General features: G+C 34.6%; 112 protein-coding genes, 2 tRNA genes and 1 pseudogene (1 of these 115 running past the window's edge). 62 read left to right on the top strand and 53 right to left on the bottom strand.

The features are described from left to right. Positions 1-756, bottom strand: the 5' portion of a protein-coding gene (gene truA, locus ES765_RS10645) for a tRNA pseudouridine(38-40) synthase TruA (protein WP_138114027.1). 30 nt of this gene lie to the left of the window's left edge; 756 of the gene's 786 nt are visible here — the first part of the coding sequence; it begins with the start codon at positions 754-756; its stop codon lies off the left edge, out of view. Between the two features lie 112 nt (positions 757-868). On the opposite strand from truA, the gene ES765_RS10640 reads away from it, so the two are divergent. Further along, positions 869-1,303 carry a hypothetical protein gene (locus ES765_RS10640; protein WP_138114024.1) on the top strand — a complete coding sequence of 145 codons (435 nt, stop codon included), beginning with the start codon at positions 869-871 and terminating at the stop codon, positions 1,301-1,303. 125 nt (positions 1,304-1,428) lie between these two features. Continuing rightward, positions 1,429-1,911 carry a hypothetical protein gene (locus tag ES765_RS10635; protein ID WP_138114021.1) on the top strand — a complete coding sequence of 161 codons (483 nt, stop codon included), beginning with the start codon at positions 1,429-1,431 and terminating at the stop codon, positions 1,909-1,911. A 68-nt stretch (positions 1,912-1,979) separates the two neighbouring features. On the opposite strand, the gene ES765_RS10630 is transcribed toward ES765_RS10635, so the two are convergent. Both ES765_RS10630 and ES765_RS10625 read right to left on the bottom strand, forming a co-directional pair. Then, positions 1,980-3,443 carry a magnesium chelatase gene (locus ES765_RS10630; protein WP_138114018.1) on the bottom strand — a complete coding sequence of 488 codons (1,464 nt, stop codon included), beginning with the start codon at positions 3,441-3,443 and terminating at the stop codon, positions 1,980-1,982. A 127-nt stretch (positions 3,444-3,570) separates the two neighbouring features. Then, positions 3,571-4,722 (bottom strand): vWA domain-containing protein, encoded by a 1,152-nt coding sequence (locus tag ES765_RS10625; protein WP_138114015.1) that lies wholly within the window; start codon positions 4,720-4,722, stop codon positions 3,571-3,573. Between the two features lie 269 nt (positions 4,723-4,991). Between ES765_RS10625 and ES765_RS10620 the strand changes: the two genes are divergently transcribed. Beyond that, a complete protein-coding gene (locus ES765_RS10620) occupies positions 4,992-5,750 on the top strand; it encodes a DUF1853 family protein (RefSeq protein WP_138114012.1) in 759 nt (252 codons plus the stop codon). Positions 5,751-5,903: 153 nt separating this feature from the next. Here ES765_RS10620 and ES765_RS10615 read toward each other — a convergent pair. After that, a pseudogene (locus ES765_RS10615) lies at positions 5,904-6,398 on the bottom strand (lactoylglutathione lyase family protein); the annotation flags it as partial. Between the two features lie 123 nt (positions 6,399-6,521). Here ES765_RS10615 and ES765_RS10610 point away from each other — a divergent pair. The 3 genes from ES765_RS10610 to ES765_RS10600 all read left to right on the top strand — a co-directional run bounded on the left by ES765_RS10610 (position 6,522) and on the right by ES765_RS10600 (position 8,061). Continuing rightward, entirely contained in the window at positions 6,522-6,842 is a 321-nt protein-coding gene (locus ES765_RS10610; RefSeq protein WP_138114006.1) for a winged helix-turn-helix transcriptional regulator, read from the top strand. Next, entirely contained in the window at positions 6,843-7,250 is a 408-nt protein-coding gene (locus ES765_RS10605) for a GNAT family N-acetyltransferase (protein WP_249356324.1), read from the top strand. 82 nt (positions 7,251-7,332) lie between these two features. After that, on the top strand, positions 7,333-8,061 hold the full coding sequence (locus tag ES765_RS10600) for a class I SAM-dependent methyltransferase (protein WP_138114002.1): 729 nt from the start codon (positions 7,333-7,335) through the stop codon (positions 8,059-8,061). Between the two features lie 13 nt (positions 8,062-8,074). Here ES765_RS10600 and hisIE read toward each other — a convergent pair whose 3' ends face one another. The 21 genes from hisIE to ES765_RS10495 all read right to left on the bottom strand — a co-directional run bounded on the left by hisIE (position 8,075) and on the right by ES765_RS10495 (position 28,375). Continuing rightward, positions 8,075-8,698 (bottom strand): bifunctional phosphoribosyl-AMP cyclohydrolase/phosphoribosyl-ATP diphosphatase HisIE, encoded by a 624-nt coding sequence (hisIE, locus tag ES765_RS10595; RefSeq protein WP_249356321.1) that lies wholly within the window; start codon positions 8,696-8,698, stop codon positions 8,075-8,077. A 152-nt stretch (positions 8,699-8,850) separates the two neighbouring features. Next, positions 8,851-9,543: an aspartate/glutamate racemase family protein gene (locus tag ES765_RS10590; protein WP_138113997.1), complete on the bottom strand. Its 693-nt coding sequence runs from the start codon at positions 9,541-9,543 to the stop codon at positions 8,851-8,853. 145 nt (positions 9,544-9,688) lie between these two features. Beyond that, positions 9,689-10,444 carry an imidazole glycerol phosphate synthase subunit HisF gene (gene hisF, locus ES765_RS10585; protein WP_138113995.1) on the bottom strand — a complete coding sequence of 252 codons (756 nt, stop codon included), beginning with the start codon at positions 10,442-10,444 and terminating at the stop codon, positions 9,689-9,691. A gap of 92 nt (positions 10,445-10,536) precedes the next feature. After that, the gene (locus ES765_RS10580) at positions 10,537-11,061 is read right to left on the bottom strand and encodes a DinB family protein (RefSeq protein ID WP_138113993.1); all 525 of its coding nucleotides are present in this window, start codon (positions 11,059-11,061) and stop codon (positions 10,537-10,539) included. Further along, positions 11,054-11,782, bottom strand: a complete 729-nt coding sequence (gene hisA, locus ES765_RS10575; protein ID WP_138113991.1) for a 1-(5-phosphoribosyl)-5-[(5-phosphoribosylamino)methylideneamino]imidazole-4-carboxamide isomerase — start codon at positions 11,780-11,782, stop codon at positions 11,054-11,056. The genes ES765_RS10580 and hisA overlap by 8 nt, the downstream gene beginning before the upstream one ends. 3 nt (positions 11,783-11,785) lie before the next feature. Beyond that, on the bottom strand, positions 11,786-12,208 hold the full coding sequence (locus ES765_RS10570) for a GNAT family N-acetyltransferase (RefSeq protein WP_138113989.1): 423 nt from the start codon (positions 12,206-12,208) through the stop codon (positions 11,786-11,788). Beyond that, positions 12,208-12,789 (bottom strand): imidazole glycerol phosphate synthase subunit HisH, encoded by a 582-nt coding sequence (hisH, locus tag ES765_RS10565; protein ID WP_138113987.1) that lies wholly within the window; start codon positions 12,787-12,789, stop codon positions 12,208-12,210. Before hisH ends, ES765_RS10570 begins: the two co-directional genes overlap by 1 nt. 66 nt (positions 12,790-12,855) lie before the next feature. Then, positions 12,856-13,998 (bottom strand): bifunctional histidinol-phosphatase/imidazoleglycerol-phosphate dehydratase HisB, encoded by a 1,143-nt coding sequence (gene hisB / locus ES765_RS10560; RefSeq protein ID WP_138113985.1) that lies wholly within the window; start codon positions 13,996-13,998, stop codon positions 12,856-12,858. Further along, complete coding sequence (hisC, locus tag ES765_RS10555; protein WP_138113983.1) at positions 13,988-15,046, bottom strand: histidinol-phosphate transaminase; 1,059 nt, start codon at positions 15,044-15,046, stop codon at positions 13,988-13,990. Before hisC ends, hisB begins: the two co-directional genes overlap by 11 nt. 64 nt (positions 15,047-15,110) lie before the next feature. After that, positions 15,111-16,394 carry a histidinol dehydrogenase gene (gene hisD, locus ES765_RS10550; RefSeq protein ID WP_138113981.1) on the bottom strand — a complete coding sequence of 428 codons (1,284 nt, stop codon included), beginning with the start codon at positions 16,392-16,394 and terminating at the stop codon, positions 15,111-15,113. Between the two features lie 122 nt (positions 16,395-16,516). Continuing rightward, on the bottom strand, positions 16,517-17,374 hold the full coding sequence (gene hisG / locus ES765_RS10545; protein ID WP_138113979.1) for an ATP phosphoribosyltransferase: 858 nt from the start codon (positions 17,372-17,374) through the stop codon (positions 16,517-16,519). A gap of 235 nt (positions 17,375-17,609) precedes the next feature. After that, positions 17,610-18,422 carry a prohibitin family protein gene (locus ES765_RS10540; RefSeq protein WP_138113977.1) on the bottom strand — a complete coding sequence of 271 codons (813 nt, stop codon included), beginning with the start codon at positions 18,420-18,422 and terminating at the stop codon, positions 17,610-17,612. A 9-nt stretch (positions 18,423-18,431) separates the two neighbouring features. Continuing rightward, positions 18,432-20,459 (bottom strand): VWA domain-containing protein, encoded by a 2,028-nt coding sequence (locus tag ES765_RS10535; RefSeq protein WP_138113975.1) that lies wholly within the window; start codon positions 20,457-20,459, stop codon positions 18,432-18,434. 69 nt (positions 20,460-20,528) lie between these two features. Further along, entirely contained in the window at positions 20,529-21,278 is a 750-nt protein-coding gene (gene fabG, locus ES765_RS10530) for a 3-oxoacyl-[acyl-carrier-protein] reductase (protein WP_138113973.1), read from the bottom strand. Between the two features lie 106 nt (positions 21,279-21,384). Next, positions 21,385-22,257, bottom strand: coding sequence for a succinate--CoA ligase subunit alpha (gene sucD / locus ES765_RS10525; protein ID WP_138113971.1), 873 nt, complete (start codon positions 22,255-22,257; stop codon positions 21,385-21,387). A 65-nt stretch (positions 22,258-22,322) separates the two neighbouring features. After that, on the bottom strand, positions 22,323-23,258 hold the full coding sequence (locus ES765_RS10520) for a UDP-3-O-(3-hydroxymyristoyl)glucosamine N-acyltransferase (RefSeq protein WP_138113969.1): 936 nt from the start codon (positions 23,256-23,258) through the stop codon (positions 22,323-22,325). A gap of 38 nt (positions 23,259-23,296) precedes the next feature. Then, the gene (efp, locus tag ES765_RS10515) at positions 23,297-23,863 is read right to left on the bottom strand and encodes an elongation factor P (RefSeq protein WP_138113967.1); all 567 of its coding nucleotides are present in this window, start codon (positions 23,861-23,863) and stop codon (positions 23,297-23,299) included. 52 nt (positions 23,864-23,915) lie between these two features. Then, on the bottom strand, positions 23,916-24,701 hold the full coding sequence (gene lpxA, locus ES765_RS10510) for an acyl-ACP--UDP-N-acetylglucosamine O-acyltransferase (protein WP_138113965.1): 786 nt from the start codon (positions 24,699-24,701) through the stop codon (positions 23,916-23,918). A gap of 1 nt (position 24,702) precedes the next feature. After that, entirely contained in the window at positions 24,703-26,103 is a 1,401-nt protein-coding gene (locus ES765_RS10505; RefSeq protein WP_138113963.1) for a bifunctional UDP-3-O-[3-hydroxymyristoyl] N-acetylglucosamine deacetylase/3-hydroxyacyl-ACP dehydratase, read from the bottom strand. Between the two features lie 2 nt (positions 26,104-26,105). Then, positions 26,106-27,122 (bottom strand): UDP-3-O-(3-hydroxymyristoyl)glucosamine N-acyltransferase, encoded by a 1,017-nt coding sequence (gene lpxD / locus ES765_RS10500; RefSeq protein WP_138113961.1) that lies wholly within the window; start codon positions 27,120-27,122, stop codon positions 26,106-26,108. A gap of 23 nt (positions 27,123-27,145) precedes the next feature. Beyond that, positions 27,146-28,375: an HD domain-containing protein gene (locus tag ES765_RS10495; protein WP_138113959.1), complete on the bottom strand. Its 1,230-nt coding sequence runs from the start codon at positions 28,373-28,375 to the stop codon at positions 27,146-27,148. 86 nt (positions 28,376-28,461) lie between these two features. Between ES765_RS10495 and ES765_RS10490 the strand changes: the two genes are divergently transcribed. From ES765_RS10490 to ES765_RS10470, 6 genes are all read left to right on the top strand, one after another. Continuing rightward, the gene (locus ES765_RS10490; RefSeq protein WP_138113957.1) at positions 28,462-30,006 is read left to right on the top strand and encodes a PglZ domain-containing protein; all 1,545 of its coding nucleotides are present in this window, start codon (positions 28,462-28,464) and stop codon (positions 30,004-30,006) included. 10 nt (positions 30,007-30,016) lie between these two features. Continuing rightward, entirely contained in the window at positions 30,017-30,436 is a 420-nt protein-coding gene (gene tsaE / locus ES765_RS10485) for a tRNA (adenosine(37)-N6)-threonylcarbamoyltransferase complex ATPase subunit type 1 TsaE (RefSeq protein WP_138113955.1), read from the top strand. A 218-nt stretch (positions 30,437-30,654) separates the two neighbouring features. Continuing rightward, complete coding sequence (locus tag ES765_RS22585; protein ID WP_262710680.1) at positions 30,655-30,786, top strand: hypothetical protein; 132 nt, start codon at positions 30,655-30,657, stop codon at positions 30,784-30,786. Between the two features lie 104 nt (positions 30,787-30,890). Continuing rightward, positions 30,891-31,550: a hypothetical protein gene (locus ES765_RS10480; RefSeq protein WP_138113953.1), complete on the top strand. Its 660-nt coding sequence runs from the start codon at positions 30,891-30,893 to the stop codon at positions 31,548-31,550. 98 nt (positions 31,551-31,648) lie between these two features. Then, positions 31,649-32,848: an alanine dehydrogenase gene (locus tag ES765_RS10475; protein ID WP_138113951.1), complete on the top strand. Its 1,200-nt coding sequence runs from the start codon at positions 31,649-31,651 to the stop codon at positions 32,846-32,848. 78 nt (positions 32,849-32,926) lie between these two features. After that, positions 32,927-33,310: a DUF4258 domain-containing protein gene (locus tag ES765_RS10470; protein ID WP_138113949.1), complete on the top strand. Its 384-nt coding sequence runs from the start codon at positions 32,927-32,929 to the stop codon at positions 33,308-33,310. 13 nt (positions 33,311-33,323) lie between these two features. Here ES765_RS10470 and ES765_RS10465 read toward each other — a convergent pair whose 3' ends face one another. Next, positions 33,324-34,490: a proline dehydrogenase family protein gene (locus ES765_RS10465; protein WP_138113947.1), complete on the bottom strand. Its 1,167-nt coding sequence runs from the start codon at positions 34,488-34,490 to the stop codon at positions 33,324-33,326. A gap of 117 nt (positions 34,491-34,607) precedes the next feature. Here ES765_RS10465 and aroB point away from each other — a divergent pair, with 117 nt between their 5' ends. Beyond that, positions 34,608-35,669 (top strand): 3-dehydroquinate synthase, encoded by a 1,062-nt coding sequence (aroB, locus tag ES765_RS10460; RefSeq protein WP_138113945.1) that lies wholly within the window; start codon positions 34,608-34,610, stop codon positions 35,667-35,669. Positions 35,670-35,779: 110 nt separating this feature from the next. After that, positions 35,780-36,109, top strand: a complete 330-nt coding sequence (locus ES765_RS10455; RefSeq protein WP_138113943.1) for a hypothetical protein — start codon at positions 35,780-35,782, stop codon at positions 36,107-36,109. Here ES765_RS10455 and ES765_RS10450 read toward each other — a convergent pair. The 3 genes from ES765_RS10450 to ES765_RS10440 form a co-directional block, all read right to left on the bottom strand. Continuing rightward, entirely contained in the window at positions 36,106-36,630 is a 525-nt protein-coding gene (locus ES765_RS10450) for a DinB family protein (RefSeq protein ID WP_138113941.1), read from the bottom strand. The genes ES765_RS10455 and ES765_RS10450 overlap by 4 nt on opposite strands. Before the next feature lie 80 nt (positions 36,631-36,710). Next, entirely contained in the window at positions 36,711-37,190 is a 480-nt protein-coding gene (locus ES765_RS10445) for an Lrp/AsnC family transcriptional regulator (RefSeq protein WP_027066901.1), read from the bottom strand. A 115-nt stretch (positions 37,191-37,305) separates the two neighbouring features. Beyond that, positions 37,306-38,415, bottom strand: coding sequence for a M14 metallopeptidase family protein (locus ES765_RS10440; RefSeq protein WP_249356319.1), 1,110 nt, complete (start codon positions 38,413-38,415; stop codon positions 37,306-37,308). A 254-nt stretch (positions 38,416-38,669) separates the two neighbouring features. Between ES765_RS10440 and ES765_RS10435 the strand changes: the two genes are divergently transcribed. The 4 genes from ES765_RS10435 to ES765_RS10425 all read left to right on the top strand — a co-directional run bounded on the left by ES765_RS10435 (position 38,670) and on the right by ES765_RS10425 (position 41,871). Then, the gene (locus ES765_RS10435) at positions 38,670-39,032 is read left to right on the top strand and encodes a helix-turn-helix domain-containing protein (RefSeq protein WP_138113939.1); all 363 of its coding nucleotides are present in this window, start codon (positions 38,670-38,672) and stop codon (positions 39,030-39,032) included. Between the two features lie 72 nt (positions 39,033-39,104). Further along, positions 39,105-39,482 (top strand): hypothetical protein, encoded by a 378-nt coding sequence (locus ES765_RS10430; protein ID WP_138113937.1) that lies wholly within the window; start codon positions 39,105-39,107, stop codon positions 39,480-39,482. A gap of 209 nt (positions 39,483-39,691) precedes the next feature. Continuing rightward, positions 39,692-39,850 carry a hypothetical protein gene (locus ES765_RS21725; RefSeq protein ID WP_171017280.1) on the top strand — a complete coding sequence of 53 codons (159 nt, stop codon included), beginning with the start codon at positions 39,692-39,694 and terminating at the stop codon, positions 39,848-39,850. Between the two features lie 551 nt (positions 39,851-40,401). Next, complete coding sequence (locus ES765_RS10425; RefSeq protein ID WP_138113935.1) at positions 40,402-41,871, top strand: Gfo/Idh/MocA family protein; 1,470 nt, start codon at positions 40,402-40,404, stop codon at positions 41,869-41,871. Positions 41,872-42,177: 306 nt separating this feature from the next. Here ES765_RS10425 and ES765_RS10420 read toward each other — a convergent pair whose 3' ends face one another. The 4 genes from ES765_RS10420 to ES765_RS10405 all read right to left on the bottom strand — a co-directional run bounded on the left by ES765_RS10420 (position 42,178) and on the right by ES765_RS10405 (position 48,232). Then, complete coding sequence (locus tag ES765_RS10420; RefSeq protein ID WP_138113933.1) at positions 42,178-43,134, bottom strand: sterol desaturase family protein; 957 nt, start codon at positions 43,132-43,134, stop codon at positions 42,178-42,180. A 109-nt stretch (positions 43,135-43,243) separates the two neighbouring features. Next, the gene (gene mscL, locus ES765_RS10415) at positions 43,244-43,672 is read right to left on the bottom strand and encodes a large-conductance mechanosensitive channel protein MscL (RefSeq protein ID WP_138113931.1); all 429 of its coding nucleotides are present in this window, start codon (positions 43,670-43,672) and stop codon (positions 43,244-43,246) included. Between the two features lie 8 nt (positions 43,673-43,680). Beyond that, the gene (locus ES765_RS10410; RefSeq protein ID WP_138113929.1) at positions 43,681-46,344 is read right to left on the bottom strand and encodes a DNA gyrase/topoisomerase IV subunit A; all 2,664 of its coding nucleotides are present in this window, start codon (positions 46,342-46,344) and stop codon (positions 43,681-43,683) included. Between the two features lie 25 nt (positions 46,345-46,369). After that, a complete protein-coding gene (locus ES765_RS10405) occupies positions 46,370-48,232 on the bottom strand; it encodes a DNA topoisomerase IV subunit B (RefSeq protein WP_138113927.1) in 1,863 nt (620 codons plus the stop codon). A gap of 240 nt (positions 48,233-48,472) precedes the next feature. On the opposite strand from ES765_RS10405, the gene ES765_RS10400 reads away from it, so the two are divergent. Both ES765_RS10400 and ES765_RS10395 read left to right on the top strand, forming a co-directional pair. Further along, positions 48,473-49,375, top strand: coding sequence for a DnaJ C-terminal domain-containing protein (locus ES765_RS10400; protein ID WP_138113925.1), 903 nt, complete (start codon positions 48,473-48,475; stop codon positions 49,373-49,375). Positions 49,376-49,377: 2 nt separating this feature from the next. Continuing rightward, positions 49,378-49,671, top strand: a complete 294-nt coding sequence (locus ES765_RS10395; protein ID WP_138113923.1) for a chaperone modulator CbpM — start codon at positions 49,378-49,380, stop codon at positions 49,669-49,671. On the opposite strand, the gene ychF is transcribed toward ES765_RS10395, so the two are convergent. After that, positions 49,668-50,762 carry a redox-regulated ATPase YchF gene (gene ychF, locus ES765_RS10390; protein ID WP_138113921.1) on the bottom strand — a complete coding sequence of 365 codons (1,095 nt, stop codon included), beginning with the start codon at positions 50,760-50,762 and terminating at the stop codon, positions 49,668-49,670. The two genes, ES765_RS10395 and ychF, sit on opposite strands and share 4 nt — an antisense overlap. 202 nt (positions 50,763-50,964) lie before the next feature. Here ychF and ES765_RS10385 point away from each other — a divergent pair, with 202 nt between their 5' ends. From ES765_RS10385 to ES765_RS10375, 3 genes are all read left to right on the top strand, one after another. After that, positions 50,965-51,543, top strand: coding sequence for an RNA polymerase sigma factor (locus ES765_RS10385; protein ID WP_138113919.1), 579 nt, complete (start codon positions 50,965-50,967; stop codon positions 51,541-51,543). 57 nt (positions 51,544-51,600) lie between these two features. Beyond that, entirely contained in the window at positions 51,601-52,614 is a 1,014-nt protein-coding gene (locus tag ES765_RS10380) for a FecR family protein (RefSeq protein WP_138113917.1), read from the top strand. 429 nt (positions 52,615-53,043) lie between these two features. Beyond that, complete coding sequence (locus tag ES765_RS10375) at positions 53,044-55,797, top strand: TonB-dependent receptor (protein ID WP_249356326.1); 2,754 nt, start codon at positions 53,044-53,046, stop codon at positions 55,795-55,797. 667 nt (positions 55,798-56,464) lie between these two features. Here ES765_RS10375 and ES765_RS10370 read toward each other — a convergent pair. Beyond that, on the bottom strand, positions 56,465-56,815 hold the full coding sequence (locus ES765_RS10370; protein ID WP_138113915.1) for a 4Fe-4S dicluster domain-containing protein: 351 nt from the start codon (positions 56,813-56,815) through the stop codon (positions 56,465-56,467). Between the two features lie 89 nt (positions 56,816-56,904). Here ES765_RS10370 and ES765_RS10365 point away from each other — a divergent pair, with 89 nt between their 5' ends. The 8 genes from ES765_RS10365 to ES765_RS10330 all read left to right on the top strand — a co-directional run bounded on the left by ES765_RS10365 (position 56,905) and on the right by ES765_RS10330 (position 64,373). Then, entirely contained in the window at positions 56,905-57,969 is a 1,065-nt protein-coding gene (locus ES765_RS10365) for an acyl-CoA reductase (RefSeq protein ID WP_138113913.1), read from the top strand. 72 nt (positions 57,970-58,041) lie between these two features. Next, positions 58,042-59,106, top strand: coding sequence for a 3-phosphoserine/phosphohydroxythreonine transaminase (gene serC, locus ES765_RS10360; RefSeq protein ID WP_138113911.1), 1,065 nt, complete (start codon positions 58,042-58,044; stop codon positions 59,104-59,106). 63 nt (positions 59,107-59,169) lie between these two features. Then, entirely contained in the window at positions 59,170-60,120 is a 951-nt protein-coding gene (locus ES765_RS10355; RefSeq protein WP_138113909.1) for a D-2-hydroxyacid dehydrogenase, read from the top strand. 68 nt (positions 60,121-60,188) lie between these two features. Then, the gene (locus tag ES765_RS10350; protein ID WP_138113907.1) at positions 60,189-60,821 is read left to right on the top strand and encodes a DUF937 domain-containing protein; all 633 of its coding nucleotides are present in this window, start codon (positions 60,189-60,191) and stop codon (positions 60,819-60,821) included. Positions 60,822-60,886: 65 nt separating this feature from the next. Next, entirely contained in the window at positions 60,887-61,351 is a 465-nt protein-coding gene (locus tag ES765_RS10345) for a DUF6146 family protein (protein WP_138113905.1), read from the top strand. Positions 61,352-61,381: 30 nt separating this feature from the next. Further along, positions 61,382-61,699 (top strand): DUF6787 family protein, encoded by a 318-nt coding sequence (locus ES765_RS10340; RefSeq protein WP_138113903.1) that lies wholly within the window; start codon positions 61,382-61,384, stop codon positions 61,697-61,699. A 53-nt stretch (positions 61,700-61,752) separates the two neighbouring features. Beyond that, the gene (locus ES765_RS10335; protein WP_138113901.1) at positions 61,753-62,082 is read left to right on the top strand and encodes a hypothetical protein; all 330 of its coding nucleotides are present in this window, start codon (positions 61,753-61,755) and stop codon (positions 62,080-62,082) included. A gap of 50 nt (positions 62,083-62,132) precedes the next feature. Next, positions 62,133-64,373, top strand: a complete 2,241-nt coding sequence (locus ES765_RS10330; RefSeq protein WP_138113899.1) for a TonB-dependent receptor — start codon at positions 62,133-62,135, stop codon at positions 64,371-64,373. Between the two features lie 76 nt (positions 64,374-64,449). Here the strand turns inward: ES765_RS10330 and ES765_RS10325 are convergent, their stop codons facing one another. The 4 genes from ES765_RS10325 to folE form a co-directional block, all read right to left on the bottom strand. Further along, complete coding sequence (locus ES765_RS10325; RefSeq protein ID WP_138113897.1) at positions 64,450-64,893, bottom strand: monoheme cytochrome C; 444 nt, start codon at positions 64,891-64,893, stop codon at positions 64,450-64,452. Further along, a complete protein-coding gene (locus ES765_RS10320) occupies positions 64,893-66,113 on the bottom strand; it encodes a sulfite oxidase (RefSeq protein WP_138113895.1) in 1,221 nt (406 codons plus the stop codon). The genes ES765_RS10325 and ES765_RS10320 overlap by 1 nt, the downstream gene beginning before the upstream one ends. Before the next feature lie 54 nt (positions 66,114-66,167). Continuing rightward, entirely contained in the window at positions 66,168-66,467 is a 300-nt protein-coding gene (locus ES765_RS10315) for a hypothetical protein (protein ID WP_138113893.1), read from the bottom strand. An 83-nt stretch (positions 66,468-66,550) separates the two neighbouring features. Continuing rightward, positions 66,551-67,150, bottom strand: a complete 600-nt coding sequence (gene folE, locus ES765_RS10310) for a GTP cyclohydrolase I FolE (protein WP_138113890.1) — start codon at positions 67,148-67,150, stop codon at positions 66,551-66,553. Positions 67,151-67,337: 187 nt separating this feature from the next. On the opposite strand from folE, the gene ES765_RS10305 reads away from it, so the two are divergent. From ES765_RS10305 to ES765_RS10295, 3 genes are read left to right on the top strand one after another with little or no spacing between them, the layout of a single operon-like run. After that, entirely contained in the window at positions 67,338-68,018 is a 681-nt protein-coding gene (locus tag ES765_RS10305) for an ABC transporter ATP-binding protein (RefSeq protein WP_138113888.1), read from the top strand. An 11-nt stretch (positions 68,019-68,029) separates the two neighbouring features. Further along, positions 68,030-68,587, top strand: coding sequence for a CPBP family intramembrane glutamic endopeptidase (locus ES765_RS10300; RefSeq protein ID WP_138113886.1), 558 nt, complete (start codon positions 68,030-68,032; stop codon positions 68,585-68,587). Next, positions 68,584-69,348, top strand: a complete 765-nt coding sequence (locus tag ES765_RS10295; RefSeq protein ID WP_138113884.1) for a TIGR02757 family protein — start codon at positions 68,584-68,586, stop codon at positions 69,346-69,348. Before ES765_RS10300 ends, ES765_RS10295 begins: the two co-directional genes overlap by 4 nt. 466 nt (positions 69,349-69,814) lie before the next feature. Here ES765_RS10295 and ES765_RS10290 read toward each other — a convergent pair whose 3' ends face one another. Further along, positions 69,815-70,405: a fasciclin domain-containing protein gene (locus ES765_RS10290; RefSeq protein ID WP_138113882.1), complete on the bottom strand. Its 591-nt coding sequence runs from the start codon at positions 70,403-70,405 to the stop codon at positions 69,815-69,817. Positions 70,406-70,625: 220 nt separating this feature from the next. Here ES765_RS10290 and ES765_RS10285 point away from each other — a divergent pair, with 220 nt between their 5' ends. Continuing rightward, positions 70,626-72,110 carry a S10 family peptidase gene (locus tag ES765_RS10285; RefSeq protein ID WP_138113880.1) on the top strand — a complete coding sequence of 495 codons (1,485 nt, stop codon included), beginning with the start codon at positions 70,626-70,628 and terminating at the stop codon, positions 72,108-72,110. A gap of 9 nt (positions 72,111-72,119) precedes the next feature. Here ES765_RS10285 and ES765_RS10280 read toward each other — a convergent pair whose 3' ends face one another. Beyond that, positions 72,120-72,575 carry a hypothetical protein gene (locus ES765_RS10280; protein WP_212744229.1) on the bottom strand — a complete coding sequence of 152 codons (456 nt, stop codon included), beginning with the start codon at positions 72,573-72,575 and terminating at the stop codon, positions 72,120-72,122. Between the two features lie 108 nt (positions 72,576-72,683). Here ES765_RS10280 and ES765_RS10275 point away from each other — a divergent pair, with 108 nt between their 5' ends. From ES765_RS10275 to ES765_RS10260, 4 genes are all read left to right on the top strand, one after another. Then, on the top strand, positions 72,684-73,142 hold the full coding sequence (locus ES765_RS10275) for a hypothetical protein (RefSeq protein WP_171017279.1): 459 nt from the start codon (positions 72,684-72,686) through the stop codon (positions 73,140-73,142). A 9-nt stretch (positions 73,143-73,151) separates the two neighbouring features. After that, positions 73,152-73,841, top strand: coding sequence for an SGNH/GDSL hydrolase family protein (locus ES765_RS10270; protein ID WP_138113876.1), 690 nt, complete (start codon positions 73,152-73,154; stop codon positions 73,839-73,841). A gap of 657 nt (positions 73,842-74,498) precedes the next feature. Further along, on the top strand, positions 74,499-74,933 hold the full coding sequence (locus tag ES765_RS10265; protein WP_138113874.1) for a nuclear transport factor 2 family protein: 435 nt from the start codon (positions 74,499-74,501) through the stop codon (positions 74,931-74,933). Between the two features lie 55 nt (positions 74,934-74,988). After that, positions 74,989-76,554, top strand: a complete 1,566-nt coding sequence (locus tag ES765_RS10260; RefSeq protein ID WP_138113872.1) for a M28 family peptidase — start codon at positions 74,989-74,991, stop codon at positions 76,552-76,554. A gap of 134 nt (positions 76,555-76,688) precedes the next feature. On the opposite strand, the gene ES765_RS10255 is transcribed toward ES765_RS10260, so the two are convergent. Beyond that, positions 76,689-76,764, bottom strand: a tRNA-His gene (locus ES765_RS10255). Positions 76,765-76,918: 154 nt separating this feature from the next. On the opposite strand from ES765_RS10255, the gene ES765_RS10250 reads away from it, so the two are divergent. Further along, entirely contained in the window at positions 76,919-78,967 is a 2,049-nt protein-coding gene (locus ES765_RS10250; RefSeq protein ID WP_138113870.1) for a tetratricopeptide repeat-containing sensor histidine kinase, read from the top strand. A gap of 281 nt (positions 78,968-79,248) precedes the next feature. Continuing rightward, a complete protein-coding gene (locus tag ES765_RS10245; RefSeq protein ID WP_138113868.1) occupies positions 79,249-81,318 on the top strand; it encodes a tetratricopeptide repeat-containing sensor histidine kinase in 2,070 nt (689 codons plus the stop codon). Here the strand turns inward: ES765_RS10245 and bshB1 are convergent. After that, positions 81,315-82,031: a bacillithiol biosynthesis deacetylase BshB1 gene (bshB1, locus tag ES765_RS10240; protein ID WP_138113866.1), complete on the bottom strand. Its 717-nt coding sequence runs from the start codon at positions 82,029-82,031 to the stop codon at positions 81,315-81,317. The two genes, ES765_RS10245 and bshB1, sit on opposite strands and share 4 nt — an antisense overlap. Positions 82,032-82,067: 36 nt before the next feature. Further along, positions 82,068-83,222, bottom strand: a complete 1,155-nt coding sequence (locus tag ES765_RS10235) for a trans-sulfuration enzyme family protein (protein ID WP_138113864.1) — start codon at positions 83,220-83,222, stop codon at positions 82,068-82,070. A gap of 361 nt (positions 83,223-83,583) precedes the next feature. On the opposite strand from ES765_RS10235, the gene ES765_RS10230 reads away from it, so the two are divergent. After that, positions 83,584-84,852 (top strand): M14 family metallopeptidase, encoded by a 1,269-nt coding sequence (locus tag ES765_RS10230; RefSeq protein ID WP_138113862.1) that lies wholly within the window; start codon positions 83,584-83,586, stop codon positions 84,850-84,852. Between the two features lies 1 nt (position 84,853). On the opposite strand, the gene ccsA is transcribed toward ES765_RS10230, so the two are convergent. Beyond that, positions 84,854-88,033, bottom strand: coding sequence for a cytochrome c biogenesis protein (gene ccsA / locus ES765_RS10225; RefSeq protein WP_138114066.1), 3,180 nt, complete (start codon positions 88,031-88,033; stop codon positions 84,854-84,856). 136 nt (positions 88,034-88,169) lie between these two features. On the opposite strand from ccsA, the gene ES765_RS10220 reads away from it, so the two are divergent. The 8 genes from ES765_RS10220 to galK all read left to right on the top strand — a co-directional run bounded on the left by ES765_RS10220 (position 88,170) and on the right by galK (position 97,237). After that, positions 88,170-88,928 (top strand): Rossmann-like and DUF2520 domain-containing protein, encoded by a 759-nt coding sequence (locus tag ES765_RS10220; protein ID WP_249356316.1) that lies wholly within the window; start codon positions 88,170-88,172, stop codon positions 88,926-88,928. After that, positions 88,921-89,448 (top strand): KdsC family phosphatase, encoded by a 528-nt coding sequence (locus ES765_RS10215; protein WP_138113860.1) that lies wholly within the window; start codon positions 88,921-88,923, stop codon positions 89,446-89,448. The genes ES765_RS10220 and ES765_RS10215 overlap by 8 nt, the downstream gene beginning before the upstream one ends. Before the next feature lie 2 nt (positions 89,449-89,450). Further along, positions 89,451-90,038 (top strand): Maf family nucleotide pyrophosphatase, encoded by a 588-nt coding sequence (locus ES765_RS10210; RefSeq protein WP_138113858.1) that lies wholly within the window; start codon positions 89,451-89,453, stop codon positions 90,036-90,038. A gap of 30 nt (positions 90,039-90,068) precedes the next feature. Further along, positions 90,069-91,019, top strand: coding sequence for a septum formation inhibitor Maf (locus ES765_RS10205; RefSeq protein ID WP_138113856.1), 951 nt, complete (start codon positions 90,069-90,071; stop codon positions 91,017-91,019). Between the two features lie 4 nt (positions 91,020-91,023). Then, on the top strand, positions 91,024-91,593 hold the full coding sequence (locus ES765_RS10200; protein ID WP_138113854.1) for a mechanosensitive ion channel domain-containing protein: 570 nt from the start codon (positions 91,024-91,026) through the stop codon (positions 91,591-91,593). Between the two features lie 80 nt (positions 91,594-91,673). Continuing rightward, positions 91,674-94,205 (top strand): PIG-L family deacetylase, encoded by a 2,532-nt coding sequence (locus tag ES765_RS10195; RefSeq protein ID WP_138113852.1) that lies wholly within the window; start codon positions 91,674-91,676, stop codon positions 94,203-94,205. 111 nt (positions 94,206-94,316) lie between these two features. Continuing rightward, on the top strand, positions 94,317-96,050 hold the full coding sequence (locus ES765_RS10190; protein WP_138113850.1) for a sodium:solute symporter: 1,734 nt from the start codon (positions 94,317-94,319) through the stop codon (positions 96,048-96,050). Between the two features lie 29 nt (positions 96,051-96,079). Next, entirely contained in the window at positions 96,080-97,237 is a 1,158-nt protein-coding gene (gene galK, locus ES765_RS10185; protein WP_138113848.1) for a galactokinase, read from the top strand. A gap of 67 nt (positions 97,238-97,304) precedes the next feature. Here the strand turns inward: galK and ES765_RS10180 are convergent, their stop codons facing one another. Together ES765_RS10180 and ES765_RS10175 are read right to left on the bottom strand one after the other, a co-directional pair. After that, entirely contained in the window at positions 97,305-98,150 is an 846-nt protein-coding gene (locus ES765_RS10180; RefSeq protein WP_138113846.1) for a DUF2911 domain-containing protein, read from the bottom strand. A gap of 92 nt (positions 98,151-98,242) precedes the next feature. Beyond that, positions 98,243-99,415, bottom strand: coding sequence for a T9SS C-terminal target domain-containing protein (locus ES765_RS10175; protein ID WP_138113844.1), 1,173 nt, complete (start codon positions 99,413-99,415; stop codon positions 98,243-98,245). Between the two features lie 174 nt (positions 99,416-99,589). Between ES765_RS10175 and ES765_RS10170 the strand changes: the two genes are divergently transcribed. From ES765_RS10170 to ES765_RS10160, 3 genes are read left to right on the top strand one after another with little or no spacing between them, the layout of a single operon-like run. Continuing rightward, positions 99,590-100,087, top strand: coding sequence for an SRPBCC family protein (locus ES765_RS10170; protein WP_138113842.1), 498 nt, complete (start codon positions 99,590-99,592; stop codon positions 100,085-100,087). Beyond that, complete coding sequence (locus ES765_RS10165) at positions 100,088-100,777, top strand: SDR family NAD(P)-dependent oxidoreductase (RefSeq protein WP_138113840.1); 690 nt, start codon at positions 100,088-100,090, stop codon at positions 100,775-100,777. It abuts the gene before it with no gap. Continuing rightward, positions 100,778-102,088, top strand: coding sequence for a cryptochrome/photolyase family protein (locus tag ES765_RS10160; RefSeq protein ID WP_138113838.1), 1,311 nt, complete (start codon positions 100,778-100,780; stop codon positions 102,086-102,088). A gap of 3 nt (positions 102,089-102,091) precedes the next feature. On the opposite strand, the gene ES765_RS10155 is transcribed toward ES765_RS10160, so the two are convergent. Beyond that, the gene (locus ES765_RS10155; protein ID WP_138113836.1) at positions 102,092-103,141 is read right to left on the bottom strand and encodes a DUF6340 family protein; all 1,050 of its coding nucleotides are present in this window, start codon (positions 103,139-103,141) and stop codon (positions 102,092-102,094) included. Positions 103,142-103,404: 263 nt separating this feature from the next. Here ES765_RS10155 and ES765_RS10150 point away from each other — a divergent pair, with 263 nt between their 5' ends. The 3 genes from ES765_RS10150 (at position 103,405) to ES765_RS10140 (ending at position 106,392) form a co-directional block, all read left to right on the top strand. Next, on the top strand, positions 103,405-104,832 hold the full coding sequence (locus tag ES765_RS10150) for an amidohydrolase (RefSeq protein WP_138113834.1): 1,428 nt from the start codon (positions 103,405-103,407) through the stop codon (positions 104,830-104,832). An 87-nt stretch (positions 104,833-104,919) separates the two neighbouring features. After that, positions 104,920-105,363, top strand: a complete 444-nt coding sequence (locus tag ES765_RS10145; protein WP_138113832.1) for a VOC family protein — start codon at positions 104,920-104,922, stop codon at positions 105,361-105,363. A gap of 30 nt (positions 105,364-105,393) precedes the next feature. Continuing rightward, positions 105,394-106,392 carry a pirin family protein gene (locus tag ES765_RS10140; RefSeq protein WP_138113830.1) on the top strand — a complete coding sequence of 333 codons (999 nt, stop codon included), beginning with the start codon at positions 105,394-105,396 and terminating at the stop codon, positions 106,390-106,392. 403 nt (positions 106,393-106,795) lie between these two features. Here the strand turns inward: ES765_RS10140 and murA are convergent, their stop codons facing one another. From murA to ES765_RS10120, 3 genes are all read right to left on the bottom strand, one after another. Further along, on the bottom strand, positions 106,796-108,103 hold the full coding sequence (gene murA, locus ES765_RS10130; RefSeq protein WP_138113828.1) for a UDP-N-acetylglucosamine 1-carboxyvinyltransferase: 1,308 nt from the start codon (positions 108,101-108,103) through the stop codon (positions 106,796-106,798). Between the two features lie 16 nt (positions 108,104-108,119). Continuing rightward, positions 108,120-108,776, bottom strand: a complete 657-nt coding sequence (locus ES765_RS10125; protein ID WP_138113826.1) for a DUF4290 domain-containing protein — start codon at positions 108,774-108,776, stop codon at positions 108,120-108,122. A gap of 80 nt (positions 108,777-108,856) precedes the next feature. Further along, a complete protein-coding gene (locus tag ES765_RS10120) occupies positions 108,857-109,144 on the bottom strand; it encodes a DUF493 family protein (RefSeq protein ID WP_138113824.1) in 288 nt (95 codons plus the stop codon). Between the two features lie 87 nt (positions 109,145-109,231). Here ES765_RS10120 and ES765_RS10115 point away from each other — a divergent pair, with 87 nt between their 5' ends. From ES765_RS10115 to ES765_RS10095, 5 genes are all read left to right on the top strand, one after another. Continuing rightward, entirely contained in the window at positions 109,232-109,801 is a 570-nt protein-coding gene (locus ES765_RS10115) for an AAA family ATPase (protein WP_249356315.1), read from the top strand. Continuing rightward, positions 109,785-111,689 carry an ATP-dependent DNA helicase RecQ gene (locus ES765_RS10110; RefSeq protein ID WP_249356314.1) on the top strand — a complete coding sequence of 635 codons (1,905 nt, stop codon included), beginning with the start codon at positions 109,785-109,787 and terminating at the stop codon, positions 111,687-111,689. The genes ES765_RS10115 and ES765_RS10110 overlap by 17 nt, the downstream gene beginning before the upstream one ends. A 1-nt stretch (position 111,690) precedes the next feature. Continuing rightward, a complete protein-coding gene (fmt, locus tag ES765_RS10105) occupies positions 111,691-112,638 on the top strand; it encodes a methionyl-tRNA formyltransferase (RefSeq protein ID WP_138113818.1) in 948 nt (315 codons plus the stop codon). A 175-nt stretch (positions 112,639-112,813) separates the two neighbouring features. Beyond that, positions 112,814-113,086: an HU family DNA-binding protein gene (locus ES765_RS10100; RefSeq protein ID WP_058102542.1), complete on the top strand. Its 273-nt coding sequence runs from the start codon at positions 112,814-112,816 to the stop codon at positions 113,084-113,086. Between the two features lie 111 nt (positions 113,087-113,197). Then, positions 113,198-113,758: a YqgE/AlgH family protein gene (locus ES765_RS10095; protein WP_138113816.1), complete on the top strand. Its 561-nt coding sequence runs from the start codon at positions 113,198-113,200 to the stop codon at positions 113,756-113,758. Here ES765_RS10095 and ES765_RS10090 read toward each other — a convergent pair. Both ES765_RS10090 and ES765_RS10085 read right to left on the bottom strand, forming a co-directional pair. Continuing rightward, positions 113,755-114,612, bottom strand: a complete 858-nt coding sequence (locus ES765_RS10090; RefSeq protein ID WP_138113814.1) for an aminotransferase class IV — start codon at positions 114,610-114,612, stop codon at positions 113,755-113,757. The genes ES765_RS10095 and ES765_RS10090 overlap by 4 nt on opposite strands. Positions 114,613-114,663: 51 nt before the next feature. Continuing rightward, entirely contained in the window at positions 114,664-115,047 is a 384-nt protein-coding gene (locus ES765_RS10085) for an START-like domain-containing protein (protein WP_138113812.1), read from the bottom strand. A gap of 138 nt (positions 115,048-115,185) precedes the next feature. Between ES765_RS10085 and ES765_RS10080 the strand changes: the two genes are divergently transcribed. Next, positions 115,186-115,259, top strand: a tRNA-Met gene (locus ES765_RS10080). Positions 115,260-115,343: the final 84 nt, after the last annotated feature.

Below are 115,343 nucleotides of genomic sequence, written 5' to 3'. Positions count from 1 at the left end.
AAGACCAGATCCAGGAGCAATAGTTGTAAGTTTCATATCACTACCTGGTTTCAATGAATCCATGATTTGTTCAAGAGAAAGTTCATTTTTACCGATTTGCACCAAAGCTCCCATAATCATACGTATTTGATACCGCATAAACCCTTCACCATAAATTTTTAATACATAGCTTTCTTCAGGAAAAAAATTAGCTTTCAATAGGCTGTTCTTCTCAATACAGCAAGATTCTATACTTCGAATTCTTTTGGCATTCGGCTTTAGTGCTGCTGTAAAAACCGAAAAATCATGAGTACCCTGAAATAATGCTGCTCCTTCCTTCATCATTTCCAAATTAAGTTGGTCGATATAATTGGTTATGAACGGTGCGCTAAAGGGGTGATTTTTTTTTCCGAAGGAAAAAAAATAATGATATTCTTTGCTTTTACTATCCTTAATGATATTGAAGTCTGAGTTTACCGCCTCAATAGAGCGTAATCGAATATCTGCAGGCAGGTTTTTATTAAAATCGATTAGAAAAGTATCTAACTCTTCTAATGGTTCTTCAAGAAAAAGTTCAAAAGCGGCGTCTAGTGCTGATACTTTAGCATCAGTTCTACCTGCTCCCAATATTTTAAATTTCTTACTTGAATATAAAAACGTAAAGGTTTTGTCTAACATACCGGCTATAGTACGCTGCTTGGGTTGTATTTGCCACCCACTATATCTAAAGCCTAAATACTCTAAACGGATTAAATAATAATTGTGAAAATGACTCATTTTAGAATTGTCTATTATTTCGCAAATGTATTCTATTGTTGCCCTTTCTTAGTGAAAGTAAAAAAAAGTATCATTTTTTTGTATTTTAGAACAAACAAAAACAACCAATATTATGAGCAATTTAAAAACTAGCCCCTCAATATGGTTTTTGATAATAGCCATATTGGCTCTTTTATGGAATTTAGTCGGCGTAATGGCTTTCATAAGTGAATTGCTATTAGATCCCTCACAATTGGAAGTATTGAGTGAAACGAATCGGAACTTTTATGAAACTAGATCCTTTTGGGGTAGTATAGCTTATGCATTAGCTGTATTTGCTGGAACTTTGGGTGCAATAGCTCTATTGATCAGAAAAAGAATAACGGAATTCTTTTTCATTCTTTCATTAATAGGAATTTTAGGACAACAGTTTTATATATTTTTCTTAAGTGATGCAGTACTAGATTTAGGACTTGTGGATCTTTTATTACCAATCGCCGTAATAATAATAGGATTCTTGTTGATGTGGTACGCAAAATACTCTATATCAAATGGTTGGTTGAAGTAAAGAACGCTGTTTAAGTTTTTTATCATTATTTCCCTACAGTTCATCGTATTGTTTAAAATAAAGGAAAAACATAATCGTTCTAATACTTGGGTTAATTGTTTCCCAAGGCGTAAAACCTTCTTTATATGAGTTTTATAAAAGGATTATTGACATGGAAATACACCTTAATTATTTCTTTAAGTGTATTAATACTTTTAAATATTTTGAGCTTTTACGGCTTATACACTAACAAATTTTACTTTTTTAAAATAGAAAATTACATATTCCCACTATTATCGATAGTACATTTTGTTTTTCTCTATGTGTTATGGTTTAAGATAAAGGAAGATGAATTGAGCGACCCACCAATGCGTACCCTTGAATATATATTGTACTTTATATCTTTTGTTTATGTATATAAATTAGTGGATACACTTATCATATTAAAAAGCTATAACGATTTTGATAATCACCTTATACCCAGTACTTTTTTACCGTTGGGATATTTCATATTAGTGTTATATGCTGTACTTTTAATACTAACTTTTTTAGCCGTAAGTTATAGGAAGCAAATTGTAGGCACGTATCTTTTCGATGATATGAATCAGCATGTTGATCATTGGAAATAAAGTCTAAGGCCTATAAATAGAAAAGCCCTTTCATTATGAAAGGGCTTTTCTATTTTACTGCATAGGTGTTAAATTCCATTTAAAAAACTGCTATACAAATCTTTAAATTCATATCCATCCGTGAATCTTTGCTTATTTAGTTTTTTGTAGGATACCAAACCCCATAATAACAGTTCCTTTAAAAAATAGATATCTTTTTCTGGATACTCCGGCTGATGGTCTTTAATTAATTGATTTAAAGCAGGTATACTGTCTAAAGCACGTTTATATTCCTCATCTGTGAAATCATCTAAGATTTCAAATCCTTCACTTTGAAAGAACCAATGCAATAACTCGTCATAAACGGTTTCTTCATCTTTACGTTCTAACTTCTTGATTTTTGGAAAGTAATTTGGAAACAATGACTTCACTGCATCATCTATCAAAATTTCAGCAACACCATCTGCCCCTTCCTGTTCTCCTTCATAAACCAATTCTATCTTACCTGTTATTGCAGGAATAATTCCAGTAAAATCGCTTAAACGTACTATAGTACTATCTGCACCATTCAATAAAGTTCTGCGCTCTGCAGTACTTAACAGGTTTTCAAAAGCGGTAATACTGGTACGTGCGCTCACCCCACTTTTAGCATCTACATACTCGCTCTCGCGGGCCTCAAAACTAACTTGCTCTAATAAATCTTTTGCTAAATCGGGTACATATATACTTTCTAATTGTCTAGCATCTAATTTAGATTCTTGTTCTGTAATCTTACGTGCTGTTTCAATATCCTCAGGATAATGGGTAAGTATCTGTGATCCAATCCTATCTTTTAAGGGTGTAACAATACTCCCTCTATTCGTGTAATCTTCAGGGTTGGCGGTAAAAATAAATTGAAGGTCTAGTGGTAATCGCAGTTTAAAGCCACGTATTTGGATATCACCTTCCTGTAAAATATTAAACAACGATACTTGAATTCGCGCCTGTAAATCTGGCAATTCATTGATGACGAAAATACAACGGTTAGCACGAGGTATCATTCCAAAATGAATCACCCGGTCATCTGCATACGATAGTTTTAAGTTCGCCGCTTTAATTGGGTCAACGTCTCCAATCAAATCGGCAACAGTTACATCTGGTGTAGCTAGTTTTTCATAAAAGCGATCTTCACGGTGCAACCAAGAAATTGGAGTATCATCACCTTTTTCAGCAACAAGTTCAAGAGCATAACGTGACATTGGTAGTAGCGGGTCGTCATTAATTTCAGAACCTGCTACTATTGGAATCCATTCATCCAACAGGTTGACCATTAATCTGGCCAATCGTGTTTTAGCCTGTCCACGTAATCCTAAAAAGTTGATATTATGGCGGGAAAGAATGGCACGTTCCAACTCTGGAATTACGGAATCTTCATAACCCCAAACACCCTCGAAACTATCCTTCCCCGATATTATATTTTGTCGAAGGTTATCACGTAGTTCATCCTTTATTTTTTTGGTTTGATATCCGGCCTTTACTAATTGCCCTAATGTATGTATTTCTGTATGATTCATTTTTTTGTTGATAGTTGTTGGTTGGTAGCATTTCTAGACAACCAAAAATTATTTTATTTTAAATTCCGATTTCTGCTTTATTAAATCTCCAATAGAGTAAGAATATGATAAGTGATCGCTGCTGCACCTATTTTAACCTCTTCTTTCTATTCGCTTCATAATCCTCAAATATCATTTCTCCTAATCCTTTAAGACCTGTGAAGAAAGCCTTGCCTTTATTCGCTTCTGTAAAATGACGGATAAACTGCATTAAATACGGATCTTGTGCTATCATAAACGTAGTAATAGGTATATGTAGTTTACGAGCCTCTCGTGCTTTATTGTAACATTTTTCTACAATAAAATCATCAAGACCCACACTATTCTTATAATACGTACCGTCAGGCATACGTAAGCAACTTGGTTTCCCATCGGTGATCATAAAAATCTGCTTATTGGTATTCCGTTTTCTTCGTAGCATATCCATTGCCAATTGCAAACCAGCAACAGTGTTGGTATGATAGGGTCCGACTTTTAAATAAGGTAAATCCTTTATAGGAATTGGCCAAGCATCGTTTCCAAAGACTAAAATATCAAGCGTGTCCTTTGGGTATCTAGTGGTAATGAGTTCTGCTAAGGCCATGGCCACTTTTTTAGCAGGGGTGATACGGTCTTCACCATAAAGAATCATACTATGGCTAATGTCGATCATTAACACAGTGCTCATCTGTGCTTTGTATTGGGTGTCCTCTACGACTAAATCTTCCTCACTCAATTGAAAACTACCTATTCCATGGTTAATTTGGGCATTTTTGAGACTCTCGGTCATGGAAATATGCTCCAAGCCGTCACCATAGCGGTATTCTCGAAAATCACCTGTATGCTCATCCCCTTGACCAGATTTACCAGTTTTATGGTTTCCTGCCCCACTTCGTTTTAACTTCCCAAAAATTTGGTCTAGCGCATGCTGTCTAATAATACGTTCCATTTTAGCGGTAATAGAAATGGTTCCGCCCCCGTCTTCATTCTCTCCCTTTTCTCCATCGCCTTCTCCATCTTCAAACTCTTCTCGTATATATCCTTTTGACTTTAATTCCTCTATAAAACTTTCAATCGTGTACTCTTCTGTAGTCAGTTCATATTCCTTATCCAATTCCCGTAACCAATCGATAGCTTCATCAAAATCACCCGAAGTATGCGTAATTAGCTCTTGAAAAACATCAAAAAGTCTATCAAAAATTGATTGTTCGGGAGCTTCATAATTCTGAAATCGATATCCTTTTCTTACATTCATAGCCATACTATAAAATTAACACATTTCAATTGGATGCCCGTCGTATTTGGGAAATGTTAACGTTGTTGTTTAAGTATGCTAGTTCTATTCAATTGTGAAATATAAAGTAACTTCGGCTACGCTCAGTTACCGTATCAAATGCTAAAGGAGATAGAGCTGAGACGAAATAACTCTGATTTAAACTCTTATCCAACAACTAAAATCAACTAACTATCAACGAACAACCAATAACCAAAATCCAATTCAATGACTTTCTTACTACTCCGCCTATTTGGATGAATTCTCAGCTTGGCATACAGCAATTTGAGTTTCCAGAGGTGGATTTGACGAACTTCTCCCCTGCTCCTGTACCACAACATATTCGCTTGGGACACCAAATGGAATATGTCTGTAAACAGTTGTTAGACTATTGTCAACACTATGAGGTGCTAGTTCATAATTTACCCATACGGGAAGGAAAACAGACCTTAGGAGAAATTGATTTTATACTTAGGGAAAAAGCTACCGAACAAATCGTACATGTAGAACTGACCTATAAATTTTACATTATAAATCCCGATATCCAAGAACCCATTCACCAACTTATTGGTCCTAACAAACGGGATACGTTCTTTACCAAAATGGTCAAAATAAGAGATAAACAATTTACCTTACTCCATTCAAAAGTTGGTTCTAAAGCACTTGTCGATATAGGTATAGATTCCTCTAAAATCGTTCATCAAACCTGTTATAAAGCGCAACTATTTGAGCCATATGGGAGCCAGACTAGTACTATACATCCGTTGAACCCGAATTGCATTGTAGGGTATTGGTTACGACTGGCGGACTTACACAGCGATTCTTTTTCATCTTACCAATTCTATATTCCCCCTAAAAGTCAATGGGTTATACAACCATATAAAACTATAGAATGGACTTCTTATAATACAATACTACCTGAAATTGAATTGCGTCATTTTAATCAAAGTTCACCGATGGTTTGGATGAGAAAAAACGATACGGAGTATGAAAAATTCTTTGTGGTATGGTGGTGAAAAGAGATTCTAAATTTAGAAAAAATAAAACCAGATTAACTCAACGCAACAAAATTAATTGATAGTCAATAGCTTACTCTAACCATATTTGATAGTAAGGCAATTGATTTACTATCAAAAACCAATCGCCTAATTTTATAATGCCAGTAATTTTTAGTTAGAATAGGCTCCAGATGAATAGGTCAATTCGTAGCTATGGGTGTATATTTCGAACACAATACCGAAGGGGTCTTCGACATAACACATTTTATAAGGTTTATCATTCGGATAATATGATCGAATGGGCATTCGCTGCTTCCCACCATGGGCTACGATTTTTTCAATAAGGTCTTCAATATTCGGGTCTTGCACACAAAAGTGAAAGAGTCCAGTACGAAATGGATTAAATTCAGGTGCCTCTTTTACTCCATGTGGAAAAGAGAACAGTTCTATTCCGATACCATCCGATGTGGACATATGGGCAATTTCAAATTCTTCCCAATTGTCACCGAAGACATCGATACACATTTGGCCAATTGCGGTATCCGCTTCCTTTTTCACTTTAGATGGAGACATAATTACGTACCAGCCCATTACCTCAGAATAGAATTTTACGGCTTTGTCTATTTTCGGTACGGTAATACCTATATGCGAGAATGATTTTGGATACGCTCTAGTCTATTTTTATAGTACAAAATAAAACTATATTTGTCTTAATTGCAATAACTAACCAAAAAGTAGTATAGTTACCTAAACGAGTTAATTGATGATTATTAGATAGTTAAAAGTAAAATGAATCAAGAAAAATTTTGTCCCCTAGACCATACTATGAATTTAATTGGTACCAAATGGAAACCAATCGTACTCTTCCATCTTATAGAAGGTTCATTACGTTCGGGAATTTTACAAAAAAAAATACCCGGAATCTCAAACAAAATGTTCACTCAAACGGTACGTGAACTAGAAAAAGACGGACTCGTTCAAAGAGAGGTTTTTCCCGTAGTTCCTCCAAAGGTTGAATATACCTTAAGCGAAAAAGGAAGTTCCCTAAAAGCAATTTTAAAAAGTTTGGATGCGTGGGGGGCTAAAGATTATCAATCAGCTACTATTTGAATGATAAATATTATTGAAATAACAGCTGAAGAGACGGCGCCTATTCGCCATGAAGTCCTGTGGCCAAATGAACCAATTGATTTTGTTATATTACCTAATGATGCCATAGGAAGACACTTCGGTCTATTTTTAAATGAAACATTGATTTCAGTAGTGTCTTTGTTTGTGAAACATAAAGAAGTACAGTTTCGGAAATTCGCTACATGTACTGAATATCAAGGAAAAGGGTATGGCACCCTACTATTAAATGAAATTATGCGAATAGTCCAACAGGAAAAATTATCCAGAATGTGGTGTAATGCCAGAGTAAACAAGATTAACTATTATACTAAATTCGGTATGAGGGTAACCCATACCTACTTTTCAAAAAAGGGAATTGATTATGTCGTAATGGAGCGGAAATTTTAACTTTGTAACATGCTTTATTTACACAAACACAGTACTATTAAGCCAAAATTTGTTAGTAGTAGTTGCTGACCAATACTTTACTATGTTAAAAGAATATGATCAAATTACAGCGCTACATTATGCCGCATATCGGCCTTATTTACATTCAGAAATTCTAAAAACAAATTTAAAATCTAATAAAAAATATGATGTAGGATTAGATATTGGTTGTGGTACCGGCCAATCTTCTATTGCTTTAGTACATTACTGTAACAAAGTTTTAGGTATCGATTCTAGTAGTGATATGTTAGATAAATCTTTTGACCACCCCAACGTAACTTATGAAATAATACATGCTAATGAATTAAATTTTGATGCTGATGTTTTTGACATCGTTACGTTTGCAGGTTCTCTTTATTATGCCAAATCACAAGCAATACTTGATGAAATAGTAAGGGTTGCGAAACAAAAATGCAAGATTATAATTTATGATTTTGAACTATTTTTAGAGGATGTCTTTGTGCAATTAGAACTTTATGACGATTTAAAACAACCCACTCAATACGACCATCAAACAAATTTTTCAGGACTAAATGAACAGTTTTTAAAATTAGAAAATGAAATTCAAAGTTTGGTTACCTTAGAAATAGCAATTACTGATTTAGCTCATTTACTGCTATCTTCAAAGGATAACTATGTCAGATTGGTTACAGCATTCGGAACCAACAATCTCTATACTAAACTTTCACGACAGCTACGCTTAGTAATAAACTCTGACATGACCACGTTAAAAGCTAGGACTTATTTAACTTCTTATATAGTGCTAAAATGATTAATTAAATCACTTACTTTTTCCTCTTCATTAACTCAGCCTCAATATCTTTCAAGGTAAATCCTTTTGCCTGTAAAAGTATAAGGTAGTGAAAAAGTAAATCGCCACTTTCGTAGAGGAATAATTCATCATTATTGTCCATAGCTTCAATCACCGTTTCTACAGCTTCCTCACCTACTTTTTGGGCAATCTTGTTAATACCTTTATCAAATAATGAGGCCACATAAGACTTACTACCATCCGCAGCGGTACGACGCTCTTCTATCGTACTTTCCAGTTCAGAGAAGAAACCAAAATTAGAAGTGTTTTCTTCTTCCCAACAGGTATCCGTTCCTTTATGGCAAGTTGGACCAACTGGATTCACAGTTATAAGAAGTGAATCATTATCACAGTCATTTTTAATAGTAACAAGATTGAGGAAATTACCACTCTCTTCCCCTTTTGTCCATAAACGCTTCTTGGAGCGGCTGTAAAAGGTCACTCTATTAGATTTTTGAGTTTTCTCCAACGCTTCCGCATTCATATAGCCTAGCATCAATACATTTTTGGTGCGGGCATCTTGTATGATGGCAGGGATTAATCCGTCAGTCGTTTTCTCCCAGTTTGGGTTATTAAATTTCATGTTATTTTCAATCATTATATTTTTTATTTGTCAGCCTGTTGCCAGTACATGCCATTTGAGTGGAGTCAAAGACCTTTCGAGTTCCATTCCTTTCGACTACGTTTCCCGTCAAGGATTGTTCAGGATGTTATTAGGTTTTAATTTTTTATCATTTTTCATCAACCAAATTATGAAAGTGCAAAGGCCACCGCGGCATAGGCATGTTCTTTGGTGGTATCAATAACCACTATATCACAATCTTCTTGTTGAATTAATAATGGTATTTCCGTACAGCCTAAAATCACTCCTTGTGCGCCTTCTTTTTCAGCCTTCTTTATGATGTTCAAATACTCATGTTTTGAGTCTTCAGATATAATTCCTTTTGAAAGCTCCTCATAAATGATATGATGTACAATGTTTCGGTCCGCCTCATTTGGAACCAATACTTCGATACCAAACTGGTTTTTAAGAATGTCTTTGTAAAAGTCCAGTTCCATGGTATATTTTGTTCCCAGTAACACTACTTTTTTACATCCCTTTTCTTTAACTACTTTACCAGCTACTTCAGCTATATGTAATAAAGGAATGGTTATCTTTTCTTTAATGGCAGGCACACTTAAGTGCATGGTGTTGGCGCAGATTAGAATAACTTCGGCACCAGCCTTTTGAAGTCGTAATGCAATTTCCGTCATTTGGGCATGAAGGGTATCCCAATTACCTTTTGTCTGTTTTTCGGCTATATCCTCAAAATTCACAGATTCTAGTACACACTCACAAGAGCTTTGTCCACCCAATTCTTCCGCTATCTTGCTATTTAGCAACTGATAATATAATTGCGTGGACTGCCATGTGATTCCGCCGATTAATCCTATTTTTTTCATTACTTATACTCTTTTCTATCAATTTGTAAGGCTGCGCACAGTCGAAGACCTTCTCTGTTCCAATCAATTCGACTGCCTCCAAAATAACAGTCACATGCTACTTTTCATCTACCCTTACTGAGCACAAGCCAAAGTGAACTTACAACTATAGCCTAATAGGAATTCCGTTTTCCTTCAACTCTTCCTTTAACTCTTTAATTCCTATTTCCTTAAAGTGAAATACACTGGCAGCCAATGCTGCATCTGCTTTACCTTTTACAAAGGTATCCGTAAAATGCTGCTTGTTACCTGCTCCACCCGAAGCTATAATAGGAATATTCAGATTAGTGGATAGTTTTGCAAGCGCTTCATTAGCAAAGCCATCTTTTGTGCCGTCATGATCCATAGAGGTAAATAATATTTCACCTGCACCACGTTCTTCCACTTCTTTGGCCCACTCAAACAATTTTCGTTCAGTAGGCACTTTACCACCTACTAAATGTACAATCCATTCACCATCAATCTGTTTCGCATCTATGGCTACCACAATACATTGCGAGCCGAATTTGGCCGACAAATCATTAATTAGTTGCGGATTCTTTACGGCCGAGGAATTGATAGATACTTTATCAGCTCCGTTCTGAAGTAAAATATCTACATCTTCAATAGAAGAAATGCCGCCACCAACGGTAAAAGGAATATTTACTTTTTCCGCTACGCAAAATACTAAATTCGCTAAGGTTTTACGTTTTTGTTCCGTTGCAGAGATATCTAAAAAAACCAATTCATCTGCACCTTCTTTGCTATAGATTTCTGCCAGTTCTACGGGATCTCCTGCATCACGTAAATCAACGAAATTAATACCTTTCACGGTTCTACCGTTTTTAATATCTAAGCAGGGTATGATTCTTTTTGCTAACATAATTTTCAGTATTTAGTACAGCGTAAAAAGTACCAAGTATTTGTCTGTTCTTTATTTTTGTTTTTTTGCACCAATTACCTCGTTTTTTGTACTCATAACGTAGTACCATTTTTGAAATTCAAATCCATCCCATCATAAAAGCCCAAATCTTTATTCTTCAATTCTTTTACCCAAAAAGCAATTTGCCCAGTATGATAAGAATAGTGTTCAACAGCATGAAGAATAATCCCTACCCCTGATAATGAAAACCCTTGTACCGACCTCATTTTCACCAATTGGTTTGGAGTGGCATCAAAAATGACTCGTTTTGCTGTATCAACTACATCTTCCAATTTCTCAAGTACTTCAACTTTAGTGAGTCCGCCCATTGCTGAGAATTCACCATCACGTTGTCGGTCATCTTCATTTTCTCCTAAAGAAGAAATAATGTATTGTGAAATATTACCACATAAATGTAATAGTAGATTTGCTATGCTATTCAATGATGCGTTTGGTTTCTGCCAAACTTCCTCCTCAGAAATCTCGGTCAGGCTTTTTTTAATCATACGCGTATTCTCATCTATTCGGTACAGCGCATTTTTAACCAATTCTTCAACTAACTGTGTTTCCTTATCCATGGCTTAAAATATAAGTTTCTAACTGCTTCAAACTAATTCGATTTTCATAGATTGCCTTACCGATTATGGTACCCTCGCATCCCATTTTAGCCAATTTAGGCAATTCATCAAAAGTAGAAATTCCTCCGGAAGCAATTAGTTTTAAATTTTTCGTCTGTTCCAAGATACGTTGATACAATTCAAACGAAGGACCTTCTAACATACCATCCTTACTAATATCAGTACAAATTACATAGTGTATTCCTTTGGTTTGATACAACTGAATAAAGGGAATCAGCTCTTCCTTAGATTCCTCCTGCCATCCTGAAACTGCTACTTTTTCATCCATCGCATCAGCACCTAATATTATTTTATCTGCTCCATGTTTTTCAATCCATCCTAAAAAAGTCTCTGCATCTTTTACAGCAATACTACCACCCGTAATCTGTTTAGCACCACTTTCAAAAGCAATACGCAAATCTTCATCGGTTTTTAATCCGCCACCAAAATCGATTTGCAGCTTGGTCTGTGACGCTATTGATTCCAGCACTTTATGATTGACAATGTGTTTGGACTTGGCACCATCTAAATCAACCAAATGTAAATGTTTAATACCATGTGACTCAAATTCTTTGGCAACCTCTAACGGATTCTCATTATATATTTTTTTGGTTGTATAATCTCCTTTCGAAAGTCGAACACACTTACCATCAATAATATCTATAGCTGGAATAATTCTCATTTTCTACTCTAATATTTGTCTATCAATTGACATCCACAAAGGTGAATCTCCTATTTTATTAAATCCGTAGCGCTCATATAATGCATGGGCGTCCTTTGTTTTTAAAGCTAAAGTTTTAAGTTTTTTTATGGTAGCATCTTCTAACATATGCTCTATTAATATTTTACCAAACCCCTTTCCTTGGAATTTTTCAAAAATAATAACGTCCATAAAATATCCAAAATAAATATAATCGGTAACTACCCTTGCAAAACCAATTTGCTCATTTTTCTGGGTATATATGCCAAAACAATATGAGTTTTCAATCGTTTGTTTTACTTCATTTAAAGTTCTATTATCACCCCAATACGAAGTGGTAATGAACTGTCGAATAGCAGCAACATTCAATTGGTTTTTATCCGTGGAAATATAATATTCTTGTTCCATTACATGTTCAAAAAATTCTCGAGAATCTTTTCACCGACATCACTGCTCTTTTCCGGGTGAAATTGAGTCCCATAAAAATTATCTTTTCGTAGGGCGGCACTATAATCAACTCCGTAAGAACATTCAGCTAACGTTTCTGCACACAACGGAGCATAAAAACTATGCACTAAATAAATATGTTCGTTTTCAGTTACTCCTTCGAATAAATCGGATTTCAAATTATTAATCTGATTCCATCCTATTTGTGGGACTTTCTCAGAAGAATCAAACTTAACAACATCCACATCAAAAATACCAAGTCCGATTGTATGACCTTCTTCAGATGAGTTGCACATGAGTTGCATGCCCAAACAAATACCGAGTACTGGTTGTTTTAAGGTTGGTATAATTTCATCTAGACTGCAACCCCTAAGCTTTTTCATGGCAGAACTTGCCTCGCCAACACCGGGAAATATAACTTTATCGGCATTTCGTATTTCAGAAACATCACTGCTTAACACTGCATCATAACCTAAGCGCTTAATAGCGAACTTAATGCTTTGAATGTTTCCCGCTCCGTAATTTATGATAACAATTTTCATTATTTAAGTATTAAGTCTAAAGTAAATTTTGTGAGCATAAGACTTTGTACGCCATACTTAGTACTACTATAGAATTCCCTTGGTACTGGGTAATACCATTTTCTCTACATCTCTTTTTACGGCCATTTTTATGCTTTTTGCAAAAGCTTTAAAGATGGCTTCTATTTTATGGTGTTCGTTGGTACCTTCTGCTTTGATGTTCAAATTAGCTTTGGCGCCATCGGTGAACGATTTAAAAAAGTGATGGAACATTTCGGTAGGCATATCCCCTACTTTCTCACGTTTAAAATCGGCATCCCAAACCAGCCAATTACGACCTCCAAAATCGATTGCTACCTGCGCCAAACAATCATCCATTGGCAAGCAAAAACCATATCGCTCAATCCCTAATTTATTACCAAGGGCAGTATTAAAAACTTCTCCGAGGGCAATACCCGTATCTTCAATGGTATGGTGCTCATCTACTTCTAAATCACCATCTACCTTAATGGTCAAATCCATCTGACCGTGACGTGCCAATTGATCCAACATGTGGTCGAAAAAAGCTAATCCGGTTTTGATATCACTTCTACCTATTCCGTCTAAATTGAGTTTTATGACAATATCAGTTTCATTGGTTTTTCTATGAATTTCAGCCGTTCTGTTCTTCAATTTTAAAAACTCATAAATTTGCTCCCAATCATTATCCTCAAAAGCGATATAAGGATCTAATTCATCGCGTTTCACAGTGATTTCTCCTGTACCTAAGTTCGTTTCATCATTAATAAAAATACCCTTAGAGCCAAGGTTCTTAGCCAATTCCATGTCCGTTAATCGGTCACCTATAACAAAGGAGTTTTCCAAATCATACGCTTCAGAAAAATACTCCGTCAACAATCCAGTTCCAGGTTTTCTAGTATTAGCATTTTCATGTGGAAAAGTTCGATCTAAAAATACCTTATCAAAGAAGACCCCTTCATTTTCGAAAGATTTAAGAATGAAATTATGAACCGGCCAAAATGTATCTTCCGGGAAAACATCAGTACCCAAGCCATCCTGATTCGTAATCATTACCAATTCATAATCTAGCTCTTTAGCTATTTTACCCAGAAAGGAAAAGGCTTTTGGATAAAATATCATCTTTTCAAAAGCATCTATCTGCTCATCAACAGTTTCTTTAATCATGGTACCGTCACGGTCAATAAACAATACACGTTTTTTACTTTCCATATGAATTTGATAATGTTTTTAAAGCGGTAATTATTTTACTATTTTCTTCGGATGTCCCCACCGTAAAACGCAACGTATTTTCGCATAATGGTTGAGTTGTTCGGTTTCTTACTACAATTCTCTTTTCTAGCAATTGATTGTAGCGTTTGGTAGCATCATCTACTTTCACTAAAATAAAATTGGCGTCTGTTGGGTATATATTAGATACAAATGAAACCGTTTCTAATGTTGTAATTAACTTTTTCCGTTCGGCTAAAATAGTTGCTACCTCTGTTTGAACAGATTTTTGGTCCAACACCCTATTTAATGCTCGTTCTTGAGTCAACTGATTTACATTATACGGTGGTTTTATTTTATTCAATACAGAAATGATTTCTGCGGAAGCTATACAAATACCCAAACGTATACCCGCCATACCATATGCTTTAGATAAGGTTTGAGTCACTATTAAATTAGGGTACTTCGCTAATTTAGAAGTCCAACTTTCTTCCAATGAAAAATCAATATACGCTTCATCAATAACAACTAGGCCATTAAAAGATTCTAACAGTTCTTGAATGCGTTCCTTAGAAAAACTATTTCCTGTAGGGTTATTTGGCGAACAGATAAACAACAATTTAGTATTGCTATTAATCTGTTCTTTTATTGCAGATACATTGGGTTGATATTCATCGGTCAATAAAACTTCTCTGTTTTCAACCACGTTAATACCAGATAAGACTTTATACATGCCATAGGTTGGAGGCAGGGTGATGATGTTATCCTCTTTAGGCTCACAAAATGCTCTGAACAATAAATCTAACACTTCATCACTACCATTGCCTAATAGAATATTTTCGCATTTAATGCCCTTCTGTTCAGCTACTATAGTTTTTAAGGCTCGTTGTTGTGGATCCGGATATCGATTGACACCATTTTCGAACGGATTCTCATTCGCATCTAAAAAAACCATCATAGACCCATCGGACACATACTCATCTCGTGCTGAGGAATACGGACTTAAACCCTTCACGTTTTCTCTTGTTATTCTATCTAAATTGAAATTCATTAATTCATTACTGTAAGGTCATTGAGTCTACCTCTTTAGCAGGTAGGCATAGCTGAAATGACAATTATTTTAAACTATTTAATCGCAACGTAACCGCATTTTTATGCGCTTGTAGCCCTTCTGCCTCTGCCATTAATTCTACTGCATTACCAATGGACTGAATGCCTTCTTCTGATATTTTCTGAAATGTCATATTCTTCAAGAAACTATCTAAATTCACACCACTATACTGCTTGGCATATCCATTGGTAGGTAGGGTATGATTGGTTCCTGATGCGTAATCTCCCGCACTTTCAGGTGTATAATTACCGATAAATACTGAACCAGCGTTTTGTGTGTTGTCAATATAAAAATCTTCGTTTTCTACGCAGACTATATAGTGTTCAGGACCATATTCGTTAATTAAATCAATGGCTATTTGGTCGCTTTCAACATAAATAAGTTTACTGTTGGCAATGGCTTGTCTTGCAATTTCTTTACGGGGTAAATCTTCTAATTGCAATTCAACCTCCTTTTCAACAGCATTAATCAATGATTGTGAAGTTGATACTAAAATAACCTGACTGTCAATGCCATGCTCTGCTTGACTCAATAAATCTGATGCTACAAATGAAGCATTCGCCGAATCATCTGCCACAACTAATAATTCTGATGGACCAGCAGGCATATCGATAGCTACCCCATGTTTTGTAGCAATTTGCTTGGCTACGGTAACATATTGATTTCCTGGTCCGAAAATTTTATAAACCTGTGGAATACTCTTTGTCCCAAAGGTCATTCCCGCAATCGCCTGTATCCCACCTACTTTTACAATTTTAGTAACTCCACATAAATTAGCGGTATATAATATAGCAGGGTTTAGTTTCCCTTCTTTATCTGGAGGAGAACAAAGCACAATTTCTTTGCAGCCAGCAATAGCAGCGGGTACCGCCAGCATCAAAATTGTTGAAAACAAAGGCGCCGTACCCCCAGGAATATAAAGTCCGACTTTTTGAATAGGCCGTTTTTCTTGCCAACATAAAACACCCTTTACCGTTTCCACTTCTACCTTATCCGTTTTTTGAGCTCTATGAAATACTTCTATATTCGATTTAGCCAATAGAATAGCCTCTTTCAAATTATTAGAAACTAAATCTTTAGCTTCTACAATTTCAGATTCGGACACCAACATATCTTCCTGGTAGACCTTATCAAACTTTTGCGTGTATTTCTTTAACGTGACATCACCAGCTTGGGCTACTTCTTTAAAAATAACATTAACCAATCCTTCAATATCTGCTACCGTTTGGGTAGGACGTTTTAGAACGTCTTTCCAGTCTTCTCTTTTGGGATTATAAATTTTATTCATTATAAATTTAGTTGCTGGTTGATAGTTGTTAGCTTTTTGGAACTTCACAAACATGTTATTTATCAACTGTAATGCTATCCTTCATCTTTACCACAAAATTAAATAGTACTTTCTATAATGGATTACAATACCATCTTCTCAATAGGGCAAACCAAAATTCCTTCTGCTCCCACTTTTTTCAACTCATCGATAACTTCCCAAAAAGAATCTTTCTTGATAACCGTGTGAACAGAGCTCCAACCTTCTTCAGCTAACGGAAGTACGGTCGGACTTCTCATTCCGGGCAATAGACTTAAAACTCCATCTAGCTTTTCATTTGGAGCGTTGAGTAACACATATTTAGAACCTCTAGCTCTTAAAACTGACTGAATACGAAACTGCAATTTCTCTAGTAAGCCTTTGCGCTCTTCAGAAATTTTTGGAGAAACGGCCAATACTGCTTCACTTGTAAGCATTACTTCGACTTCTTTCAAATTATTTTTGAACAGGGTGCTTCCACTAGAGACAATATCACAGATTGCATCGGCCAAACCAATATTTGGGGCAATTTCTACAGAACCACTAATAATGTGTAATTCAGCACGTACCCCTTTTTCTTTCAAATAATTGATTACGGTATTTGGATACGATGTTGCAATACGTTTCCCTTCAAAATCCAATACCGAGTTATATTTGAAGGACTTAGGTACCGCTAGAGAAACTTTACATTTCGAAAAACCAAGTTTTTCAGCAATGGTAATATCTTCCCCTTTTTCAACCAAAACATTTTCTCCAATAATAGCGATATCGACTACACCATCCCTTAGATATTGAGGAATATCACCATTTCTAAGATAGAACACCTCCATAGGGAAATTTCTTGAAGATGCCTTTAACTGTTCTTTCCCATTATCGATTGAGATACCACAATCTTTTAAAATTTGAAGGGATTCTTCGTTTAACCTTCCTGATTTCTGAATAGCAATTCTAATTTTTGTCATTTGTTTCATTTAATGCTTGGCAATCAAAACTGGATGAAATACAAAACCCGTTTGATTGCTCAAACGGGTTTTAAAATATGTTGTACTACTACAATACATTTCTACCTCGCCTGAGCGTCTGTATAGAAATGATGATGTGTAGTTCTGTTTTTCATTCTGATGTAAAAGTAAAACGTATTTTTGATTTCACAAAACAAATGTTTAAAATGAATCAAAAAAACGTTCTAGTAGTACTTTAGTTATCTCCTAAAATTAGTGGTAGTCCGTCGCTACCGCCTACAATGACTACTTTAGAATTAGGTGATTCTGCTAATTTTAAGGTAGCATCGATTCCTTTATCCTTTAAAATTTGATCATTTAAAGACGCACTTAAAATACGGTTAGCATCTGCTTTACCTTGTGCTTCAATGGTAACTTTTTCAGCCTCTTTTTTAGCGGTAACTAATCGAAATTGATATTCCAATGATTCTTGTTCTTGCTTTAATTTTCTCTCGATAGCATCCTTTATAGTCGGGGGCAATGTAACATCTCTTACAAGTATTTCATTCAATTGAATATATTGTCCTTCCACTATTTTCTGAGTCTCGTCAAAAATCTCTTGTTGGATTGCATCTCTTTTACTCGAGTACAATTGTTCTGGTGTATATCGCCCAACCACTGAACGAGCTGCTGATCTAATTGTTGGCAAAAGAACCCTTTGTATATAATCTTGTCCCTTTTCTTGATGCAATTTCCCTAAATCCTTACGTATTGGTTCAAACCAAGCAGATGCTTCCAGTTTAATATCCAGACCATTACTTGACAATACATTCATTTGTTCAAGAACTTCTTGTTGTCGTACTTCATAAATAGTCACCCGATTCCAAGGAGCTACCATATGAAATCCCTCACCCATTGGAGCCTCATCGGTGACAACACCTCCTCCAAACGTTTTATATAAAACCCCTGCCTGACCTGAGTCTATGGTGACGGTAGATTTTGATATTCCTATAATCAATACAATAAAAATAAATATTGCAGGTAATGCAATCTTTGGTAATTTGTCCATTCGTTTTTTTTAAATTAATCCGTTATATTTTCTAATAAACCACTCTGCTGCAAAAGCAGAAATTATGATGGCCAAAAGAATTCTCAATTGTATCAAAGATACGATATTTTCAACGCTTTTCTCTGTAGAAACGTAAGCAATGTCATCTATTAACTCCCGCTTTATAGCTTCCATTTGAGAAGCATAAAAATGCTTGCCACCAGAATCAGTTACCAATTTTTTCATTTTTGAATAATCACTAGATACAAACTGATTTTCCATGTCAAATTCTGAAATAACGAACGAACCCTTATCAGTTTTAGATTCATTTTCTACCGATACAATAAATTCATATTCACCTGCCATAAGGTTAGACAGATCTGCTTCAAAATAACCATTCTTTAATACCATAGGATTACTTTGACTCCTATTCGTTTGCGTATTGGTAACCGTAATTTTTACTTTTGCATTAGAATCGAACAAAAAGGCCTCATCAAAATAGGTAGCGGTGATTATAACATTGGTACTACCTTCATATATCTTTTCATAATCAACATTTAAACGCGATTTATTTTTCGCACTCGTTAGATACCGTATGAAGTTGCCCATAAATTCATCAAAATTGATAAAATCACCTGTATTTCTATACGTCTGCATACGCCATTTCCATAGGTTCTCCCCCAACAGCAATGATTGCTTTTTTGAAGCATCTTCTAAAATTGCCAAAAGGGGCCTCTCTACATTCAGTCCTTTTATTTGCGTACCTAATAAGGTTTCATAGGGTTTTTGAAAAACTATAGGTCCAGCATCACTTTCCATTGGCGGAAAATCGGTTAGGTCAAATTCAGAAATATCATATGTAGTAAACGCATTATTCAACAATCCAAAAACCTCTTGTTTTGGATAACCATTTTCAATTTCAAAACCTATATTGGCTTTATTTAAAAACGAATAATCAGTATGTGTACCAGTTATGAAAAAGGTGTTGGCATTTTTACTAGTTGCATAGTCCATACTATTTTTAAAACGAGCTGTGGGTTGATAGAATATAAATAAGTCCATTTCCTCCAAAGTACTAGATGTAGTATTCGATTTTAAAATAGTTACTTCTCTTTGTTCATTGCTCTCAATCGATTTTTTTAGCGTTCCTAAATCTGGATGTAATATATCAGATATTAACGCAATTTTAGTCTTTTCGTCAATAACTTCAATACGTGTTGATCTTTGGTTGTTGGAAATATTTCTTTCTTCTGGTAATTGAGTAACCGCTACTACTATATTGGTTAATCCTACAACATTCGCATCAATTTGAGTAGAAATGGTTTTTAAATTAGACTCATAATCCAAATTTATATTTTCCCTATAAATAACTTTATCATTTATTTTTATAGATACCGTAGCTGAAATATTTGTTTTTCCTTGGTATGAGACATAAGTCTCTAACGGAAACTTATTTTTCAAAAAGGCATATTTATTAGTTAAAATAGGCCCTACCGATACATCTTGATATTTAGTAGTATCACCCAGTACAACCGCATATAGGGTAGTATTCTTGTCAGGTTTAAAATAACTATAATCTTGACCAACAGTTTGATTACCATCAGACAATAATAGGATTGCCGTCTGTTCTCGTGCATAAACGTCTTTCAATGCAGAAAGCGGTTTGTAGATATTGGTGTTTTTATCCTTAAATGTTAAACTGTCTAGCGTACTTAGTTCTGCACCAAATTGATAGGTTCTTATATTAAACCTATCTGAAATTTCTTTGGTATCTTCTATTTGAGAAATTAGATGTATAAGTTCATTTCCACTTTCAGAAACAGAAGTTGAATTATCTGCCAAAATCACCAAATTTGGTTTTTCCAACGTATAAGATTTTTGAGAGAATTGAGGGTTTATAAGCAGAAGTAAAATACCAAATATTCCTATAAAACGAAAAAAGGCTAAAAGTAAATAGAGTTTACTTTTAGCCTTTTGTTTGTATATATACTGAAGCGCAACAATAGCCAAAGCAACAATAGCAGCAAGAATAATATACAATACTGTTATGGTTTCCATGGATTAGATGCTATTTTGCTTCAATAGAAATAGTTGAATAATCGAGTGAGCAGATTATTTTTAAACAAATTAGGTCAACATACCACCGTCAACATTCAAGACTTGACCAGTAACATAACCTGATAAATCTGAAGCGAAGAACAGACATGCATTTGCAATATCTTCTGGAGAACCACCACGTTTTAAAGGAATTCCATCCCTCCAACCTTGAACGGTCTTTTCATCAAGTTTTTCGGTCATTTCTGTCTCGATAAATCCAGGTGCAATGGCGTTACATCTTATATTTCGAGAACCTAATTCAAGTGCGACCGATTTTGTAAATCCAATCATACCAGCTTTAGATGCCGCATAATTTGTTTGCCCTGCATTTCCTTTTACCCCTACCACACTACTCATATTTATGATAGAACCACTACGTTGCTTCAACAATGTACGTTGAACAGCTTTTGTCATATTAAAAACCGATTTTAAATTGATATCGATAACCGCATCAAAATCTGCTTCGGACATACGCATTAGAAGATTATCTTTTGTAATACCAGCATTATTAATCAAAACATCAATTCTACCGTCAAAATCCTCTAAAACTTGAGTCACTAATTTTTCGGATTCTTGAAAATTCGCTGCATTACTTTTATAGGCCTTGGCTTTTACCCCTTTAGCATTTAACTCTTTTTCTAATTGAAGTGCTGGTGCTTCGCTTGAACTATATGTAAAAGCAACATTAGCACCATGATCTGCAAATACTTGGGCAATTCCCATTCCTATTCCCCTACTTGCTCCTGTAATGATTACATTTTTACCTTCTAATAATTTCATATATCGACTATTTACTACCGTAGTTTACCAAATATAAGTTTTGTTTAATTTATAGGCTACAAAAAATCCCGCTACTAACGGGATTTTATATGAGCAATATGGGTTATTAACCCATTACTTCTTTTACTTTTAAACCTATCTCTGCTGGAGAATCAACAACGTGGATTCCACATTCACGCATAATACGCTTTTTAGCCTGGGCAGTATCATCACTACCACCAACAATAGCACCTGCATGTCCCATTGTTCTGCCAGCTGGTGCAGTTTCACCTGCAATAAAACCAACAACTGGCTTCTTACTACCACTTGCCTTGTACCATAGCGCAGCATCAGCTTCCAATTGACCACCAATCTCACCAATCATAACCACACATTTTGTTTCTGGATCATTGATTAAAAGTTCGACAGCTTCTTTTGTTGTTGTGCCAATAATTGGATCACCACCGATACCAATAGCCGTTGTAATACCCAAACCTTGACGAACAACCTGATCAGCTGCTTCATAGGTTAAAGTACCTGACTTAGATACGATACCAACAGTACCCTTCTTAAAGACAAAACCTGGCATAATACCCACTTTTGCCTCACCTGGAGTAATAACACCAGGACAGTTAGGACCGATTAAACGACAATCTCTATTCTTGATATAGTTTGCAACCATTACCATATCGGCAACAGGAATCCCTTCGGTAATAGTAATTATAACTTTAATACCTGCCTCTGCAGCTTCCATAATAGCATCTGCAGCAAAAGCTGGCGGAACAAATATAATAGTTGTATCGGCTCCAACTTTTTCAACAGCTTCAGAGACCGTATTAAAAACAGGTTTTCCTAAATGCTCTTGTCCTCCTTTTCCTGGAGTAACACCGCCTACGATATTAGTGCCGTACTCAATCATTTGCTCGGCATGAAAAGTACCTTCACTACCAGTGAACCCTTGTACGATTATTTTGGAATCCTTATTTACTAATACGCTCATACTACTGTAGTTTTTATTTGTACAAAAATATAGGTTTGCCAATGAATTTTAAAGCATTAACACGCTTATTTCTTATCCAATTTTTTAATTATTTCTGGAATCTTCTTTATATACGCTAATTGTTTCAATTTCTCACGAGATTCTTCTATCGGAGTACCAAAATAACTTTTACCTCCCGGCACCGATTTAGTCACACCGGTTTGACCCATTATCACTGCATTTTTACCTATTGTAATTCCGCTATTTGTACCAACTTGACCCCAAAGGGTTACTTCATCCTCTAGTATCACACAACCTGCAATTCCCGTTTGGGAAGCGATTAAACATTTTTCACCAATAACTGTATCATGCCCAACATGCACCTGATTATCCAGTTTTGACCCAAATCCTATTGTTGTGTCTCCTGTCACTCCCCTATCAATGGTACAAAGCGCACCAATATCAACATTATCTTTCAAAACTACCCTTCCGCCAGATATTAGCTTATCAAAACCTTCTGGGCGTTTTTTATAATAGAACGCATCGGCGCCTAATACACTTCCTGCATGAATAGTTACATTATTGCCAATAATGCAATTATCATAAATTGAAACATTAGAGTGAATACAGCAGTTATCTCCTATTTCAACATTGTTCCCTATGAAAGCATTCGGCTGAATAATGGTGTTTTTTCCAATTTTTGCTGTATTCGATATAGAGGAGTTCGATGGTAAAAACGGTTGAAAAAAAGTAGTCAGTTTATTAAAATCTCTAAATGGGTCTTCTGAAATCAACAAGGCTTTCCCATCTGGACAATCCACTTTTTTATTTATTAAAACAACTGTAGCCTTAGATTTCAAAGCTTTATCATAATATTTAGGATGATCAACAAATACGATATCACCGTTCTCAACTACATGAATTTCGTTCATTCCAAATACTGGAAAATCTTCATTACCTACATATTCACATGAAATAATTTCTGCGATTTGTTTTAATGAAAATGTAGTAGGGAATTTCAAAAGTAAGGTTAGATTATTAGTAGTTAAGTACTATAAGATTATTCTTTTACACGCTCCATATAAGAACCGGTAGCAGTATCTACTTTAATTTTATCACCCTCATTAATAAATAAAGGAACATTCACTTCTGCACCTGTTTCAACAGTTGCAGGTTTTGTAGCATTTGTAGCTGTATTTCCTTTTACACCTGGTTCTGCATAACTGACTTCTAAAACAACACTTGCAGGCATATCTACTGATAAAGGCATGCTATCTTCAGTATTAAATAAAATTGTTACAACGACACCCTCTTTCATTAAGCCTGGTGCATCTAAAGATGTTTTTTGTAATGTAATTTGGTTATAATCATCAGTATTCATAAAATGATAGGTTTCCTCCTCTGAATACAGATATTGATAAGAACGAGTTTCTACCCGTACATCTTCAATTTTATGTCCCGCTGAAAAAGTATTATCCAAGACTTTACCCGAAGTAACACTCCTTAATTTTGTGCGCACAAATGCAGGTCCTTTACCTGGCTTTACATGTAAAAATTCAATAATCTTATAAATATCATTGTTATAACGTATACATAGTCCTTTTCGAATATCTGAAGTAGATGCCATTAAAATATAGTATTAGGTGTTGTTGACTTAATTTAGATAAAAATAGATGAGCCTAGTTATTACTGAAATAACCTTTCATAATACCGCGTTGAGAATCGCGTATAAATTGAAGTATTTCATCACGTTCAGGTGTTGCTTCCATTTCTGCTTCAATAATTTGAAGCGCTTGCGAATTATTATAGTTCTTTTGATATAGAATTCGATAAATATTTTGAATCTCACTAATTTTATCAGATGTAAACCCTCGTCTTCTTAACCCTATGGAATTTATACCAACATAGGATAATGGCTCTCTTGCAGCCTTTACATAAGGCGGCACATCTTTTCGAACCAAAGAACCTCCGGTAACGAAAGCATGTTGACCTACAGATACAAATTGATGCACAGCTACCAATCCTGCCAGTATCACATTATCTCCTATTGTAACATGACCTGCCAAGGTTGAATTGTTCGAAAATATACAGTTATCACCAACCAAACAATCATGGGCTACATGACAGTACGCCATGATTAGACAGTTTTTTCCAATAACCGTTTTCATACGGTCAGAAGTTCCTTTATGTATGGTTGCGCATTCCCGAATAGTGGTATTATCACCGATTATTACGGTAGTTTCTTCATCATCATATTTTAAATCTTGGGGAGACGCGGATATCACAGCTCCTGGGAAAATACTACAATTTTTTCCAATGCGAGCACCTTCCATGATAGTCACATTAGAGCCTATCCATGTTCCATCACCGATGGTCACGTTATTGTGAATAGTGGTAAAGGGTTCAACTACTACATTTTTAGAGATTTTAGCTCCAGGATGTATATAAGCCAAGGGTTGGTTCATGCTATGTTCTTTTAACTATTTGCGCCATCAATTCAGCTTCGCTAACCAATTTATCATTGGCATAGGCATAGGCTTGCATATGACAGATACCTCTTCTAATTGGTGTAATTAAACTACAATGGAATATTAATGTATCACCAGGTAATACTTGTCTTTTGAATTTCACTTTATCAATTTTCATAAATAAAGTCAAATAATTTTCTGGATCGGGAACGGTACTTAAAACCAAAATACCGCCAGTTTGTGCCATAGCTTCTACCTGAAGTACCCCAGGCATTACTGGAGCTCCAGGAAAGTGACCCATAAAAAATGGTTCGTTCATGGTCACATTTTTCATACCCACTACATGCTCTTTAGAAAGTTCAATTATACGATCTATTAACAAAAAGGGAGGTCTATGTGGCAACATATCCATAATCTTATGGATATCCATCAATGGAGGCAAACTTAAATCGTATTTAGGAACTTTATTTCGCTTTTCCAATTTAATAATTTGCGCAAGCTTCTTAGCAAACTGGTTATTCACATAATGCCCAGGTTTATTTGCAATAACCTTACCTCGTATGCGAGTTCCGACTAACGCCAAATCTCCTATGACATCTAAAAGCTTATGCCTAGCTGCTTCATTAGGTTGGTGTAATGTAAGATTATCTAAAATACCGTTTGCCTTTACGGATAGCTTCTTTTTATCAAACGCCTTTTCTAATTTCATCATTGTGGCTTCAGAAATTTCCTTATCCACATAAACGATGGCATTATTTAAATCCCCTCCTTTTATAAGTCCATTTTCTAAAAGCATTTCTAACTCATGAAGGAAACTAAAGGTACGAGCATTAGAGATTTCCGACTTAAAATCTGATATTTTATCTAAAGTAGCATTTTGGGTCCCTAAAACTTTGGTTCCAAAATCTACCATGGTCATCACTTGATATTCATCAGAAGGAATAACAGTTATTTCACTACCAGTAGTATCATCTTTAAAAGTGATAACATCTTTAACAATGTATTCTTCCCGCACCGCATTTTGCTCTATGATTCCAGCATTTTCCAATACTTCTACAAAAAACTTAGAGGAACCATCCATTATCGGTGGTTCTGCTGCATTCAATTCAATTAAAACATTATCAATTTCTAGACCAACTAAGGCCGCTAAAACATGCTCAGAAGTTTGAATTTTAACACCATTCTTCTCTAAATTGGTGCCTCTTTGGGTATTCACCACTAGGTTGGCATCTGCAGGAATAATAGGCTCGCCCTCCAAATCTATCCTTTTAAAAGCATAGCCATGGTTTTCATTTGCAGGTAAAAATTTTATGGTAACATCGCTACCCGTATGCAAACCTACACCTGTTAGACTTACCTCTTTACTTATTGTTCTTTGTTTGATACTTGTTGTACTCATCGTCAGTCTTTCTTTTCTAAAGTGTCGATTCTACTTATTATTCTTGATAAGTTCTTAAAATGGACATATGATTTATTAAACTCGCCATAATTTAATGCAGGTGAACCCTGTAAAACTTCATGGTCTTTTACATTTCTTCCTATACCTGATTGTGCCTGTATTTTTACAAAGTCACCAATAATGATATGACCAACAATTCCCACTTGCCCACCAATCATACAATGTTTCCCTATTTTGGTAGACCCTGCAATACCTGTTTGAGCAGCAATAACCGTATGATCGCCAATTTCAACGTTGTGGGCAATTTGTATTTGGTTATCCAACTTTACGCCTTTCCTTAAAATTGTAGATCCCAATGTAGCACGATCTATAGTGGTGCCGGCACCCACATCTACATTGTCTTCTAATATCACATTGCCGGTCTGGGGCACTTTGGTAAATTCACCATTATCATTTGGTGCAAATCCAAATCCGTCCGCTCCAAGAACCACTCCACTATGAACAACACAATTATCGCCAATGATAGTTTCAGAATAAATTTTAGCACCCGCAAAAATTGTAACGTTATTGCCTACGGTAACATTGTCTCCAATATATACGTTGGGATACACCTTTACATTATCACCTAGCGTTACATTATTACCTAAATAGGAAAAAGCACCTAAATAAATATCCGAACCATATGTAGCCGTATCAGATTTAAAAATAGGCTCCTCTACTCCTACCTTATTGTTTTTTACTTGGTTATAATACTCCAACAATTTCGAAAATGATTTATAAGCATCATCTACCTTTATCAAAGTCGTTGTGAGGTGTTGCTCAGGAATAAAACTTTTATTAACTATGATAACTGAAGACTTGGTCTTATAAATAAAAGAAGTGTATTTAGGATTCGCCAAAAATGTTAGGGAACCTTCCTCTCCCTCTTCAATTTTAGCAAGTTTATGCACGGCTATTTCTGGATTCCCATGTACTTCTCCTTCTAAAATACCCGCAATCTGACCTGCTGTGAATTTCATGAGCGTAAAAGTAAGAAAAATAGTTAAACTGCCACTTTGGGGTAACACATATAATATTTGGTCACCGTTTTAGAAAGTGCATTTAAATTAAGGTGATCAGATAACTTAGCGACATCTGTAATTTTACCATTTTTTCGTAATATATTAATGTTTTGATGTTGCCTATCATAAGCCTTGTTCTTCAATTCCCCCTTAAAAACAAAATAGGAGGTTTGTTCATTGGTTAAGCTATACTGCTGTTTAATTTTATCAAATTTAGCTTGAAATCTACGCTCATTTATAGGCTCTTTTTTAAGCTTGATATGAAGTAATTTCCTATTAATAATCATTTCACAAAGCTCAGAAAGCACAAAATCATCCTCAAATTGCCATTCTTTCAAAGCAGCAAGAATATCAACATCATCTAACTTTGCGAACGTTTCCAAGGTTTCCTTGTCAAAATTGTTATTATTAATTTTATGTGTCAAGAAAAAATGTAAAGGTTTGCTGCAATTTAATGATACTCCCTTTCTTATAAGAAATCGTGCCCTTTTTAAAATACTAATTAATAATTGTTCGGCCACTACCCCGGTTTTATGCAAATAGACCTGCCAATACATAAACCTTCTTGCCATTAAGAATTTTTCAACAGAATATATTCCCTTTTCTTCAACCACAAGATTACCATCAACAACGTTTAGCATGGTTATCAATCGTTCAGCATTGGTGTTTCCTTCAGCCACTCCTGTATAGAAACTGTCTCTTTTTAAATAGTCAAGTCGATCCATATCTAACTGACTTGAAACCAACTGATTCAAGAACTTTTTAGGATGTTTTCCGGTAAAAATGGAAATTGCTTCCGTTAAACTTCCGTTAAATCGCTCATTGAGTTCCTGCATAAACTGAAGCGAAATAAACTCATGACTCACGCCTTCTACGATACTATGTTCCATTGCATGTGAAAAAGGACCGTGTCCTATATCATGCAAAAGTATCGCACCCAATAAGCCATCTTCTTCAGTTTGAGTGAACTCAACTCCTTTAAAACTAAGCACTTGAATAGACCTCTGCATTAAATACATACACCCTAATGCATGATGAAAACGAGTATGATGTGCACCTGGATAAACCAAATATGACAATCCCATTTGAGAAATTCTACGTAATCTTTGAAAATATGGATCAGCAATTAGGTCGAATATGAGCGTGTTGGGAATTCTAATAAATCCGTAAATTGGATCATTAAAGATTTTCAATTTGTTTGGTGTCTTCAAGATAGATTTGTCTTTTCTGAAATTAACATTTCAAAGTTATACAAAAGCATCACATAGCATTTGATAATCGTCAAATTAATGAATCAATGAACAAGATAAAAATATTATGGGTAGACGATGAAATCGATTTACTAAAGCCTCATATTCTTTTTTTAGAAGCAAAAAATTATCAGGTCATCACCTGTCAAAGCGGTCAGGAGGCGCTAGAAGAATTAGCCGAAAATAGAGTAGATATTGTTTTCTTAGATGAAAATATGCCCGGTATTTCAGGTTTAGAGACCCTTTCTGAAATAAAGATTATTGATAGTTCTATACCTGTAGTAATGATTACGAAAAGTGAAGAAGAATTTATAATGGAAGAAGCTATTGGTTCAAAAATAGCTGATTATCTTATAAAGCCTGTCAATCCAAATCAAATTTTACTTTCCCTTAAAAAGAATTTAGACCACTCTAGATTGATTTCTGAAAAAACAACCAGTAATTATCAACAGGAATTCAGAAAAATAGCAATGGACCTTTCTATGGTGAATACATACCAAGAATGGGCTGACTTATATAAGAAGTTGATTTACTGGGAATTGCAGTTAGAAGAGATCGAAGATAGTGGTATGTTCGAAATACTGGAATCTCAAAAGATTGAAGCTAATCAGCAATTTGGAAAATTTGTAGAGCGCAACTATACAGACTGGTTCACCGATGCAGATGCCCCAGTAATGTCACATACCCTATTTAAAGAGTGGATTATACCCGAAATTAAAAACCAAAAGACGCTATTACTTGTTGTAGATAATTTACGATATGACCAGTGGTATGCATTTGAAGACACGGTTAATTCCTTTTATAAAAAGAAAAAAGAAAATTCTTACTATAGTATTCTACCTACAGCTACCCAGTACGCACGTAACGCTATATTTTCGGGGTTAACACCATTGGATATGGAAAAAAAATATCCAGACTGGTGGAAAAATGATACCGATGAAGGAGGTAAAAATTTATTCGAAAACAAATTTTTAGGCGAGCAATTAAAGCGAAACGGGCTTGATTTAAAGTGGGAGTACCACAAAATCAGTAGCCTAAAACAAGGCAAACACTTAAGTCAAAATTTCAAATCACAAAAGGATAACGACCTAACAGTAATCGTATATAATTTTGTGGATATGCTCTCCCATTCAAAAACAGAAATGGAAGTTATAAAAGAGTTGGCCTCTAATGACAAATCGTATCGGTCATTAACGACAAGTTGGTTTAAAAATTCACCCATGTTAGAAATAATTCAGCAAGCACAAGTACTGGGTATGAAACTAATTATTACAACAGACCATGGCACCATTAATGTAAAATCACCGTCAAAGGTTGTAGGTGACCGTGAGACAAGTTTGAACTTAAGGTATAAAACAGGTCGAAGTCTTACACATGAAAAAAATGACGTTTTAGCAATAAAAAACCCTAAATCTATTTATTTGCCCAGTATTAACATGAGTAGTTCGTACATTTTTGCTAAAAATGATTTCTTTTTTGCCTATCCAAATAACTACAATCATTATGTAAATTATTATAGAAATACATATCAACATGGTGGCGTTTCTTTAGAGGAAATGATTATACCATTTGTAGTTTTAGAACCTAAATAAATTAAATTTTATGGAATTTATTTATAGAGAAAATGGACTGCAAAAAATTGCAAACCAAATAATTCAATATTCTAAAAGTAAGGTTATCGCATTTTACGCTCCCATGGGAGCTGGAAAAACAACGTTAATAAAAGCACTTGTTAAAGAATTGGGCGGTACTGATAATGTAAGTAGCCCAACATTCGGACTTGTAAATGAATATGCATTAGAAAATGGGGAACTACTTGGCTATCATTTTGATTTTTATCGATTAAATGATGAAATAGAAGCTATGGACATGGGGCTAGACGACTATCTAAATACAAATGAATGGGTTTTTATGGAATGGCCGGAGAAAATACCCAATTTAGTTCCTCAAGATGCGCAGATAGTCAAAATTGAGATAGTAGATGAGAAAACGAGAAAGTTAATACTGGTCAACAATTTTTAAATTTTTGGTTTTTAAAGCAACGTAAGACTACATGTTTATTTTCCATCGTTTAAGATGATATTTTATTGTATTTTTTCGATGAAAAACATATGAATCGACAAAACGTTCATTTTTTCGGTTAAAGTGTATAATTTTAACGTTTAATCACATTTTATTTGTATAATATTTATTACGTTTGCAATAGAACAAATAAATGTTTAACCAAAAATCCCTTGAAAATGAAGAACAAAAGAACTTTTCTTGCCTCTTTGGCATTAGGTGTATTTCTTTTAGCTATGGCTGCTCCAATTATCAATCTTGATAATCAGGACATAAATGTTGACAAAAGAAAATTGGATAGAAGGATTTAATTTAAATTTTTCTATTAAAGATTAAAGAGCAATTTTATTGCTCTTTTTTTATTTATAATAATTTACTTAAAACTTCGTTAGCATATAGTAATTCTATACTGCAAATGATAAATAAAGTAAAAAAAAAGAAGGCCAAAAAAAAGATTTTTCTTGAATCTTTACTTGTGTTTTTTATAGCTATTTCCCCTTTTTTATACAAGGTATATGATTATCTGCCTTACGAATCTAATGGAGATGTATCCATTTTAGGGTTAACTATGGGTAATAATGGCTTTGCTGATACTCAAACTTACTTGTGGTTTCTTACAAGTAAAATAGTTCCTCTTTATTTGCTCATTTTTTGGTTTTTAACATCTAGAGATTGGTGGTATCACATTATCATCATTCCAATTGCAATGTTTGCATTTCAATTATTCGAGGTCTTTTTTGATTCCGATTCCTATCTCGACACTGACAATATTTGGTGGTTGATTCCTATCTGTATGATAACTATCCCATTTGTGTATTTTATTAGACTAACCTTATACGATAAGCATGTTCATGGTATTGATTTGGAAGCAATAGATGCAGAACTTGAAGAGCTGAAGCAAAAAGATTTTGATAATAAGCATACATCGCTCGATAAATCAATTGACATTGAAGACGAAATTGAAATGAAATCAATGTCTGAAGAATTAAACACAAAAATGTCAACCGGAAATATAGAGACTATTTTAAAAGGCTTGCAAGAGCGTATTCAAGGTTGGTTACATTTTAAGTTTTAAAACTAGTGTTCACTACACGTGTCAAGTAGAAATTCATTTCTTTAAAAATTGTACATTTGAGTTTCAAATCTCTGATTTGAATAATGTATATATTATCTATGAGCCAACCCACTTCACCATTTAGTAAACAACAACTACTTCCGCAAGAAGAAACTTTAGAGATTTTTAGACATAAGGGGGAATTACATATCGGAATTCCTAAGGAAAATCAAAACCAAGAAAAGCGAATTTGCCTAACACCAGATGCTGTAAATGCAATTACATCTAATGGGCATCGTGTTTTAATAGAATCGGGCGCTGGTGAAGGAGCTCATTATTCAGATTTAGATTACACCAAAGCAGGTGGAGAAATCACAAGGGATACAAAAAAAGTTTTTGCCTGTCCCCTTATTTTGAAAGTAGAGCCTCCTACGCTATCAGAAATAGGATTTATTAATCCGCAGACCGTTATTATTTCAGCGCTTCAAATTAAAACTCAATACAAAGAATATTTTGAGGAACTAGCAAGAAAACGAATCACTGCTATAGCTTTTGAATATATACGAGATGAAGAAGGAAAATATCCTGCGGTACGATCACTAAGTGAAATAGCGGGAATATCTTCTGTTTTGATTGCTGCAGAATTAATGGCAGCCAATAATAATGGTAACGGACTAATGTTTGGTAACATTAGCGGCGTGCCTCCGGTAGAAGTTGTTATTATAGGAGCTGGTACGGTTGGTGAATTTGCAGCCAGATCAGCAATTGGTATCGGGGCAAACGTAAAGGTTTTTGACAACTCAATAACAAAACTTCGAAATATTCAGACTAATCTTAAGCAAACTGTTTACACATCAACAATACAACCCAAAAATTTATTAAAAGCCTTAAAACGCTGTGACGTTGCCATAGGTGCGACCAGAGGAAAAGATAGATCACCTGTTGTTGTTTCAAGTACAATGGTTGAACATATGAAAAAAGGCGCGGTAATTATCGATGTAAGTATCGATACGGGTGGCTGTTTTGAAACCAGCGAAATTACTAATCATAATAAACCTACAAGGGAAAAGTATGGCGTCATTCATTATGGTGTTCCTAATATTCCATCTAGATATCCAAAAACTGCTTCAGTATCCATCAGTAATATTTTCACCCCTTATTTATTGAAAATCGGAGAAGATGGCGGATTAGAAAATTCTCTTCGTTTTGATAAAGGATTACGCAATGGCCTGTATATGTACCATGGCATCCTTACCAATAAATCTGTTGGAGAATGGTTTGATCTACAATATAGCGACATCAATTTTTTAATTTTTTAGAATACTGAAAGCATTCCTTTTCCTATCCTTTTAAAAGGCATAATTTTGCGATCTCTTTTAACACGTTAAAGAACTAAAATGGATTTTCTTAAAAGGTTGGGATTTTATTTGATAGGTATGTCTATAGGCATTGTTTTTCTAACCATGTTCTTGAAAAAGAAGTCTCAAGAAGCAGGAGTGTATTTTTGCTATCTTCCTAATTGCCGAACATTAAAGGATATTCGTTCCAAATCCATGCATTATAGTGAAGAGGTAAAACTGAAATTGGTACAATATCAATTAGACTCTTTAGATGTAACATATATACTCACCGAAGGTGATGTCGATTTCAGTAACAGTAATACCAAAACTGTTCCATGTAAGACTTATATCGTAGCGTCTAAATTAAAGGAAAGAGAATGGAAATTCACTGTGAAAAACTGCATTAATAAAGCTACTATTCAACAAATCGAAGTTCAATAGAACCGTTATTAATTTACATTTTTCTTCGCTTGCGCTCTTTTTTTAATAGTGTTAGTTCTCTACTTGTCTGGCCCGCTACAGAAGTATTCTCGTCTGCCCTTCGTATCAAATAAGGCATAACATCTCTTACCGGACCGAAAGGCAGGTATTTTGCAACGTTATAACCATGCGCTGCCAAATTAAAGGAGATATGGTCACTCATTCCGTATAATTGACCAAACCATATAAAATCATAGTTTTTGGGAAGACCCTTTTCTTCCATTAGCTCCATTAACGTATAACAGCTTTCTTCGTTATGGGTTCCGGAAAAAATAGATATCGTATCGAGGTGATTAACCATATAAGCAATAGTGGCATTAAAATTATCATCGGTCTCTTTTTTACTTTTACAGATTGGAGTAGGATAATTTTTCTCTTCAGCTCGTTCGTTTTCTTTTTCCATGTAAGCACCCCTAACCACTTTCATGCCAACTCTAAAACCATCAATTTTAGCTCGTTCGTTCAATGATTTCAAGTATGGTAAACGGTCCCAACGATAGGTCTGTAATGTATTAAATACGATAGTTTTATTTTTATTGTATTTCCGCATCATGGTTTCCACAAGTTCATCTGCAGCATCCTGCATCCAACTCTCTTCCCCATCTATTAATAAGGATACTTCAAGATCATGGGCTTTTTTACAAACTTTATCATACCTATTTACTATTCGTTGCCATTCCGCCTCTTCCTCTTTAGTAAGTTTCTTTCTCTCACCCATTTTTTGATACAATGCAAAACGACCAAACCCAGTGGGCTTAAATACTGCAAAAGGAATTGAATCCTTTTCTTTTACGAAATCCAAAATTTTCAGAATCATATCAGTTGCTGTATCAAATGGATGTTCTTCGTCCTGTCCTTCTACTGAATAATCTAAAACGGAACTTACCCCCTTTTCCCACAAACTGTCTACTACAGGAAGACAGTCTTCTTCGCTTATTCCTCCACAAAAATGGTCAAATACTGTAGACTTGATTAAGCTTTCAACCGGTAAATGTGCTTTTAAAGCAAAATTGGTGATGGCTGAACCCATTTTAACCAAGGGTTCATTGGAAATCATTTTAAACAGAAAGTAGGCTCTTTCTAATTCAGAGTCCGATTTAAGGGCAAAAGCTGTTGCCGTGTTTTCAAAGATTTGATTCATTTTATATTTTTTCAATAACAATCAAATATAATCACAGAATTTATATTACTAAGATTAAAAATAACCTTTATTTTGTGTTTCAATAGAATTAAATAATAAGCTAAACACTACTCTTATATGGAATCCATAATTTCAGATTCTTACGCAGTACATTTTAACGAAAAAGCGTTTCAAGCTCTTAACACCCATTTAGCAGAAAAAGCATATTCTATACTATTCATTTTAGTGGATGAGAATACACATGAATTTTGCCTACCGCAGTTTATGGCTGAAATAAATGGTGATTATCAGTTTGAAATCATTGAAATAGAATCGGGTGAGATTAATAAAAATATAGAAACCTGTGTTGGTGTTTGGGAAGCATTATCAGAATTAGGTGCTGACAGAAAAAGTATTCTTATCAATCTTGGGGGCGGTGTATTAACTGACTTAGGTGGTTTTGTGGCTTCTACTTTTAAAAGAGGAATTGATTTTATTAATGTTCCTACTACCCTACTCGCTATGGTCGATGCCTCTGTTGGCGGAAAAAATGGGATAGATTTAGGTTCTTTAAAAAATCAAGTAGGTGTCATCAACCAACCAGTTATGGTATTGGTTATACCAGACTTTCTCGACACCTTAGATAATAGACAAGTCAGAAGTGGATTTGCAGAAATGCTTAAGCACGGCCTCATTCAAAATCTTTCGTATTGGGAATCTCTTAAAGGAGTTGAAAATTTGGATGATATGAAGAGCCATATTCTCACTTCTATTCAAATAAAGAATAAGGTTGTTTTACAAGATCCTACAGAACAGAATATTAGAAAAATATTGAACTATGGGCATACATTGGGGCATGCTATAGAATCTTATTTTTTAGAAAATAATTCAAAAGAAACGTTACTACACGGAGAGGCCATTGCAATAGGTATGATTCTAGAAGGGTATCTATCCCATAAATTATTAGGTCTTAATTTAATTTCATTAGAGGATATAAAGGATACTTTTCTAAATAAATATGATACGATTGAATTTTTAGATGACGATATTGAGAACATTCTGAAGCTAATGAAATATGACAAAAAAAATTCTCATGGTAAAGTAAATTTTGTGTTATTAAAATCTATCGGAACTCCAGAAGTAGATATTGAAATTCCCCTAAAATTATTCAAAGAAGCATTCGCTTACTACAAAGATTAAAAAGTTCATATACCTAAAACAGCACTTTCACAACACTATACATTTAATTGCTGGTATTATTACTAGATTAGATTAAAGAAATCATACAACCCTCTTAACCTAAATTAGTTATGACCAGACGACTTATTGATTACCGCAAATTAAACCACAGTCTAGCAGCCCTTTTAATAGAAACGTATCCTTACGGATATGGAGATGAAGATATCATCACCTTCAAAAATACACAAGGCGATAAGGTAGAGGCTGTTCAATTAAGAACTGAAGACACGCTTTACCTAGTTAAAATAAGTAAAAGTCTTTCAAATTTTATTGCAAATTTTGAAGAAAACTTAGAAAAAGAATTAGAACCGAAAACGCCGGAAGAAGTCATGCAATCTGAAGATATGACCAATGCACTCTATCTAAATTTCGAAAGAGAGTCAGAAACTGAATTAGATTAATTATTTAAATAGCGCTCATTTAAAATAATTTCATGGTGTTTTTGGTGACCGCTTATGGCAAGCCCAATTGCAGCAACAGACCACGGCATACCGCTAGCTGTACCAAATCGTTTTAACCTTACCTCTGTCATTCCTCTGAACAAATTAATTGAAGAATCACGAACTGAAAGGTATTCATTTAAAATCTCCTTTTTCGTACGTTCATTACTGTCGCTTTCAATTATATAATCATCTTGTTCAAAACCTGGCAAAGGCGTTTTATCATTTCTAGAAATTCTGAAGGCACGGTGTTGAAATATTCTTTCAGTATCAATTAAATGCACCAGTACTTCAGCTATAGTCCATTTTCCTTCTCCATAACTGAATCCTAACTGTTCTTCGGTTAAGTTCTTTATAAAAGCTTGAAACCATACTCTACCATTTAGTAAAGCAGCCATTAAATCTTCGTTCTCGTCAAGAGCATTAAGGTAGGTTCCATAAAAATAATTAAATTCTTTCTCCTGTAAATCTGTAATTCTCATATAATCAAGTATGTAATTAAGAATCAAAAAAGCCCAATTACAACATAATTGGGCTCTGTCGAGTTAGTTGAAAAACTAAATTATAATTCGTTGAATATGGTGTGCATTAAACGCTTCTTGTCATTAAAACTTTCTTCTAATGAAATCATCGTTTCCGTTCTGCTAATACCATCAATATCATCTATTTTGAAAATAATATTCTTGGCATGTGTCGTATCCTTCGCTCGTATTTTACAGAAGATATTGAACTTTCCAGTGGTTATATGTGCAATTGTAACATTAGGGATTTGGTTTAAGCGCTCGAGCACAAATTTAGTTTGGTGTGTTTTTTCTAAAAAAATACCAACATATGCTATAAATGCATATCCCAGTTTCACATAATCCAATGTTAGTGAAGAACCTTTAATAATTCCAGCCTCTTCCATTTTCTTTACCCTTACATGAACAGTACCTGCAGATATAAGAAGTTTTTTAGCGATATCGGTAAATGGAGTTCTGGTGTTATCTATTAACATATCCAGAATTTGGTGATCTATTTCGTCTAATTTGACTTTACCCATTGTAATATTTTTTTGGCAAAAATAAATAATAATCACATTAAATTCATTAAAACTCCATTTGTTTTAATAAAAATGTAAACATTTTTACATTTTCTAAGAAATAAGGCAATGAAAATCAATATAGTAGTGCTAATATTTCATTTTCTTTAAGCCAATTCATATCTATACTATTATCGCAATTGAGCATTTTATGTCCGAAAATATCTAATGGCATCGCATCGAAATTTAGAATTTCCGGACTAAAAACAACCTTTCCATCTTTAAATACTTCCTTATAATGGATATAAATAATCTGATTAGAACTCAGACTAGGTTTTAACTTATGTGAATTTTTAACTAGAATATCCACATATTGCTTTCCATTTTCTGGAATTGATAAATAATCATTAACAGTATAATCATCTAAAGAATCTGAAATAATGGTTTCTATACCTTTTAATAAAGCATGAAAAATCAATTCTCGTGTCTTTTCCCTTTCATAATCTTCTTTATAATGACCAGCTTCAAATAATAGTGTTGGAGTTTCTCTCATTTGAAACGCATCTCCAACGCAATTAGAATTAAATCCGTCATCGTATCTACCTACCTGATTAGGTATTAACTTTTGTAATTTACTGTTCATAGCAGCAATTAACTGCATGCTGATCTTACGTGAGGGAGAGCTATTCCTTTCCATATCAAAGGCAGGCGCTAAAAACGATACAGTTGCAGGTTTATTGGTTGTACCAACATTAAAAATAGTACGTTGATCATGAAGATTAAAACAAAAATCGGGCTTAAACTCTTCAAATTCCTTTTTAAGTATACGACTTTCTGGTTGAGTCAAATCTTGTGCATCTCTATTAAGATCAACTTTATTAGCATTTATCCGAGTATAGCCTCTTGCTCCATCAGGATTTAATATAGGAATAATTTTTAACGTACATGATGTAGCTATTTCAGTTATATCATGGTTATCCTCTTTCAAGTAGTTCAATAAATCCAACACCGCTTTTGTAGTAGTAGATTCGTTACCGTGCATCTGCGACCACATTAAAATACGTTTTGGACCAAAACCATATGTGATGCTTTTTATTGCTTCACCACGAACTGATGTTCCAATATTCTCAACACTAAACATTGGTGGGAGACTCGAAATAAATACTTTTAGATGATCATATGTTACATACCTGCCTTGTATTTCTGATACATGTATTTTACTGTAATCAATCTCTTCTTGCATCATAGCTACTTAATAAACAACAAAAATACTACAGCTCTTGTTTACAATTGTAACTATTTAAATATAATTAAGCGCACCTATTTAGCTGAAAATGTTTACAATATTAATTTTAATATATAAAAACAATTTATTATTATATAAATCAGGTATTTAAGTAATATTACATAAACTAATAGTTTAATGTATTAGCATGTATTTGAGTCTTTTATAGAATTGCAATTGTTAGGTTCGGTATATAATATATTACCTTTGTAAACATGCTAGATACAACTGCATTCCTTAAAAGGTTAAAATTAATTTTAACCCATCATGAACTTTCCTCTGCCGCTTTTGCAGATTTAATTCACGTACAGAGGTCAAGTATTTCGCATTTACTCAATGGTAGAAACAAACCTAGCTTAGAGTTTATAATGAAGATTCATGAAGCATTTCCAGAAGCTGACTTGCAATGGTTACTTTATGATAAAGGAACTTTCCCTAACGTGACTTCAGAAAATAAGCTCAACTCATTCACTAAAAATAAAGCTGCGCCATTATCAAAAGCACCTTCTCAAAAGGCTATTGAGCGCGTAGTTATTTTTTATACTGATGGCACGTATAAGAATTATATTGAGCAATAATATTGCTTTCGATATCAAACTATTCTATGTTTTTTCTCAATACGTCCCTCCTATTTTCTTTATTTTTACATCATGATAAAAAAAATATTTACCTCCTTAATTACATGCTTACTTTTTTATTCGTGTTATGAACCCGAACGAAACTGCCAAGATTATAAAACAGGTACTTTCAAATTCAACTATGAGCTCGATGGCGTTGAAAAAGAAGGTAAGTTTACCAGAAATGATAATTATAGTATAGATTATTATGAGAATAAAGTGGATAGCGCCACTGTTCGTTGGTATAATGATTGTGAGTTTGTCTTGCAGGATATAAATAGCAAAACTGCAATTCAGTATAAAATAATAAGCACAACCGATTCAACATACACATTTCAATACAAGAGTGCCGTAAAAGACCCAAATAAAGAACTAACTGTAAAAACAGGAACCGCTTTTAAAATAGATTGACCATGTTTGAAGTTTTGGCAAATGTTTAACACGATTTGTTGACCTTGACCTTTCTAAAGATTATACTAGGAATTGACGACAGTTTACTTATTTCAATTGCTGGTTGAAAATTAGAGTCAAATCAACGAAAAAAATCTACTAATCTTGGGTTCGATTTAGCGATGGTCATGCGTATCGTTTTGTTTTTTGGAATATCCCTGTTTACATCAATGAAAAAGCCCTTCTGGATTTTTAGTAGTGATGAACAAGCGGAGACATTAGTGGCTAAGGGAATAGTCTTGTTTTTAAGAGACGTATTTCCACTTTATAAGCGCACCAAAGAAATTCATAAAAAAGTTGCGGACAAGGGGCGTAATAGAGAGAGGTGAAAAAGTTACCTCTACCTCTTCAACTAACACTACTCTTCATACAACAATTATTAGCACCACTTTCTTATTCTACTGCGACTTAGGCGATAAAAATGACTAACTGTATTTCACCTAACCCTAACGAAGACCTATTATCAATGATTGTAGCTGTTGTAATCTCCATCGTAATAATGATGCTTTTTGCAATATCGGTTGGAGAATTTGTCAATAAACACCCATCGACTCAAATTTTAAGATAGACCTTTTTAGTCTTTATTAGCTTCATTCCTATTGCAGAGTCGGCACGTATATGTCACTAAATCGTATTTGGAAACCAAGTCAATACCCCATCTAAAAGGTATTTATAATTCTCTATTGCATTTTCTATAATGGTCTAATTCTTTGACCTTCGAATGAAGAAAAACAAGGATCACTCTACTCCAATAGAGAATTAAAAAAACCATAACTAACTAATAATCAATACACCAAGAGTGCAGTTGTTTTTCGATTGTATTTTTGAGGTCTTTTGTCTACCTTGGTTTAACCATATTAAACTAAAATCAAGGCCAATTATGAAAAATTCCAATAAAGATAAAACAGTCGGCATTAACCGTCGTGATTTCGTCAAAAAGACAGCTTTAGCATCCTCCGTGTTTATAGTACCGAGACACGTTTTGGGAGGACCTGGCTTTCTTGCGCCTAGCGACCGACTAAATATTGCTGCCATTGGCGCTGGTGGCAAAGGTATTAGTGATATTAAAAACGCATCTGTTATGGGTAGGGAGCGTGTAGCTGCATTATGTGATGTTGATTTTTCTGGATCAGCAGCTGAAAGTGTCAAAAACTTTCCCAAGGCTAAATTATATGATGATTTTAGGGTGATGTTGGATAAGAAAAAAAATATTGACGCAGTGACTATTTCTACACCGGATCACGTTCATGGACCGGCAGCGAAATGGGCCATGGAGCGCGGAATTCATGTCTACGTACAAAAACCGATGACCCACAACATAAAAGAAGCTCGTGCATTGACGCAAATGGCTCGAACAAATAGCATAGTGAGTCAGATGGGTAACCAAGGTGGTTCCAATCCGCTTTTAGGTGTCGTTCAGCGTTGGATTGATGAAGATAAAATCGGTGCAGTATCCAAAGTTCAAGTTTGGACAAATAGACCTGTTTGGCCGCAAGGGATTGAAATGCCAAAACCAGACGCAAGTCTTAAACCAGATAGTCTAAATTGGGATTTATGGCTAGGACCTGCAACAGAGCGTCCTTTTGTTCCCAACCTTCACCCCTTCAATTGGAGAGGCTGGTGGGATTTTGGAACGGGAGCTTTAGGGGATGTTGGCTGTCATTTAATAGATATTCCATTTAGGACACTAAATCTTAAATACCCTACCGATGCAGAATGTAGTGTAGCTTCGGTATTTACTAAAATGTGGACTCCCGATTATTACCCAGAGGGATGTCCTCCATCTTCATTTATCACGTTACATTTTGCGGCAACGGACAAAACAAAATCACCTATAGAGATGACTTGGAGTGATGGCGGTATACGCCCGTCACATCCAGATATTATTCCTGCAAATGATGACATAGGAGGTAATGACAGTGCTAATGGAGTATTGATAATAGGCGAAAAAGGAATTATTTCAACTAACATCAATGACAGCTCTCCGTTAATGCCAAAATTATATTTAAATGACGGGACTACGGAGTTCGGACCAGAAGTGGAAGAAAATTTAGAACCAGAATATGGCCACCAAAGAAAATGGGTAGATGCTTGTAAGGCCGGTTTCGGAAGTCCTGAGCATTTAGGACTTACATCATCTTTTGATTACGCAGGACCCATGACAGAAACTGTACTCATGGGTAATCTAGCTATTAGAAGCTACATGCTTCAAAAGGAAAACTCAGAAGGAGCTATGAAATTCTTTGCCCGTAAAAAACTATTATGGGATGGTGAGAATATGAGAATTACGAATATGGAAGAAGCCAATCAATTTGTTGGAAGAACCTATAGAAAAGGTTGGGAGGTTTAACAGCGCCCTCTTTTAATTCTAGGAAGATAAACTGCTGCGCATGAAGAACAACAGTAATTTTGAGTGTGAGCTCTAGTACGTATATTCATCCGAGGCACAAGGCATCCCTTTTGCTGTAACATTTGGTTTGCTCTACCAAGTTTCGTCGATTTGTACTAAGTACAAAAGTTGATAGAATTTTGTAACAGACATTTTTGGATATCCACTACTGATTTAATATCTATTTTAAAGATAATTTATTGAGATTTTCTTTAAAAAAAAATCCTGCGGGCTAGCCCGCAGGATTTTTTACACTAATTATCAGTTTTAATTTGGCCGATTAAAGGCAACATCTGGATTTGCCTCTTTTTGCTCCTTAAACAAACGTTGCTGCTGCTTTACAGTCATGGTGCTACCATCATGACTCCACCCCGGACGTCCAAATATGTACTTTAATTTGTGGCTTATTTTCTTTGATTTTTTGACATCGGCCCAAATATCCTTGAATTCATGCGTTAATATTACGATAGGATTATTTGAATCAGGAGCATGAATAACACCGAATTTAACTTCAATTTCTTCATCGTACTCTTTCCAAGTACCAAATATTTTATCAAAGAAGTTTAAAAAGCCACCATGGTTCTTATCCAAATATTCAACATTTTGGGCATGATGTACTTGATGCATTGTATGTGTATTGAATACTTTCTCGATAATTCCCATTTTAGGAACATATTTCGAATGTAATTGAAATTGCCAAAAAGATTCGATAGCTAAGCACACGACTACCATTTCTACCGGAAAACCAATAATAGGCATCCAAACATAGAAAAAGGGTTTATATAGTAGTGTAAACCAACCATTACGAATTGCAGTTCCAAGGTTAAAATTGTCAGAAGAATGATGCACTATATGTGCTGCCCAAAGAATTCGAACTTCATGATTTGCTCTGTGAAACCAGTAATAGGTAAAGTCATCGGCCAGTTGACATAGCAACCAAATATACCATGCGTACCCAAATGATTTATACCCCATTATGTTTGTTCTGACACCATTAATCTCAGGGTTGAAAAATTCATAGGCATATTCAAATAGAACAACTAATAGCACCACTTTAAGCAAGGGGCCAATAATAGCTGAGCCAATTCCCATTACGCTACTAGCGGCAAAATCTTTCCAATCATAAAGATCATCATCTCCATGAGTTTTACTATAGGTTAATTCCAATAAAATAAAGGCGATAAAAGCGGGCGCACCGTATACCAGAGGGTTGGTAAAATCCATTAATTAAAAATTTAGGTAAAGATAGTTATAAAAGCATTTATTCTAAAAGTTGTCTAATCTTAACTTTCTATTTATGGATAAGACAAATTAATAGTTAAACAGATAAATTTTATTTCCTGTTTTTAAGAATCTTATTCTGCTCTTTTAGCAATTTCTCCATGCTAGAAAGCAATGCAATATTTTTTGGTGTTTCTACTTCTTTATTTTCAGGATCTTCAGCTTTTTCTTTAAATCGATTTATAAATTTCACTACAATGAATATGGTTAATGCGATTATACAAAAATCTACTAAAGACTCAATCAATTCTCCATAACCAACAGCAACTTCTTCTACATTATCAATAGCCTTGCGAAGAATCCATTTTTTATTGGCCAAGTTTACATCATCTGTCAATAATGAAAGTGGAGGCATTATAATCTTGGATACCAAAGTACTTACCACATTGTTAAAGGCAGTACCTATAATGATACCTATGGCCAAATCAATCATATTGCCTTTTATGGCAAAATTTTTAAACTCTTGAAAAAAATTCTTCATAATAAAATCTAGTCGAATAACGTTTTAGGATCATCTGTTGGTTCATCATTCTCTGTATCAGAAATACCGTTCTTCTTATTAGGCTCTATAGATTCTTCATCTACGACCTCAATATCTTCTGTTTTTTCTGGAACAATGGGCTCAAAAGGCAAAGGCTCAAGAATATTGATGTTTTTTATTTTTTCGGTGATGAGTTGATTACCTAAAGCTTTTATTCCTTTAATTGATATAAAATTCTCTAAATCAACAGTTTCACTTTCTCTAGGCTCTTTACCTCTTGGCTTAGGGAATTCTATTTCTATTAATGGTCGCCAATCGGTCGCTACGAGTTCTAAATACGATTTTGGATGCTCTGAAATAAATAACTCTTCTTTATTTTCGCTTTCAACAAGAAATCTTTTAACATAATAACGCTCCTTTTCACCTTCCCAATAAATGGCAGAAATGGGTTTCTCTGGCATCCATTTCTCAAGAACTATCATATCATCATCAAAATGCGATGTCAATACCGGAAGAAATGTTTTAGCAACTCCCTTTTGAGATATCACCAGTAATAAATCATCACCCCTAAACTCGCCCAAAAGCTCCCCTCTTCCATCAACATTGAGCCTACGAACTACATCATCGAACCAAATTTTTCTCGGCTTTAGGGTTGATACCCCCTTCTCTTTAAGTTCTATTCTTTTTACAGAGTACTTCGTAACAAGATTCCCCTTAGATGATCGTCCTTTGATTAATACATCAGAAAAATCAATATCCCATTTCAATTTTTTGACACTGCCTACTTGACGCAGCAATACGGTGATGACTTCAGCCTCTCCATTAGCATTGGCAGAAAAATACAATACTTGCGAATTAGAATTGCCGTTAGTTAAATCATAAATCCTATCTCTCGTAACGCTAGTTACGTTAAACCTTTTAATAAATGTAGGCCCACCTTTACCGTCCTTATAAATTAAATTATACGTGGTTCTTTTATCCTTTTTCTTGAATACGGCAACGTGTATAATGCCTTTACCTACAAAAATCTTGGAGTCAACCTTAGAGACCATAATTTTACCATCATTGGTGATAACGATTATATCATCAATGTCACTGCAGTCCGTTACATATTCATCCTTCTTAAGAGAGGTGCCTACAAATCCCTCTTCTCTATTGACATAGAGTTTCGTGTTTCTTATGGCCACTTTAGTAGCTTCAATATCATCAAATATTCTAATTTCAGTAAGACGCCCTCTATCCTTTCCGTAGGTTTCCTTAAGTCTTTTAAAATAATCAATTGCGAATTCTATTAAATGATCTAGATGATTTTTCACTTCGGCTATACGCTCCTGAAGACTTTCTAAATGTTGCTGCGCCTTATCCAAATCAAATTTTGATATTCTTTTGATTCGAATTTCAGTTAGCCTAACAATATCATCTTCGGTAACAGCACGTTTTAAATGTTTGGTAAATGGAGCTAGGCCTTTGTCGATAGCCTTAATAACACCCTCCCAAGTCTCTTCTTCTTCAATATCACGGTAAATACGATTCTCAATAAAGATTCGCTCCAATGAAGCAAAATGCCACTGTTCTTCTAGTTCGCTTAACTGTATTTCAAGCTCCTTCTTCAATAGCTCTACTGTAGAATCAGTTGACCTTTGAAGCATATCGGTTACGCCAATAAACAAAGGTTTATTGTCTTCAATTATACAGCCTAAAGGTGAAATCGAGGACTCACAAGCCGTAAAAGCATAAAGAGCATCAATAGTTCTATCTGGAGAAATACCAGCTGGCAGATGTACTAAAATCTCAACATCGGCAGCCGTGTTATCCTCTATTTTTTTAATTTTAATTTTGCCTTTCTCATTGGCTTTCAAAATAGAATCAATTAAAGAACCAGTATTGGTTCCATAAGGTATCTCACTAATAACCAACGTGTTCTTATCTAACTGAGCTATTTTAGCACGAACTCTTATTTTACCTCCTCGTAATCCTTCATTATAATTTGTAACGTCAATTATACCCGCCGTAGGGAAATCTGGAAATAGTTTAAATCGTTGTCCTTTTAAATGTTTAATGGAAGCATCTATAACCTCAATAAAATTATGTGGAAGTATTTTTGTTGAAAGACCTACTGCAATTCCTTCCGCACCTTGAGCGAGTAATAACGGAAACTTCACAGGGAGATTTACCGGCTCTTTCTTTCTACCATCATAAGATGATTGCCATTCGGTTATTTTAGGGCTGAAAATTACTTCTAGAGCAAATTTCGATAGCCTAGCTTCAATATACCTTGAGGCAGCAGCCCTATCTCCTGTCAAAATATTACCCCAGTTACCTTGGGTATCAATTAATAGGTCTTTCTGCCCTATTTGCACCATCGCATCTGCAATACTGGCATCCCCATGGGGATGGTACTGCATGGTATGACCAACAACGTTGGCAACCTTGTTATACCTACCGTCATCCAATTCTTTAAGAGAATGCATGATTCTGCGCTGTACAGGTTTAAAACCGTCTTCAATAGCGGGTACGGCTCGCTCTAGTATAACATATGAAGCGTAATCTAAGAACCATTCTTTATACATACCCGACACCCTGGTCAAAGCTTCAGATGAGTCTGTATTTACACTGTTCTCTTCAGAAATATTATCGTTGTTCTTATCGTTAAAATCGTCATTTTCTTCCATTAAGAAGCAATCGTATTTACTTAGTTTATAATTCTTTATCCTTAGCTATATCAACTTCCACTTTAAGGTTATTAATAATAAATTTCTGCCTATCTGGGGTGTTTTTTCCCATATAAAAACTTAATAGTTCTTCAATAGACATTGCCTTGTCTAACATTATGGGTTCTAATCTAATATCATCACCAATAAAATGTCTGAATTCATCTGGTGAAATTTCCCCTAATCCTTTAAAACGTGTTATCTCTGGTTTACCCGTTAATTTGTTTAGGGCGTTTTGTCGCTCTTCATCACTATAACAATAAATGGTCTCCTTTTTATTACGCACCCTAAATAAGGGTGTTTGTAGAATGTAAAGATGATTTTCCTTTATCAGTTCTGGGAAAAATTGCAAAAAGAAGGTGATTAATAATAATCTAATATGCATACCATCAACATCTGCATCAGTCGCTATAATTATATTATTATATCTTAAATCTTCAATAGATTCCTCGATTCTCAATGCCGCCTGTAAGAGGTTGAATTCCTCATTTTCATAAACAATTTTCTTTGACATGCCGTACGAATTCAAGGGCTTTCCTTTTAAACTAAAAACCGCTTGAGTATTCACGTCTCTTGATTTCGTAATGGATCCCGAAGCAGAATCACCCTCAGTAATAAAAAGTGAACTTTCTAATCTACGGTCATGCTTCATATCGCTAAAGTGAACTCTGCAATCTCGAAGCTTTTTATTATGAAGACTTGCTTTTTTTGCTCTATCTTTTGCTAGCTTACGAATACCCGAAAGTTCCTTTCGCTCCTTCTCGGCCATCATAATTTTTCGCTGTAACTTATCTGCTGTATCAGTATTCTTATGAAGGTAATTATCTAAATATTTACCAATAAAATCATTGATATAGGTTCGTACTGTCGGGAAATTACCACCCATATCCGTTGAACCTAATTTCGTCTTTGTCTGGCTTTCAAAAATTGGCTCCATGACCTTTAAAGCAATCGCCGAAATGATTGACTTCCTAATATCTGAAGCTTCATAATTTTTACCATAAAAATCACGAATTGTTTTAACGATTGCCTCCCTAAAAGCAGCTTGATGAGTTCCACCATGTGTCGTGTGCTGCCCATTCACAAAAGAGTGATATTCTTCGCTATATTGTGTTTTGCTATGCGTAATAGCAATCTCAATATCCTCTCCTTTTAGATGAATAACAGGATACAGCATGTCATCCATATTATTATTATCCTCAAGAAGATCTTTTAATCCATTTTCAGAATAAAATTTCTCACCATTAAAAACAATAGTAAGACCACGATTAAGATATACGTAGTTTTTGAGCATGCGTTCTACATACTCATTTCTATATTTATAATTTTTAAAGATGGCTTCATCTGGAATAAAAGTCACCTTTGTACCCTTTCTTTTAGTAGTTTCCTCCGGACCTATTTCATTTTCTAAATTTCCAGAACTGAACTGAGCCGTTTTCATCTTATTGTCACGTGACGATTGAACTTCAAAAAAACTGGATAATGCATTAACCGCTTTAGAACCTACGCCGTTCAAACCAACAGACTTCTTAAAAGCCCGACTATCATACTTACCACCGGTATTCATTTTAGAAACTACATCGACTACCTTACCTAATGGGATACCACGACCATAATCCCTAACCTTGACTACTTTATCTTTTATAGAAATTTCAATGGTCTTTCCTGAGCCCATTACAAACTCATCAATACAGTTATCGATAACTTCTTTTAATAGAATATAGATACCATCATCTGCAGATGAGCCATCTCCCAATTTACCAATATACATACCTGGTCGTAATCGAATATGTTCTTTCCAATCAAGCGAACGTATATTATCTTCAGTGTATTGAGCGTCTTGGGACATTAAATAAAGATTTATGAAAGTGAGGCTAAAGATAGTACCACTCGCTAAAAAATAAAACCCTTGTCTGTTAAAGTAATTAACAATGAAAACTCCATAATTGTTGATAGCAGTTATTAATTTTCAATAACTGCTATCAAAACACCAACATAATTTTACAGGTTAAGTAATCGTAAAATACCTGCTAATGTCATAGGAAACAATTCTACCTTTTTATATCTTTCACCTAGAATATGAATACTTATGGAGTTTATTGATTATTATAAAATTCTTGAAATAAATAATAAGGCTTCTCAAGCCGAAATTAAAAAAGCCTACCGCAAATTAGCACGAAAACTACACCCAGATTTAAACCCGAACGATAAAACTGCCCAACATAAATTTCAACAAATCAATGAAGCCAATGAAGTATTGAGCGATCCTGATAAACGAAAGAAATATGATCAGTATGGAAAAGATTGGGAACACGCCGATTCATTTGAACAAGCAAAAAGAAATCAACGTAGTTCTACAGGAAGCAGAAGATCCGGTAATGGTGGCTCTGGCAATTATAGTAACGAGGATTTCTCAGATTTTTTTGAATCAATGTTCGGGGGCGCAGGCTATGGCGGCGGCGGCGGAAGAAGGTCTACACAATTTAAGGGTCAGGATTTGAATGCCACCCTAAAACTTAATATTCTGGATGTTTTGGAGGACCAGAAACAGACGTTAGACTTAGGTAAAAAGAAAATTAGAATTACCATACCTGCTGGAGTTGAAGATGGCCAAACTATAAAAATAGCTGGCTACGGAGGTGAGGGTGTAAATGGTGGGCCTAAAGGAGATTTATACCTCACATTTGAGATTAATAACACAACAGCATTTCAACGTGTTGGGAATGATTTATATAAAAATCAGGCAATTACTTTATATGATTCTATTTTAGGAGGTGAAATAGAGGTAGAAACCTTGACAGGAAAAGTAAAGCTCAAGGTAAAACCAGAAACCCAAAATGACACAAAAGTAAAATTAAAAGGAAAAGGAATGCCCGTTTACAAGCGTAAAAGCAATCATGGAGACCTTTACATTACCTATAAAATTGAGATGCCTAAGAACCTAACCTCAGAGGAAAGGAAGCTCTATCAGCAACTTAAAAAATTAAGATAATTATGCAAGCAGATAACTTTGTATTAATCGATCATTATTGTGAGTATACACAAACCCCTGTGGATTTCATCTACTCCTTACAAGAATATGGACTCATAGAAATAAAACAAATAGAAAGTAACATATACGTTGAATCTCATACTATTGTAGAAATTGAACGTATTGGTAGATTACAGAATGAACTGGGCATTAACTTAGAGGGGGTTGACGCTTTAAATCACTTGACACAAAAACTTAATCAACTTGAACATGAATTAAAGCTTGTAAAGAACAGACTTAAAATATATGAGCCCTAAACGTTAAAACGGAAATGCATCACATCTCCATCCTTAACAACATACTCTTTACCCTCAACTTTCATTTTGCCGGCTTCCTTCACTTTTGCCTCACTCCCGTAATTTACATAATCAGCATAAGAGATTACCTCTGCCCGTATAAATCCTTTTTCAAAATCGGTATGGATTACACCAGCAGCTTGAGGCGCAGTAGCGCCTACAGGAATAGTCCAAGCACGCACCTCTTTTACACCAGCTGTGAAATATGTTTCAAGCGCTAATAATTTATATGCTCCACGAATTAATTTTGCAGAACCGGGTTCTTCTAAACCTAAATCTTCTAAAAACATCTTACGCTCATCATAAGTTTCCAATTCGGTAATATCCGCTTCCGTCCCAACTGCAAGAAAAATAACTTCAGCATTCTCTCCTGCAACAGCTGCCTTGACCTTTTCAACATATTCATTTCCAGTCGATGCGGCATCTTCATCAACATTACAAACATACATCACGGGCTTGTCGGTAATAAATTGTAGCGGTGTTACAAATTCTGCCCTAGACTCGCTATCGAACTTAATCGCTCGAACTGAAACACCGGCTTCTAATCCGCTTTTAATTGCCAATAATACCGCTTCTTCTTTTTGAGCTTCTTTATTACCCGTTCTGGCCGCTCTCTTTACTTTCTCTAGTTTCTTATCTACTGTTTCTAAATCTTTTAATTGAAGCTCCATATCTATAGTCTCCTTATCACGAATTGGATCAATACTACCATCTACATGAATAATATTATCATCATCAAAGCAACGTAATACATGTAAGATTGCATCTGTTTCACGAATATTACCCAAAAATTGATTCCCTAATCCTTCCCCTTTACTGGCACCTTTGACAAGACCTGCAATATCAACTATTTCAACAGTTGCAGGCAATACTCTTTCTGGGTTTACTAATTCTTCCAGTTTTTCTAATCGTGCATCGGGTACACTTACAACACCTATATTAGGTTCAATGGTGCAAAATGGAAAATTCGCACTTTGCGCTTTAGCATTAGACAAACAATTAAAAAGTGTTGATTTCCCAACATTTGGCAATCCTACAATACCTGCTTTCATAATTAAAAATATTTCAAGGGTGCAAATATAGTTTTTACTAATGCATTTTGCCTTCAATTTTCGCTCTAAACTTTATACAAAAAATCGCGCATAATTTTAGTGTTATTTGCAAATATTTTAGACGAAGGATGAGTAAATTTCTAGTATTTAACATTTTTTAAGAATAATTTTGATACTTTATCCACAGAATCTATAAAATTAGATGGATCTTCACTCTGACGAGACACTTTGGTATTTTTTTAAAAAAGGAGAAACTAGCGCCTTTACCCTCCTCTATAAAAAATTCTATCCGCAATTACATGTTTATGGAATTAAAATAAGTAATGCACCGCATCTAACGGAAGATTGTCTTCAGAATTTTTTCATTCAACTTTACGAGGAGAGGAAAAAGCCAAGAGTCATAAAGAATCTAAAAGCGTATCTATTTGTTTCTTTTAAAAGAAGGCTAATTAAAGAGTTGCAAAAAAATCATAATAACATTCCAATTTCAGAAGCGCAATTTTTCAAATCTAATTTCACATTTTCTTCAGAAGAACTCTCAATACATCAAGAGATACGATTTCTAAGCACCCAGACCTTAAAAAACTTAATCAACCAATTATCTCCAAGGCAAAAAGAGGTTATTTATTTGAAGTACTACAGTGATATGAATAGTACTGATATCGCAGAAGTAATGGATATGAACTACCAAAGTGTTTTAAATACGCTACAAAAGGCAATGACAAAACTACGAATAGCCTCTGAAAATCAGCAAATTAAATCTATATTGAAAAAAAGTTGAAAATAGTAGGGTATATTTTTAAGAATTAAACCTCTTATCAATGGAACACCTTACTAAATGATCAACAAGAGTAAATTCAACTTACAGTATTTCTTAGATGATACCTCATTTGAAAATTGGGCCAAAAGTCTAAATAAAAATGATATCGCATACTGGAACAATTGGTTGCAAAATAATCCGCAACACATTGAAACAGCAGAAAGCGCTAAAGCCATTATAATAGGAATAAATTTTGAGAAGCAATTTCCGAAAATTGATAAGGTTAACGAAGAACTTGCTAAAATTCTACCTAAAATAGGTCTAGAACCTACCCCAAAGAAAGCGAGCAAAAAATCAAGAGCTTCGCATAAAGTAGTCTATTTTTCAACTGCTGCAGTACTACTAATTTTAATGAGTTGGACAAGTTTATCACTATTCAACAATCATAACACTACAGTTCATAAAACAAATTTCGGTGAAATTATTGACCTTAAATTATCTGATGGAACTTCTGTTGTACTAAACGGAAATTCAGAAATATCCTACAATAAAGATAATCCCCGTTTATTAAATTTAAAAGGAGAAGCTTATTTCATAGTTAAATCTATACCTAGTACTAATGCAAAATTCTGGGTGATAACCAATGACCTAAAAGTAGAAGTTTTAGGAACACAGTTTCATGTGAATACCAGAGAAAAGAAAACCAATGTAGTTTTAGATGAAGGTTCAATCCATTTAGAGCTCAACAATGGAGATGTAACCAAAATGATTCCAGGAGAGTTAGTCTCCTATTCCAAAGAAAGCGAAAATTTGATTCACAAAAAAGTTACCCTTGAAACCCCATATGCCCTTTGGAGAGGTGGTACGTATGTATTTAATGAAATTCCATTGAAAGAAGTCATGTTCAATTTAGAATTAACCTATGGTGTTGAAGTGAAATATTCATCTGAACATTTAAAAGAAATACCAATTTCTGGGGGTATACCAAATCAAAATTTGAAGATATGTATAGCGGCTATTGAAAAGGCTACTGGAACTAGAATTATTAACAAAGGAAATATTTTACAAGTACAAAAGGACCCTATTAATTAACTAAACTATATACTTATGAACACTAACAAATTAATGAGAATGCTGCTTGCGGCACTACTTTTTTCAAGTAGTATGAGCATAAAAGCATCAAATGAGCTTAAAAAAGAGGTTACTCTTAGTGAGTTTTTAAATGAAATCAGTGCAAAACACGAAGTGTTTTTCACCTACAATCCAACCCTGCTGGCAACTACCAGTTTAAATCCAGAGGAATATGAATTCCCTGTTTTGGATAGAATTATCAATAAATTGGAACGTAAAACTAGTTTCAATTTTGAATACCTCGGAAATAAATATTATGTTATTCACCATAAGAAGCCAGATAGAGTTAAAGTATTAAGAGTAAATTCTTTTAATACTGGTTTATCCGCTCTAACTTTAAATACCGTTATTCAAAATAGTGTTGCCGGTAAAATCACAGATGCTTCTGGAATGCCCTTAGCAGGTGTAAATATTGTAGAAAAAGGAACAACTAACGGTACTACTTCAGATTTTGATGGAAATTATTCCATAAATGTTACTGATAACACAAAATTGGTGTTTAGTTACATAGGTTTCGCTACGCAAGAAGTATCTACTGCTGGAAAAACTACTATTAACGTACAATTATCTGAAGGAATGCAATTAGACGAGTTTATTGTAGTTGGTTCTCGTACGGCACCTAGAAGTAATACAGATTCTCCTTTACCTGTAGATGTTATTGGCGCAAAAGACTTGACTTCTACAGGACAAATGACCTTTGATAAGGCATTACAGTACAGGATTCCATCTTTTAACACGGTACAAACGCCGGTAAACGATGCAACTTCTTTATTAGATCCTTATGAAATTAGAAATATGGGACCTAGTAGAACGTTAATCTTAATCAACGGAAAACGTAAAAACTTAAGTGCACTTTTGTACACACAAACTTCACCAGGTCGTGGTGAAACAGGTGCGGACATTTCTGCCATTCCAACCGATGCCATAAAAAGAGTTGAAATTCTTCGTGACGGTGCTTCTGCCCAATATGGTTCAGATGCTATAGCAGGGGTAATGAACATTATTTTAAAGGATACACCAAATGAAGGTTCTACAACTATTAGAACAGGTATCACCTCAGAAGGTGATGGCGAAATGTTTGGTGTTGCTGTAAACAATGGAAGTACTATTGGTGAAGACAAAGGTTTTATAAACTATACAGTAGATTTATCTAAAGTAAATCTTTCAAACAGACCAGGAACTGTTAGTGCTGAAGGGGAATTTGCAGATTTTGGAGGCACCAGACCAGGTGAAACTTTGACAGATATTCAATCTTTTCTACAAAGACGTCCAGATGCCGGAAACATTAATGGTTCTCCCGAAACAGCCGCTGCTAAATTCTCTGTAAACCTTGGCTATGATCTTAGTGAAAACACACAACTGTATGCTAATGCTGCATATGTTTATAAAAGCGTAAATAGTTTCGCCAACTACAGAACTCCATATTGGAGAGATATTCAAGATTTTCCATATTTAGCAGATTTCTTTCCTAATGGACCTAATGGTCAATATGATGGTTATGTACCCACCTTTGAGGGTTTATTAAGTGATTACAATGGTACAGTTGGTTTTAAATCAACTATTAATGATTGGAATATTGACGCTAGTTTTACTACCGGTGGAAATACACAAACATATAAAGTAAATCAAACACATAATAGGAATACAGTATTTGTACCGGCATTTAATGATGCCAATGGCAATGGTATTGCTGATCCAGATGAAGGTTTTGAACCAAGTGAACTATATAGAGAAAACAGTCAGCAATCTTTCGATCCAGGAGGAACTAAGTTTACCCACAACGTAGGCAACATTGATATTTCAAGAATACTTTCTGATAAAATTAGTATTGGTGTAGGCGCAGAGTTTAGAACAGAAACTTTTGAAGTTATTGAAGGGGAATTAGCATCGTATGATGGTGGTGGAGCTGATTCATTTTCTGGAAACGCACCTCAAAACTCAGGAAAATTTAACCGTTATAATATTGGGGGCTATTTTAGCTTAGATTACGATGTATCAGACGCATTCTTATTGAGCGGTACTATTAGGACAGAAAACTACTCTGATTTTGGAAATGCTTTTGTTTATAAATTTAGCTCACGTTATAAAGTGAGTGATGAATTTACGTTAAGAGGATCTATTTCTTCTGGTTTTAGAGCTCCTACCTTACATCAAATTTATACACAGAAAGCACAATATAGCTTTGTACCTGGAGAAGGCATACAAGTAGGTGGTTTAATTAATAATGTTTCTACGCAGGCTAAATTATTAGGTATTGATCCGCTTGATTCTGAAACATCGAATAACTTTACTGTTGGCTTTGGTGGAAAAATTTCAAATAAATTTAGCTATACTTTCGATTATTATAGTATTGCCGTAAAAGACCGTATTGTATTAGGTACTGAAATAGGAGCAAGTGGTGATGCAACCAATCCATTAGATATTATTTTAGCAGAAAACAACCTAAGCGATGTTAGTTTCTTTTCAAATGCTATTGACACCAAAACATCTGGTATTGATGTTGTACTTGCATACAAAGGCATTGAGCTTGGTGAGGGTGATTTAAATTTGAATTTATCTGGAAACTATACGATTCAAAACGAGCGTGATGGTGCTGTGAAAAATTCCGCTTTAATAGAAGCGTCTGGTCAATCAGTAGTAAACGCAACACAAGAAGGTCTTTTCTTTACCTCTCGCCCACAAACTAAGTGGATTCTAGGGGCAAATTATGATATAGGTAAATTCGGACTTTCCTTGAATAATACATTTTTCGGTAAAACTGCTTTTGCAAACGATGGTCTTCAAGATTTAGAAAAAAGATTCATTAATGCTGCAGATATTCCTGCTGGACAAGCTGAAGACGGAGGATGGGATTTAAGAACTGAATTCATACCTAAAACTGTAACTGATTTAGGCGTGAACTACTCCGCTAGCGATAAACTTACCATCGCTTTAAACATTAACAACATATTTAATGTTTTACCAGAATGGAAATTTGTTGATGCAACAGCAACTGGACAAGCAGTACTCGATGGAGCAGAGGTTACGAACTCTCCTTCAAATCTAATCTCATTTAACCAGCGGTACTCTCAAATGACGTACGATGGATATCATTTTAGCCAATTAGGAACAATGTTTAACTTATCGTTAAACTATAAATTCTAATATAAAATTATTTTAATTGATAAAAGCTACCAAAATTTTGGTAGCTTTTTTTGTGCTATAACCGAGTTATATGGTAAAAACCTTGCCTGGGCTTACAATGATATGAACGAAGGTTATATAGATGCTAAAGCTAAATATAGTTGCTACAGGGTACTATATCAAGGCGATAATCTTACTAAAATATTAGAAATTACTTGCGGCAAAACAGGCAATTTGCCTAAATCATTTACTTCAAGCTTTTGTAGTCATGTTGGTCTGTGTTTTTCCAAGTAATACTCTATTTTAATTGAAAACATTTTAGCCTTAGAACTTCATTTAAAAGCATAAACGTAGTTTAAGTTTTGTTAAACAGTTTTTCACGATACTCATGAACAGTCGATTAAGTAGCTTATAATGGAATACTATATGAGAAGGACTCCTTTTGTATTAAAAAAAAACAAAAGACACATCATATAATAAACTTAAATTAAGCTCATTATAATGATTATAAGATTCCAATATATTTGCTTTCGGACAGGATTCAATGCTGTTTAGAGCCTTTACACCACAAGGAATTAAAACAGCCTTAATGTAGTCTGAATTTCAAATTCTGACAATGTATAGATAAATCAACATTAGCTTTGAAGCAAATGTATATGTCTGTAGTAAAAAATCGCGTTAAAAATACCTATTCAGGGTGCATAAAGCGTTGCTTGGCTAAAAGAACCTCTTCAGACTCTACATGGTCATCATCAGGCACACAACAATCTACTGGGCAAACAGCTGCACATTGAGGCTCTTCGTGAAAGCCCACGCACTCCGTACACTTATCTGGTGAAATATAATAAACTTCATCACTAATCGGTTCTTGAACATCATTTGCATCAACCGCCTTTCCATTTGGCAACACAACATTCCCCTCTAATGAGGTTCCATCACTGTAACGCCATTCATCTGCCCCTTCATATATTGCGGTATTTGGACACTCTGGCTCACAAGCCCCACAATTTATACACTCATCCGTTATTATAATCGCCATAATTTCTTCTTCATTAAAATGCCCAAAAAAGAACGGGCATGCTTATTTTTGCACAAAGGTAATTCCTAGTGAATTAGTATACAAATATAATGAGCCATCACGACCTTACAGTAAAAGCTTTTGTTAAACTTGGTGATTTTCTAAGAACATTTTGTGAATTTATCAATTCGGATAATGACTCTGAAAACACAGACAATACATGGTTAGCTACATTCAAATCTGAAATTGAAATGGCCCATCATTATAATGGATGGTTCACCAAAGAGAATTGCATTCATGCTTTTCAAGAATGGGGCAATATCTTAACTAGGGAGAACTTAGAAGATTGGTTGAAAAACTACGACCTACGTGTAAATAACGAAAAGGTTGTAGCGCTAATAATGGCAGGTAATATTCCACTAGTGGGCTTTCATGATCTTTTATCCGTTTTGATTACTGGTAACAGGGCATTAGTAAAGCTATCTAGCAGTGATCAAAAATTAATTCCTCTACTTATTAATTACGTGAAGACTATAGAACCCTACCTTGAAGATAGAATAGTTTTTACAAAAGAAAAATTAGGCCATTATGATGCAGTGATTGCTACGGGAAGTAATAATACGGCAAGATATTTTGAATACTATTTCGGTAAGAAACCTAATATTATCAGAAAAAGCAGAAATTCTGTAGCGGTATTGAATGGCACAGAAACTAAAGCCCAATTGACTGCCTTAGGTGAAGATATATTTAGGTATTTTGGTCTTGGATGTAGAAGTGTATCCAAGATTTTTATTCCAGCTAATTATGACATAGATGCTTTTTTCAAAGCGATGTACAGCTACAATGAGATTGTATATCATAATAAATATGCAAATAATTATGATTACAATAAGGCTGTTTATCTAATGAGTGAATTTAAAATACTAGACAATGGCTTTTTGATTTTAAAAGAAGAAAAAAGCTACGCCTCCCCTATTGCCTCTGTATTTTATGAGAACTATGAAGAGGTGTCGGCTTTAAAAACAAAACTAAATTTAGAAAAGGATAAAATTCAATGCATCATTTCTTCTGGATTCATAGAAGGAGAAATTGCATTTGGTCAAACCCAAAAACCATCCCTTAATGATTATGCTGATGGTGTTGATACTGTTGAATTCCTCTTAAGAACCTCATAGAATTAAATATCGTTCAGTATCGCAAATTCTTGAAAAAATCCTGACCTTTGCATCCTTAAATCACAACCAAAAATGAAAAAACATAATTTTAGCGCTGGCCCATGTATATTGCCAAAAGAAGTTTTACTAAAAGCATCTGAAGCTGTTATGGACTTCAATGGTTCTGGTTTATCACTTATAGAAATTTCACATAGAAGTAAAGATTTTGTTGACGTGATGGAAAATGCAAGATCTTTAGTATTAGAACTTCTTGACCTAAAGGATAAAGGGTATCAAGCTCTTTTTCTTCAAGGTGGCGCAAGTTTAGAATTTTTAATGGTAGCCAATAATCTTATGGAAACCAAAGCGGGTTATTTAAATACTGGCACATGGAGTGACAAGGCCATTAAGGAAGCAAAATTATATGGAGAGGTTATTGAAGTTGGCTCTTCAAAAGATAAAAATTTCAATTATATCCCTAAAGGATATTCTGTACCTTCTGGTTTAGACTATTTACATTTAACTTCGAACAATACAATATTCGGAACACAGTTCAAAAAATTCCCCAAATCAGATGCTCCTTTGGTATGTGATATGAGTTCAGACATATTTTCAAGAAATTTAGATTTTTCACAGTTCGATTTGATTTATGCTGGGGCACAAAAAAATATGGGTCCTGCCGGTGCAACCTTGGTTGTAGTTAAGGAAGATATTTTAGGGAAAGTTTCTAGAAAAATTCCTTCTATGTTAGACTACCAGGTGCACATTAGCAAAGAAAGCATGTTCAATACACCTCCTGTTTTCGCTGTATATACGTGTATGTTGACACTTGAATGGCTTAAAAACCTTGGTGGAATTTCTGCCATTGAAGAAATCAATGAAAAGAAGGGTCGATTATTATATTCTGAAATCGACTTGAACCCTGTTTTTAAAGGGTATGCCAATAAAGAAGATCGTTCCCTCATGAATGCAACCTTTAACTTAACAAATGAAAGCCTTAAAACTACGTTTGAAAATTTATTAAAAGAAGCAGGCATAAATGGTTTGAATGGCCATCGATCAGTTGGTGGATATAGAGCTAGCATGTACAATGCACTTTCTTTGGAAAGCGTTGGGGTGTTGGTCGATGTAATGAGTGAAATGGAACAAAAGGGATAAATGAATCAACCGAAACTAGTCGGTGCTATTTATGCTATTTAATAAATATACAAGTAAAGAACTATGACAATTTTAGCTAATGACGGTATTTCCAAAAACGGTATTGATGCTTTGGAAAAGGCTGGAATGGAAGTTTTGACCACTACCGTGGCTCAAGAGCAGTTGGCCAATTTCATAATAGAAAAAAAAGTTACCGCATTGTTGGTTCGTAGCGCTACCAAAGTTAGACAAGATCTAATTGATGCCTGCCCCAATTTAAAACTAATAGGCCGTGGTGGCGTCGGTATGGATAATATTGATGTTGATTATGCCAAAACCAAGGGTATTTTCGTTATAAATACGCCAGCTGCATCATCAGAATCTGTTGCAGAGTTAGTTTTTGCACATCTTTTTGGCGGAGTTAGATTTTTATACGATGCCAATAGAAATATGCCATTGGAAGGCGATTGTAACTTCAAAGAATTAAAAAAATCATATTCAAAAGGAACCGAACTCAGAGGTAAGACTTTGGGCATATTCGGTTTTGGAAATATAGGACAAGCTACTGCTAGACTTGCCATTGGTGCTGGAATGAACGTAGTGTATTGCGATCCAGAGATTGATAAAGCAGCGATTGAACTTTCATTTTTTGATGGGCAGAAGGTAACTTTCGTGTTGGAGAATACCAGTAAGTCCGAATTATTGAAAAGTGCAGATTATATTTCATTACATATACCAGAACAACAAAATTATATTTTAGGAAAAACTGAGTTTTCCCAAATGAAAAAAGGTGTTGGTATTATTAATACTGCTCGTGGCGGAGTTTTAGATGAAGTTGCATTGGTAGAAGCTTTGGAAAACGGAACCGTAGCATTTGCTGGTCTTGATGTGTATGAATCTGAGCCAAAACCAGAGATAAAGATATTAATGCATTCAAGTATATCTCTTTCACCGCATATTGGCGCGGCAACACTTGAAGCACAAGAGCGGATAGGATTAGAATTAGCTGAGCAAATAATTGCACTATTAAAATAAGTAATCAATAGCCATTTTTACTAACTCTTTTTGTACATTTCTGCATAAACACTAAATTAACGATCAAAATGGCAGGATTATTAGATTTATTAAACAGCCCAATGGGCCAACAGTTAATAAGTGGGGTTGCAGGACAAACTAATCAACCAGAAAGCAAAACCGCAGATGTGCTTAGCATGGCAATGCCATTAATTTTAGGTGCAATGAAAAAGAATGTTTCCTCACCTGAAGGAGCACAAGGCTTAATAAGTGCATTATCAAGTAAGCACAATGGAGGTATTCTTGATAATTTAGGCGGTCTTTTTAGTGGTGGTGTTGATGACAATGTTATGGCAGATGGCGCGGATATACTAGGTCATGTTTTTGGAAACAAGCAGCCACAGGTAGAAAATGCATTGAGCCAAAAATCTGGTTTGGATGCTAGTTCTGTCGCACAAATATTAAAAATAGCAGCTCCTATTGTAATGGGCTATCTTGGTAAACAATCAGCACAGAGTAATGTAAGCGATTCTTCAGGTATGAATGCTTTATTAGGAAGTATGCTTGGTGGACAACCACAGGAAAACCAAAGTTTGATTACCACACTTTTAGATGCAGATGGAGACGGAAGCATTTTAGATGACGTTGCTGGTATGGTAATGGGAAGCAATAAGAAAAAAGGTGGACTAGGAGGCTTATTAGGAGGTCTTTTCGGTAAATAAGCGTTTATTCTATTATAACATATGCCGCTTGCAATTACAAGCGGCTTTTTTGTATCTTATATTTTATGAAAAAGCATTATTTGGTCACATATAGCTTAGTAACCATCTGTGCTTTAGCTTTTTTTCTAGTAAATTGTGGCACAGCAAAAGAGACCTTATCTATTTCAAGTGATGAAAAAAAATCTTTTGAACAAGTTGAAGGAGATACCATAACAATATCAAGCGATAAAACAGAATACGAAATTATAATCATTGAACCTGGGTTTAACACGTGGTTGAATTCCATTGCAAAACCTGAAGGGTATTATTCCCAAGGTTTTATGGAAAATAGAAATTATTTAATGGTTATGGAGTGGAACAGAAGGGTTTTGTCGCCTGCACGATATGACTCTAATCTATATATACTCCAAATTGATTTCACTCAAAATATCGATTATGGCTACGAAGTAAATTATAAACTGTATAATTATTTCATCTATTTCCAAAGAAAGCATAATCAACGCTTGGGACCTTTTTTACCACGCATATAAAAAGTATATTTACTAGCTTTAAAAGGTATTATGCAAAGGTTAAAAGAACGTTGGGGTATTTCCAGCAATTTTCAATTAATAATTATTTTCTTCGTATTTTCAATTACAGGTTCTTCCTCGATTTATGTGGCAAAACCATTCTTAACCTTTATAGGGCTACAACAATCAAATTTCCCTGATACTTGGTGGGGCGGTACATTGTATTGGTCACTAAGAATTCTTTTGATTTTTCCATTTTATCAGATACTTTTGGTGATTTATGGTTGGCTACTTGGTCAATTTAAATTCTTTTGGGAATTTGAGAAAAAGATGTTACGAAGAATTGGCTTAGGCTTTCTGCTCAATTAATTTAATAGTTTATTAATAGTTTTTTCCAACATCCATTGGTTAGATTTGCATTAATGAGTTTTGTAAGGAATAAAATTTTAAATCCTCTAGTCGCCATTATTTTATTGGTAGGATTATTAGGACCTTACTTTGTGAAAATTTCGCATGCACTTTATGAACATGAAGAATTACACTGTGCTTCGAAAGACGAATTACACGTTCATGCTGTAGAGTTCAATTGTGATTTTGAACACTATCACCTCTCTACCTTTTTTTACCCAGAATTTAATTATCCTCACTTTTTAGAAGTAACTCCTATTACGAAAGCAATCATTAACAACTACTACTATTTAAGTAAATATCAGCAACTCCACTTTGTATTAAGAGGTCCTCCAACTTGTTAAATAAGTATTACCCGCAAGTTTAAATCTAAATTATCTTAATACAATTTTATATGAAAAATTTTTATATAGCAATGCTATTCGTATTGTTAGGACACTTTATATTCGCTCAAAACAGTTTAGAAGGAACCATTAAAAATCAGGACAATCAAGAACTCTTAGAGCAGGTTTCAATTTATTTCCCACAATTAGAAAAAGGAACGGTTACCAACATTGATGGGGATTACGAAATCAATAACCTACCAACGGGTAAGTTTAAAATCATAATTTCATATATAGGTTTTCAAACGTATTCACAGACTATTCAGCTATCTGATCAAACTACACATCTTTCAATAGAACTTGCGCCCAGTGCCATAGAAATGGAAGAAGTTATTGTTTCAACCCCTTTCCATAAATTACAACGAGAAAATGTAATGAAAGTTGAGCGAACCAGTATTAAAGATTTGAAAAATGCGGGTGCCATTAATCTATCCGAAGGTATAACTAACATACCAGGTGTAGAAAGTGTTACTACCGGAGTAGGAATTGGAAAGCCCGTAATACGCGGTTTGAGTTCGAATAGAGTCTTAACATACACGCAAGGAATACGTTTAGAAAACCAACAATTTGGTGACGAACATGGATTAGGAATCAGTGATGCTGGTATCGAAAGTGTGGAAGTTATTAAAGGCCCGGCTTCTTTATTATACGGTTCGGATGCATTGGGCGGTGTACTTTATCTTAATCCTGAAAAATTTGCGAATTCCAACACTATTGATGGGGATATAAACCTTAATTACTATACCAATACCCAAGGTATAAATGGTAATGCAGGGATAAAAGCTTCTTCAGATAAACTAAAATATTTAGTTCGTCTAGGAGGGAGCTCACATGTAGATTACAAAACAGGAGGTAATGAAAGGGTCACTAATTCTAGGTTCAACGAACAGGACTTGAAAACCGGTTTAGCCTATCAATTAGCTAATTTCAAAACTGAAGTACGGTACAACTACAATAATTCTGACCTAGGCATCCCAGAAGAAATAGGCACTCAAACTACTGACCGCTCCGCTATTGAACCATTTCAAAAAATTACTAGTCATATACTAAGTTCAAAATCAAATCTCTACTTTAAAAATTCTAGCGTACAGGCCATTTTAGGGTATACGAGTAATGACAGAAAAGAATTTGAAGATCATGTTGGAGAAGAAGGCTTAGAGGAGGAAGAAGGAGCAGCTTTAGATATGAAACTTCAAACGCTAAGCTATAACTTTCAATATAACTTAGCGAGAATTGGTGCGGTTGAAACCATTGTAGGGTTGCAAGGCATGAATCAAACCAATAGTAATTATGGTGAAGAGGTATTAATACCTGATGCTACTACAAATGATATCGGGCTTTTGGCAACTTCACATGTACATTTTGAAAAGAGTGACATACAATTAGGGATACGATTCGATAAACGAACTATTAACGGGGATGAGTATGGCATCGTTGGTGAAGATGGCTATATCGCTTCGTTGGGTAGAAATTTTAACAGCTTTAATCTAGCAGCCGGATATAAAATAGATGTACTAAAAAATATTACGACGCGTTTAAATATTGCTTCTGGGTTTAGAGCTCCTAATTTGGCAGAACTAACTTCAAATGGCGTACATGAAGGCACCAATAGGTTTGAAATAGGAAATGTAGATTTAGATAATGAACGAAATGTGCAGGCTGACCTATCCTTAGAGTTTAAAAAAGAACATTTTGAGTTTTATTTAAACGGGTTTTATAATTCCATTTCAAACTACATTTACTTAGAACCCAATGGTACAATGGTCGACGGTAATAGTGTTTTTCTTTACTTACAACAAGATGCTAATTTGTATGGCGGTGAAGCTGGACTTCATTACCACCCTCACCCTTTAGATTGGTTGCATTTGGAAAGTAATTTTTCATCCGTTACTGGAGATTTAAAAAATGGCAGGAATCTACCTTTGATACCAGCTAATAATTGGGCAAATACGGTACGTGTTGAATTTACTAAAATAAATCAAAACCTAAACAACGGTTATGGTTTCCTAACATTTAAATCATATTTCGCACAAACTAGGGTTAGTGATTTTGAAACACCTACCGGTGCCTATTCATTACTAAATTTAGGATTTGGTGCCACATTCTCAATTTCTAACCAGCCTATTGATATTAAGGTAAGTGCGAATAACATTTTGAATAAAGAGTATATCTCTCACCTTTCTAGACTTAAATCAGATGGTATTACCAATATTGGAAGAAATATAAATTTAGGAATCAGTTTACCATTATAAGATTAAGCTGAATTGAATTAAAAAGGGCCTCGGGTACAATTGAATTTACTTGGGGCCTTTTTTTAGATGAATTAAATTATTCATTAAGTCTATACCAATCGATATTGGTGAGAGCCTGTCTTCTACCCTTTTCCAATGGAGGATAATTCTTGACAAGGTAATTCACAATCACTTTTTGATTCGCTCCTAACTCCCATAATCCTTGAGTTTTTTGCATCCACCGTATGGTTGAATTCCATTGCTCTACTCCCATTCTATTTTGGATAATCAATTTAGAGGAATGGCATGTAGTGCAATTTGTTATAACGGTTTGTAAACCCCCAGCCTCTACCAGTCCGGTTCGAACATGTATACCATCTCTTATTAATTCAGAATCTACTTCAGTTATTTCTACTTGAGATTGATTTGGTCCATAAAAATAAATCGCTAAAGCCCCTAATACAATAAAAGCTATGCAAATTAGTATCAAGACCTTATAAATAGGTTTGAATATTATATCAGTATCTTCTTGTTCTTGCATTAGGTGATTTTTACGGCAATTCTATGACAAGCGTTATTCAAATACCCCTTAGGGTTCCAACCAGGCAATACCATGGGCTGTTTATTTCCCCTAGAATCGGTTGCTCGCGCCCAAATTTCATAGTATCCTTTTTTAGGAAAAGAAACAGTGGCATTAAAATGTTGCCAAGCTAATCGGTTTTTAGGTTCCTGTATATGAGCAGATTTCCAAGAGGATCCAAAATCTATGGAATACTCCAGTTCACTAACTTCATCTTCACCTGCCCATGCGTGACCATTAATTTTCAGTGATTTTCCTTCTTTCAATAGCGCACCAGATTTAGGGTACGTAATTAATGATTTGACGGGCATTGATTCAATAATGCACATTTCTTCTTCAGGAACAGTTTCACCAGGAGCGACAGTTTCACAAGGTACGCGATACGAATTACCGCCCATCTTTTCACCATCGTGTACCTTGTTTCTTATACTAATTGTGTTTAACCATTTCCCAGAAGTCGATGCCGGCCAACCACCAGCAACTAGGCGTAACGGAAAACCATGTACTAAAGGAATAGGCTTTCCGTTCATGGCAAAAGCCAATAGCGTTTCCTCTTGCATCGCCTTAGAAATAGGTACTCCTCTTGAAATGGGTTCTTTAGTTGGGTTATTGCTTAAATGAGTATCCGCAGCGTGGTATGCTATATAAACTGCATCATCTTTTATTCCTGCGTCAGCCAAAACATCTTTTAAACGAACGCCTGTCCACTCCGCACAAGATACTGCTCCAATTGTCCATTGATTTCCTTTTGCTGGCGGGTTAAATTCACTTCTACCATTACCCCCACATTCCAAAGTAAGCTGATATGTGTATTCTTTGAATTTAGTTTTTAAATCGTTAAGGGTATAGGTTTTTGGCGCTACAGCAGACTCTCCATTAATTTCAAGTTGCCATGCTTGTTCATTTATTTCTTCAGGTATAATACCATTGTTGCGAATGAACATAAACTTATTGGGCGTTATTGCATCATTAAGTAAATGTGCCTGCGCCTCCATATTCCATGGCCGATCGTTTAATACGACCATTGCCTCATCTTTGCTAAACAAATCAAATGGATCACTATCTTGTAATGCAACTGGCGTATAGCCAGAAGGTATTAATTCTTTATAAACAATATCAACACCTAATAAGGCAGCCAAACTACCTAAGCTAGATTTTGCAACAAAACTTCTTCTTTTCAAAACACACCCGATTTGCCGTGAAGTTAAGCCTTTTAGAAATAAATTGGAGCGTGCTTAGACCTCAATAGTCTGTCCTTTTTTAGCACCCTTAAATATATAGGTATATAACCACATTAAGGTAAAGGAAGGTATAAGGTCAAAACCTGGAATAATTTCTTCTACAAATGTAAATATACCTGCAGCTTGACCCATCTTACCTTTATACATTCTGGTCATTAGCCAACCAGCCAACGGTGCCCAGACAATATCGGAAAATTCCCCCACAAAAGGTATGGCAAAGGAAAGCATCCCTATACCATCAAATAACAACCCCATAAGAAGTTGTTTATATTTTTTGTTCTTTAAAATTGACATATTGAAAAATTAGTAAATCTTTAATTGGAAAGCAACAAAGATGCCGAAATTTCAAATTATTAATAATAAAGCATTCGTAGTACCTAAGAAAGTTTTGAACTTATCAACTTAAGGAATTCGTTTCTAGTTTCAATCTTTTCAAACTGGCCCCTGAAACCAGAGGTGGTCGTTACCGAATTTTGTTTTTGAATACCACGCATCATCATACACATGTGAGAAGCTTCAATAACCACAGCAACACCTTTAGGTTTCAATGTATTATTAATACACTCTAAAATGTCATGTGTTAATCGCTCTTGTACTTGTAGCCTTCTCGCGAAAACATCTACAACTCTTGGAATTTTACTTAACCCGACTATATGACCATTAGGGATATAAGCAATATGTGCTTTTCCAAAAAATGGCAACATATGGTGTTCACATAAAGAATACAGCTCAATATCTTTTATAATGACCATATCATCATAGGACTCTTTGAACATCGCTCCCTTTAATATTTCCACAGGGTCTTGTTTATACCCTTGAGTTAAAAACAACATGGCTTTCGCAGCACGTTCAGGAGTTTTTACGAGACCCTCTCTAGTCACATCTTCTCCAATCTCATCAATTATAGAAGAATACCTACTTCGCACTTCATCGGTAATTTCAAGATTGTATTCTTCTAAATTTCTATAAGGAGACATATAAAATAATTTACGTTTAACTTAATTGTTTATTTCTTAAACAAATTTAATACTTTATTTTATCAACAGACCTAAATATATCATAAATAGCAAGGGCGAAATTACTCATATTGTATTTTACTATTTCTCTCCTGCTACTTTTTCATTAATTTTGAAGTCAATAATAGCAATCTTATTAAACACCTAGATGATAAAGGCTTCTAACATTCATAAGTATTACGGAAAATTAGAGGTTTTAAAAGGTGTAGACCTTCATATTAAAAAGGGAGAAATAGTTTCTATAGTTGGCGCTTCTGGTGCAGGTAAAACAACTTTATTGCAAATTCTTGGTACTTTAGATGTACAATCAAATAAGACCGACAGCACGTTATTGATTAATAATACTGAAACTACAAACCTTAACGATAAAGAACTTGCCAAGTTTAGAAATAAGCATATTGGTTTTATATTTCAATTTCATCAGTTATTGCCCGAGTTTACTGCATTAGAAAATGTTTGCCTACCTGCATTCATTAAAAAAACACCAAAATTTGATGCTGAAAAGAGGGCTGCAGAGCTTCTAGATTTTTTAGGTCTTTCACATAGATATGACCATAAACCTGCAGAATTATCTGGGGGTGAGCAACAACGTGTTGCAGTTGCACGGGCTTTGATTAACAATCCTTCTATTATTTTTGCCGATGAACCCAGTGGCAATTTAGATTCAGAAAGCGCAGATAATCTTCACAAATTATTTTTTGAATTAAGGGAGAAATTCGGACAAACCTTTGTCATTGTGACCCATAACGAAGAGCTAGCTGAAATGGCCGACCGTAAATTGACCATGGTCGATGGTAAAATTGTAGACAAGGAAATCATCGTGGCATAATTTTAAATAGTATGCTAGAAGAGTTATATGATTTTGCTAAACATCCAGTCTACATACTAGATAAAAATAACAACCTTCAATATAGATTCAGAAAATTAATAAAGTTGCTGGTAATATCACTATGCCTAAGCATACTTTTATTGATGATTGCAAGTACGCTTCAGCACGTATTTCAATTGGAAATGGGCAAACATGCGATTGATGACTTATTTAAAGATAATTCTGCTATTGTAATTTTTATACTTGCTGTTATAGTAGCTCCATTTTTAGAAGAATTACTATTTAGAGGACCTTTATTATTCTTTAAGAATTCAAAATACTTTCCGACCGTATTTTACTCTTTTACCCTCATTTTTGGTTTAATACATCTCAGTAATTTTGAACTATCTACCGAAGTTTGGCTACTTTCACCATTGTTGGTCGCCCCGCAAATAGGCATAGGATTTTTATTAGGTTTTATACGTGTAAAATTTGGACTAGTATGGTCAATGACCATGCATGCATTATATAATTTGATATTGATATTTCCCTTGGTAATATTAAAATTATTAGATATTGAAATAGAATGACAAAGAAAGAACTAAAGGCATTTTTAGACGAAAAAGTTACGTCATATAACAACCCTCAATTTCTAGATACCGATCCAATTCAAATACCACATTTATTTACCCGCAAAGAGGATGTAGAAATTAGTGCTTTTTTAACAGCGACCATTGCATGGGGGAATAGAAAAAGTATCATCAATAATTCACATAAACTAATGGACCTGATGGGTCAAAGTCCCTATGACTTCATAAGCAATCATAGTGAAAAGGATTTAGATACTTTAGCCAATTTCGTTCATAGAACTTTTAATGGAATTGATTTAAAATACTTCATTCAAAGCCTAAAGCATATATATACTCACCATAGAGGATTAGAAGGTATATTCACTGAATATCAAAAAAAGGAAACTTTACAGCCTACCATTTCTAAGTTTAAAGAAGTTTTCTTTGAATTACCTCATGAAATAAGAACTACTAAACATGTTTCAGACCCTCTAAAAGGTTCAGCTGCCAAAAGAATAAATATGTTCTTACGATGGATGGTAAGAGATGCGGCAACCAAGGTTGATTTTGGCCTGTGGAAAAATATAAACCCCGCTAAACTATCGTGCCCATTAGATGTTCATTCGGGAAATGTAGCCCGTAAACTCGGGCTTTTAAAACGAAATCAAAATGATGCAAAGGCGCTGGCCGAGCTAGATGAAAATCTTAGAAAACTAGACCCAATGGATCCCGTTAAATATGATTTTGCTTTATTTGGACTCGGTGTTTTTGAGAAGTTTTAATAACCCTTTTCGATTAGTACATGAGTTCGTATTTCCATAAAAGGAATTAATGCATTTTCCTCTAACTTATGTCATTCGAACGTATGAAAAAAGCAAAGATTAATGTGGCAACTCAAAACCTAGAGCTGCTCCTCATCCTAAATTATAAAAGTTAATTACCTCTTCCATAATTGAAAAAATACTTTAATGCATATATGCTGCTGTAAATACTATCCTACGTGCTATTACTGTTTTGAACATTCCTTTTTTAAATTCTTTTTTAGCTACGACATAAAACCCTCGGCGTATTGTATTGTACCCAAAAGTGCGGTTCTTCCAACTCTCTTAGAACCCAAACTATGAACATTAAGTCGAGTAAAATGTTTCATTTATATTGATTTTTTCTGACTGAAATAGCACACTAGATTAAACAAAAAAACCACTATTTTAAAAATAGTGGTTGTATTTTTCACAATTATGAAATGAACTATGATTTTGGCATTACTACTGAATCTATTGCATGAATAATTCCGTTAGAAGCCATTACATCGGCAATTATTACTGTAGCAGAACCACCATTAACATCCGTCAAAAGAACATTTCCATCCTTTAATGATAAGGTAATCGTTCCACCTTGAATGGTTTCTATATCAAAACGACCATCATTGGTTTGTATAGCATCTATAACGTCTGCTGCATTATAAGCGCCTGCAACAACATGATATGTTAAAATACCTGTTAGCGTTTCTTTACTTTCTGGCTTCACCAAAGTTTCTACAGTTCCTTCTGGTAATTTGGCAAAAGCATCGTTTGTTGGTGCAAAAACCGTAAATGGACCCTTACTGTTCAACGTTTCTACCAAATTAGCAGCCTGTACAGCTGTCACCAAGGTAGAGAACCGCTCATCACCAGCAGCTACACTAACAATAGTTGGCGTTTCCATAACTTCAGCTACAACCTCTTCCGTCTGATTCTCAACATCAATTATTACTTCTTTAACTTCTTTTTTCTGTTCTCCACAGCTTATCAAAGCTATTATTACAACTAGAGAAAATAGGACTATTTTAAAAATTTTCATGTTATTTTATTTTAAGTTCAAACAAAAATAAAAATTATTTAACTAAATATTCATAATAATTGTTTAAAGTTTATTATTATTTATTAAACAAAATATAATTATTAAAATCGTGGTTTAATATTAAAAATTGAAGCTTGTATAAAAGATTATGTCAGCTGTGGCACCTGAGAATACTGGTAAAATTCTTATTTTTGTTGAATAACAGAACCTTAGATAAACTATGAAAAAAATTCTAAAATTTTCTCTTTGTTTGGTAACTACCATTACGCTCGCTCAGTCCAGAGTATTACCAATTGATACCATAATAACAACACAGCATAATGCGACTATAAGCGGCACTACATTTTCTTATACAGCTCAAACAGGTACACAACCAGTATGGGATGAAAATGCCAAACCAATAGCTTCTCTGCATTATACCTATTACACACGAAATAATATAAAAGATCGTGCTGCTAGACCATTATTAATTTCATTTAATGGTGGGCCAGGTTCAGGATCTGTTTGGATGCACTTGGCATATACAGGTCCTAGAATATTAAAAATTGATGATGAAGGATACCCTGTGCAACCTTATGGTGTTAATGAAAATCCACATTCAGTTTTAGACGTTGCTGATATCGTTTATGTAAATCCTGTAAATACAGGGTATAGTAGAACTATTACAGAAAGTGGTAAAGAAGTTGACCGAGAAAAATTCTTCGGTATTAATGCGGATATTAAATATTTGGCAGAGTGGCTCAATACTTTTGTAACAAGAAATAATAGATGGAGATCACCTAAATATATTATTGGAGAGAGTTATGGGGGTACCCGTGTAATGGGGCTTTCATTAGCGTTACAAAACCAACAATGGATGTATTTAAATGGGGTAATCATGGTTTCTCCAGCAGATTATAAGGTGATACAAAATAGCGGACCAGTTGCCGAAGCTCTCAACCTACCTTACTTTACGGCTGCTGCATGGCACCATAAAGTATTACCAAAAGCGCTTCAAGACAAAGACCTATTGGATATTTTACCTGAATCGGAGGCGTATACTATTAATGAATTAATCCCTGCCTTAGCAAAAGGTGGTTTTTTAGATGCATCAGAAAAATCGAAAGTAGCAGATAAAATGGCTTACTATTCAGGTCTTAAACAACGGGATATACTAGAACAAAACCTATCAGTTCCAACTTCATTCTTCTGGAAAAATCTACTTAAAGATAAAAATGGATATACTATTGGTCGACTAGATTCTAGGTACTTAGGCATGGATAGGCAATTGGCAGGTATGCAACCAGACTATAATTCTGAACTTACATCATGGCTTCATAGTTTTACACCTGCAATTAATTACTATTTACAAGAAGAGTTAAATTTTAAAACTGATGTAAAGTATAATATGTTCGGGCCTGTTCACCCATGGAATAATGACAATGATACTACACGTGAAGATTTAAGACAGGCAATGGCACAGAACCCATATTTAAATGTGATGATACAATCTGGGTACTACGATGGCGCCACTACTTATTTTAATGCTAAGTATACCATGTGGCAAGTTGACCCAAGTGGTAGAATGAAAGATAGGTTTAGCTTCAAGGGGTACCGTTCTGGTCACATGATGTATTTAAGGCGAGAAGACCTTAAGACGGCAAATGATGACGTACGTGATTTCATTCTTAGAACAATGGCAAAAGGTAAGAGTGCTAAATATTAGATTATAAGATTACCTGTTCAATACTGCTTTAGACATTCCCAGTAAACACAATGAATTAATTTCAATTGTCTTTACCGGGAATTTCTTTTTTACATTGAAATCAAAAAATCCAACAGCATCTTTAAAAAGCTTTTTTCTTTTTCGCTGTTTTCTTTTTTTGAAAATATCAATCGTAACACCTACTGTTGCACCGCCCAAAACTGTAGCTAGCAAGTCGGCATTGTCCCAGCCACCATATTGCTTTTGATCAATACTTTCTTTTGCCAAACCAATAAGTAAACTACCACCGAGTGATCCTACAAATGTCCAAGTTCTATCACCATCTGAAATTTCACTTGCAATACCTGCACCTACCAAACCATAAAGGGTCCCACCTAAAAAATGAAGTGCCTTATCACTACCTATTTGTCCGTACATACTATGTATCGATAAAAGAATAAAGAAAATGGATACTGATTTCATCATAGTTGGTAAAGATAAAAATTCTAAACTATAGTCTTAAAAATTTACAGCTTCCCCAATGTTAACGTCTCATTGGATTTAAATTATAGTATCTTAGAATTTTAAAAATATATGGAATTAAAGAATTTTATTAAAAGCCTATCGATTATGCATTTGTTTTTAGTCGCTGGTCTAAGCATTTTCACTATTTGGGTCATCTTTCAAATTAATAGTTTTAATACGAGTACCACTGGTGAGAATCTATACCTCTTCGTTGTTCCTATTTTTGCGTTATTAGGATATTTTGGAAGTCAATTGATCTTTAAAAAGATGATATCAAAAATAAAACTTCCAGAGCGATTGGATAAAAAGCTAAAAAAATATCAATCCGCTTTACATTTAAAATACGTACTAATTGAAGTACCCGCATTTGTAGGCCTGTACGTTTATTATAATTCAGGAAATGCACTTCCTTTGGTTATCTCTATTTGTCTTTTAGCATACCTGTTTGTGCAAAAACCAAATAAAGGAAATATAATTAAAAGTATTCCCTTAACGCAGAACGAAATAACTGAAATACAAAACACATAAACGAATAGAATGAAAAAATTCAATAAATTAACTATCGCCTGTATGTTATCCCTATTCGGATTAACCTTTTTACATGCTCAAGATTGGGCAGATTTAAACCATTTTAAAGATGCTAATGAAAAATTACCTGCCGCACAACAAGATGATAATCGTATTGTCTTTATGGGAAATTCGATTACTATTGGCTGGTTAAACCTAAGGCCAGAATTTTTTAAGAACAAAACCTATGTTAATCGAGGTATTAGCGGACAAACGACCCCACAAATGTTACTGCGTTTTAGACAAGACGTCGTTAATTTAGATCCGAAAGCAGTTATACTATTGGCTGGCACTAATGATATTGCAGGCAATACTGGTCCTTCTACACTAGAAATGATTATGGACAATATTAAAGGTATGTCAGAAATAGCAAAAGCGAGTGGTATAAAAGTAATATTGACCTCTACCCTACCTGCGTACGATTATCCATGGAAACCAGGACTGGAGCCATCCGGTAAAATAATTGCACTAAATAATATGATTAAGGAATATTCAGAATCTCAGGGCCATATTTATGTGGATTATTTCTCTGCAATGGTTGATGATCGTAATGGATTGCCGAAAAAATATGCGGAAGATGAAGTACACCCTACAGTAGCTGGGTATAAAGTAATGGAACCTTTAGTTGAAGCTGCGATAGCGAAAGTCATTAAAGAGTAGTTCTAAGGCTATAATATCCGAACCTTATTTCATAATGTATCATCAGTATTACTGATATTTTCATCGTAAAACACATCTCATATACATGTCCTTTATGGTATATCAGAGTTGTTTTCGCATGTACCTTAAACCAATGATGGGTAACGTAACATTGCGAAACTAACTTCTTTCCATTGAAATCACTTTATCATCTAATAATGAGCCTTCATTAAAGATGTTGCATTCTATAATTTTGTATAAAAACCATGCGTAATGTGCTACTGGTTTAGAGAATGGAATAGAGCTGAGTTTGTAACTTTTGACGCGTTACTATGAACTTCATAACACAGCGAGTCACTTAACGCATATAAAAACCTTATTTCAGTCATTTTATTCCTAGGAGCCCTATTTGCCTTTCTTTTTATACACGTATTCCTGAAACAAATCTGAATTCATAAAATTGAGCTATTTGTTTAAGAAATAATTGGAACAGTTCTATTCGGGGTTAAACCTGGGTGATATAAACAAGGCAGAAATACTGTTATCTCTATCTGCTATCATGCTATAAACGAATATCCTTTATAAAGGTGATAGCAAAAGGAATTAGAAAAGGTTAAGCTCAACAATCTAATTAATCTAAAATGGTTTCGTACTTTAATAATGACAAAAATAAGTATAATGAAAACGATAGTAATAGCAGTAATCACCTCTGTTTTGATATGTTCATGCGCCTCAAAAAACAATCTTGTTCAAGACAGTAACGAGATTATGAATATTTTAAACCAACAAGAAGAAGATTGGAATAACAATGATTTAGAGGGTTTTATGGAGGGATATTGGAAATCAGAATCACTATTTTTCTATAGTGGCGCCAAACTAAAATCTGGTTGGATAACCACACTAATGAGTTATAAAAAGAAGTATCCCGACAAATCTTATGCAGGTACTTTAAACTTTAAAATCATCAAAATATCCCCAATAAATACTGGCGCTTATTTCGTAATGGGTGAATATGAACTTATTAGAGAAGTTGGCGATGCCAATGGAACGTTCATGATTATTTTCAAGAGAATCGATGGGAAATGGAAAATCATTGCTGATTCTTCTTGTTGACAAGAATTAGTTCTTAAGTTTTGATTATTTTTGAGAAATTTTTATAGATATATAAATGAAAAAAATACTATTTCTATTGGTCTCTTTGGCCATTTCGTGCAACTCATTCCAAAAAACGGTCAATGAAAAACCGGCTGACGAAGTTTCCGATATAGTTCCCGTAACCACTTATGGCGAATCGATTACAGAGAACGAACTAAAAGAACATTTATACACGTATGCGTCTGATGAGTTTGAAGGAAGGGAGACAGGAGAGCCTGGTCAAAAAATGGCTATTGCGTATTTAAAGGCAGCATATGAAAAATTAGGTATACCACCAGCAAAGTCAGATGGTACTTACTTTCAAGAAGTACCTTTAGAGATTAGTAGGCTTCCTATTGGTAAACTAAGTGTAAAGGGTAAAGATTATAGTATTGGAGAACATGTATTGACCTTTGGCGCTGCAAATGCTTCATTTAATGAAATCGTATATGTAGCATACGGAATTGAAGATAGCTCCTATTCAGATTATAGTAATGTTTCTATTGAAGGAAAAATAGTGGTTCTTAAGGCTGGCGAGCCAAAAAACACAAATGGAACCTACAAAATATCAGGTACTTCAGAACAATCTATGTGGAGCAATAGGTCAGAATCATTGACAAAGAAAATTGAAATTGCCGTAGGTAAAGGAGCGAAAGGAATTCTGTATTACGATACAGATAACTTCAATCGTTTTAAACGAAGATTTGAAACGATGAAAAGTAATGAAAATGATAAAATGGAGCTCGTGAATACTAGTGCGCCTGAATTCTTTAGTTTATTCATTGATAAAGAATTGGCAAAAGCCATTCACCCTTCTATTGATACTGATAATACTTCAATAGTATTGAAAGAAGACTTACAATTGAGTTTTGAAAGTTCAAATGTTAAAATTTCGTCAGAAAATGTCGCTGCATTCATTAAGGGTACCGAAAAACCTGATGAATATCTCGTTATATCTTCACATTTAGATCATATAGGAATTTCTGAAAATGGTGAAATAAACAATGGCGCTGATGATGATGGTTCAGGTACGGTAGCACTATTAGAAATTGCGGAAGCATTTAAATTAGCCTCAGATGCTGGTAATGGTCCAAAACGGTCTATTTTATTCTTGCATGTTACCGGAGAAGAAAAAGGGCTATTAGGTTCTCAATATTATACTGATGTTGATCCTATTTTTCCATTAGAAAAAACTGTAGCAAATTTGAACATCGATATGATTGGTAGAATAGACCCAAAGCGTAAAGGAGACCGTAATTATATCTACCTAATTGGTTCAGATAAGTTAAGTACTGAACTTCATAATCTCTCAGAGCGTATTAATAAGAAATATGCAAATGTAGAATTAGACTATACCTATAATGATGAAAACGATCCTAATCGTTTTTACTATAGAAGTGACCACTATAACTTTGCAAAGAATAATATTCCAATTATTTTTTATTTTAACGGAACTCATGATGATTACCATCAACCAGGCGATACTCCAGACAAAATAAATTATGATCTTTTACAGAACAGAACAAGACTTATTTTTTACACTGCTTGGGAAATAGCCAATAGAGACAACAAAATTATAGCGGACAAAGTGACCAAATAGATTTATAATTTAGACAAAAATAAAGCCTGATAGTTTAGATAACTATCAGGCTTTTATGGTTTTACCTTCAATAAAAATAAGTGTTAAAAATAAAAAAGTCCTGGATTAAATCCAAGACTTTCTATTTGCTTTTAGGGTGGAAGACCGGGTTCGAACCGGCGACCCTCGGTACCACAAACCGATGCTCTAACCAGCTGAGCTACAACCACCATTTGTAAGCGAGTGCAAATGTAATTTTTTTAAATATTTCTCACAAATAATAAATCACATTTGAATAAATATTTCATTTTAATGATTACTTATTTTTTTCTAATTAAATTAGTCCATAATTATTCACGCCTTCTTGTAACGCTCAAAAGATTTAATGATATTCATCCCCCGTAATAAAAATTACTTATTTTTTCTTGTATTTGTCTGTATCAACTTCAATACTGCTGTTGCGCAAGTGGATAGTATACAATTTTTTCAAAAAAAAATTACTGAACTTTCCCAAAGTCCTGACTTTACTGAAAATGAGGTTACCTATATTAATCTCTTAAACAACTTATCATATCAATTAAGATATACCGGACGGGACTCTATGCAGTTGCTGGCAAAAAAAGCACTAGAATTAAGTAAGCTTAATAAGTATAAAAAAGGGGAACTTGAAGCTTTAACAAATTTTTCTGCTTTTTATCTTTATCAAGGTAACACCGAAAAGGCTATACAATATGGCCTAGAAGTCTTAAATGAAAAAGAGTTAGTAGATTATCCAAATAAGGAAATGAAGGCTTACAACCAACTAGGTCAAGCCTATTTCATCAAACAGGATTACCCTTTAACTTACACTCATTTTTTACATGCCTTATCACTCGGAGAGAAATTTAACAATGAAGTTTATATATTTAGAATGAACATGAATTTAGGGACTATGTTCAATCTGTTAGAGGATTATGATGAAGCCATAGTATTTTATTCCGCTGCCCTTAAATCTTCTAAAAAATTGAACGATACGAATGCCGATGCAATGCTATCCAGTAATTTAGGGTATCTCTATATACAGAAAGGAGAATTTAAAAAAGCAGAAGCTTTATTGAATAATAGCATCAAATCCTTTGATAATCAAAAAATTAATGAGTGGCAGGCTTTTTCTTATGCTACATTAGGTCAACTAAATATAAAGTTAAAGAATTTCAATAAAGCTTTAGTTAACTATGAAAAAGCACTGAATATTCAAAGTTCAATAAATGATATAAAAGGGCGAGCTGATATCTATTATGGTCTTGCAAAAGCTAATATTGGTTTGAAAAACTTAGATAAAGCTGAGGAATATAGTAATGAAAGTCTCAGACTTTATACATCATTTCAACTCAATACCGGTCTAGAAAGATGCTATAGAATATTATATGAAATCAAAAAAGAGCAAAACCAAATTTCAAAATCCTTAGAATATCTGGAGATAACAGAAAAATTGGCGAATGATATCTCTACGGAAAAGAATAAAAGAAATTTAAACATGCTCAATGCTAAGTTAAATTTTGAGAAGGAAAAAGATGGCCTAAAAGCAAAAAACGAATTAGCTTTAAATCAACAACGTAAATATGTAAAATGGGCATTGGCCGCATTATTGACCTCTTTGATAATAGTTTTAATTATACTAAATTCAAATAAACGAAAAAAGATATTAAATAAAAAACTAGAAAATCAGGCTATTATTTTAACTAAAAATCAAAAAACGCTTTCTCAGATTAACAGTAATCAAGATAGACTTTTCTCTATAGTAGGTCATGATCTTAGAGGACCAATCATTGCACTAAAAGAACTACTTAAATTATATCTAGAAGATCCAGAAGGCAAAGATTATTTCGAAAAATTTGCTCCTCAAGTAGATAATGATTTAGAGCATGTTCTATTTACCATGGATAATTTATTGCATTGGGGAAAAACTCAAATGACAGGAAACGTAATCAATAAAGAACGTATAACTATCAAACAAGAATTAGAAATTATATTACAATTATTTAGAAACGAGATAGAAAAAAAATCAATTTTAGTAAAAAATCAATTAAAAGATAACCATTTTGCTTTTGCTGACCTTGATCAGTTCGGTATAGTATTTAGAAATTTAATTAGTAATGCTATTAAATTCACTCCTAAAAATGGTAAGATTACCGTATCTTCTATAATAAGGGATACAAAATTAGTAATTCAAATTTCAGATACTGGTATAGGTATGACCGAAATGACCGTTCGGAAGATTTTTAATAATACTGAACATTTTTCTACTTATGGTACTAACCAAGAAAAAGGTACCGGTTTAGGATTACGATTGGCTAAAGAAATGCTAGTACTGAATAGTGGTGAAATTTCAGTAAAGAGCGAGCCCAATTTGGGAAGTCAGTTTATTGTTGAGCTACCGATTTCTACCATTTAAGTTATCATGATTGTGTTTAAAACGTTTTCTATACATCGTGTTTCTAAATTTATAGTCTACTATAGACCGTAAGTTTCTAATTCTAAATAACTTATTTGAAACACGATTAATATCGCTAATATTTCGAGGCTAAAATTATATTTCCTCGACAAAACGCAGCCTTTCTTCGTTCAAACACACAGTAAATAGCATTTCACAACATAATTTATTTACCTCTACCCTTGTCACTTACATTTAGGTCATAATTATTAACTTAACCTATGAGTTTTAAGTTGTTGAGAATGTTTATACAATACTACCTGTCTTATGGTAGCCTTATTGTATTATTAGCATTCGGCATAACATCAAATTCACTACTGGCACAGGGTATAAAAAGAGATAGTCTGTTAAAAGAGTTACATATTAAGCGGACTACGGCTAATTTAACTTCCATAGATACACTGTTTATCAATAATATTATAGAGTTAGCCAATGAATATCGTCATCATGATTTAGATAGTTTACTTAGCCTAAGCCAAGAGAGTCTTAAATTAAGTAAAAAAGCATCTTTCATAAATGGACAAATTGGTTCCTATAGAAATATTGGTATATTCTATTCAGATAAGGGAAATATAGATCAGGCTATTTATAATTATAAAAAAGCAAACAATTTAGCAGATAATCATAAGAGTCTACACTTAAAAGTTGAAACACTTAATGATTTATCTACAGAATATAATTATCAGGGTAATTATGCACTCGCACTAAAAGGGTATTTAGACGCCATAGAGATTGCTGAAAAATTAGATTTCAAAAGTTTTCTTTCAATTATTAATGAAAACATAGCACAATTATATCTCGACCAAAAGGACTATAAACATGCAATGGTCTTTTTTAAAAAAGTTAACGCTATAAATGAAGAAATTGGTAATCCAATTTATATGGCCGAAACTATGAGTAATATGGCTTCTGCTTATGCTGATATGAATGAATTGGAATATGCCATGTTCAACATAAATAGTAGTATTACTATTTTTGAAAAAGAAAGAATTCTAGAATGGTTGGCTTATTGTTATGAAACAAAAGGGAAGATATACTTAAAAATGGGTAAAAATACATGGGCGCTCTATTGGTATAAACAGAGTGAGTTGTTGCATAAAGAAATTGAAGATGATCGTGGTAAGATTGCATTATTAAATGGCATGTCTGAAGCCTATTTTAATATTAGAAAAGACAGTGTATCAGAACTATATGCATTAGCGGCTTTTGACCTATCTAATAAAATAGGCCTACGTACCGGTATTAAAAATTGCACCTATCAATTATTTAAAATTTATAAAAACAGAGCAGATTATAAAAAATCGCTGTTGTATCATGAAATTTTCCAGGAAACTTCCAAATCTTTAGCAAAATCAGGTAATGAAAAAGCGCTGAATATACTAAAAACTAAAATGGAGTATGACCAACAAAAAAAACAATTGATAATAGAGAATGAAAAAGCTTTAGCCAAGCAAAAAACATATATATATATATTTGTGATCATTTTGTTTATCTTTTTGGCCATTGTTCTTATAATTCGTAGAAATGAGCAAATTCAGAAAAAATTAAATACAGAATTACTCTCTAATAAATTAGATCTTGAAGAAAAACAAGAATATCTAAATGAATTAAATCAAACTAAGAATAAATTGTTTTCAATTATAGGTCACGATTTAAGAGGGCCTATAGGTGCATTTCAAGGTCTTTTAAGATTATTCAAAGAAGGTGAAATGACCAAAGACGAATTCTTGAATTTTGTACCTAAACTCAAGATTGATATCGATACAATATCTTTTACCTTAAATAACTTATTGTCTTGGGGTCAGACACAAATGAATGGTTCTGCGACGACACCTATAGCAACAAACTTGTATAGTATAGTTGAAGAAAATATAGCACTTTTATCTGAAATTGCAGAGTCAAAATCTATTAAATTAATTAGTAGAATTGAATCGAATTGTCAAATTTGGGCAGACTTTAATCAAGTAGACATCATTATAAGGAACCTGCTTAGCAATGCCCTAAAATTCACCCCTAATAATGGTCAAATTATTATCGGTGCTATTCAAAAACTTAAAACTTGCGAAATTTATATAAAAGATAATGGAATGGGTATGAGTGAAGAAACCATGGGTGAAATTTTTAAAATAGATTCTAACCATACTACGTATGGCACTAATGATGAAAAAGGTACAGGTCTAGGTTTATCTTTATGCAAGGAAATGGTTGAAAAAAATAAAGGAAGAATCTGGGTGCATAGCTCCTTAGGTAAGGGGTCTAGTTTCTATTTTACCATGCCAAGATTTATCAAACCTAATAAAAAGTCTGCTTAAATTAAATGATCCAGCGAATCTACCGCAATCAATCTTTCTACCGTAAACCCTTCACCATAATCGGCACCAACTAATCGCCCTAAGTCCTTTGCCCTATAATGAACACTCTCCATAAACGTTTTACTACTTATTGGTGTTTCTGGTTCATTGCTATTTGGGTCATGAAATTGTGATGAATAGGCTAAAATAGCACCTGTCTTTACCGCTATAAAATCACTTATATCCACAACAAAATCTGGTGTTAAATTTTTCCACTGTATATAATGATAGACAAGTTTCGGCCTCCATTCTTGTTGAGACTCCACTCCTATTCTTGTTTCAATACGTCGCAAACCACTTAAAAAACAGGCATCGCTTACTAATTTACTTGCTTTGCCATGATCTATATGTCTATCGTCTATAGCATTGCATAAAATGGTATGAGGTCGATATTTCCGAATTATCTTGATGATTTCCATCTGATGGACTTCATTGTTTAAAAAAAATCCATCTCTAAATTTCAAATTTTCGCGAACTGTAACGCCTAGAATTTTACCCGCCGCAGCAGATTCCTTATCCCTTATTTCTGCAGAACCTCTTGTTCCTAGTTCCCCTCTGGTAAGATCTATTATACCTACTTTTTTTCCTAAAGAAATTTCTTTGGCAATGGTACCTCCTGCTCCAAGCTCCGCATCATCTGGGTGCGCCCCAAAAACTAAAATATCCAACTTCATTCTCTATTTTTAAATTTTTTTTATGGAAACTTGTGATTACTTTTTAATAGCATCTAATGCTTGCAAAATATCTTCTTTTAAATCTTCCACTTCCTCAATACCTACGGAAAAACGAATTAATCCGTCAGCAATACCTTGACTTGCACGTACCTCTGCACTCATTAAAGCATGAGAAGTTTTTGAAGGTGATAAAACAGTACTTTCTACTCCGGCTAAACTCATAGAAGGTTTTATCAACCTAAGTGCTTTTTGAAATTGAGAAGCATCTAAATTTGGTGCTAACTCAAATGAAAGCATACCTCCAAAACCTTTCATTTGTTTTTTTGCTAATACATAATCTTGATGCGCAGGTAAACCAGGGTAATAAACTTTTTCAATATCAGTATTACCCTCAAGAAAATAAGCCATCGCCAATGCATTTTCATTTTGCGCTCGTACACGAATGCCCATTGTCTTCATACTTCTTTCCAACAGCCAAACGGTATAGTCACTAAGGCTGCCTCCGAAGTTCTTTGCTAGTTGGAAAATACGCTCCATATTCTTTGCACTCGAAGCAACCGCTCCTGCGCAAATGTCAGAATGCCCTCCCATATATTTAGTAGCACTATGAATCACAATATCAATTCCGAAATCAATGGGATTTTGGTTCACCGGACTCGCAAAGGTATTATCTATTATGGTAGTTAACCCATGTTTTTTAGCGATAGATGCGATTGATTCCAGATCGGTAATTGTTAAAAGTGGGTTTGAAGGAGTTTCTATATAAAGCACCTTAGTGTTCCCTTTTATTTCTGCTTCAAAAGCTTCGGCGTTCCATCCTTTGGTAAAAGAATATTCAATTCCGTATTTACTAAATTCTTCATTTACCAAGTTATAAGTGCCACCATATAACGTCTGTTGCAATACAACATGGTCACCAGCTTTTAAAAACGCCATTAAAGCTGTGCTTACCGCAGCCATACCACTACCAAATATTAAGGCAGATTCTGTATGTTCTAATGCAGCAATTTTTTTGCATAGTCCTTCTTGATTAGGCGTATTAAAGTAACGTGGATATCGTTTTACATCTACATCCTCATATGCATAAGAGGTACTCATATAAAGTGGAGAAACAGCTCCTTTGTGTTGCTTATCCTCCAGTTCTCCTATATGAGTGCATATAGTATTTAAACCTTTTTTTTTTGAATTCATTTATAATATATTATTGATAATAAAGATAAGGAATAGTCCGCAAAGAACCTTATTGTAAAGGCTTAAGGTTAAAACAACAGATTTAAATTATACTTCTAATATGTTTACTTAGTCGGCAATTGATTAATGCAAAATAATTTAATTTTTATTTAATCATGAACAGCTCATATTATGATAATTAAAAAAATAAAAAAGCCCCCTTAATTGGGCTTTTGTTCTAGTGAATCCATATTATTTTAGTTTGGAAGTGATTTTTAAATTAATCTCTTTCATTTTTTGTGAATAGTTTTACAGTACATAATTACATTTACTTCGTAGAACCTAGATTAGTTTTACCATTAATTACACAGAATACTCCATAATGATAAAAAGAATCCTTTATACTACTTTTTTACTAACAGTCCTTACAGCCTGTAAAAATCAAAAACCTGTTACAACTGGTTATCAAGGTCAAGGTAAAAGTGCGATTGTATCCACTTTATCAAAACCGGTACAAAAGCAATGGAAAGGAGTTTGGTCATTTGATAACGAAACTACTTTTTTTAGTAATAATTTTGAGAGCGGAAGGCTAAATGGTATATCTGCAGACGGTAATGACCATTTTACGGCATTGATAACAGCCGAAAACACACCAATCAATGTTAGCCCTTGGTATGCTTTTAACGTTTGGTCTTCTACACCAAGAACCATTACTATAAAAATGACCTATCAAGATTCACGAAGTAGGTACTACCCTAAAATCAGTCAAGATGGGGAGAATTTCACACCTTTAGATAGTGTGAATTTTCATGATATAAATCCTGGAAACGGCACATTTGGTATTAGTGCAGCACCAGAATTCATTGAAATTAAAGTTGAAGTTAGCCAAGAACCTACCTATATATCTGCACAAGAGCTTTATGGATCTACACGAGTAAAAAAATGGATTGATTCCCTATCCACCAAGACATTTATTCAGAACTACGAAATTGGTAAAAGTAGAGAAGATAGAGCCATGAATTTGATGGAGGTAAGTGCTGATACCCGCAAGAAGGCGGTTATGGTAATTTCTAGACAGCATCCACCAGAAGTAACCGGATTTCTAGCCATGAAGTCATTTATTGAAACCCTAACAGGAGATTCGCCAAAGGCTCAAAAATTTAGAGCTAATTTCGATTTATTCGTAGTGCCTCTAATGAATCCCGATGGTGTAGATAACGGCAACTGGCGTCATAATATGGGCGGTATAGACCTAAATAGGGATTGGCAAGATTTTAATCAGCCGGAAACTAAAAGTGTTCGTGATTTTCTAATTAAGAAGGAAGCTCAAGGCTACGAGTTTGTCTTTGGAGTAGATTTCCATTCCACTTGGGATGATATTTATTACCCCATTGATTCTACAATTATTGGAGAAAAGGGAGACATCGTGTTTAACTGGATAGAGAATATCAGTGAACGTTTACCCCAAAAACAAACGAACATTAAACCGTCTAAAGAAATAAAACCGACAATGGTATCCCGTAATTACTTTTATGTTAATCACGATATGCCGGCTATTGTTTTTGAACTAGGCGATAATACCCCAAGAGATTTTCTAAAGCTAAAAGGTAAAGTAGCTGCCGAAGAATTAATGGATTTATTGTTAGAATAATTTATTTACTGTAATTCACTTTATAGCGCCAATAGCTTAAACCTCCCAAAGCAATTACTCCTGCTACTAAGTAATAAATAAACACAGGTGTAATAACCTGTGCACCACTGGCATAGCTATGCAACCCTACTAAGTAAAAGTTTACTCCAAAATAAGTCATCATAATACTACCAAAAGCCACCACACTCATAAAGTTAAACATCCACTTACTCCTTAAACCCGGCACCAACCTAGTGTGTATTACAAAAGCATAAATCATAATTGATACAAGTGCCCAAGTTTCTTTGGGATCCCAACCCCAATAGCGTCCCCAGCTCTCATTGGCCCATTGACCCCCTAAAAAGTTTCCTATAGTCAACATAACTAGCCCAGTTGTTATAGCTAATTCAGTTATTATGGTCAGCTCTTTAATATTGATTTCCATACGGGCCTTGTTCTTTTTGGTGGTCAAAATCATTAGAATCAAACTAACAAGCCCCAATATCATCCCAACGGTCAAAGGACCATAACTACCAACAATAACCGCAACATGAATCATAAGCCAGTAGCTATCTAAAACAGGCACTAAATTACCAATAGACGGATCTACCCAACTTTGATGTGCAATCCATAATAGCATAGCTGTTACAAAAGCAGAAGCGGCAATAGTCATATCACTTTTACGGCCTAAGGCCAAGCCGATACCCATTGTAGCCCATGATACATATAAAATACTTTCGTAGGCATCACTCCACGGTGCATGGCCAGAAATATACCATCGTAGCACCAAACCAGCTGTATGCCATAAAAAGAATACGATAATGGTTCCTTTAAATAAATAAATCGCCACGCGCCAAATAGAATGGTCTTTAAAAATTTGAAAAACTAAAATAAAGAACATTAATAATCCAACTAGGGCGTAATATTTATATAGCTTATTGAAAATATTCAAGCGGTTATAAACAACCTCAGTTTCAATTCTATTAGTTGATGGTAAAATCTCGCTACCATGGTTCAACTGATTTTGTTGAAATGCGGCTAATAATTTATCAGCTTGTGCATAATCACCACTTGCTTGAGCATTACCCAAAGTCATTAAATAATAAGGCAATGCATTCTTAACAAAATTACTATAGAGCGAATCTCTAATTTCGTGTTGCCCTCCTCTATATTCTATGGCAGAAATCCATTTATTATTTTCATCATCCAATAAGGGAAATATCTTTACAATATCTTGTCCTAATGCTTGATTCAAAAGACTTAGTCGAATATTAGCATCTTTAAAATCTTGTTGAAATTTATTCGGATTCGTAGTAGCTGTAGCTTCTCTTAAAAAAGGCTCCAGTTTATACTGTCCTTTTTTATCAAAAAAATCGGTTGCCTTCACATATTTCTGCCCTTGTGGCACTCCGATAATTTTCCGAATACTATCATTCTGTGCCTTTTTGTCCAAGGCGATAAACTCCGTGTTATACCACACAGCAGGGTTCATCATCATAGAAAGCAATATCTGATCAGAATTATAGCCTAAATAGGTATCCTTCAGACTTAACTTACGTAGTAATTCTGATGAAAAAGTGTTGATAGGCTTCATACGCCCACCCTCATCTTGAATTACTAATTTTCCGAATTTATCAGCATGTTCTTGGCCGATCATACTTGTTTTCAGTAATGAATCGATTTGCTCCTTACTAGGAGCAACTTGATGCCCTTCATCTACAGTATGTTGTTCTTGACCATACAATGATGTAGATAACATCAACAAAATGGCTAGGCCACTAAACATTTTTTTCTTTTTAACTTTTAACTTGTCTAATGAATTTGCTAAATCTCTAAAACGAGTTTTTCCAAAAAACATAATTGCCATTAAACCTATGTACAGTAAAAAATAACCTGTATACGTTATCCAAGTACCCCAGAAATCGTGATTCACAGATAATGTGGTTCCTTTTTCATCAGGATCAAAACCAGATTGAAAAAACCGATATCCTTCATGATCTAATACATGATTCATAAATATGTCATAATCAAAAGGACGTTCATCATCGATAGTCACCCTACTCATAAATGAAGCATACCCTTTTTCTGTTCCAGGATATTTCTCGGCAATAAAATCATTTAATTTTATCCCAAAAGGAAGCTCATACACTTTTGAACCATAACGAACAGAAAAATTTAATCCGCCTACATTAATCTTTTCACTGAAATCTGAAGGACCTTTACTTCCTAACACTTTAATTTGTTTGGTCTCTCCATTAGAAGAAATATCAAAGACCATTGCATCTTGATCTATTTCAGTTTTCTCAGCTTCAGGTATTTCAACAATACCATAGGAGCCTTGCGCTAATGAATCTGGAATCACAAATTGCATTCCAGCTGTATTATATAGCGAACGTAATTGAAGCGGTTGCAAACTATCCTTAACCAAAGTACCTTGAAACTGGTCTGCCATACGCATAAAACTACCATCAAAAGGTGCAAATATTTGATAAACAGCGTCGGTAGTTTTAATATTTATGGCACCATCTGTATTCTTATTCAATGCAAATAAAACATTATGAATACTTGCCACTTTGCCATCTTCTAAATAATGTTCATGGCGTTGGCCGTCACCAGCTTCTACTATTTTTAAATACTTATTTCCATTTTCATCAGGTAATAAACCTTCTTTGGCTCCTGAAATAAAATCAACATATGATATTGTAAAGTCTTCACCATTAAAATCTGCATTCCAAGGTAAGTTAGATTTAATAGCTTCGGAGGTAACGATCAAGTCATCTTCCAACACTTTTCTTCTTGCTTCACCCGCTATTTCACCATCTACAAATACGGTTAAAAACGTTTTATCAGAATAAAATACATTCTCCGTTTTACCTTCACGAATAGGCATCATACCCTCAAAACTTATATAACGGGTAACGAATGCACCGATTATAATTAAAATCCAAGAAAGGTGGAGTGTTAAAACAGGCCATTTTTCTAATCTCAATAAACGGTACTTAGAAATATTACCCGCAAAATTGATTACAAAAAACACCATGATAGCTTCAAACCATAATGCATTATAAATCCAAATTCGTGCGGTTTCTGTACTATACCAGCTTTCAATGAATGTACCAAATGCCATTGCAGTCGCAAAAACGATAAATAGAATGGACATTAATCGTGTAGAAAAGAATATTTTTTTGAACATTTCCGTCATGGAAGAAAGGAGTTGATTTTCAAGATGCAAAAATACGATCTTTTCACCATTAACGTATGCCTTAAGTGTCTTTAAAAGTTAAACAAGGATGTTAATTTTTATATAATTGGTACAGCGATAATCTTTGTATTTTTACATGATGATAACTATCGTTTTAGTTGGTACGGGCAATGTGGCTCAAAATCTTTTTCAAGCGTTTTACAATGTCGCCGACATAGAGGTTAAACAGGTAATAGGGAGAAACGAAAATCATTTATCGTTTGCCAAAAACAAAGTTTCGATCAATACAGATTTCAATCAAATACCTACTGCTGATGTTTATATTCTAGCAGTATCAGACGATGCGATAGCTTTAGTTGCAGAGAAGTTTAAAAATTCAGGAGGATTAATTGTTCATACTTCTGGTGGCACAGCGCTAGAGGTTATTGGCAACCAGAATAGAGCAGGCGTATTCTATCCATTACAGACGTTCACAAAGGGTAAACTTATTTCTTTTGATGACATACCGATATGTCTTGAAGCTACTAATAAAACCGACCTTCACCTTTTACAAATACTAGGGAAATCTTTAAGCAAGACTGTAGAACTACTAAATTCAGAACAACGTAGAACACTGCATATAGCAGCTGTTTTTGTAAATAACTTCACGAATTACATGTATACTATTGGAGAAGAAATTTGCGCCGAACACATGGTCGATTTTAAATTACTACACCCTTTAATCAAAGAAACAGCCGCCAAATTAGATGATTTATCACCCAAAGAATCACAGACGGGACCGGCGAAACGTGGCGACCAAAAGACATTACAAAACCATTTAAAATTTATAGAGAACAAACACCAGCGAGAATTATACACGCTATTGAGTAATGCAATTAAATGTAAACATGGATAAGAGTTATAAAGAGTATTTAAAAGACATAACAACATTTGTTTTTGATGTTGATGGGGTTTTCACCGATGGTAGTCTATTAATCACTACAGACGGTGAAATGCTTCGAAAAATGAGTGTTAAAGATGGCTACGCTTTAAAAGTAGCACTTAAAAAAGGGTATAATGTTTGTATTATTACCGGTGGCACAAATGAAGGTGTTCGAAGTCGATTAAAAGCGCTTGGGGTAACCGATATCTATATGGGAGCCCATCATAAAATAGATGCATTAGAAGAGTACATGGACATCTACCATATTGACGCTGAAAATATTTTATACATGGGTGACGATATTCCTGACATTCCCCCAATGAAAGAAGTAGCCATTGCTACGTGTCCACAAAATGCGGTAGCTGAAGTAAAAAGCATAAGCAATTATATATCACATATCAATGGCGGTCATGGCTGTGTGCGTGATGTTATAGAACAAGTGTTAAAAGTACGTGGCGATTGGATGAGCCACTTTAGTGCTGCAAATGATTAACTATGTTAAAGGAAAAACTTAAAAATCATCATGTTATTTTGGCTTCAGGATCCCCAAGAAGGCAGCAGTTTTTCAAGGAAATGGATCTAGATTTTGAGGTTCGGTTAAAATCTGTAGAAGAACTATATCCTTCGGAATTAAAAGCTGCAGAAATATCAGATTATCTAGCCATATTAAAAGCAGAAGCTTTTAAAAATGAGTTAGAACTTAATGATATTTTAATTACTTCAGATACGGTCGTTTGGCACAAAGATGAATCATTGGCCAAAGCTTCAAATAACCTTGAGGCTGAAATAATGCTTGAAAAATTATCTGGAGATTGGCACCAAGTCATTACCTCTGTTTGTTTTACAACATTTAAACGACAAATAATATTAAATTCAACTACAAAGGTGAAATTTAAAGTATTATCACAAGAAGAAATACAGTACTATATTGAACACTATAAACCTTTTGATAAAGCAGGCGCATATGGTATTCAAGAATGGCTTGGATTAATTGGTATAGAAAAAATAAAAGGCTCCTATACCAATGTAGTAGGCTTACCAACACAAACTGTCTATCAAACCTTATCCTCCATAGTGGAGTAGCACATTAATAATTTTACAAAAAAGGCAACTATGAATATTTTTAAGTTTTATTCAATTATCACTGTCGTATTTGCAATGGTCGTTTTATCATTAACATCGTGCAAAGAGAAAACTGTAGACAAGATTAATAAATTGGACATGGGCGCCATCGAACAAAAGCCTGAAGCGCCTAAAAAGCAACTTTCACAAGAATTTAAAGACTTTTGGTATGCAGGCAATGCAGAAGTAACCTCTTATAAATTGCAGCAAGCAAGATATGGCGAAATTAGGAAAGGAAAAGCGGTGCTAATTTATGTGACCGAACCATTTTTATCAGGGTTACAAGTAAAAGCTGATACGAATGACTCTAGCAATATTCCTGTGCTAAAACTAAATTCCACTAAAAACTATTTAACAGGTATTTACCCTTACTCTATTATGACGAGTAGTTTTTACCCTGTTTATGATAATCAGCATGCCCTTAAGGTTACTTTTTCATCACAAGAATGGTGTGGTCATGTCTATGCTCAATTGAATAATAGAGCTGATTATGAAATTATGTCCCACTCCTACTTTGGAAGCGAGGCTGACCAAAATTTTCTTCTTGACAAATCAGATTTAGAAAATGAAATTTGGAATAAAATACGCATCAACCCGGGTGGTCTACCAACCGGAAATATCGAAATAATCCCTTCCTTAGAATATATAAGGCTTAACCATAAAGAGTTAAAAGTATATAGCGCAATAGCTACGATAACCAAATCGGGAGCAAACACTATATATCAAATTACCTATCCAGAATTAGAACGTACGTTGAAAATAAATTTCCTAAGTGAATTTCCTTACACCATTGAAGGTTGGACAGATACATATAAAGATGGGTTTGGTCAAAAAGCGATTGTATTAACTTCTACAGCAACAATAATTAACAGGATTACAACACCCTATTGGCAACAGAATTCAAATAAGGATTTATCTTTGCGTGATAGTTTAGGGTTATAGTCATATGAGAAATTTCATTGCCAATCATCACAATGAGCTAATTTATAGTCTGGTTGTATTTATAATTATCCTTGTTTTAAAATTTCTTTTTACTACTGGTGTACGGAAGGTTAGCAAAATCAGTGATTTTAATCCCGTTCGAACTAACTTAATTATTAAGTTTATTAATATCGCCCTTTCGATTATCGCAATAATTGCACTTACCTTGGTATGGAGTGTTAATTACAAGGATTTAGGTGTATTATTATCCTCTGTATTTGCAGTAATCGGTGTTGCCCTCTTTGCCCAATGGTCGATACTAAGTAATATTACTGCAGGCGTAATCCTCTTTTTTTCCTTTCCCTTTAAAATAGGTAATACCATCCGTATTTTGGACAAAGAACTTGTTGATCCTAATAGCAAAGATTTAGGTACGTTTGTAATTGAGGATATAAAAGCCTTTCATCTTCACTTAAGAAGAAGTAACGGTGAAATACTTACTTACCCTAATAATTTGGTGCTTCAAAAAGGTGTTGTCTTAATTTCAACCTACCTAGAAGGTGAGTTTCTAAATACGGAGGAAAAAGCTACTTGATTTTGTTAAAGAAGTCGTAAAAAAGCAACGTTGGGTACGAATCTTATTATATTTGGATTTACTACCAAAACCACCCGAAAATGCGCCATTTAATAGGATTTTTATCCTGTACCCTGCTGATAATCAATACAATTTACTCCCAAGCTCCAAAGAGTAGTTCACCTGCGGATATTTATCACTCCATCGAAAAATTAAATTTCTTAGGTACTGCATTATATATTGCGGCACACCCAGATGATGAAAATACCCGATTAATCTCGTATTTGTCAAATAATATAAAAGCGAGAACAGGCTACCTTTCATTGACAAGAGGAGATGGAGGCCAAAATTTAATTGGTCCTGAATTACGTGAATTGTTGGGTGTTTTGCGAACGCAAGAATTACTTGCTGCAAGAAGAGTAGACGGTGGTGAACAGTTCTTTACACGAGCAAATGATTTTGGATATTCGAAGCACCCGAGTGAAACCCTTGAAATTTGGAATAAAGAAGCGATTTTAGGTGATGTAGTACAGACCATTCGTAAATTTAAGCCCGATGTAATCATAAATAGATTTGATCATAGAACTTCTGGGAGTACACATGGTCACCATACTTCTTCGGCAATGTTAAGTTTTGAGGCATTTGACCTTGCAAATGATGCTACAGCTTACCCTAGTCAATTAGGTATTACTAAAACCTGGCAACCTAAGCGCTTATTTTTCAACACCTCATGGTGGTTTTATGGTAGTGAAGAGAAATTCGAAAAAGCTGATAAGTCAAACATGCTCAACATGAATGTGGGCGTCTACTACCCAATGATGGGCAAATCTAATAATGAAATAGCATCTTTGGCAAGTAGCCAACATCTATGCCAAGGATTTGGTAGATTAAGCACAAGAGGATCAGAGAAGGAATACATCGAATTATTAAAAGGTGATTTGCCCGTTGATAAAACCAATATTTTTGACGGAATAGATACAAGTTGGTCGAGAATTCAAGGGGGCAAAGCCATCGGAAATATTCTTTACGATGTACAGTCCAATTTTAATTTTAAAAACCCTACTGCACACGTACCCGCATTGTTGAAGGCGTACCAATTAATTCAAAAACTATCCGATGAACATTGGAGAAATCTTAAGAAAGAAGAATTAACCAATATAATTACGGCTATCTCGGGATTATATTTAGGAGCAACGACAGAAACATCATATGCGAACCCTGGTGAAATTGTAGATGTTCAAATCGAGGCGGTAAACAGAAGCGCTGTAATCATAAACCTAAAATCAATTTATATTAACAAGCAGAAAATTTCTTCGAAATCCGTGGTTTTGAATGATAATGAATCCTTTGATACCAAAGCGAATTTAAACATCTCGGAAACTACCAAATTCACTAGTCCGTATTGGTTAATAGAAAAGGGAACGCTGGGCACGTATACTGTTAACGATAAAGATTTGATCGGAAAACCTGAAACCCCAAGAGCATTTGTTGCAACCTTCAATCTAGAATTTAATGGGATTATTATTCCAGTAACCAAACCGGTTATGTATAAATATGCAAAACCAGATAAAGGTGAGATATACCAACCCTTTGAAATAATACCAGAAGCCACAGCCAGTTTTGCCGATAAGGTTTTGATATTTGCAGATGCTTCTTCAAAAAAAATACCTGTAATAATAAAGGCTCATCAAGATAGTATTTCTGGTAATTTAGAATTAAAATATGGAGCAGATTGGCAAGTTGATAAAAGTTCACAACCCTTCTTTATTGCTAAAAAAGGAGATGAACAAACTGTTTATTTCAATTTAACTCCTCCATCATCTGAAAGTGAAAGTACGATTTCCCCTAGTATTAAATTGAATGGTAAAGTGATTACAAAAGAATTAGTGACGATTGACTATGACCACGTTCCTACCCAAACAGTGCTATTGCCTTCTGAGACTAAAGTAGTTCGATTGAACATTCAGAAAGCAGGTGATAATATTGGTTATATTATGGGTGCAGGCGATGAAGTACCCACTAGTTTAGAACAAATTGGGTATAACGTACAACTCATTGATCCAACAACTATTACTGCCGAATCTTTAGGGAAATATGATGCCGTAGTATTAGGTATACGAGCATATAATGTAGTCGATGAATTAAAATTCAAACAAAGATTTATATTAGACTATGCCAAAAATGGAGGTACTGTTATCGTTCAGTACAATACCGCAAGTAGATGGGGTAATCAATTTGAGAATATTGCACCCTATAAATTAGAGATTTCTAGGGATCGGGTCACAAATGAAAATTCTGAAGTTGAGATTATCGCAAAAGATAATTCGTTAGTTCATTTCCCCAATGAAATAAGCCAAAATGATTTTAAGGGATGGGTACAAGAAAGAGGATTGTATTTCCCAAATAAATGGGGTGCAGAATTCACACCTATTCTAGGTATGCATGATAAAGACGAAGAAATCACAAAAGGCAGCCTATTAATTGCTCCTTATGGAAAGGGAAACTATATTTATACCGGACTAAGCTTTTTTAGGGAATTACCTGTTGGCGTACCAGGTGCGTATAAATTATTCGCTAACATGCTTTCGGTAGGTAAAGATAAAGTAGAATCCAAAGAGCAAATAAAAGGATGAAAACAGACCGTGACGAAAATACTACTTGGAAAAAAGAGTACACCATAGTTTTGGTACTCAACTTTATTTATGTCCTTATTTTCTATTATATAATGACTTCATTTAACTAATATGAAGGAATTAGATTGGTTCATACTTACTGGCACATTACTGTTTATAGTAGTTTATGGTGTTTGGAAAACCAAAGGAAGTAAAAATGTAGACGACTATGTTCGTGGCGGTAGCGATTCTAAATGGTGGACTATTGGGCTATCGGTAATGGCAACACAGGCTAGTGCAATAACATTTTTATCGACACCTGGTCAAGCATTTCATGATGGAATGGGTTTTGTTCAATTTTACTTTGGTCTACCCTTCGCTATGATTATCATATGTATGGTATTTATTCCTTTGTACCATAGAATGAAAGTGTATACCGCTTATGAGTTTCTAGAAGGTCGTTTTGATCTTAAAACACGTTCATTAGCCGCAATTTTATTTTTGATACAAAGAGGATTGGCAGCTGGAATTACCATATTTGCACCATCCATAATTCTTTCTGCTGTATTAGGTTGGGACTTACGTACCTTAAATATTATTATCGGTTCGTTGGTAATTATCTATACGGTTTCAGGTGGCACCAAAGCAGTAAGCGTTACCCAAAAGCAACAGATGTTCATCATCATGACTGGTATGTTCATCACCTTCTTTTTTATCCTAGGTTACCTTCCTTCAGACATAACCTTCAGCAAAGCAATGAAAATAGCTGGAGCGAGTAATAAGCTTGAAATTTTAAATTTTGATTTTAATACGTCAAGTCGTTATACATTTTGGAGCGGAATTACAGGTGGTCTATTTTTATTTCTAGCCTATTTCGGCACAGACCAAAGTCAGGTACAGCGCTATTTATCGGGTAAATCTATACGAGAAAGTCAATTAGGCCTTGTATTTAATGCTATTTTAAAAATACCGATGCAGTTTTTTATTCTATTGGTTGGTGTTATGGTATTTGTATTTTACCAATATAATCCATCTCCTTTGAATTTTAATCCTTCAGCAACACAAGCTGTAATGGAGTCTCCCTATGCAAATGATTATAGGCTTTTGCAAGAAGGTCAAATCACTTTAGAAGCCGAGAAAAGAATTGCTCAAAATAAGTTTTCCTCTGCATTGGAAATAAAAGAATATTCGGCCGTTGAAGAAGCTAAAATGCAAATAATTCGTATCAATCAGAAAGATAGTATTAATCGTGTCGCAGCAAAATCTCTGATTAGTCAAGCAAACGATGTTGTTGAAACTAATGATAAGGATTACGTATTTATCCATTTTATCCTAAACAATTTACCAACTGGTTTAGTGGGGTTATTACTAGCAGTCATCTTGTCTGCAGCAATGTCTTCTACCGCATCAGAATTAAATGCATTAGGCACCATTACAGCACTTGATTTATACAAACGAAATAGAACAGGAAACCTAACTGAAGCCCATTACGTTAAAGCATCTAAATACTTCACCTTATTGTGGGGTATTATAGCAATTTCTATTGCGTGTGTGGCCAATCTTTTTGATAATTTAATTCAGTTGGTAAATATAATCGGGAGTATATTTTATGGTAATGTTCTAGGTATATTTTTAATTGCGTTCTTTTTCAAATTTATAAAAGGAAATGCCGTTTTCTTTGCTGCTGTCGTGACCCAGATTATAATCTTTATAGTTTATTATTACCTCATACATATTTACCCTTCAGGTCAAGAAAAGTTAGGATATCTATGGTTGAACTTTTTCGGTGCAGCATTGGTAATTATAATATCCTTTGTTTTTGAAGCATTTGATAGAATGTTGAGGAAACCCCTAGCTACAATCTAATCAACCCCTAATAGTTTAGCCGAAATTTTATGGTCTATAAAAAAGTTACATCATATTTTAAAGAACATTATAATTCTACCCCTATAGTAATTAAAGCGCCAGGGCGAATAAATCTAATAGGCGAACATACCGATTATAATGAGGGTTTAGTGCTACCTGCATCGATAGAAAAAGGAATTTATTTTGCGGTTTCTAGTACCGAAATTGATTCAATATGTATCGAAACTTTTCTTACTCAACCAGAAAAGATTGAGTTTAAGCTTAATGGTAAGCACGAGAAATATAATTGCTTTTGGGGAAATTATTTTAAAGCAATTATCGAAATTCTAGTCTCTGAAAATTACCCTTTAAAAGGTATGAACTGTGTTTTTGGTGGTGATATTCCCATCGGATCAGGGCTTTCCTCCTCTGCTGCACTTTGTTGTGGTTTTATTTATGCAATTACAAAAGTTTCAGAAAAGGATCTTTCAAGGGAGAAAATTGCGTTAATTGCCCAAAAAGCTGAACATAAAATTGGTTTAAATTGTGGTTTAATGGATCAATATGCTGTTCTCTTTGGAAAAAAAGGAAATGCATTATTCCTAGACTGTAAAGATTTAAGTCATCAATTTATACCCATAAACTTGGAAGGGTATAGTTGGGTATTAATCAATTCAAATATAAAACACAACCTCGCAGTCGATTCAGAATATAATAAGAGACGTATTTCTTGCGAGAATATCGTAAGGGAAGTACAGCAAAATAAACCAGAAATTAATTCACTTCGTGATGTTACTTTGAAAGATGTACAAAACATAACTGAGCATTCTGATGCCATTGATATAAAGCGGGCAAAATATGTTATTGAAGAAAATGAGCGTGTACTCCAAATGATGAAAGCCCTAACTAAAGGTGATGCAGAAGGTGTTGGAAATATTTTAAAAGAAGGTCATTGGGCAATGTCGACCCAATATGAAATAACTACATCAGAATTGGATGCCCTTGTAAAGTTAGGTGAAGGCTTAGAAGGCGTGATGGGCTCGAGAATGATGGGTGGTGGATTTGGTGGATGTACTATAAATCTTATTCAGACTACACGATTAGAGTCCTCTATTTCTTCAATACTTGAAGCGTATAAAAACAAAACAACTATTGATGCAGAATACTACCATTTAGCTATTGATGATGGTGTTAAAATGGTTCAATAATTTTAAAATAAAAAAGTTCATGTATATTTCGTACATGAACTTTTTCAATATAATCGGGAGATTTTAATTACTTAGAACCCCATTCTTTTAATGAATCGTTGTTCATTTTAATATAGTCATTATTACCAGCTTCTGTAGCTCCTACCAATGACTTTTTAGCAGCTTCAATAGCTCCTTTTTTATCACCTGCTTTTGCTAAAATCAAAGACTGTTGTCTAAGTTGCCAATATGCTGGTTTTTCTGTCATTGACATTGCCTTACCCATCCACTCTTTGGCTTTACTGATATCTTTTCCTTCACTAGAGTAGTAAACCGCTGCTGCATAAAAATCATCTGCAGAAGGTCCGTTCAATGCTTTGTCGATATTTTGCATAACTGTTGCATCTGTTGGAACACTAAAAGGAACAGCAACGTATGTATTCTCCCAAATAATACCAACATTGGCACCAGTACTCGCAACATCATCAATAGTAATAGTAAAGGTTTCAACTGGCATATCCATCTTGTAAACTGGCACGGTCAAATGTGCAACTACCTTACTTTTCTCCCAATCGCTTGGTATACCTCCACCTACGATATCAGTATAAAAGAAAACTTCCCAATTAGAAGCTCCTGGCTTTGTGAAAATAGAATACGTACCCGCTTTAACTTCGCTGTCAGCAATCGTTACATTTGTATCAAAAGTGATTGTCGTATAGTCATTTGCCCCTGTGCGCCACAATTTATCAAATGGAACCAAATTTCCGTATACTTTTCTTCCCCTCATAGAAGGTCTAGAATAGTCTATCATTACTTCTGTCAAACCTACAGTTTGCATCAATTTTGCCGATGGACTTGGGGCAGGGGTATTTATCTGTGCCTCAACAGTTAGTGAAGCTACAATTGCTAATAAAAAGAGTACTACTTTGTTCATGATTTTTGTTTGATTAGTTTATAAATGCAAAATTATATATAAACTAACGTCAGTTCTGTTAACAAAATCTTAAATACCTAAGGTTCTTTATATTAATAAACTACGAAAGGTGTTGCGATGACACCATCTTCAAGATATAAGGTTAAGTAATAAATCGAAGTTTCTAAATGTTGTGATATGGTACCTTCCTTTTCAACCTCACCCAGATTTTCCCAAACCTGTCTTCCTAACACATCAAATATTATTTGACCATATACTGCTTTGTTTGTGGATAAAGAATAGTGGTATTGATTCGTATTATTATCCTTAAAGATGATAAGCTTATGATTATCATCAGTATTCTCAGGCATTTCTGGTTCTTCAGGCGTGATCGGTTCTTCCGGCTCTATAGGTTCATTATTCAATAGCTGAAAGGAAAATAATCTAGACACTGATTCAATTGTTGGACTTTGCCTAGAATAATATTCAGAAGTAAAGAAGTAATTGGTTGAATCAACCTGCGTTAGTCCTTCTGATTGTACAAAATTTAACCCAAGAGTTTGCTGGGTGTATCCTTCAAAGAGGGATTGAGTGTCCAAATTTTCAACAACTCCGATAAAAGGGCTCAATATAGATGAGTAGCCAATAAGTACCAATCTATTTGATGCTATATCATACGTGGCATCAGTAATAAGTCCGACATCTTTAATAACTGCTATCCTAGTAGCCACGTAAACTCCTGGCATTTTAGATATTGTGTAAGCATCAGAACCTTGACTTTGCCATTGTTTGGTCAAAATAATTAACTGATCATCTAAAACGAAAAAAGCTTCAGCATCCCAATCACTATTTCCATTATTGGCAAAGTCTTGTTGATCTTCGTACGAATAGCTTATCGTAGTTGCAATGACAGTATCTGAAGATATAAAATCTGACTTGGCAATTCTATGAATAGCCAAATCTCTTCGAATACCAACGTTATTACCAAAATCTCCTATATAAATATAATCTTCATCTTGAGTTATGGCTTCCCAATCAATATTAGCTACATTGGTTATGGTGACTATTCTTTTTATAGAAAGGCTCAATGTATCCAATTCGTACAACAGTGGTTCATTCCCAGAATCGTTATGGGTTACTAAACTTTCGTTGAAATAAATCAATCCTGAAGTTTCAAATACCCCATCGGGTAGTGTTCCAATAGTCTGTAAATTCTCCTGTGCTTGCAAATTAACAGTCAGAAAAAATAGTATTCCAAATCCTATCTTTTGGATAATTCCATTCATAAGTACAAAATAAACGACTATAAAGTTAATTCCTTGTATATAAGCGACCTAAATTTATTTTAATCGATAAACTAGGTTCAATTTTAAAATTTCATGTAAGATTTTAATTATTGTTTAACTAATTTTATGTCTAGTTAAACAATAATAGATTCTATATTTGTTAAAATTCAGCGTATGAAATTATACCAACTACATTCAAAACAAGCTTTACCTATTTCAAAGAACAAAGCTTGGGATTTTCTTTCAGACCCAGCGAATTTAAAAGTAATCACTCCAGAGCATATGGGATTTCATATTTTATCTGGTGTTGATCGGCCCATGTTTGCCGGTCAAATTATACAATATAAAGTATCACCTTTTCCAGGTTACACGACTAAATGGGTAACTGAAATAACTCATGTTAAAGAAGGTAATTATTTTGTAGATGAGCAACGATTCGGACCCTATGCCCTCTGGCATCACAAGCACTTTATAAATGAAATAGAGGGAGGTGTTGAAATGGAAGATATTATTGATTACAAAATTCCTTTGGGAATTTTAGGACAATTAGCACATCCACTTATTGTTAAAAAACAATTGTTGGAAATATTTAAGTATCGCGAACAAAAATTAAAAGAATTATTTGGAACCATTGAACACCTTCCAAATGAATTAATATTAAACTCTTTCTAAATGAAAAACATATTACTTATCGGAGGATCACACGGAATTGGCTTATCAATTGTCAATGAACTTAAAGAAACACATAAGCTGTTTGTAGCATCACGTACAGGTGAGTCATTATCACATGAAAACGTTACTCATATTCAATTTGATGTGACGAAAGATGATTTGGATTTATCACAACTTCCAGAAAAACTAGATGGCTTTGTTTACTGCCCGGGTAGCATAAATTTAAAACCTTTTAAAATGATGAGCCTAGAAACGTTTAAGGAAGACATGGAGCTCAACTTTTTTGCATTGGTTAAAGTGGTTAAGCAAATTATTTCAAAAATGAACGAAGGTTCTAGTATGGTGTTTTTTAGTACTGTAGCCGTTGGCACAGGTATGCCTTTTCATACTAGCGTAGCAGCTGCTAAAGGAGCGATTGAAGGCTTCACTAAATCAATGGCAGCAGAATATGCCCCAAAGATTAGAGTAAATGCAATAGCGCCCTCGCTGGTGGATACTTCTTTGTCGAGTAGACTTTTGAGCAATGATAAGAAAAGAGAATCTATGGATGCAAGACACCCTTTAAAAAGAGTAGGGAAACCAGAAGACATTGCCAGTAGTGCAGTATTTTTGTTAAGCGACAAAAGCACTTGGGTAACCGGTCAAATCATTGGTGTTGACGGTGGTCTATCTACTTTAAATATAACCTAAATGACAAAAAATAAGGTATCAATTTTCTGGTTTAGAAGAGATTTACGGCTCGATGATAATGTGGGGTTTATAGAAGCACTTAAAGGTGATTATCCTGTTCTTCCTATATTTATTTTTGATGAAGAAATACTTTCAAAATTACCTAAAGATGACCCAAGAGTAACGTTTATACATAACACGTTACAATCCATGCGGAGTCAACTTCAGGAAGAAAATGATAGCTCCTTGGCCTTATACCATGGTAAACCTCTTGAGGTATTAAAAGAACTTACAGAAGATTACGATGTTAAGAAAATCTATACTAATAGAGATTACGAACCTTATGCGAAAGGCAGAGATACTGCGGTAGCAGCTTTCTCATTAGAAAAAGAAATTATATTTGAAACATTTAAAGATCAGGTGATTTTTGAAAAATCTGATATTGTAAAAGGTAATGGTGAGCCGTATGTTGTATATACCCCATATAAGAATAAATGGAAAGAAAATTTTGATGCAGATAAAGATTTAAATATTCACTGCATAAATCAATACGTATCAAATCTTATACGAAATTCACGCCTACCAAATTTATCCCTCAATGATCTTGGTTTTGAAAAATCTGAAATAATTATTCCACAATATAAAGTTAGCCCTTCTCTCATTGACAATTACGAAGACACTCGTAATTATCCCGCTCTGGACAGTACTTCACATTTAGGTCCACATTTACGTTTCGGCACCGTTTCGGTACGTAAAATGATAAAAAAGGCAATTGCAGAAAAAAATGAAGTATTCTGGAGCGAATTAATTTGGAGAGAATTTTTCATGTCTATTCTGTGGCATTTTCCGCATACCGTCAGTAATGCTTTTAGAGCTAAATATGACCGTATTGATTGGAGAAACAATGAAGAGGAATTTGAAAAATGGAAAAATGGTAAAACAGGTTATTTATTGGTAGATGCAGGAATGCGTGAATTAAATGCCACTGGTTATATGCACAACCGAGTTCGTATGTTAGTGGCTAGCTTTCTTTGTAAACATCTATTAATTGATTGGCGTTGGGGGGAAGCCTATTTCGCTGAAAAATTATTGGACTATGAAATGAGTTCTAACGTTGGCAATTGGCAATGGGCGTCTGGTAGCGGCGTAGATGCAGCACCTTATTTTAGAATCTTCAACCCAATGACACAAGTCGATAAGTTTGATAAAAACAAAGAGTACATTAAAAAATGGATTCCTGAACTTGAAACCTCAAATTACCCAGAAAAAATGGTAGACCATAAAATGGCAAGAGAACGTTGTTTAGATACCTATAAACAGGCTTTGAACTAACTTCTATTTTGCTAATTGACGGTTTAATTCTTGTTGATTTACCACCCTCGTTTTTAGCATATTTACATAGGGTAAACCTTCTTTGTTACCATAGTCTGCATATGCTTTTGATGCAAACTCAATCGCTTGATTTAGATTGCCATTAATTTCATTGCTTATGGCCATATTATAATAAGCTCTGCCAGCTACTTTTAATTTAGGGTTATTTAATTCTGAATTCCATAATTCAGCAGCACCGTCCCAATTTCCTACTAGAGCACGTCTTTTTGCGATTTTAAAATTAGCACTACCTCTAACAAAATAATCTCTTGCGATTCGAATACGTTCAGGTTTGGTATAGAGCGCATAGTTGGCACCCAAATTAGCACTTATACTGAATACGGCTTCTTTCCGCCCAATAATAGCTTCTAATGCCTTTAAAGGGTTTATACCTTCGCCTTTAGAAAAAACGTGATCATTTGAAATGTATTCATCTACAATAGTTCTATCTGCCGGATCATATATACGCCATCCATTTTTTATAACTGTATTCAATTTTATTTTGTGTCCAGGTACTTCAGCCACAATCCCTAAATTGTTAGGAATTCTTACCATAGTCATTTCATAACCTGCTGCGGTATCTGTATCATAAAATTCGAGCGAGAATAAAACATCAACACCATGCTCTTTACAAATTTGGTCTACAATGTCCCAGGAAAGTGCTGCTGGAAAAACACCTAGGCCTTTTTCAAAATCCTGTTGACTCTCAATGATTTTAACGGTATCGAAACGTTTTCCCCGTTCTAGCTCATACTGTAAACCCGAAATTGCTTGTTGCGCACCCTCCTTATCTAAGTGAAGTCCTTCCAAGGATAGCACTTTATCGATTTTATCTACTATTTTATTTTTTTCCGAAACAACACTTCTATTTATAATTCCAACATGAGCTACATCAGATGCAATTGAAACCTGTGCTGGTTGCGTTATAACCATCGTCAATCTATTCGTGGAACTACAAGCAATAAATAAAAATGAAAGGGAAGCCAAGAGTACTATAAAAACGAAATTTTTCATAATTAAGATGTTTTAAAGTACAATGATTTGATTATTAACGAAAAATGAGACTTTAAATTATAGTATTACCGAGCTTTCCTTGTTTTAAAATTCAAATACACGATATGAGAATCAAATTTACTCAGCCTGATTATAAAACTTGCACATCCTTCAAGTAGCACCTTTAATTAAACAGTGTAATTTGGTATATTTACTTTTATATTATTTCAAGCGTACATCATAAAAGAAGGTTTGGAATTTATTACTAACCAATACTATATAAAATGAAAAAAACAACACTGCTCGTCTTATGTCTATGCATAAGTACATCAGTCTTTTCTCAAAAATTGAGTAAGGATAAAAATCAAATTATCGCTTCAGTAGAAAAGCACAAAGAAGAACTTATTAAAATAAGTGACTCCATCTGGGCACTTGCCGAAACTGCATTCGATGAAAGTGAATCTTCAAAAATTTTAGCAGACTATGCCGAAAAAAATGGTCTTACCGTAACACGAGGTGTTGCTGACATACCTACGGCTTTTACAGCTACCTACGGTTCTGGTAGTCCGGTTATTAGTATTTTAGGTGAGTTTGATGCCTTGCCAGGCATTTCTCAAAAATCATCTCCCATTAAAGAACCCTTGGAGCCGGGTGCTGCGGGTCATGGTTGTGGCCACAACCTGTTTGGCACAGCTAGTCTTGGTGCTGCAATTGCTATAAAAGAATTAATGGATGCTGGCAAAATAACAGGAACGGTCAAATTTTTGGGCACACCGGCAGAAGAAAAATTTTTCGCAAAGGTTTGGATGGTTAAAGCCGGCCTTTGGGATGATGTAGATGTAAATGTAAGTTGGCATCCATCTGCAGGTATAGAGGCAGATGTTCAAAGCGGATTGTCACTTATTGATTTTATTGTTGAATTTTATGGCCAAGCTGCACATGCCTCTATGGACCCATGGAATGGACGTAGTGCTGCCGATGCCTTAGAGTTATATACAACAGGAATCAATTATTATAGAGAACACATTTTACCAACTTCTCGTATTCATTACCACATACAGGATGGCGGACAGGTAGTAAACGTGGTACCTGATTACGCAAAACTTTGGGTTCGTGTTAGAGACCCTAAAAGATCAAAAATGCTACCAACTTATGAGCGTGTAAAAGCAATGGCAGAAGGAGCCGCAATTATGGCCAATGTAGATTATAAAATATCGTTAGTTTCTGGGATCTACGAAACCTTGGTAAACCGTTCTGGTGGAGAAATAATGCAGCATAACTTAGAATTGTTAGGCCCAATTTCATATACAGAGCAAGAAACAGTATTCGGTAAAGCGATTCAAAAAGCAACTGGCAAACCTGAAATAGGGATGGACGGTAATGTGTATCCTTTAAAGGAAACAGAAGAAAATCCAGGTGGTGGTTCTACTGATGTTGGTGATGTAAGCTGGAATGTTCCTAATATTAACTTGGGAGTTTCTGTTGCTCCGGCAGGAACTCCTTGGCATTCATGGGCCGTAGTGGCTTGTGGCGGAATGTCAATTGGACATAAGGGAATGATTCATGCATCGAAAGCAATGGCTATGACCATGTTAGATCTTTTCAAAGAACCAAAGTTGGTGAGCAAGGTTAAAGAAGAGTTTAAGACACGCAAAGGCGACGAAGTCTACGAACCAATGATAGAAGGTCCACCACCATTAGACCAAAAATAAAAAGTAATAATTTGAAAAGAAGCTACCTTAAACTGTAGCTTCTTTCATTTTTAAGTAACTTGAAAGCTCTAAAACTTAAAATTTATAATGAAAAAATTAATACTATTATTACTCTTTATTTCGGGTTCGTGCGCATCCGCACAGTCTTTTGATTTTCAATATGATCATTATTCAGTTATCGTTAAAGATTTAGACAAAGTAGGTGCATTTTACAAAGACATATTGAACTTAAAGGAAATTCCACATCCATCTGCCCCATCAGGTTTTAAATGGTTTATAATACAAGGGAATTCACAATTACATTTAATTGGAAAGGATAGTGTAGCTATGGAGCATAGCAAAAGCGTTCATCTATGTTTGGCAACTCAGAAACTAGATAAACTCATTACCTATCTTGAACAAAAGAATATTACCTATTGGGACTGGCCAGGAACGAAAAATTCAGTCACCCTAAGAGCCGATGGCGTTCGTCAAATTTATTTGAAAGACCCAGAAAATAATTGGGTGGAAATTAATAATGCCCCGCATTAAATTAGCACGTCATTCTAATCAACGTACATCATGAGCGATGAAATCAAAAACATATTCAAATTAGATTTTCCATGGCAAACTCAGGATCCATTTTTATTCTGTGTATACCACTTAGACCATTACCCTAAAGGGAATGGTGCGTTAGGGCCTATAGCTTCTTTAGCGGGCAGAAATCTAGGTAATGATTTTATAGTGAAAGATGGGTGGCGTATGTACCATGGCACAACCATTCCCGGATTTCCAGCGCATCCACACCGTGGTTTTGAAACCATAACTATCGTTAATAAAGGGTTTTGTGACCATTCAGATTCTTTGGGAGCTGCTGGTCGTTTTGGTGAAGGAGACGTACAATGGATGACTGCAGGAAGCGGTGTGCAACATGCAGAGATGTTCCCATTATTACATACCGAAAAGGAAAATACCTTAGAACTTTTTCAAATCTGGCTAAACCTACCTAAAAAAAGTAAATTTGTTGAACCTCATTTTAAAATGCTTTGGCATGAAGATATTCCAGTGCTAAAATTAGAGGGTGGGACTGTAAAAATAATTTCAGGTGATTTCAACAATCATATAGCCCTCAATCCGGCACCAAATTCATGGGCCACTGATAGTGAAAATGATGTTGCCATTTGGAATATTCAGATCAATGCCAATGGCACGATAATACTACCAAAAGCAAATATAGATACGATTCGTACTATTTATTTTTATGAAGGAAGTTCTTTGGATATTTCGGGGGAACTTATAACTCCTAATCATGGAATAGTGGTAGATTCTACAAAGGTGATCGAACTTAAAGCTATGAATAGTGATGCCAATATTTTGGTTCTACAAGGCAAACCAATAAATGAGCCCGTAGCCAAATACGGTCCGTTTGTAATGAATACAGAAGAAGAATTAGAAAATACAATGGATGAATTTAGACTCACACAATTTGGTGGTTGGCCCTGGAGATATCCAGATCATACACATGAGACCAAACGTGGCAGATTTGCTAAATATCCTGATGGTAGTTTAGTAGAAAAATAAATGCTTGAAATAACACGTTTAATTTGTGATACAGGCCTAGTGGTCTTGATATGGATTGTTCAGCTAATCATCTATCCAAGTTTCTCCTTTTATAAGTTAGAAAACCTTTATAAATGGCATGAAATATATACCAAGAGAATTGCCGTAATCGTAGTACCATTAATGGTTGGCCAGATGATTGTTACCGGTATACAACTGTATAGTCAACAAAATTTTTATACAATTACCAGTGCTATATTAGTTCTTAGCGTTTGGCTTTCAACTTTCTTATTATTTGTACCGTTACATTCGAATATATCAAAGAAAATAGCAGTTCAACTATCTGTAGAAAAACTAAAACTCCATAATTGGCTAAGAACCATATTATGGAGTTTACTATTTTTATTAACGTGTTATTTCAACTTTAGACTCTAACAATTTTAGCACCTATAGCACGTAATCTTTCATCTATATTTTCGTAACCACGATCAATTTGCTCGATATTATGAATAGTAGAAGTTCCTTTCGCCGATAACGCAGCAATCAATAAAGAAACACCTGCCCTAATATCTGGTGATGTCATTGTCGTTGCCTTCAATGTCGATTTGAAATCATGACCAATTACGGTAGCCCTATGTGGATCACAAAGAATGACCTTGGCGCCCATATCCAATAACTTATCAACAAAAAACAATCGGCTTTCGAACATTTTTTGATGAATAAGTACCTCTCCTCTAGCCTGAGTAGCAACAACTAAAATAATACTCAATAAATCGGGTGTTAATCCTGGCCATGGAGCATCGGCAATGGTTAAAATAGAACCATCTATATAATTTTGAATTTCATAGCCATCCTTATGTATCGGTATGTAGATATCGTCACCTCTTCGTTCTACCGTAATCCCTATTTTTCTAAATACAGATGGTATTTGACCTAAGTCGTCCCAACTTACATTTTTAATAGTCAACTCACTTTTGGTCATGGCCGCTAAACCGATCCAGCTTCCAATTTCAATCATGTCGGGTAACATTCGGTGTTCGGTTCCACCTAGTTTATCGACACCGTCAATAACTAATAAATTGGATCCAATACCAGATATTTTTGCCCCCATCCTATTCAGCATTTTACATAATTGCTGTAAATAAGGCTCACATGCAGCATTATAAATTGTCGTTTGACCTTCTGCCAAAACCGCTGCCATAACAATGTTCGCAGTTCCGGTTACAGAAGCTTCATCTAACAACATATAGGTTCCGATTAATTTCTCGGCTTCAACACCATAGAAATATTCCTCACGGTTATATCTAAACTTAGCACCTAACTTTATGAATCCTTCAAAATGGGTATCCAAACGTCTTCTACCAATTTTATCACCACCAGGTTTAGGAATATATCCTTTTCCAAAACGCGCCAATAATGGTCCCACGAGCATTATAGATCCTCTCAGCCCTCTTCCATCTTGCTTAAATTGGTCAGACTGTAAATAATCCAAATTCACATCATCTGCCTTAAAAGTAAAGGAGCCTTTACCTTTTTTTTGGATTATTACGCCTAAATCCTCCAAAAGGGATATTAGCTTATTTACATCAACAATATCTGGAATGTTGTTGATTGTTACTTTTTCATCTGTAAGTAATACGGCGCAAAGTATTTGAAGTGCTTCGTTCTTTGCCCCTTGAGGTGTTATTTCACCAGATAGTTGGTGACCTCCTTCAATTTTGAATGTTCCCATCTAGACACGTGGAAATTTAATAGCGTTTCTTACCGCGGTTATTATTTCTTTGATTTTTATTTCCTGTGTTAGTAGACCTAGGTGTTTTAGCAATTCGATTTTTAAGGAATTGTCCACTGTCAGTTAAACTTTCCCCTTCTGCGGCTAAATCTATACGACCATCACTTAAATCAAATAAGTGCTTAAAAATTGCTTTATCATCAACAACATCTTTATTCCAATTCAGGTAACATTTTTTCATGTGATTGGCAATGGCATACTCTAAACCAGAGCGTTTATCGCCTTTTTCCCATTCAACTGCCACATCGACCATACGTTTAATATTATTTCCGTAAAACCGATATTTGGGAAAATTCTGAGGATATTCTAAAGCCTCAGGTCTTTGTTTTAAAATCTCTTTCGAGGTAATTGGAAATGGTGATTCTACTTCCAATTTAAAATCGGACATAATGAATAATTGATCCCAGAGTTTATGTTGAAAATCAGGTACATCACGCAAATGGGGCTGTAAATTACCCATTACGCTAATAATGGATTGAGCTACTTTATTTCGCTCAACTGAATCTTCAATAGAAACGGCATGATCTACCATTTTTTGAAAATGACGCCCATACTCAGGTATAATTAAATGCGAACGCTCTGTATTGTATTCTAGGTTTTCTACTAAGTGCAAATTGAAATATTTAGCTTAAAATGTTGAAGAAGTATTCTATAACGTTGCCAATTTAATAAAATTATAGATGAAATGCTATTTTACAGAGAGATAACCCCTTCTATTTCCCCTACTTCTTTGTATTTTTTAATTACGTCATCTGGACTCTTTAAATTAACAGTTATCGAAACACTGGTATATTTTCCTTTTTTGGATTTCTTTGAATCAATCACCGCCCCCATATTATCGAATATTTTATGGATCTGATCAACCTTATCAGTGTCGCTTTTCACTATAAATTTATAGAGATAATTCGATGGCCACTTAGAGGTATCCTCTAATTGTCCTCTTAACTTTCTATAAAACTCATCTGGGTTATTTTCGTCCATGGCTTCAACTTTATGCAAAGATAAGTGTAATGTACCAGTTTTTTAATACTCAAGGTTTATGTACTTTTGTAGGTTAATACTATTAAATTGAGCAGCAAAAGGATTGTCATAACTGGAGGACCAGGAACAGGTAAGACCGTATTGATTTCTTCACTTGAAGAAAATGGCTTTCATTGTTTTCATGAAGTTATACGAACCATGACCTTGGATGCATTGAATGGTATAAAATTTGATGATACGTTAGTAAATCCGATAGCCTTTGTCGATGATGCCAAAAGCTTTAATGACCAACTCATAAGTGCTCGATTAACACATTTTACAGAGGGTAAGATAATTAACAAGAAGCATCTATTTTATGACCGAGGCTTACCCGATGTTTTGGCGTACATGAATTATTTTGAACAAGCTATTGAAAAGAGGTATGTCGATATATGTTCTGAAAATCGTTACGATGAAATATTGATTTTACCACCTTGGGAAGAAATTTATGTGCAGGACACTGAACGTATGGAAAATTTTGAACAGGCCTGTGGTATTCATGATTATTTGGAAAAAATTTACATAGAATTAGGATACAAGCCCATTCAAGTTCCTTTTGGCACTATAGGCGAGCGTTTACAATTTGTTTTGGAACTTATTAATGAAACCGGTGAGTAACACACCAAAAGACATCTTATCTAAATTTTGGGGCTTCGATAATTTCAGAGGTTCGCAGGAAGAAATAATTAATGCCATAGTCAGTGGTGAAGATGTTTTAGGATTGCTACCAACCGGTGGGGGTAAATCTATTTGTTTTCAAGTACCGACTTTAATGCAAGATGGTATTTGTATCGTAATCTCTCCTTTAATCGCTCTAATTGAAAATCAAGTTGACAACCTTCAAAGCCTTGGTATAAAAGCCATAGGATTAAAGGGAGGGCTAAAATTTAACGACGTCGATAAATTACTTGACAATTGTATTTACGGTAATTATAAATTTCTCTATCTCTCACCAGAGCGGTTACAACAAGAATTGGTTCAAGAACGTATTAAGGCAATGAATGTTTCTTTATTCGTTATAGATGAAGCACATTGCATTTCGCAATGGGGACATGACTTTAGACCATCATACCTTGGTTGTAGCATTCTCCGTGAATTACACCCTGATATTCCTGTGGTTGCCCTTACCGCTACGGCAACAAAAAGAGTTAGTGACGACATTGTTGCCTCACTAAAACTTAAAGAACCATTAGTTAAAAAGGATTCCTTTTATAGAAAGAATATAGGGTTTGGTGTGATTTTAACTGAGGATAAAAATAATTACCTCAAAAGATATTGCAAACGTATAAATCAAAGCGCAATTGTTTATGTGCGTAGCAGAAGAAAAGCTGAAGAGTTGTCAAATTACCTCTTAAAAAATGGATTAAAAGCAACTTTTTATCATGGCGGAATCGACCACAAGTCAAAAACGAATCGCCTTAATTTATGGTTGCAAGACAAGGTATCTATAATGGTAGCCACTAATGCGTTTGGCATGGGCATAGACAAACCAGATGTTGAACTCGTGGTTCATTATCAAATACCCGATAGTTTAGAGAATTATTTCCAAGAAGCTGGCCGAGCAGGTAGAAATGGGGCTTTTGCGAAAGCAATTCTCCTTACAAATAGTTATGATAAATCTTTGATGAAAAAGCAATTTTTGGAGGTATTACCAGATGTAACTTACATAAAAATGATTTACCGTAAGTTGAACAACTACTTTCAAATTGGGTTTGGAGAATTTACCGAGGAAAAATTTCAATTGAATTTTAATGAATTTTGTTCTATTTATAAATTGAATACTTTCTTGGCGTATAACGCTCTACTCCTATTAGACCGAAATTCGGTCCTTTCTTTATCCGAAAACTTTTCTAAAAAAACAACTATTAAGTTTAAAGCTGATAAGGATACGATTTACAGGTATATTGCCCAAAATCCAAAACTTGATAATTTTATTAAGGTAGTACTCCGAACCTATGGTGGCCTATTCGAATTCGACACCCAAGTTAACACCTACCTATTAGCCAAAAAAATAAATTTATCAGAATTTATTGTAAACCTAAATTTCGAACAACTTGCAAAAGATGATATCATAGACTATACCAATATTCCTAGTGACTTAGAACTATTGTTCTTAGTACCTAGGGATGATGACCGGACTATAAATCGATTTTCAAAAACCATAGTAGAACAAAACCAAGTCAAAATAGATAAGGTTTCTAAAATGTTGAACTATGTCGAAAATGAAACGGTGTGTAGAAGCGCCCAGTTGTTAGATTATTTCGGTGAAAAACAAGAGAGTGTATGCGGGATCTGTGATGTTTGTGAAAAGAATAAATTAGAAAAATCGGATATATTTAAAACCAAAGCACAAATAATTCGTCTTTTAAAAGTAAAAAAGGCAACTTCTAGAGAACTTCAAGTAGGGCTTACTATAACAAAAGAATTATTGGTTGCTGCTTTACAGGAGTTATTGGAGGAAAATTACATTTCATTAAATTCTATTAACGAATACGAACATATATAATATGGAAGCTTTAAGAATTGTATTTATGGGTACACCAGATTTCGCTGTAGGGATTTTGAATATGCTCATCAAAAAAAATCATACTATAGTTGGTGTAATTACGGCACCAGACAGACCGGCTGGCAGGGGAAGGAAATTAAATGAATCTGCGGTGAAAAAATTTGCTATTGAAAACGAATTAAAAGTATTGCAACCCACAAATTTGAAGGACGAGAAGTTTTTAGAAACCTTAAAATCCTTGAATGCCAATCTGCAAATTGTCGTAGCCTTTCGCATGCTACCAAAAGTGGTTTGGAGTATGCCACAATATGGCACGTTCAACCTGCACGCCTCATTACTACCGCAATATCGCGGTGCGGCCCCTATAAATTGGGCGCTAATTAATGGTGAGACTAAAACTGGGGTAACTACATTCTTTATTGATGAAAAAATAGATACTGGGGCAATCATATTACAAGACGAAGCTATCATTGAAAAAACAGATAATGTAGAAGATTTACATGATAGACTTATGCATTTGGGAGCAGAAACAGTAAATAGAACGGTAGAGCGTATTCAAAATGAGAATTTTGAAACTACCAAACAGGCTAATGAAGTTACGCTTAAGGCTGCTCATAAAATAGACAGAGAAACTTGTGAAATAGATTGGAACAAACCACTAAATGAGATATATAATTTTATTAGGGGTCTTAGCCCCTACCCTGCAGCTTGGACTACACTATTTAATGCTGACCAAAAAATAGTTACGAAAATCTATAAAGCAAGTTTACTGCCTGAACAACATAAACTACCCAATGGGTTGCTAGTTTTTACTAAAAAAGATTTGAAAATTGCAGTACAAGGTGGTTACCTAAATTTAGAGGAAATCCAACTTCAAGGTAAAAAAAGGATGCTTGTTAAAGATGTATTGAACGGCCTCAATTTAGATAAAAATGCTAAAATGGGGTAAACCCCCGTACCTATTGGGCTGGGAGAACTGCAAAAAACATCTACTTTATTAACAAACCCCCTGAGTTATCAACAAAATAAGGCATTTCCCCCCGTTTTACTTGTGTTGGTCATAAATCCATATAAATTTGTTATTAAGTATAAAATTATTTTAATCACAATTAATTAATCACATTATGAACAAAACAGAATTGATTGATGCAATGGCAGCTGACGCTGGCATTACAAAAGCTGCGGCTAAAAAGTCATTGGAATCTTTCTTAGGAAATGTTGAAAATTCTCTAAAAAAAGGAGATAGAGTTTCTTTAGTAGGTTTCGGTTCTTGGTCCGTATCTAAAAGAAATGCAAGAGAAGGTAGAAACCCATCAACTGGAAAAACTATTCAGATTGCAGCTAAAAATGTAGTTAAGTTTAAAGCAGGTGCTGATTTAGGCAAAGCTGTAAACTAGTTTTACAGAGATAAATTTTAAAAAGCGCCTGTACAGGCGCTTTTTTTATTTCCATGTTTTTTGCGATTAAGAGGATTTATCTTACTTTAGGTATATAATCAGAACTCATAAATGGTCACCTTAAAGCCAACCAAAGGCAAATTACTTATTGCAGAGCCCACATTAACGGGAGATGTTTCTTTCAATAGGTCGGTAGTATTATTAGCAGAACATAGTACCGAAGGCTCCGTAGGTTTCATTTTAAACAAACCTTTAGAATATCAAATAAGTGATTTTGTAACAGAAATAAAATTACCATTTCAGGTTTATAATGGTGGCCCCGTAGAACAAGATAATCTTTACTTCATTCATAAGGTTCCACATTTAATTGATAATAGTGTAGAAATATCTGATGGTATATATTGGGGCGGTGATTTTGAAACTACCGTTGAATTAATCAATAAAGAAATTATTTCTGAAGATGATATCCGCTTTTTTCTTGGGTATTCTGGTTGGTCATCGCTACAACTAGATGAAGAACTTTCTTCAAAATCATGGATTGTTGTTGAAAATGAGCATGAGAGCAGAATTATACAAAAGGCTGCCAATGCATTTTGGAAAGAAAACATGATTCAATTGGGTGGAGATTATTTACTATGGTCCAATGCTCCTGAAAACCCTAGTTTGAACTAAATACTTTTGTTTAACGACAATCGTGCTGCGGCATTCAACTTCCCTATTAATGCTTTTGCAACAGCATTAGTGAAATTTTTCTTTCGATATTTTGTTATTGGAATAATCCCATCGATACTATTTATTGCAAATAATTCATCTGCCTTTTGTAGCTCAAAAGGCGAAATACTTTCTTCCAGTAATTGATATTCATCTAATTTTGAAATAATATCCATTAGTTTTCTTCTCAGAATGCCATTTAAACATCCATCAGCAAGCGGTGGTGTTTTTATCGTATTTCCATGAATCAAGAAAATATTTCCATTCAATGTTTCTATCACCTGCTTTCTCTCATTTAGTAGCAAGCAATCTTGGTAATCATTCTCACGTGCATAAATACTCCCGACCACATTCAATATTTTGTTGTTCGTATCAAGGTTTGAGAGCATGGTTGTATTTTTATAGAAGTCTTTATAAAGTTCTACCTCATAATCACGTTCTTCAATTGTATAAAAAGGGTTTTCTATATCGATGGTTGAAATTACATAAGAAATAGTATTATCAGACCGCTTATAATCACTTGTACTGTTTCTAAATACTGTGAACTTAATTCTGTTAGCTTTATTGGAATTAGGTTGTGATAGGACCCTTAAAATCTCTTCTTCCATGAACTCCATAGTAAAGTGCATAGGTATCTCCATTCGAAGTATTCGCATAGAAGACATCAACCGTAAATAATGTTCTTCTAGAAAAAATACATCTCCATTAACTACCCGCAGTTCTTCAAAAACAGCATCACCTAATTGTAAACCTCTATTATTTCCATCAAGAAATGTCGCATCCTCATTAAGAAGTTCTCCGTTGAAATTTAGCATAAAAAAGCCTTAAAAAATTAAGGCTCAAAGATACTGTAAATAAGAATATTTTTAGGATGATCCCAACACTTGCTTTAAATCGGACACTTGATTGGTCCAGAGCATCTTAGATTCATCGACCTCGTCATCTTCTGCAAAATCAGTAATAAACAAAGAAACATCCTTGGTAATTTCGTCAACAATTATTTTCATTTCAAAATAACTATTGTCTTCTGCTTCTTCCCAAGCAAAACGCACGAATTCATCGGTTTTTCTTTTTAATAATTTTGCTTCTTCCTCGGCACCGTCCCAAATAAAGGTGAACATCTCACCTCTTAAATTGACGTTGTCTGCAAACCATTCTGATAAACCAGACGGTGTGGCCAAATATTGATATAACATTTGTGGTGAAGACTGAATTACAAACTCTATTTCAAATTTTATTTTATCGCTCATTTTCCTACTACTTTATGCCGAGCAATATATATATTTCTAAATGATTAAAAAATAAATGTACCGTATAAATTTTTTAAGTTGCTTTACTTGAAGAACAAATAAATTACCATTACATTTGCAGCCGATTAAAAATAATACGGCGAGGTAGCTCAGTTGGTTAGAGCGTCGGATTCATAACCCGGAGGTCGCGGGATCGTGCCCCGCTCTCGCTACATTAGTAAAATCAAGCAAAACAACGGTTTAGTTCACTCTAAACCGTTTTTTTATGTCTATATTTCTACAAACAATTACCAATG

The sequence above is a fragment of the Maribacter sp. ACAM166 genome, from assembly GCF_005771495.1.
Classification (GTDB): domain Bacteria; phylum Bacteroidota; class Bacteroidia; order Flavobacteriales; family Flavobacteriaceae; genus Maribacter.
The sequence above is the reverse complement of the archived record's forward strand: the minus strand, read 5'-3'. Positions and strand labels throughout refer to the sequence as shown.

Excerpts from the sequence above, each read along its gene's own strand:
- ES765_RS10640 (WP_138114024.1), top strand. The coding sequence starts at position 869 with ATGAGCAATTTAAAAACTAGCCCCTCAATATGGTTTTTGATAATAGCC.
- ES765_RS10635 (WP_138114021.1), top strand. The coding sequence starts at position 1,429 with ATGAGTTTTATAAAAGGATTATTGACATGGAAATACACCTTAATTATT.
- ES765_RS10630 (WP_138114018.1), bottom strand. The coding sequence starts at position 3,443 with ATGAATCATACAGAAATACATACATTAGGGCAATTAGTAAAGGCCGGA.
- ES765_RS10625 (WP_138114015.1), bottom strand. The coding sequence starts at position 4,722 with ATGGCTATGAATGTAAGAAAAGGATATCGATTTCAGAATTATGAAGCT.
- ES765_RS10620 (WP_138114012.1), top strand. The coding sequence starts at position 4,992 with ATGAATTCTCAGCTTGGCATACAGCAATTTGAGTTTCCAGAGGTGGAT.
- ES765_RS10610 (WP_138114006.1), top strand. The coding sequence starts at position 6,522 with ATGAATCAAGAAAAATTTTGTCCCCTAGACCATACTATGAATTTAATT.
- ES765_RS10605 (WP_249356324.1), top strand. The coding sequence starts at position 6,843 with ATGATAAATATTATTGAAATAACAGCTGAAGAGACGGCGCCTATTCGC.
- ES765_RS10600 (WP_138114002.1), top strand. The coding sequence starts at position 7,333 with ATGTTAAAAGAATATGATCAAATTACAGCGCTACATTATGCCGCATAT.
- hisIE (WP_249356321.1), bottom strand. The coding sequence starts at position 8,698 with ATGATTGAAAATAACATGAAATTTAATAACCCAAACTGGGAGAAAACG.
- ES765_RS10590 (WP_138113997.1), bottom strand. The coding sequence starts at position 9,543 with ATGAAAAAAATAGGATTAATCGGCGGAATCACATGGCAGTCCACGCAA.
- hisF (WP_138113995.1), bottom strand. The coding sequence starts at position 10,444 with ATGTTAGCAAAAAGAATCATACCCTGCTTAGATATTAAAAACGGTAGA.
- ES765_RS10580 (WP_138113993.1), bottom strand. The coding sequence starts at position 11,061 with ATGGATAAGGAAACACAGTTAGTTGAAGAATTGGTTAAAAATGCGCTG.
- hisA (WP_138113991.1), bottom strand. The coding sequence starts at position 11,782 with ATGAGAATTATTCCAGCTATAGATATTATTGATGGTAAGTGTGTTCGA.
- ES765_RS10570 (WP_138113989.1), bottom strand. The coding sequence starts at position 12,208 with ATGGAACAAGAATATTATATTTCCACGGATAAAAACCAATTGAATGTT.
- hisH (WP_138113987.1), bottom strand. The coding sequence starts at position 12,789 with ATGAAAATTGTTATCATAAATTACGGAGCGGGAAACATTCAAAGCATT.
- hisB (WP_138113985.1), bottom strand. The coding sequence starts at position 13,998 with ATGGAAAGTAAAAAACGTGTATTGTTTATTGACCGTGACGGTACCATG.
- hisC (WP_138113983.1), bottom strand. The coding sequence starts at position 15,046 with ATGAATTTCAATTTAGATAGAATAACAAGAGAAAACGTGAAGGGTTTA.
- hisD (WP_138113981.1), bottom strand. The coding sequence starts at position 16,394 with ATGAATAAAATTTATAATCCCAAAAGAGAAGACTGGAAAGACGTTCTA.
- hisG (WP_138113979.1), bottom strand. The coding sequence starts at position 17,374 with ATGACAAAAATTAGAATTGCTATTCAGAAATCAGGAAGGTTAAACGAA.
- ES765_RS10540 (WP_138113977.1), bottom strand. The coding sequence starts at position 18,422 with ATGGACAAATTACCAAAGATTGCATTACCTGCAATATTTATTTTTATT.
- ES765_RS10535 (WP_138113975.1), bottom strand. The coding sequence starts at position 20,459 with ATGGAAACCATAACAGTATTGTATATTATTCTTGCTGCTATTGTTGCT.
- fabG (WP_138113973.1), bottom strand. The coding sequence starts at position 21,278 with ATGAAATTATTAGAAGGTAAAAATGTAATCATTACAGGAGCAAGTAGG.
- sucD (WP_138113971.1), bottom strand. The coding sequence starts at position 22,257 with ATGAGCGTATTAGTAAATAAGGATTCCAAAATAATCGTACAAGGGTTC.
- efp (WP_138113967.1), bottom strand. The coding sequence starts at position 23,863 with ATGGCATCTACTTCAGATATTCGAAAAGGACTATGTATACGTTATAAC.
- lpxA (WP_138113965.1), bottom strand. The coding sequence starts at position 24,701 with ATGAACCAACCCTTGGCTTATATACATCCTGGAGCTAAAATCTCTAAA.
- ES765_RS10505 (WP_138113963.1), bottom strand. The coding sequence starts at position 26,103 with ATGAGTACAACAAGTATCAAACAAAGAACAATAAGTAAAGAGGTAAGT.
- lpxD (WP_138113961.1), bottom strand. The coding sequence starts at position 27,122 with ATGAAATTCACAGCAGGTCAGATTGCGGGTATTTTAGAAGGAGAAGTA.
- ES765_RS10490 (WP_138113957.1), top strand. The coding sequence starts at position 28,462 with ATGAACAAGATAAAAATATTATGGGTAGACGATGAAATCGATTTACTA.
- tsaE (WP_138113955.1), top strand. The coding sequence starts at position 30,017 with ATGGAATTTATTTATAGAGAAAATGGACTGCAAAAAATTGCAAACCAA.
- ES765_RS22585 (WP_262710680.1), top strand. The coding sequence starts at position 30,655 with ATGAAGAACAAAAGAACTTTTCTTGCCTCTTTGGCATTAGGTGTATTT.
- ES765_RS10480 (WP_138113953.1), top strand. The coding sequence starts at position 30,891 with ATGATAAATAAAGTAAAAAAAAAGAAGGCCAAAAAAAAGATTTTTCTT.
- ES765_RS10475 (WP_138113951.1), top strand. The coding sequence starts at position 31,649 with ATGAGCCAACCCACTTCACCATTTAGTAAACAACAACTACTTCCGCAA.
- ES765_RS10470 (WP_138113949.1), top strand. The coding sequence starts at position 32,927 with ATGGATTTTCTTAAAAGGTTGGGATTTTATTTGATAGGTATGTCTATA.
- ES765_RS10465 (WP_138113947.1), bottom strand. The coding sequence starts at position 34,490 with ATGAATCAAATCTTTGAAAACACGGCAACAGCTTTTGCCCTTAAATCG.
- aroB (WP_138113945.1), top strand. The coding sequence starts at position 34,608 with ATGGAATCCATAATTTCAGATTCTTACGCAGTACATTTTAACGAAAAA.
- ES765_RS10455 (WP_138113943.1), top strand. The coding sequence starts at position 35,780 with ATGACCAGACGACTTATTGATTACCGCAAATTAAACCACAGTCTAGCA.
- ES765_RS10450 (WP_138113941.1), bottom strand. The coding sequence starts at position 36,630 with ATGAGAATTACAGATTTACAGGAGAAAGAATTTAATTATTTTTATGGA.
- ES765_RS10445 (WP_027066901.1), bottom strand. The coding sequence starts at position 37,190 with ATGGGTAAAGTCAAATTAGACGAAATAGATCACCAAATTCTGGATATG.
- ES765_RS10440 (WP_249356319.1), bottom strand. The coding sequence starts at position 38,415 with ATGATGCAAGAAGAGATTGATTACAGTAAAATACATGTATCAGAAATA.
- ES765_RS10435 (WP_138113939.1), top strand. The coding sequence starts at position 38,670 with ATGCTAGATACAACTGCATTCCTTAAAAGGTTAAAATTAATTTTAACC.
- ES765_RS10430 (WP_138113937.1), top strand. The coding sequence starts at position 39,105 with ATGATAAAAAAAATATTTACCTCCTTAATTACATGCTTACTTTTTTAT.
- ES765_RS21725 (WP_171017280.1), top strand. The coding sequence starts at position 39,692 with ATGAAAAAGCCCTTCTGGATTTTTAGTAGTGATGAACAAGCGGAGACA.
- ES765_RS10425 (WP_138113935.1), top strand. The coding sequence starts at position 40,402 with ATGAAAAATTCCAATAAAGATAAAACAGTCGGCATTAACCGTCGTGAT.
- ES765_RS10420 (WP_138113933.1), bottom strand. The coding sequence starts at position 43,134 with ATGGATTTTACCAACCCTCTGGTATACGGTGCGCCCGCTTTTATCGCC.
- mscL (WP_138113931.1), bottom strand. The coding sequence starts at position 43,672 with ATGAAGAATTTTTTTCAAGAGTTTAAAAATTTTGCCATAAAAGGCAAT.
- ES765_RS10410 (WP_138113929.1), bottom strand. The coding sequence starts at position 46,344 with ATGGAAGAAAATGACGATTTTAACGATAAGAACAACGATAATATTTCT.
- ES765_RS10405 (WP_138113927.1), bottom strand. The coding sequence starts at position 48,232 with ATGTCCCAAGACGCTCAATACACTGAAGATAATATACGTTCGCTTGAT.
- ES765_RS10400 (WP_138113925.1), top strand. The coding sequence starts at position 48,473 with ATGGAGTTTATTGATTATTATAAAATTCTTGAAATAAATAATAAGGCT.
- ES765_RS10395 (WP_138113923.1), top strand. The coding sequence starts at position 49,378 with ATGCAAGCAGATAACTTTGTATTAATCGATCATTATTGTGAGTATACA.
- ychF (WP_138113921.1), bottom strand. The coding sequence starts at position 50,762 with ATGAAAGCAGGTATTGTAGGATTGCCAAATGTTGGGAAATCAACACTT.
- ES765_RS10385 (WP_138113919.1), top strand. The coding sequence starts at position 50,965 with ATGGATCTTCACTCTGACGAGACACTTTGGTATTTTTTTAAAAAAGGA.
- ES765_RS10380 (WP_138113917.1), top strand. The coding sequence starts at position 51,601 with ATGATCAACAAGAGTAAATTCAACTTACAGTATTTCTTAGATGATACC.
- ES765_RS10375 (WP_249356326.1), top strand. The coding sequence starts at position 53,044 with ATGCCCTTAGCAGGTGTAAATATTGTAGAAAAAGGAACAACTAACGGT.
- ES765_RS10370 (WP_138113915.1), bottom strand. The coding sequence starts at position 56,815 with ATGGCGATTATAATAACGGATGAGTGTATAAATTGTGGGGCTTGTGAG.
- ES765_RS10365 (WP_138113913.1), top strand. The coding sequence starts at position 56,905 with ATGAGCCATCACGACCTTACAGTAAAAGCTTTTGTTAAACTTGGTGAT.
- serC (WP_138113911.1), top strand. The coding sequence starts at position 58,042 with ATGAAAAAACATAATTTTAGCGCTGGCCCATGTATATTGCCAAAAGAA.
- ES765_RS10355 (WP_138113909.1), top strand. The coding sequence starts at position 59,170 with ATGACAATTTTAGCTAATGACGGTATTTCCAAAAACGGTATTGATGCT.
- ES765_RS10350 (WP_138113907.1), top strand. The coding sequence starts at position 60,189 with ATGGCAGGATTATTAGATTTATTAAACAGCCCAATGGGCCAACAGTTA.
- ES765_RS10345 (WP_138113905.1), top strand. The coding sequence starts at position 60,887 with ATGAAAAAGCATTATTTGGTCACATATAGCTTAGTAACCATCTGTGCT.
- ES765_RS10340 (WP_138113903.1), top strand. The coding sequence starts at position 61,382 with ATGCAAAGGTTAAAAGAACGTTGGGGTATTTCCAGCAATTTTCAATTA.
- ES765_RS10335 (WP_138113901.1), top strand. The coding sequence starts at position 61,753 with ATGAGTTTTGTAAGGAATAAAATTTTAAATCCTCTAGTCGCCATTATT.
- ES765_RS10330 (WP_138113899.1), top strand. The coding sequence starts at position 62,133 with ATGAAAAATTTTTATATAGCAATGCTATTCGTATTGTTAGGACACTTT.
- ES765_RS10325 (WP_138113897.1), bottom strand. The coding sequence starts at position 64,893 with ATGCAAGAACAAGAAGATACTGATATAATATTCAAACCTATTTATAAG.
- ES765_RS10315 (WP_138113893.1), bottom strand. The coding sequence starts at position 66,467 with ATGTCAATTTTAAAGAACAAAAAATATAAACAACTTCTTATGGGGTTG.
- folE (WP_138113890.1), bottom strand. The coding sequence starts at position 67,150 with ATGTCTCCTTATAGAAATTTAGAAGAATACAATCTTGAAATTACCGAT.
- ES765_RS10305 (WP_138113888.1), top strand. The coding sequence starts at position 67,338 with ATGATAAAGGCTTCTAACATTCATAAGTATTACGGAAAATTAGAGGTT.
- ES765_RS10300 (WP_138113886.1), top strand. The coding sequence starts at position 68,030 with ATGCTAGAAGAGTTATATGATTTTGCTAAACATCCAGTCTACATACTA.
- ES765_RS10295 (WP_138113884.1), top strand. The coding sequence starts at position 68,584 with ATGACAAAGAAAGAACTAAAGGCATTTTTAGACGAAAAAGTTACGTCA.
- ES765_RS10290 (WP_138113882.1), bottom strand. The coding sequence starts at position 70,405 with ATGAAAATTTTTAAAATAGTCCTATTTTCTCTAGTTGTAATAATAGCT.
- ES765_RS10285 (WP_138113880.1), top strand. The coding sequence starts at position 70,626 with ATGAAAAAAATTCTAAAATTTTCTCTTTGTTTGGTAACTACCATTACG.
- ES765_RS10280 (WP_212744229.1), bottom strand. The coding sequence starts at position 72,575 with ATGATGAAATCAGTATCCATTTTCTTTATTCTTTTATCGATACATAGT.
- ES765_RS10275 (WP_171017279.1), top strand. The coding sequence starts at position 72,684 with ATGGAATTAAAGAATTTTATTAAAAGCCTATCGATTATGCATTTGTTT.
- ES765_RS10270 (WP_138113876.1), top strand. The coding sequence starts at position 73,152 with ATGAAAAAATTCAATAAATTAACTATCGCCTGTATGTTATCCCTATTC.
- ES765_RS10265 (WP_138113874.1), top strand. The coding sequence starts at position 74,499 with ATGAAAACGATAGTAATAGCAGTAATCACCTCTGTTTTGATATGTTCA.
- ES765_RS10260 (WP_138113872.1), top strand. The coding sequence starts at position 74,989 with ATGAAAAAAATACTATTTCTATTGGTCTCTTTGGCCATTTCGTGCAAC.
- ES765_RS10250 (WP_138113870.1), top strand. The coding sequence starts at position 76,919 with ATGATATTCATCCCCCGTAATAAAAATTACTTATTTTTTCTTGTATTT.
- ES765_RS10245 (WP_138113868.1), top strand. The coding sequence starts at position 79,249 with ATGTTTATACAATACTACCTGTCTTATGGTAGCCTTATTGTATTATTA.
- bshB1 (WP_138113866.1), bottom strand. The coding sequence starts at position 82,031 with ATGAAGTTGGATATTTTAGTTTTTGGGGCGCACCCAGATGATGCGGAG.
- ES765_RS10235 (WP_138113864.1), bottom strand. The coding sequence starts at position 83,222 with ATGAATTCAAAAAAAAAAGGTTTAAATACTATATGCACTCATATAGGA.
- ES765_RS10230 (WP_138113862.1), top strand. The coding sequence starts at position 83,584 with ATGATAAAAAGAATCCTTTATACTACTTTTTTACTAACAGTCCTTACA.
- ccsA (WP_138114066.1), bottom strand. The coding sequence starts at position 88,033 with ATGACGGAAATGTTCAAAAAAATATTCTTTTCTACACGATTAATGTCC.
- ES765_RS10220 (WP_249356316.1), top strand. The coding sequence starts at position 88,170 with ATGATGATAACTATCGTTTTAGTTGGTACGGGCAATGTGGCTCAAAAT.
- ES765_RS10215 (WP_138113860.1), top strand. The coding sequence starts at position 88,921 with ATGGATAAGAGTTATAAAGAGTATTTAAAAGACATAACAACATTTGTT.
- ES765_RS10210 (WP_138113858.1), top strand. The coding sequence starts at position 89,451 with ATGTTAAAGGAAAAACTTAAAAATCATCATGTTATTTTGGCTTCAGGA.
- ES765_RS10205 (WP_138113856.1), top strand. The coding sequence starts at position 90,069 with ATGAATATTTTTAAGTTTTATTCAATTATCACTGTCGTATTTGCAATG.
- ES765_RS10200 (WP_138113854.1), top strand. The coding sequence starts at position 91,024 with ATGAGAAATTTCATTGCCAATCATCACAATGAGCTAATTTATAGTCTG.
- ES765_RS10195 (WP_138113852.1), top strand. The coding sequence starts at position 91,674 with ATGCGCCATTTAATAGGATTTTTATCCTGTACCCTGCTGATAATCAAT.
- ES765_RS10190 (WP_138113850.1), top strand. The coding sequence starts at position 94,317 with ATGAAGGAATTAGATTGGTTCATACTTACTGGCACATTACTGTTTATA.
- galK (WP_138113848.1), top strand. The coding sequence starts at position 96,080 with ATGGTCTATAAAAAAGTTACATCATATTTTAAAGAACATTATAATTCT.
- ES765_RS10180 (WP_138113846.1), bottom strand. The coding sequence starts at position 98,150 with ATGAACAAAGTAGTACTCTTTTTATTAGCAATTGTAGCTTCACTAACT.
- ES765_RS10175 (WP_138113844.1), bottom strand. The coding sequence starts at position 99,415 with ATGAATGGAATTATCCAAAAGATAGGATTTGGAATACTATTTTTTCTG.
- ES765_RS10170 (WP_138113842.1), top strand. The coding sequence starts at position 99,590 with ATGAAATTATACCAACTACATTCAAAACAAGCTTTACCTATTTCAAAG.
- ES765_RS10165 (WP_138113840.1), top strand. The coding sequence starts at position 100,088 with ATGAAAAACATATTACTTATCGGAGGATCACACGGAATTGGCTTATCA.
- ES765_RS10160 (WP_138113838.1), top strand. The coding sequence starts at position 100,778 with ATGACAAAAAATAAGGTATCAATTTTCTGGTTTAGAAGAGATTTACGG.
- ES765_RS10155 (WP_138113836.1), bottom strand. The coding sequence starts at position 103,141 with ATGAAAAATTTCGTTTTTATAGTACTCTTGGCTTCCCTTTCATTTTTA.
- ES765_RS10150 (WP_138113834.1), top strand. The coding sequence starts at position 103,405 with ATGAAAAAAACAACACTGCTCGTCTTATGTCTATGCATAAGTACATCA.
- ES765_RS10145 (WP_138113832.1), top strand. The coding sequence starts at position 104,920 with ATGAAAAAATTAATACTATTATTACTCTTTATTTCGGGTTCGTGCGCA.
- ES765_RS10140 (WP_138113830.1), top strand. The coding sequence starts at position 105,394 with ATGAGCGATGAAATCAAAAACATATTCAAATTAGATTTTCCATGGCAA.
- murA (WP_138113828.1), bottom strand. The coding sequence starts at position 108,103 with ATGGGAACATTCAAAATTGAAGGAGGTCACCAACTATCTGGTGAAATA.
- ES765_RS10120 (WP_138113824.1), bottom strand. The coding sequence starts at position 109,144 with ATGGACGAAAATAACCCAGATGAGTTTTATAGAAAGTTAAGAGGACAA.
- ES765_RS10110 (WP_249356314.1), top strand. The coding sequence starts at position 109,785 with ATGAAACCGGTGAGTAACACACCAAAAGACATCTTATCTAAATTTTGG.
- fmt (WP_138113818.1), top strand. The coding sequence starts at position 111,691 with ATGGAAGCTTTAAGAATTGTATTTATGGGTACACCAGATTTCGCTGTA.
- ES765_RS10100 (WP_058102542.1), top strand. The coding sequence starts at position 112,814 with ATGAACAAAACAGAATTGATTGATGCAATGGCAGCTGACGCTGGCATT.
- ES765_RS10095 (WP_138113816.1), top strand. The coding sequence starts at position 113,198 with ATGGTCACCTTAAAGCCAACCAAAGGCAAATTACTTATTGCAGAGCCC.
- ES765_RS10090 (WP_138113814.1), bottom strand. The coding sequence starts at position 114,612 with ATGCTAAATTTCAACGGAGAACTTCTTAATGAGGATGCGACATTTCTT.
- ES765_RS10085 (WP_138113812.1), bottom strand. The coding sequence starts at position 115,047 with ATGAGCGATAAAATAAAATTTGAAATAGAGTTTGTAATTCAGTCTTCA.